This is a genomic window from Burkholderia sp. AU44665 (assembly GCF_030504405.1).
In the GTDB taxonomy this organism is placed as follows: domain Bacteria; phylum Pseudomonadota; class Gammaproteobacteria; order Burkholderiales; family Burkholderiaceae; genus Burkholderia; species Burkholderia semiarida.
On record NZ_JAUJRI010000014.1, the window covers coordinates 57,672 to 148,369 of the forward strand.

Consider the following 90,698-nt stretch of genomic DNA (forward strand, 5'->3'; position numbering starts at 1 on the left):
CCGGCACACAGCGCCGATTCCGGCATGGCAGTGCCGTCAGCAACTGCTCCGGGCAAGACGTCAATCGGCTCGATCGCGTCGACGCGCGATCTGCTCGATCAGGCACGTGCAATGTCGGCGTGGCTTCGGGATCAGGAAAACGGCTACTTGCCGTCGGTGCGCGTCGTGCGAAACATCCGATGGGACACGTTGCACGACGTGCCGCCGTCGGATGCCGCGTCGCATACGCGGCTGGCGCCACCCCGCGCCGAGTTGCGCCAGCAGATGAAACGCCTTGTGCTGCAAAAGCACTGGCACGAGTTGCTGGAGCGGGTCGAAGGCGCGTTCATGGAGGGCGTGAATCACCTGTGGTTCGATCTGCAGTACTTCCAGCATGTGGCGCTCGATCACGTCGGTACGCCGTACAGCGCGTGGCGAGCAGTGCTGCGCGCCGACTTCGCGCTGTTCCTCGAACGGTTGCCGGGCATCGAGCGGCTCGCGTTCAGCGACGGCACGCCGTTCGCCGACGACACGACACTCGAATGGATTGCCCGGCACGCGGTCGTGCGCGACCTGGAGGCGGGAGAGGCCGTTGCGCCGCTGCCGGTCTCCGCGGATAGCGAAAGCGACTCAACCGGCGACTGGCCGGAGATCGAAGCCCAGGCCCGCGAACTGGCGGGGCGTGAGGGTATCGAGGCGGCGTTCGCGTGGCTCGAAGCGCTGCCCGGCATGAAAACCGATCGACATCGCTACTTGCAGCGGCTCGTGATGGCCCGGTTGGCCGACCACGCCGGCCGTCACGATGCGGCGCTCGCGCTCCTGGTCGAACTCGACGCAACATCCCGCTCGCTGCCGCTGATGCGCTGGGAGCCCGCGCTGACGTTCGAGGTCAAGCAACAACTGGTCAAGGCACTGAAGGCGATGAGCAGCCGCAAGGATGCCGACAAGCCCGCGCTCGCGCGCCGGATCGGCGAACTGCATGCGGAACTCATGGTCCTCGATCCCGCGCGCGCATTGACTCTTTCGTAATGGATTTTTCATGGACAACGACGATCCCATCCTGCGCTACTACGAAGCGGAAATGCGGTACTTGCGCGAATCCGGCAAGGAATTCGCGAAGGCGCACCCCGATCGGGCGCGCCTGCTCAATCTCGACCGCGTCGGCGATCGTGATCCGTACGTCGAACGCCTTTTCGAAGGCTTCGCATTCCTGACGGGCCGGCTACGGCAGAAACTCGACGATGAATTGCCCGAGCTGACCGAAGGGCTCGTCAGCCTGTTGTGGCCGCACTATCTGCGGATGATTCCGTCGCTATCGATCGTCGAGCTGACCCCGTTCGCGGAGACGCTTCAGAAAACGATCGTCGTGCCGGCCGGCGTGCCGGTGCGTTCCGCGCCGATCAACGTGCCTTCTCCTGACGGCGCCGGCGGCGTGGCGCCGCGCACGGTGCAATGTCTGTACCGTACGACGCAGGCCGTCGCGTTGCAGCCGGTGTCGCTCACGCATGCCGGGCCGGCCGTGCGTCACGACGGCCGTTCGGTGATCCGCCTGGGCTTCGCGTTGCACGGCTCGGCGCTGCGCAAGGAGACGGATCTGTCTCGGCTGCGGCTGCACCTGAACGCCGATCTGCCGACCGCATTTGCGATGCATCTTGCGTTGACGCGCCAGGTCGATGCGATTCACTGGCGCGTTCCGGAAATACGCGACGGAGAAGCCGTGCCGCTGCCGGGCATCACGATCGAGCCGGCCGGCTTTTCGACGGAAGAACGGCTGTGGCCCAAAGCCGATGCGGCATTCTCCGGATATCAACTGCTGCTCGAATACTTCACGTTCCGCGAGAAGTTTCTGTTCGTCGATCTGTGCGGGCTGGACATCTCCACGCTTCCGGAAACATCGACCCGCTTCGAGCTGGAGATAGTCCTCAAGGACGCGTATCCGTCGGACCAGCGCTTCAACGCGGAAAACGTGCGGCTGTTCTGCTCGCCGGTGATCAACCTGTTCGGACTCGATGCCGAGCCGATCGAGATCGATCATCACGAAACCGAATATCGCGTGGTGCCGGCCGGCCATCAGGGCGAGCATGTCGAGACGTATTCGGTCGATGCGGTCGCGACGTTCGATCACGATACGGCCGAGCGATACGAATACGTGCCGTTCGCGACGTTCCGGCACCGCGGCGGCATGCTGCGGCACGAGGCGCCGGAGCGCTATTTCCACACGCGCGTGCGTTCGGGCGTATCGGGGTTGCACGAAATGTGGGTGATCCTCGGCGGGCACGCGTGGGAGTCGATGGACACGCTGCCCGAGGAAAGCCTGTCGCTGCGCGTGACGGGCACGAACGGGCTGCTGCCGCGCAAGGGGCTGCGCGAGGCGAGCCTCGACGAGCTGGCGGCCAGCACGCCGAACGTCGCGGGTGTGCGCAATCTCGTCGCGCCGACGTTGCCGCTGTATCCGCCGACCGAAGACCGCTTCCAGTGGCGCGTGCTGTCGCATCTCGCGCCGAATTTCCTGTCGATGATGAACGCGGAGGTATTGCGCGGCGCGTTGGCGCTGTACGACTGGACGAACGAGGAGCTGAACCGGCGGCGGCTCGCCGGCATCCTGCATGTATCGCAGGACATGCTGGAAGAAGTATCGGGCGGCGCGGTGGAGCGCGGTGTGCTGATCGAGATCACGCTCGATTCGCACGCGTTCTCCGGCGAAGGCGACGTGATGCTGTTCGGCGAGTTGCTGCATCGGTTCTTCGGCGCGTATGCGGAGATCAATCTGTTCACGAAGCTGGCGATCGTCAGCCTGCCGTCCCGGTCGCGGACGGAATGGCCGCGCAGCAAGGCCCGGCGGGCGCCGCTATGACGGCTTCGATCGATCGGATGGTGGCCGAAGCTGCCGCGTCGAAGGCGGCGCCGACGGTTGCCGGGACGCTGTTCCAGCGAGCGCCGAAGATGACGTTCATGCAGTTCTGTCGGCTGCTGGAGGCGTGTGCGCCCGAACGCGCCGGGTTCGGTACGCGCGATACGCCGGAGCATGAGCCGGTACGGTTCCGGCCGCGTCCGCGGTTGGGGTTTCCGGCGGGCGAGATGGCCGCGGTCGAATTCGACGACGAGCACCCCGAGGCGCCGCCGACCGTGCGCACGACGTTCATGGGGCTTTACGGCGTCGATGCGGCGATGCCGTCGCACATGATCGACGAGATCGTACTGCGGGAGGAAGGGCATGAGGCGGTCGAGGCGTTTCTCGATCCGTTCAACCACCGGATGGCGACGCTGCTGTATCGCGCATGGAAGAAATATCGTTATCCGGAGCGTTTCCAGGCCGGCGGAGTCGACGATTATTCGCGCAGCCTGTTGTGTCTCGCCGGATTCGGATGGGGCGACAAGCCCTTGCGTGCGGGTTTGCCGGATTCCCGGATGCTCGCCCTGCTGGGGCTGCTGATCCAGCGGACACGCACGTCGGAAGGGCTGGCCGGCGTGGTGGCGCTCGCCGCGCCGGGAGCCGATGTTCGGGTGGACGAATTCTGGGCGGTGACGACGAGTAGCGGTCGGCCAAAGCCGTTGACGTCGGCGAAGCCGGATGCGGACGTGCTGTCGAACGGGAAGCGAGGCGGGCTCGGCGGCGGTTACGTGCTCGGCAGGCGTCTCGCGTATCGCAGCCGCGCGGTGCGCGTGACATTGCGGCCGGTCGACGAACGGCAGGCTCAGGACCTGTTGCCCGGTGCGCGGCTGCATCGAGAGGTGATGGCATTCATCCAGCTGTATGTCGGCGTCAAGGCCGATGTGCATTTGCGGATGGAAGTGTCGTCAAGGTTCGTTCCGCATCCGACCGTCGGCGTCGAACATGCCGGCCCGGCGCCGCGTCTCGGCTGGACGACGGTGCTGCCGTCGGTCGATGAACGCATGATCGGCATCGCGCTTGGCGTGTACGAGGCGTTTCCCGTACCGCAACCCAACCCGCATCTCGTGCCGCGCACGATCTGATTCCGGAGTTCCCATGTTCTATCGAATGAGTGGTGCCATCGCTGTCGCCGTCTTGCTGCTGTCAGGTTGCGGTGCCTGGCAGTCCGTGTCGGACGCATCGTCGAATGCGTATCGCGCCGTGTTTTTCAAGCAGGTGAAGGTGCTTGACGTCGATCTGGTCGCCCGTGCCGAACTGAACCCCGACGACGCAGGGCGGCCGACGTCGGTTGCCGTTCGCGTCTACCAGTTGAAGGACCGCAAGATGTTCGACGGAGCATCGTACGACGATCTGTTGAAGAACGACCGGACGGTGCTTGCTCAGGATCTGCAGGCCGAAATGTCGGCCGTCGTGAACCCCGGGGCGTCGTCGAGCTTGTCTCAACCGATGCAACGCGAGACGGAGTATGTGGCGATCGTCGCGTTGTATCGCGTCCCGGGCGCAGCCGGCGGCTGGAAGCGCATCATCGAGAAAAGGAAGCTCGATCCGGACAAGCCGCTACGCGTCGGTTTGACGTCGACCGGATTGCAGATGGCGGGGGATAGATCGAAGTGATCGCACTGCTGTCGGGGGCGCGAAAGAGACCGCGCTGACGCAGGCGACTTGAACTGAAAATGCGGCCCATGCGCCGGTTGCCCGGCGATGATGGGCCGCAAGGGCATCACCGATCGTCGTCCCGTACCGAAGACGGATGCCGGCACAGCGCCCGCACGTCCATCTCCATGTACGGAAACAGCGGCAACTGGCTCAGCACGTCGTGCAGCTGCTGCACGCTCTCGACGTCGAAAATGCTGACGTTCGCATACTGCCCGGCGATGCGCCACAGATGGCGCCAGACGCCTTCGTTCATCAGCCGCTGGCACATCGCCTTTTCCTCGGCCTTCAGCGTGGCCGCCTTGACCGGGTCCATGTCCGCCGGCAGGCGAACGGTCATTTCCACATGAAACAGCATCCTGCACTCCTTGCGTTGTCGATTCGTCGAACGGGAAGGGCGCTCACGCCTGCGCGCGGGCCCGCTCGACTTCGCTGCCCGGCACGTCCTGCTTTTCCTTGACCAGCGAGAAGTCGAAGTCGATCAGCGCGAACTGCCCGTCGACGCCGTACGGCTTGCCTTCCGCGCCCTCGGCCTGCCTGACCGGCGGGATCAGCCCGTCGCGCGTCGCGAACGCGAAGTCGTCCCACAGATGCGGATCGCCATCGATGTTGATCTGCGTCGTCAGCTTACGATAACCGTCCGCGGAAACGAAGAAGTGAATGTGCGCCGGACGATGGCCGTGGCGGCCGAGCTGGTCGAGCAGTTGCTCGGTCTTGCTGCCCGGCGGCACGCTGTAGCCGACCGGCAGCACGCTGCGGAAGCTGTAGCGGCCTTCGGCATCGGTGCGGATCGAGCGGCGCAGGTTGAACGCGGGCTGCGACGGGTCGAAGTACGAGTAATTGCCCAGATGGTTCGCATGCCACACCTCGACCAGCGCGTTCGCGAGCGGTGCGCCATGCTCACCGAGCACCTGGCCGCGCATGATCAGCGTCTGGCCCGGATCGGTGCCGTCGTCGAGGCGCGCATGGCCGACCGATTCCGGCGCGCCGGCGACATACAGCGGGCCTTCGATCGTGCGCGGCGTGCCGCCCTGGATGCCGGCCTTTTCCTCGGCTTCGTCCATCCGCACGTCGAGGAAGCGCTCGAGGCCAAGGCCTGCGGCGATCAGCCCGAATTCGCGGCCGGCTTCGTTCAGGAAGTTGAGCGCCGTCCAGAATTCGCTCGGCTGCACGTCGAAGTCCTCGATCGTGTAGCAGATGTCCTTCACGATCCGGTTGACGATCGCGCGCACGCGCGGGTTGCCGGGCTTCTCGGCCGCGTCGTCGAAGGTCTTCAGCAGGGCGTCGATGGCTTGCTTGTTCATCTGTGTCTCCGGTTTCGGTTGTCGTGTGGGGTCAGCGGGCGCCGCGTCGCATCCGTTCGATGCGGGCCCAGTCGAAGGTGATGCCGAGGCCGGGCGCGGCCGGCAGATGCAGCTTGAAATCCTGGTAGCGCAGCGGCTCGACAAGAATCTCCTCGGTGAGCAGCAGCGGGCCGAACAGTTCGGTGCCCCATTTCAGCGAGTCGAACGTGCTGAACAACTGGGCGGACGCCATCGTGCCGGCCGCGCCTTCGAGCATCGTGCCGCCGTACAGCTCGATGCCGGCGGCCGCGGCGATCGACGCGACGCTCGCCGCGCCCTGCAGGCCGCCCGATTGCGCGATCTTCACCGCGAACACGTCGGCCGCGCGATCCTGCGCGAGCGCGAACGCATCGACGGGACCGTGCAGCGCCTCGTCGGCCATGATCGGCACCTGCGCGAGCTGCGTGAGGCGTTTCAGCCCCGCGCGATTGGTCGCGGCGATCGGCTGCTCGACGAGGCTCACGCCGGCGTCGGCGAGCCGCGCGCCGGCCCAGATCGCATCGGTTTCGCTCCAGGCCTGGTTCACGTCGACGCGCACGTCGCCGCGCTCGCCGAGCGCGCGCTTGATCGCGACGACGTGCGCCACGTCGTCGGCGACCGCGTTCGAGCCGATCTTCAGCTTGAACGCGCGATGGCGGCGTGCGTCGAGCATCGCTTCGGCTTCCGCGATGTCACGTTGGGTATCGCCGCTCGCGAGCGTCCACGCGACATCGACCGCATCGGTCCGGCGCCCGCCAAACAGCTCGGACAGCGGCACGCCCAGGCGCCGCGCCTGCGCGTCGAACAGCGCGGTCTCGAGCGCGCATTTCGCGAAGCGGTTGCCCTGGAACAGCTTGCGCGCACGCGCCATCGCGGCGCCCGGGCGCGTCGCGTCCATGCCCCGCAACAGCGGCGCGAAGTAGGTATCGATGTTGACCTTGATGCTTTCGGGGCTCTCATCGCCATAGGCGAGGCCGCCGATGGTCGTCGCCTCGCCGACGCCTTCGATACCGTCCGTGCATCGAACGCGGACGAGCACGAGGGTCTGGCAATTCATCGTCGCGACCGACAACTTGTGGGGCCGGATCGTCGGCACGTCGACCAGCAGCGTCTCGATGCGTTCGATAGTGGCGGCAGTTGCTATCATGCGATTCCTCCTGTTGGTGCACATGGTAGGAATTCCCGCCCCGCGTCGTCCAACACTCTTTCCGACTACTTCCATACCTTTGAGGCATGAAATGGAATTGCGTCAGCTCCGTTACTTCATCGCCGTCGCCGAGGAAATGAACATCACGCGGGCCGCGGAGCGGCTGCACATGACGCAGCCGCCGCTGAGCCGCCAGCTCCAGGCGATCGAGGAGGAGATCGGGCTGCCGCTGTTCGAGCGCGGCGCGCGGCCGTTGAAACTGACCGATGCCGGGCGCGTGTTCCATGCGCAGGCGAAACGTCTGGTCGACCAGGCCGACGAATTGGGGCCGCTGACGCGGCGGCTCGCGCAACTGTCGGAGCGGATCGTGATCGGTTTCGTGCCGTCGACGCTGTACGGCGCGCTGCCGGACGTGATCCGCGCGTTTCGCGAGGCGCAGCCGGACGTCGAGCTGTCGCTGATCGAAATGTTCACGCTCGAACAGCTCGGCGCGCTGAAGGGCGGGCGGATCGACGTGGGGTTCGGCCGCTTGCGCTTCGACGACGACCAACTGGTGCGCGAGGCGCTGATCGAGGAAAAGCTGATCGCGGCGCTGCCGCTCGGGCATCGGCTCGCCGATCCGGCCCGGCCGCTGACGCTCGCGGATCTCGCGGACGAGACGATGATCGTCTACCCGAGCACGCCGCGGCCGAGCTTCGCCGATCAGCAGTTGTCGGCGCTGCGCGACGGCGCGGTCGTGCCGGCGGCCGTGCACGAGGTGCGCGAGTTGCAGACGGCGCTTGGGCTCGTGGCGGCGCAGGTGGGCGTGTCGCTGGTGCCGGAAAGCGTGGAGGGCGTGCGCGTGAAGGGGGTGGTTTACCGGCGGCTGCCGGAGCCGGCCGCGACGTCGCCGATCATCATGAGCCGCCGGCTGCACGGTGAGAGCGCGGCCACGGCGGCGTTCTGTGCGATTGCACGGGAGATGTTCGTGCCGGCGGCGTGACGTGACTCGAGCGCGAATCGCAACTAACGGCCTATTTTGGCGCGCTCCTCCGAAAGGGAATCGGGCTTGTCGCCGCGGCTTCGTGCCGTCGACCGGGCGCCGGCCGCCCTATTAATGAGATAACTGGCCGGCGAAATAAGCGTCTCTCAGGTTGCACTCAATTTAATGTATTAAAAAATAAACGTAATAATGAGATAATGGGTGGCGACGCATATTGATTCTTGCTGTGTGCGGTTTTAATTGTTGCAATATCGAATCATAAATAATCTGATTTTCTCCCCGTAAACCAGGGTCATGAAGCGGCACTTTTCATTCATTGCCGACCTGGAAAACCGGAGGGGAACGAGGTGAGTCGATTTGCGAAAAGCATAAAGTTCAGGATTTTTGCCACCCTTGCGGTGTGCGTCGCGTTGATGGTCGCAATTGGCGCGTTCGGTGTATTCGGTCTGTCCAGACTGAATTCGAATCTCCATCGCGCCTATACGGGCAATACGGTGCCGATCGTCGAATTGACGGAAATCAGCGCGCTCGCGTTCAACATACGGTTGCAAATGCGCCGGCTGCAGGCCGAGCATGACCCCGTGCTCATGCGCAGCGCGGTCGACGACATTCGCACGCAACAAAGCCGTCTCGATACGATCTGGGGCCGTTATTACGGGGAATCGATCACGAGCGACAAGGAGCGCATCATCGCCGAGCGCATCCGCAGCGTGCTGCCGCAGTTCCGGGCCGGGGTGAATGACGTGGCCGCGGCGATGAACGGCGGCGATCACGACGCGGCCAGGGCGGTGATCGAGCGATTGTCGCCGACCGCGAACCTGCTCAGGCAGGCGCTCGAGGACGACATCGCGCTGAACGTCGAGCAGGCGAAATCGTTCGTCGACGACAGCGAATCGACCTTCCGCAACATTCTGTGGATCGCGATCGGCCTGATCGGTGTCGGTCTGCTGGTCGCGGTGTGGGCGTCGGCGCATCTGCTGCGGCATATCTCGACGCCGCTCGGCAAGGCCGTGCGCGTGGCCGACGAAATCGCGGGCGGCCGGCTGGACAACCGGATCGACATCGACTCGCACGACGAATTCGGCCAGTTGCTCGGCGCGCTGGAGACGATGGACCGGCAGCTCGGCACGACGGTGCGCGGCATCAAGCGCAGCGCGGAATCGGTGGCGATCGCGTCGCACCAGATCGCGAGCGGCAACGCGGATCTGTCGGCTCGCACGGAGGAGCAGGCCGCGTCGCTCGAGGAAACCGCATCGAGCATGACGCAACTGACGGAGACCGTGAAGCAGAACGCCGACAACGCGCAGCAGGCGAACACGCTCGCGACCCGCGCGACGGACATCGCGGACGCAGGCCACGACGCCGTGCAGCACATGGTCGCGACGATCGAGCAGATCAGCGATCGCTCCAGCCAGGTGTCCGACATCACGGGCGTCATCGAGGGAATCGCGTTCCAGACCAACATTCTCGCGCTCAATGCGGCGGTGGAAGCGGCGCGCGCGGGCGAACAGGGGCGTGGTTTCGCGGTGGTCGCGAGCGAAGTGCGCAACCTCGCGCAGCGCTCCGCGAGTGCCGCGAAGGAGATCAAGGAACTGATCGGCGCGTCGGTGTCGATGATCCATGACAGCGCGCAGCAGGCCGCGGACGTCGGCGCGACGATGGGGCAGGTGAAGCAGGCGATCAAGCAGGTGTCCGACATCGTCGCCGAAATCGCGGCTGCGTCGCGGGAGCAGAGCCAGGGAATCGAGCAGGTCAACGTGGCGATCGGGCAGATGGAGGGCGTGACGCAGCAGAATGCGGCGCTCGTCGAGCAGGCGGCCGCGGCGTCGCATTCGCTCGAGGAGCAGGCCGGCCATTTGCAGGCGGCGATGTCGGCGTTCCGGCTGGCGGAGGCCTCCCCGGACGAGCCCGCCGCGCCGGCGGTTGCGCCTGCGGCGCGGGTGCAGCCTCCGGCGGCGGCGCGGCCGCCGAGCGTGCCGGTAGCGGCAGCGGGTCGGGCCGCCGAGTGGCACGCGTTTTGAATGCCACGCGGGCCGCGCTTGTGGCGACGTGCATGCCGGTGCGCCAGACACGCCGGCGCGCGCGTTCGCCGTTCACTTTCACGATCCGTCCGCGGCGATGCGGGCGGTGGATCTGTTCATGACGCTCATGACGAACCCGACTCAGGCAGTACTGACGCTCGACGCGCTCGTCGACACGTGCGCGCGTTTCGATCCGTCCGACGCGGATCAGCGGCTGATCGTGCGCACGATGGTCGTGCCGATGCTGGCGCGGCGGCTGAAATGGCTGGAATTGCTGCTGCGCGCGTGCCCGCATAGCCCCGCCACGCGGGCGATGTTCGAACAGGTGGAACGTGCGCTGGCCTGCGCGTCGTCGCGACTGGATGGCCCGCGATTGCCGCCCGCGGGCGCTGCCGACACAGCGCAACCGGCATGACCGGCGCAAACGGCGCAGGCATGGGCACCAGCGGCACTAACCGCTGACGCCGCTGACGCCGCTCGCGCTGCGCGCGCCATCGCAGCAACCGGTGCCGGAGACGGCCGCGGCCACCGAAGCGGTCGGCGCCGCGCGGTACCGCAATGATCGTCGGCCCGCTTGTCGCCGTGCGCGCGTGCCATGCAACAGGCAACCGCCCGTGCTGCCGCGGGCGCGTCCGCCCGAAAGCGCGCGGACGTGCGCTCAGCGCAGCCCGTCGAGCGTCTCCGACGGCGATTCGCCGAACTTTTCCCGATACGCGATCGCGAACCGCCCGAGATGGGTAAACCCGCAGTCGAGCGCGATATCGGCGATCCGCCGGTTGGATGCCGCGCCGCACAGCAGTTCGCGCGCGTGCGCGAGCCGCGTCGCGCGCAGGTATTGCATCGGGCTCATGCCGCGGAATTGCAGGAACGCGTCGCGCAGCGTCCGTTCGGGCACGTTGGCGGCCTGGACGATATCGGCGAGCTGCAGCGGCTGCGCGTAATGCGCATCGACGAACTCCTGCGCGCGCCGCACGAAGCCCGGCGCCGGGTCGCGGTGCGATGCGTGCGGCACGGACGACGGCGGATGGCCTTCGATCAGCAGGTCGATCAGCAGATGCTCGAGCTGCGACGCGACCCGCGGGTTCGCGTTCGCGCGTTCGAGCAGCTCGGGCGAGCGCGCGACGAGCATCAACTGCTGGCGCCACGCGGCGAGCGCGGCGTCGCTGACGTGCAGCACGGGATCGAGCGTCGCGCGCGGGTCGCCGGTCAGCGAGCCGACGGTCGCCGCGTCGATGCGCAGCACGAATTGTTCGCAATCGGCCGACAGCACCGCGTCGAAGCGCTCGCCGGGCGCGCACAGCACGCCGGTCTGGCCGTCGACGCCGAGCCGACGCCCCATCGCATGGACTTCCGCGTGCCCGGACAGGCAGAACATCAGCAGGTAATAGCCGTCGACTGCGTCGACCTGCACGCGCATCGCGTCGCCGAACGCGATCGTGCCGATCCCGAGCCCGCCCAGCCTGACGAAATCCATGTGCGACGCCCCGTGCACGCGGCCGCTCGGCAGCAGCGCGTGCGGCTGCATCACGCGCGAGATCCGCTCGCGCGTCTCGTCGAGATCGCGGGATTCGAACAGCCGGTGCGCGCGCAGCGCGAGCGGCTCGAACGACGTTGGGGACATGGGCTTCAGCCTTGGTATGGACGGCACGCGCTTCGATCCGGCGAACGGGGGCGCGATCGTGCGCCAGCCGCGTGTGCCGTCATGCTAGCGCAGAAATCCGCCGAAAGTGGATATTGCGCCGCCGCAATCGCACTTTCCGGATAGACGCCGAATATTAGCTTTTCAAAAATCGGCTCCATGCATTCAACGCAACGGATCGACAAGGAGTCCGACATGGAGCAGACAGAATCGCCCGTCGTTTTCGCCGCACGCGGCGACGCATCCGACGTGACTTTCCCGCACGACGACGGCTCGCGCGTGCCGTACAAGGTGTTCAGCTCGCGGGCGGTCTACGATCGCGAGCAGGAACGCATCTTCCGCGGGCCGACGTGGAATTTCGTCGCGCTCGAAGCGGAAATCCCGAACGCCGGCGACTTCAAGAGCACGTTCGTCGGCGACACGCCGGTGGTCGTCACGCGCACCGAGGACGGCGCGCTGTCCGCATGGGTGAACCGCTGCGCGCACCGCGGCGCGCAGGTGTGCCGCAAGTCGCGCGGCAACGCGAGTTCGCACACGTGCGTCTATCACCAGTGGAGCTTCGACAACCAGGGCAACCTGCTCGGCGTGCCGTTCCGGCGCGGCCAGAAGGGAATGACCGGGATGCCGGCCGATTTCGATCCGAAGCAGCACGGGCTGCGCAAGCTGCGCGTCGACAGCTATCGCGGGCTCGTGTTCGCGACCTTCAGCGACGAGGTCGCGCCGCTGCCCGACTATCTCGGCGAGCAGATGCGCCCGTGGATCGACCGGATCTTCCACAAGCCGATCGAGTATCTCGGTTGCACGCGCCAGTATTCGAAGTCGAACTGGAAGCTGTACATGGAGAACGTGAAGGACCCGTATCACGCGAGCATGCTGCACCTGTTCCATACGACCTTCAACATCTTCCGCGTCGGGATGAAGGCGCGCTCGATTCCGGACGCGAATCACGGGCTGCACAGCATCATCACGGTGACGAAGACGGGCGACGACACGTCGGCCGCGTACAAGCAGCAGAACATCCGTTCGTTCGACGAGGGCTTCCATCTGGAAGACGAGTCGATCCTCGATCTCGTGTCGGAATACGACGAGGACTGCACGAACCATATCCAGCCGATCTTCCCGCAGCTCGTGATCCAGCAGATCCACAACACGCTGGTCGCGAGGCAGATCTTGCCGAAGGGGCCGGACAACTTCGAGCTGATCTTCCACTTCTTCGGCTATGCGGACGACACGCCCGAGCTGCGCGCGCTGCGCATCAAGCAGGCGAACCTGGTCGGGCCGGCCGGCTATATCTCGATGGAAGACACGGAGGCGACCGAGCTCGTGCAGCGCGGCACGGTGCGCGATGCCGACGCGACGTCGGTGATCGAGATGTCGCGCGGCAATCCGGACCAGCAGGACACGGTGATCACCGAGAGCCTGATCCGCAAGTTCTGGGTCGGCTATCAGAAGCTGATGGGCTATTGAGGCGGGAGCAAGAAATGACGGAAGACATGAAGACGTGGTTCGAGATTTACATGCTCCAGAACCGCTACATCGGGCACCTCGACAACGACCGGCTCGAACATTGGCCGGAAATGTTCACCGAGGACTGCACGTACGAAATCGTGCCGAAGGAGAACGCCGATCTCGGGCTGCCGGTCGGGATCGTCCACTGCACGAACCAGCGGATGCTGCGCGACCGCGTGGTGTCGCTGCGGCACGCGAACATCTACGAGGAGCATACGTACCGGCACATGACGTCGGGCCTGACGATCGTCGCCGAACGCGACGGCGAATTCGATACCGAGAGCAACTACGTGGTCGTGCAGACGCGCAGCAACGGCGAATCGAACGTGTACCAGGCCGGCAAGTACTACGACACGGTGGTCCGCACGCCCGACGGCTTGCGCTACAAGACCAAGCGCGTGATCTACGACACGTCGCGCGTGCAGACGCTGCTCGCGACGCCGATCTGACCGCTCCGACGAAGCAAGGAAACGACATGACCGAAGCAACGCTGGCCGAGTGGCATCCGCTCGGCGCTTTCGACGAATTCTCCGAAGACGAACCGGCGGCGCGCGTCGCCGGCCAGAAGCCGATCGCCGTGTTCCGGATCGGCGACGAACTGTTCGCGATGCACGACCTCTGTTCGCATGGTCACGCGCGCTTGTCCGAAGGCTATGTGGAGGACGGCTGCGTCGAATGCCCGCTGCACCAGGGGCTGATCGACATTCGCACGGGCGCGCCGAAATGCGCACCGATCACCGAGCCGGTGCGGACCTATCCGATCCGGATCGTCGACGGGCAGGTGGAAGTCAATGTCGGCTGATCCGGTCGTGATCGTCGGCGCCGGCCACGCGGCGCGGCGCACGGCCGAAGCCCTGCGCGCACGCGATGCGGCGGCGCGCATCGTGATGATCGGCGCGGAGCGCGAGCTGCCGTACGACCGGCCGGCGCTGTCGAAGGACGCGCTGCTGAGCGATGGCGGCGAACAGCGCGCGTTCATCCGGGATGCGGCGTGGTACGACGCGCAGCGCATCGCGCTGCGGCTCGGCACGCGCGTCGAGGCGATCGAGCGCGATGCACGGCGCGTGCGCCTCGACGACGGGACGACGCTGCCGTATGCGCGACTCGTGCTCGCGACGGGTTCGCGGGTGCGTGCGTTCGGTGGTCCGGTCGACGCGGGCGTCGTGCCGCATTACGTGCGTACCGTTGGCGATGCACGTTCGTTGCGTGCGCAACTTGCTGCGGGGCGTCGCGTGGCGGTGCTCGGCGGCGGCTTCATCGGCCTCGAGGTCGCGGCGGCGGCGCGCCAGCTCGGCTGCGACGTGACGGTGATCGATCCGGCGCCCCGGTTGCTGCAGCGCGCGTTGCCGGAAGTGGTCGGTGCGTTCGCGCATCGGCTGCACGATGCGCGCGGCGTGAGCTTCCGGTTGGCGACGCTGCCGCGCGCGATCCGTCGCGCGCCGGGCGGCGGCGCGATCGTCGAAACCGATCGCGGCGACGTGCCGGCCGATATCGTCGTGGTCGGCATCGGCGTGGTGCCCAACGTCGAGCTCGCACAGGCGGCCGGGCTCGACGTCGACAACGGGATACGCGTCGATGCGGGCTGCCGCACGGCCGATGCGGCGATCTTCGCGGCGGGCGAGGTGACGATGCACTTCAATCCGCTGCTCGGGCGGCATGTGCGGATCGAATCGTGGCAGGTGGCCGAGAACCAGCCGGCCGTCGCGGCCGCGAACCTGCTCGGCGCCGACGAGCGCTATGCCGAGCTGCCGTGGCTGTGGTCCGATCAGTACGACTGCAACCTGCAGATGCTCGGGCTGTTCGGCGGCGAACGCACGATCGTCGTGCGCGGCGATCCGGCGAGCGGGCCGTTCACGGTGTTCGGGCTCGGCGACGACGGCAGGATCGTCGCGGTGGCCGCGGCGAACCTCGGGCGCGACATCGGCGCGTCGCGCCGGCTGATCGCGGCAGGCGCGGCGCCCGATCCGGTGAAGCTGGCCGATCCGGCGGTCAGCCTGAAGGCGTTCATGTAGCGGGGCACTCGCGGCGCGCATGCGCCGTGTGTGCGACGCCGACCGCGGGTTTGTCGGCTGCGGCGAAATCGGGGATATTAACGACATCGCCGATCCGCCCGTCCTCCATGACGCCAGACAAAGCCCTCGAACTGAAACGAAGCAAGCGCCGTGCGCTGTGGCTGCTGCTGGCGGCCGTCGCGGTGTTCGTCACGACCATCCTGCTGCCGCGCGGCCCGTGGGTCGACGGTTTCAAGGCCGTCGCCGAAGCCGCGATGGTCGGCGCGCTCGCCGACTGGTTCGCGGTCGTCGCGCTGTTCCGCCGCGTGCCGATCCCGTTCGTGTCGCGCCACACCGAGATCATCCCGAAGAACAAGGACAAGATCGCCGACAACCTCGCGGTGTTCGTGCGCGAGAAATTCCTCGGCCCCGACGCGCTCGCCGCGCAGATCCGCCAGCACGACCCGGCGCGGATGCTCGGCGCGTGGCTCGGCGAGCCGGCGAACACCGACGCGCTCGGCGGCTACGTGACGAAGCTGATGAGCTTCGCGCTCGACATGACCGACGACGCGCGGATCCAGTCGTTCGTCCACGATGCATTCCGCGCGGTGATCGACCGGGTCGACCTGTCGCAATCGGCCGGTGCGATCCTCGACACGCTGACGAAGGACGGCCGCCACCAGGCGCTGCTCGACGACGCGATCGAACAGGTGGTGGACGTGCTCGGCAAGGAAGAGAACCGCGAGGTGATCGCGGGCTTCATCGTCGAATGGCTGAAGACGCAATACCCGAAGGTCGAGAAGATCATGCCGACGCAGTGGTTCGGCGAGAACGGCGCGCGGATGCTCGCGAGTGCGGTGAGCCGCGTGCTGGAAGGCGTGGCGGCCGACCCGGAGCATGAACTGCGGCAACGCTTCGACCGGACGGTCGTGCGGTTGACCGAGCGGCTGAAGCACGACCCCGCATTCATCGCGAAGGGCGACGAGATCAAACGCTACATCCGCGACGGCGACGCGTTCAACGACTATGTGCGCGACTTGTGGGGCCAGTTGCGGGCCTGGCTGAAGGCCGATCTCGCGCGCGCCGATTCTGCGCTGCACCGGCAGGCCGCGACGCTCGGCGGCTGGCTCGGCGCGCGGCTCGCCGAGAGCCCGGCGCTGCGCGCGTCGCTGAACGAGCATATCGAGAAGGCCGTGCACGAGATGGCGCCCGATTTTGCCGATTTCCTGATGCGTCACATTCGCGACACGGTGCGCAACTGGGATGCGCGCGAGATGTCGCGACAGATCGAACTGAACATCGGCAAGGATCTGCAGTACATCCGCATCAACGGCACGCTGGTCGGCGGGCTGATCGGACTCGGGTTGTATCTGGTGTCGCTGGCGCCGCGCTGGGCGGCCGGCTGGCTGCACTGACGCGGGCACGGGCGTTGCGCGCATGACGCGACGCCGCGCGCCGCCGGATCACGCGGACGCCTTGGCGCCGTGCAATTGCAGGCCGAGCGCCTTGATGACTTTCAGGATCGTGCCGAAGCTCGGATTGCCGTCGTGCGACAGCGCCTTGTACAGCCCTTCGCGCGACAGGCCCGCATCGCGCGCGACCTGCGACATGCCGCGCGCGCGGGCGATCACGCCGAGCGCGTGCGCGATGAAGGCCGGATCGTCGCCGGCCTCCTGCAGGCAGGCGTCGAAGTAGTCGGCCATGTCGTCTTCGGTTTTCAGGTGTTCGGCCGAATCCCACGGCCGCGTCTTGATCTTGTCCATCGATCACTCCATGTCGAGGTGCGCGAGCATTGCGTGCGCGGCGCGTATGTCGGCCTGTTGCGTCGATTTATCGCCGCCGCAGAGCAGGATCACCCAGATCGTCCCGCGCCTCGCGTAGTAGACGCGATAGCCGGGCCCATGATCGATGCGCATTTCGACGACGGGCGAGCCGGCGGATTTCCAGTCGCCCGGATTGCCCATCGACAGGCGGTCGATGCGCGCCTGGATGCGGCGCCTGGCGATGCGATCGGGCAGGCCGGCAAACCAGGCGTCGAAGACGTCGGTGGTCCGGATGCTGAATGCAGGAGGACTGTAGGGCATGAATTGCAGTGTGTCAACCATGGTTCACATGTCTGTTGAATGGAACATCGTTGCCATTACAGCCCGGCCGGCGCGTCGGCGGGTGTTGACTGGCCGTCAGGCCGATCTTTCCGCTGGCGGAGCCGGCCATCCGGTCGAAGCCGGAATTTCAGGAATCCGTCTACAATCGAAAACGTCTTTGCCGTTCGCGCGAGCTGCCGCGCGCGGGCGGATCCGTTCGTCCTCCATCATCCGGAGGCGCCGCCGCGCATCGCGCATCACGCTCCGGCATCGCGTGCCGCGCGGCGAGCAGTGCCGTGGTTTGTGTCCAGCAGGTAAGGCGTCCGCGTGCCGTAGGCCGGCGCGCGTCCTGAACGCCGCGTGTCCGTAGGCCGGGCAGGCGGCATAACCGAGAGTCCCATGAAAGCATCGGATCTGTTCGTGAAGGCGCTGGAAGCCGAAGGCGTCGAGTACGTGTTCGGCATTCCAGGCGAAGAAAACCTCGATCTGCTCGAATCGCTGCGGCGATCGAAGATCAAGCTCGTGCTGACCCGGCACGAGCAGGCGGCCGGGTTCATGGCCGCCACCTACGGCCGCCTCACGGGCCGCACCGGCGTGTGTCTCGCGACGCTCGGGCCGGGTGCGACGAACTTCGTGACGGCCGCCGCGTATGCGCAGCTCGGCGGGATGCCGATGCTGATGATCACCGGGCAGAAGCCGATCAAGTCCAGCAAGCAGGGCCACTTCCAGATCGTCGACGTGGTCGACATGATGCAGCCGCTCACGAAGTTCACGCGGCAGATCGTGTCGATCGGCAACATCCCGTCGGCCGTGCGCGAGGCGTTTCGCCGCGCGGAGGAAGAGCGTCCGGGCGCCGCGCACCTCGAACTGCCCGAGGACATCGCGCACGAGGAGGGCGACGGCAAGCCGATCCCGCGCAGCTACAGCCGGCGGCCGGTGGCCGAGGAGAAGGCGGTCGCGCATGCGGTCGACGCGATCCAGGCCGCGCGTCATCCGCTGTTGATGATCGGCGCGGGCGGCAACCGCAAGACCACCTGCAAGATGCTGCTCGAATTCGTCGACAAGACGGGCATTCCGTTCTTCACGACGCAGATGGGCAAGGGCGTGATCGACGAGACGCACCCGCTGTGGCTCGGCAACGCGACGCTGTCCGACGGCGACTTCGTGCATCGCGCGATCGAGCATGCGGACTGCATCATCAACGTCGGCCACGACGTGATCGAGAAGCCGCCGTTCTTCATGCGCACCGACGACAAGACCGTGATCCACGTGAACTTCCTCGGCGCGCAGGTCGACCCCGTCTATTTCCCGCAGATCGAGGTGGTCGGCGACATCGCGAATGCGGTGTGGCAGATGAAGGAGGCGCTGACGCCGCAATCGCACTGGGATTTCGAGCGCTTCAGGATGATCAAGTCGCATTTCGACGCGCATCTGGAAAAGGGCCAGCACGATCCGCGCTTCCCGATGTACCCGGTGCGGATCGTGAACGACCTGTACAACGCGTTGCCGGTGGACGGCATCGTCTGTCTCGACAACGGGATGTACAAGATCTGGTTCGCGCGCTACTGGCGTGCGCACGAGCCGAACTCGCTGCTGCTCGACAACGCGCTCGCGTCGATGGGCGCGGGCCTGCCGTCGGCGATCGCGACGAAGATCGTGCATCCGCAGCGCAAGGTGATCGCCGTGTGCGGCGACGGCGGCTTCATGATGAATTCGCAGGAACTCGAAACGGCCGTGCGGCTGAAGCTCGACATCGTCGTGATGATCCTGCGCGATGACGCGTTCGGGATGATCCGCTGGAAGCAGGAGAACATGAACTTTCCCGATTTCGCGATGACGCTGCAGAACCCCGATTTCGTGTCGTACGCGCAAAGCTACGGCGCGCACGGGCATCGCGTCGAGTCGGCCGACGATCTCGAGCCGCTGCTGCGCGAATGCTTCGCGTCGCCGGGCGTGCACGTGATCGACGTGCCGATCGACTACTCGGACAACGAGCGCGTGCTGAACCGCGAGATCAAGCGCCTGTCGGCGCAACTCTGAATTCCCCGTTCACAGGAAGGAGTCGTTCCATGTTGAAGGAAACCTATCCGTACTATCTCGCCAACGAAGCCGTCTACGCGAACACCGATCTGGAGGTGACCGACAAGTTCAGCGGCAAGGTCGCCACGCGCGTCGCGCTGGCCGACGCGAAGGCGATCGACGCGGCGATCGCCGCGGCAGTCGACGCCACGAAGCCGATGCGCGAGATGCCGGCCTACAAGCGGCAGGCCGTGCTCGATCATTGCGTCGCGCGGTTTCGCGAACGTTTCGACGAGCTGGCCGAGGCGCTGTGCATCGAGGCCGGCAAGCCGATCAACGATTCGAAGGGCGAAGTCACGCGGCTGATCGACACGTTCCGCGTCGCGTCCGAGGAATCGGTGCGCGTCGACGGCGAGATCGTCAATCTCGAGATTTCCGCGCGGGCGCAGGGCTATACGGGCTACACGAAGCGCGTGCCGGTCGGCCCGTGCTCGTTCATCTCGCCGTTCAACTTCCCGTTGAACCTCGCCGCGCACAAGGTCGCGCCCGCGCTCGCGGCCGGCTGCCCGTTCGTGCTGAAGCCGGCGAGCCGCACGCCGATCGGCGCGCTGATCATCGGCGAGGTGCTCGCGGAAACCGACCTGCCGAAGGGTGCATTCTCGGTGCTGCCCGCGCATCGCGATGGCGCCGACCTCTTCACGACCGACGAGCGCTTCAAGCTGCTGTCGTTCACCGGTTCGCCGGCGGTAGGCTGGGCGCTGAAGGAGAAGGCCGGCAAGAAGAAAGTCGTGCTGGAACTCGGCGGTAACGCGGCCGCGATCGTCGATGCCGATCAGCGCGAGCGGCTCGACTACGTGGTCGATCGCCTCGCGTTCGGCGCGTACTACCAGTCGGGCCAGAGCTGCATCGGCGTGCAGCGGATTCTCGCGCATGCCGACCTGTACGACGCGCTGCGCGAGAAGCTGATCGCGAAGACGCGTTCGCTGAAGATGGGCGATCCGAAGGATCCGTCGACGTTCGTCGGGCCGATGATCTCCGAATCCGAGTCGCGCCGGCTGTCGGGCTGGATGGACGCGGCCGTCGCGGCGGGCGCGAAGATCGTCGCGGGCGGCAAGGTCGACGGCGCGATGTTCGAGGCGACGCTGCTGGAGAACGTCGGGCGCGAGCAGGACCTGTACCGGAAGGAGGCGTTCGGCCCCGTCGCGATTCTGGAGAAGTTCGACCGCTTCGACGACGCGCTCGCGCGCGTGAACGACAGCGACTTCGGGCTGCAGGCCGGCGTGTTCACCGATTCGCTCACGCATGCGCAGCGCGCGTGGGACGAGCTGGAAGTCGGCGGCGTCGTGATCAACGACGTGCCGTCGTTCCGCGTCGACAACATGCCGTACGGCGGTGTGAAGGATTCGGGCCTCGGCCGCGAAGGCGTCCGCTACGCGATCGAGGACATGACCGAGCCGCGGTTGATGGTCGTGCGGCGCCGGTAACGCGCGGCAGGCGGCGCGGCGCCACGACGGCACGCGGGCGGGCGATCGGGCCGGCCCGCGTGCCGTTCTTTCATCGCGCGTCGCGAGCGCGGCGCGGCGCCGCGCGTGTCCCGCGCGCCGAACTGCCCGAAACGGGCTCGACGATGGGCGTCGCCTCGTGATGTAATCGCGCGAAACTGCCGACCGGGATACGACGCCGGAACGCGCGAATTCATTCTTCACGAGGTCGATTCATGTCCCCCGTCTCGGCATTCAAGCTGGTCCTGTTGTCATTCCTCGCGATCGTCGCGCTCGAATGCATCGCCAAGCGGCTGCGGCTGCCGCCCGCGGCCGCGCTGCTGATCGGCGGCATCGGCATCGCGTTCATCCCCGGCCTGCCGCCGATCGATCTCGATCCCGAGCTGGTGCTGCTGGTGTTCCTGCCGCCGCTGCTGATGGACGGCGCGTACTTCTCCGTGTGGGAAGAATTCAAGCGCAACGTCGGCGGCATCCTGATGCTGGCGATCGGCGCGGTCGTATTCACGACGTTCGCGGTCGGCTTCGCCGTGCACTGGGTGGTGCCGACGCTGCCGTGGGCCGCGTGCTTCGCGCTCGGCGCGATTGTGTCGCCGCCCGATGCGGTGGCCGCGAAGGCCGTGCTCGAACGCGTCGCGCTGCCGCGCCGGCTGATGGTGCTGCTCGAAGGCGAGAGCCTGCTGAACGACGCGGCCGGCCTCGTGCTGTTCCGCTTCGCGGTCGCGGCCGCGCTCACCGGCGCGTTCAGCCTCGAGCACGCGGTCGTGCGCTTCGCGGAGCTCGGGCTCGGCGGCGTGGTGGTCGGCTTCGTGGTCGGCAAGCTCGTCGTGTGGTTCCTGAAGCTGCTCGACGACGACTATCTCGTGATCACCGTCGCGGTGATCGCCGGCTGGATCGCGTACATCGCGGGTGAAATGGTCGAGGTGTCGGGCGTGATCTCGACCGTCACGGCCGGCATGATCGTCGGCTGGCATCAGCACGAAGTGTTTTCGGCGGCCGTGCGCACGCGCGGCACCGCGTTCTGGCAGGTCATCGTGTTCCTGCTCGAGGCGCTGGTGTTCGTGCTGATCGGGCTGTCGCTGCGCGGCGCGATCCATCGGCTTGGCGGCTTCGAGCAGGTGCTCGGCACGATGGTGCCGCCGGTGCTCGCGGTGCTGGCGGCGGTGATCGTGTCGCGCTTCGTGTGGATCTACGCGGTCGAGGCGCTGAAGTGGCCGGTGCGCGGCCTCGCGGGCCGCGGCGAGGCGCCCGACTGGAAGGCCGCGACGATCATGAGCTGGGCCGGGATGCGCGGCGTGGTGACGCTGGCGATCGCGCTGTCGCTGCCCGAGGCGCTGCCCGGCCGCGACGTGATCCTGGTCGCATCGTTCGCGGTGATCCTCGTCACCGTGCTGCTGCAGGGCACGACGATCGGGCCGCTGATCCGGCTGCTGCGCCTGCCGCCGCGCGACGAGCGCGCCGCGCACCACCTGACCGAGCCGCAGACGTGGGCGTACGTCGAGGCCGCGCAGCTCGCGGCGATCCAGCCGCTCGTGCGCGACGAGAACGGCGTCGTGATCCATCCGCGCCTGCTCGAGCAGTACACGTATCGCGCCGAGCTGACCGAGCGGTCGAAGAACGCGCCCGCGTATCCGGTGGAAGTGCGCACCGCGCACTACGACGTGGTGCTGGCCGCGATCCGGGCCGGGCGCGCCGAGCTGTTGCGCCTGCACCGGTCGGGGCGCATTCACGACGAGATGCTGCACACGCTCGAACGCGACCTCGACCTGCAGGAAGTGTCCGCGCAGCACGCGCGCGGCTGATCGGCCGCGGGCTCACGACTCACACCCACGGGGCCGGCGTCCTGCCGGCTCCCCGCCGGTTCTCATACGCATGCGGATCGAGCGTCGCCCGCCGCGCGATTTCCCCTCGCACGGCCGATTTGACTCGCCACGATCGGGCCCCAATACGACCGATCCCGCGGCCTTGCACGACATGCAAGCCTTATGGCGCGGGTCTCGCAAACGTTATCGTGCGTCGAATCCGGAAATGATCCGATTTATCCGTTGCCGTCTCTTTCTGCATATTTGGCAAAACTAAACCGGAAGGAGATAGATGCTGTGTTCTAATTTCATTTAGAATCAGCCGGTTATGTTTATTGAGAGAAAGAATGCGGAGGTAATGCGGTCGTCGACGGGGAAACAACGGCGCCCGAAGCCCCGCAAGGCAGTGCCGACAGGCCTAATCGGCGGAATCAGGCGGGTTTTTCAACTGCCAATATAAGATGGCGTCCCAGTCGGATAAACAACTCCTATGAAAGAATCGTTTGGAGATTCGGCGTTTGAAACTGGATTTATGAAAGAATCGAGTAGTGATAATGCCTCGGATTGCCTCGAATCGGGGTTATCGGTCCTCCTTGTGGACGACCAGCCATTCGTCGGCGAGGTGATCCGCCGCGCGTTGCGCAGCGAGCACGACATCGACCTGCACGTGTGCACCGACGCACATCGGGCAATGGCGGTCGCGCGCGACGTGAAGCCGACGGTCATCCTGCAGGATCTCGTGATGCCGGAGATCGACGGCCTCGATCTCGTGCGCGCGTGGCGCGCGGACGCCGGCACCGCGCGCGTGCCGATCATCGTGCTGTCGGCGAAGGAAGAGCCGATCGTCAAGCGCGAGGCGTTCATTGCCGGCGCGAACGACTATCTGGTGAAACTTCCCGACGCGATGGAGCTGACCGCGCGCATTCGCTACCACTCGAATTCGTACCTGATGTCGCGGCAGCGCGACGAGGCGCTCGATTTCCTGTCGCACGACATGCGTTCGCCGCAGACGTCGATCCTCGCGCTGCTCGACGTCTACCGGGCCGAACACGGCGACATGCCGGCGATCATGGAGCGCATCGCCGGCCATGCGCGGCGCGCGCTCGCGCTCGCCGACGGCTTCATCCACCTGACCCGCGCGCAGTCCGAGCGCCGCGCGCACGAAGTCGTGAGTCTCAACGAGATCGTGGTCGACGCCGTCGACCAGCTGTGGGAGAAGGCGGCCGGGCTTGGCTGCCGGGTGATCGCGCACGTGCCCGACGGCGAGTGCGTGACGATGGGCGACCGCATGATGCTGACGCGCGCGGTCGCGAACCTGGTCGACAACGGGCTGAAATACGGCCCGGCCGGGATGGACGTACATTGCACGCTGGGCGGCGAGGACGGCGCCTGGCTGATCGGCGTCGAGGATGCCGGCGCCGGCATCGCGCCGGAGCAGCGCACGGCTGCGACCGAGTCGTTCGTGCAGCTCGAATCCGCGCATGGCGCGGCGCGCGGCGGTTTCGGCCTCGGCCTCGCATTCGTCCGCGCAACGGCGGCGCGGCATCGCGGCCAGATCCTGATGCGCAATACGGCGCGCGGTTTCATGGTAGCGCTTCGGCTGCCGGCGCAGGCGGAGCGGTGACGTCGCGGCGCGGCCTGCCGCCGCCGCGCCGCCCGAGAGACCTCGATGCGCTCGTGGCGCGCCATTCGGCGCGCACGCGGGCGCGGTTTTTTCAACGCTGAATTTAGAAAGCCCATAACGAACATGGCCACCGTGACGCCCCGCGCGACCAATGAAAGCCTGCATCCGACGATCGGCGCCGCCCGGCTGACGCTCGGCAATCGCATCCTGCTCAGCTTCGGCGTGCTGTTCGTGCTGATGCTGGTGACGGCCGGCGTGTCGTACGAGCGACTGCGTGCGATCAACGCCGAAGCCGTCAGCATCGAGCGCGACTCGCTGCCCGGCGTCTACCTCGCGTCGACGCTGCGCGGCGCGGTCAACGAATCGTTCACGCTGCTGCAGCGCGCGATCTTCGTCGAAACCGATCCCGACGCCGCGCAGCGCGATCTCGCGAAGATCGCCGACGCGCTGAAGGAGGTCGAGTCGCTGACGGTGGACTACCAGAACACGACGTTTCGCGACGACGACCGGCAGCGCTTCACGGCGTTCCGCGGCGCCTACGATCACTACGTGCCGTTGCTGAACGAAGCGGTGCAGAAGGGCCGCGCGTCGCGCGAAGACGCGGTCGCCGCGTACGCGAAAACGCTGCCCGCGTGGACCGAGGTCGTGCGCAACGCGAACGTGCTGGTGCAGGAGAACCGCAAGTTCGCCGAGCAGTCCGCGAAGCTGATCCGCGAATCCGTGCAGGACACCGAGATCGTGCTGGCGACCGCGCTGGCGTTCATGCTGCTGTCCGCGCTCGGGCTCGGCTACATGCTGTACCGGTCGGTCACCGTGCCGATGGCGCGGCTCGTCGAGGTGCACGACGTGATGCGCACCGGCAACCTGACACATCGCCTCGACCTGCGTCGCCGCGACGAGTTCGGCACGCTCGAGACGGGTTTCAACCGGATGGCCGACGAGCTGACCGAGCTGGTGTCGCGCGCGCAGCAATCGTCGCTGCAGGTGACGACGTCGGTGGCCGAGATCGCGGCCACCTCGCGCGAGCAGCAGGCGACCGCGAACGAAACGGCCGCGACGACGACCGAGATCGGCGCGACCTCGCGCGAGATCTTCGCGACGTCGCGCGACCTGCTGCGCACGATGAACGAGGTGGCCGGCGTGGCCGAGCAGTCGGCGACGCTCGCGGGCGTGAGCCAGAGCGGGCTCACGCGGATGGGCGAGACGATGCGCAGCGTGATGGACGCGGCCGGCTCGGTGAACGCGAAGCTCGCGATCCTCAACGAGAAGGCGCTGAACATCAACCAGGTGGTCGCGACGATCACCAAGGTGGCCGACCAGACCAACCTGCTGTCGCTGAACGCGGCGATCGAGGCCGAGAAAGCCGGCGAGTACGGCCGCGGCTTCGCGGTCGTCGCGACCGAGATCCGCCGCCTCGCCGACCAGACGGCGGTGGCGACCTACGACATCGAGCAGACGGTGAAGGAAATCCAGTCGGCCGTGTCGGCGGGCGTGATGGGGATGGACAAGTTCTCCGAGGAAGTCCGCCGCGGGATGCTCGACGTGCAGCAGGTCGGCGGGCAGTTGTCGCAGATCATCGCCGAGGTGCAGACGCTCGCGCCGCGCTTCCAGATGGTCAACGAAGGCATGCAGACGCAGGCGAACGGCGCCGAGCAGATCACGCAGGCGCTGTCGCAACTGTCGGAGGCCGCGCAGCAGACGGCCGAATCGCTGCGCCAGTCGTCGCAGGCGATCGACGACCTGACGCTCGTCGCGAACCAGTTGCGCACCAGCGTGTCGCGCTTCAAGGTCGACGCGTGACGCGCGCCGATCCGCAGAACGGCGCGCGCGCGCTGTTCCTGATGTTCGAGCTCGACGGCGAGCGTTATGCGCTCGACGCGGCCGGCATCGACAAGGTGCTGCCGCTCGCCGTCATGAAGGCGATGCCCGGCGCGCCCGACTGGATCGCCGGGCTGCTGATGCGCGACGGCCAGCCGGTGCCGGTGATCGACGTGCCGATGCTGGCGCTCGGGCGGCGCGCGCAGGCGCTGCGCTCGACGCGGCTCGTGCTGGTCCGCTATCGCGCCGGTCACGCTGACGGCGAGCGCACGATCGGCCTGATCGTCGAGCGTGCGACGCAGACGATGCGGATCGACCGCGCGGCGTTTCGCGCGAGCGGCATCGCGACCGCGCGCACGCGCTGGCTCGGGCGGGTCGCGAACACGCCCGACGGCGTCGTGCAGCAGGTGTCGGTGCCCGACCTGATCGACGACGTTGCGCGCCTGTATCTGTTCGACGGCCTGTCGGGCCACGGGGAGGAGTCTGCATGAACGTGTCCGAATCGCGATTTCGCGGCTGGTTGCTGCGCGAGACCGGCATCGACCCCGATTCGCTCGGCAACGATTTCCTGATGCGGGCGTTGACCGATCGCGTGCATGCATTGCAGGCCGACGGCGAGCGCGTGCCGTCGGCTGCGCGGGCGCCCGTGACGCCGGAAGCGCTCGATGCGTACTGGCAGCAGCTCAACGCGTCGGCCGACGAACGGCGCGCGCTGATCGAGCTGTTCGTCGTTCCGGAGACGTGGTTCTTCCGCGACCGCGAGGCCTTCGCGACGCTCGCGCGGCTGGCCGCCGAACGGCTCGCCGCAATGTCCGGCCGCGTGATCCGCGTGCTGAGCGCGCCGTGTTCGACGGGCGAGGAGCCGTATTCGGCGGCGATGGCGTTGCTGGATGCGGGGCTCGAGCCGGCCAGCTTCGCGATCGACGCGATCGACCTCAGCGCGCGCGCGATCGAGCAGGCGCGGCTCGGCTGTTACGGGCGCAATGCATTCCGCGGGACGGCGACGGAGTTTCGTACGCGGTATTTCACGCCGACCCGCGACGGCTGGCTGCTCGACGAGCGCGTGCGCGCGTGCGTGCAGTTCAGCCACGCGAACCTCGTCGAACCGGTTGCCGACAACGGCATTCGCTACGACTTCGTGTTCTGCCGCAACGTGCTGATCTATTTCGACCGCGACGCGCAGGATCGCGTGATCCGCTCGCTCGACGCGCGCCTCGCCGACGACGGCATGCTGTTCGTCGGGCCGGCGGAGACGGGCGTCGCGATGCGGCACGGGATGCGCTCGGCGCGCGTGCCGCTGGCGTTCGCGTTTCATCGCGAGCCGGCCGGCGCGGCGGCCGATGCATGCGCGGCGCGGCCGGTTGCGCCGCTGTCCGCGGCGGTGCCGCACCAGCGCGCGGAGCGCTTCACGGTCGCCCCGCTCGCCGCGCCGCGCCCGGTGGTGGCCGTCGCGCCCCCGGCCTGGTTCGGCGACGTGCGTCAGCCGTTCGCGGCGGCGCCGGCCGTGGAGACGGCCGCAGTCGACGCACGGGCCGACCTGACGGTGGCGACCGCCGCGGCGGCCGTACCGGCCTACGACGGCATTGCGCCGGCAATCGACGATGTCCCGACGCTGGAGGATGCGCAGGCGCTGGCGAACGCGGGCGCGTTCGACGAGGCCGAGCGCGTGCTCGCGCAGTTCTCGGCGCGCGTCGGCCCGCATGCCGATGCGTTCTACCTGAACGGGTTGATCGCGGATGCGCGCGGGCGCGCCGCGGAAGCGAGCGACTTCTACCGGAAGGCGCTGTACCTGCGCCCCACGCATCACGAGGCGCTGACGCATCTCGCGACGCTGCTCGACGTCGGCGGCGATCGCGCGGGCGCGCAATGGCTGCTCGAACGCGCCCGGCGTTCGGCCGGCTGACACGACGACGGGAATGGGACCGACACCGCGATGACCGGAGGAATGCATGAACCGCGACGCCGCTGCCACTGACGATGCGACGCTCGACGTCGACGACTGCTGGAACCGGATCGGCACGCGCGGCGACCGCTCGTGCGAACGGCTGAACGACTGCCAGCGCTGTCTGAACTGCCCGGTCTATGCGTCGAACGCGGCGAGACTGCTCGAGCGTCCGCTCGACGTGGCCGAGATGGCGGACGTCACGCGCCGGATGAGCGCGTTCGGCACGGCGCGCGCGGGCGACGCCGCCGGCGACGCGCGCCATGCGGCGCTCGCGTTCCGGGTGGCCGACGAATGGCTCGCGCTGCCGATCGGCGTGCTGCGCGAGATCGCCGGCACGCGCCCGATCCATTCGCTGCCGCATCGACGCCATTCCGCCGTGCGCGGTGTGGTCAACATCCGCGGCACGCTGCGTATCGCGATCTCGATCGGCGCGCTGCTCGGCCTCGATGCCGGCAAGGCCGGCCGCGGCGGGAGCGGTGGTGGCGACGGCCGTTTCACGCGGTTGCTGGTGGCCGCGCACCAGGGCGAACCGGTCGTGTTTCCGGTGGACGAAGTCGAGGGCGTGCTGCGCTTCGGCGCGTCCGACTGGGTGCCGGTGCCCGCGACGGTCGGGCGTGCGAGCGCCGGCCTGTCGCGCGGCGTGCTGTCGTGGCGCGGCAAGTCGGTGGGGCTGCTCGACGACGACCGTCTGTTCGACGCCGTGACACGGAGCATGCGATGAGCGGCGACGACGACCTGAGCCACCTGTCGCTGCTCGAGCTGTATCGCGAGGAGACGCGCACGCAGACGCAGGCGCTGTCGGAGCGGCTGCTCGCGCTCGAATCGGGTGAGCCCGATTCCATCGCGCTCGAAGCGTGCATGCGCGCCGCGCATTCGTTGAAGGGCGCCGCTCGCATCGTCGGCGTGCCGATGGGCGTCGAGATCGCGGGGCGGATGGAAGAGTGCTTCGTCGCCGCGCAGGCCGGCACGATCGCACTGACGGCCACGCACGTCGACGTGCTGCTGGCCGGCGTCGATTTGCTGGTGCGCGTCGGCGATCCGCAGGGGCACCCCGTGTCGCAGACCGAGATCGACGTGTTCGCGGCGGCGCTGACGGGCGCCGACGGCGCGCAGACGATGCAGGCGCCAGCCGCCGCGCCGCCGCCGTCGTTCGTGCCGTATCGCGAGCACGACGGCGCCGCGAACGAGCCGGTCGGGGCCGGTGCCGCGGTGCCGCCGCTCGCCGTGTCGGGCCCGGCGCCCGATCCGGCCCAGGCCGGCCGCGTGGTGGGCGCCGGCGCGATGCGCCGCGTGCGCGCCGATACGCTGAACCGGCTGCTGAGCCTGTCCGGCGAATCGCTGGTCGAATCGCGCTGGCTCAAGCCGTTCGCCGAATCGATGCTGCGCGTGAAGCGCGCGCAGCGCGACGCGGCCCGTTCGCTCGACCTGATGGTCGAGCAGTTCGCCGACGATCTCGACGCCGGCATGCTCGCGTCGATGAACGAAGTTCGGCACATGCTCAACGACCTGCAGCGCTCGCTCGCCGAGCGCATGGACGAATTCGACCGCTTCGAGCGGCGCAGCACGCATATCGCCGAGCAGCTTTACGACGAGGCGCTGCAATGCCGGATGCGGCCGTTCGGCGACGCGACGCGTGCGTATCCGCGCATCGTGCGCGATCTCGCGCGCTCGCTCGGCAAGCAGGTGCGTTTCTCGATCGTCGGCGAAGGCACGCAGGTCGATCGCGACATCCTCGACCTGCTCGACGCGCCGCTCGGCCACCTGCTGCGCAACGCGATCGACCACGGCGTCGATTCGCCCGAAGCGCGGCACGCGCGCGGCAAGCCGGCCGAGGCGAGCGTCACGCTCGAGGCGCGCCACAGCGCCGGCTCGCTGCTCGTCAGCGTGATCGACGACGGGCCGGGCGTCGACATGGACGCGCTGCGCGCGGCCGTCGTGCGCCAGCGCCTGACCGACGACGAGACGGCCGCGCGGCTGTCCGATCCCGAATTGCTCGAATTCCTGCTGCTGCCGGGCTTCTCGATGCGCGACGCGGTGACCGACGTATCGGGGCGCGGCGTCGGCCTCGACGCGGTGCAGGAGATGGTGCGCGGCGTGCGCGGCGCGGTGCGGATCTTCAACGAGCCGGGTGCCGGCATGCGTTTCGTGCTGCAGTTGCCGCTCACGCTGTCGGTGATCCGCAGCCTGCTCGTCGAGGTCGGCGGCGAGCCGTACGCGTTCCCGCTCGCGCACGTGCGCCGCACGCTGGAACTCGCGCACGACGACATCGACGTGCTCGAAGGGCAGCCGCATTTTCCGTTCGACGGCCGGCGCGCGGGCCTCGTCGCCGCGCACCAGTTGCTCGACGCGGGCGAACCCGACGTGGCGCGCGCCAGTACGGCCGTCGTGGTCGTCGGCGGCGAACCCGAACTGTACGGCGTCGCGGTCGACCGCTTCCTCGGCGAACGGATGCTCGTCGTGCAGCCGCTCGACAGCCGCCTGAACAAGATCCAGAACATCGCGGCCGGCGCGCTGCTCGAGAACGGCGACCCGGTGCTGATCGTCGACGTGGAGGACCTGATCCGCTCGGTCGACAAGCTCGTGCGCGGCGGGCAGCTCGCGCGGGTCTCGCGCGATCCGCAGCTCGCGCTCGCCGACCGGCGCCGCCGCGTGCTCGTCGTCGACGATTCGCTGACGGTGCGCGAGCTCGAACGCAAGCTGCTGGAAAAGCGCGGCTACGACGTGACGGTCGCGGTCGACGGGATGGAAGGCTGGAACGCGGTGCGCAGCGATGCATTCGATCTCGTCGTGACCGACGTCGACATGCCGCGCATGGACGGCATCGAACTCGTCACGCTGATCAAGAACGACCCGATGCTCAAGCGCGTGCCGGTGATGATCGTGTCGTACAAGGATCGCGACGAGGATCGCCGCCGCGGGCTCGACGCCGGCGCCGATTACTACCTCGCGAAGAGCAGCTTCCACGACGAAGCGCTGCTCGACGCCGTGCACGACCTGATCGGGGACGCACGCGGATGAACATCGGTATCGTCAACGACCTGCCGCTGGCCGTGGAGGCACTGCGCCGCGTGATCGCGCTGCGCGCGGACCATCGCGTGCTGTGGGTCGCGACCGACGGCGACGAGGCGGTGGATTTCTGCGTCGCGCATCCGCCCGATGTCGTGCTGATGGATCTCGTGATGCCGAAGGTCGACGGCGTCGCCGCGACGCGGCGGATCATGGCGCGCGCGCCGTGCGCGATCCTGATCGTGACGGCGAGCGTCAGCGCCAATACGTCGTCGGTGTACGAGGCGATGGGCGCGGGCGCGCTCGACGCGGTCGACACGCCGACGCTCGCGCTCGGGCTGTCGACCGACGCGTCGCCGCAGGCGCTGCTCGCGAAGATCGACCAGATCGGCCGGCTGCTCGAAAGCCGTTCCGCGGCGCTCGTGCCGCCGGGGCCCGCGTCCGCGCGCGGCCAGCCGACGCTCGTCGCGATCGGCGCGTCGGCGGGCGGGCCGACCGCGCTCACCGCGCTGCTGCGCGCGCTGCCGGCCGATTTTCCGGCGGCACTCGTGATCGTCCAGCACGTCGACCAGGCATTCGCGTACGGCATGGCCGAATGGCTCGACGGCTACACGCGGCTGCCGGTGCGCGTCGCGCGGGAGGGCAGCGTGCCGGAAGCGGGCACGGTGCTGCTCGCGGCGACCAACGACCATCTGACGCTGTCGCCGCGCGGCGTGCTCGGCTATACGCGGCATCCGGCCGACACGCCGTACCGGCCGTCGATCGACGTGTTCTTCAACAGCGTCGCGGACGGCTGGCAGGGCGAGGCGCTCGGCGTGCTGCTGACCGGCATGGGACGCGACGGCGCGCTCGGCCTGAAGGCGATGCGTGCGAAGGGCTGGTACACGATCGCGCAGGACGAGGCGACCAGCGCCGTGTACGGGATGCCGAAGGCGGCCGCGGCGATCGGCGCGGCGTCGGCGATCCTGCCGCTCGAGCAGATCGCGCCCCGGCTGATCGCGCGGATCGCGCTCGCGCCGCGCGACTGACGGCGCAGCGGCCCGGCGGCGTCTGCATTGTGTGCGTGGCGCGCCGTCGCGTACAATTGCCGCCTGCGGAGATGGCATGCCTCCCTGCGGTCGTTCCCGGCGCGTGGCGCGCGCGGTGCGGCCCTCAACCGCCGGTTTGCCCGGCTGATGATGCCTGCGTGTTCCTGGGTCGTCAGGAGGTCGCAGGCCGTCCATCCGGTATTCTGCCGCCCAGGTTTTGATGTTCCGTCGAATCCGGGAAATCATGTTTTTCACGACTTCTGCCGATTTTTTCGCGACCGTGCGCTACGTGTGCCGCTGGCTCGCGCTTTCGGCCCTGCTCGGCGCGCTCGCCGGCACGGCTTCCGCGCTGTTCCTGATCGCGCTCGACTGGGCGACCGGTACGCGCGTCGCGCATCCGTGGCTGCTGTGGGGGCTGCCGGCCGCCGGCTTCGCCACCGGCTGGATCTACCATCGATTCGGCCAGTCGGTCGCGCGCGGCAACAACCTGCTGATCGACGAGATTCACGACCCGAAGGCGCTCGTGCCGAAGCGGATGGCGCCGCTCGTGCTCGTCGCGACCGTCGTCACGCACCTGTTCGGCGGCTCGGCCGGCCGCGAGGGCACGGCCGTGCAGATGGGCGGCGCGCTCGCCGATCGCGTCACGCACGTGTTTCGTCTCGATCGCGAGCATCGCCGCGTGCTGCTGATGGGCGGCATCGCGGCCGGCTTCGCGTCGGTGTTCGGCACGCCGCTCGCGGGCGCCGTGTTCGGGCTCGAGGTGCTCGCGATCGGGCGCCTGCGCTACGACGCGCTGCTGACCTGCGTCGCGTCGGCGATCGTCGCGGACGTCGTGTGCCGCGCGTGGGGCGTCCATCACACGGCCTATGCGATTCCATCCGTGCCGGCCGTCACCGTGACCGGGCTCGCCGTGACGGTCGTCGCGGGCATCGCGTTCGGCGTGGTCGGGCGGCTGTTCGCGTTTGCGACGCATGCGCTGACCGCGTGGTTTCGCCGCGTGATCCGCCATGCGCCGCTGCAGCCGGTGCTCGGCGGCCTGCTGGTCGCGGTGGCCGCGACCGTGCTGAACGTGCCGCAGTATCTCGGCCTCGGCATCCCGACGATCGAGGCCGCGTTTCACGGCCCGCTGCCGCCTTATGATTTCGCGGGCAAGTTCGCGTTCACCGTCGTCACGCTCGCGTCGGGGTTCAAGGGCGGCGAGGTGACGCCGCTGTTCTACATCGGCGCGACGCTCGGCAATGCGCTCGGCCAGGTGCTGGCGCTGCCGGTACCCGTGCTCGCGGGGCTTGGCTTCGTCGCGGTGTTCGCGGGCGCCGCGAACACACCGATCGCGTCGACGATCATGGCGATCGAATTGTTCGGCGCGGATATCGGCGTGTATGCGATCGTCGCCTGTGTCGTCGCGTATCTGTTTTCCGGGCACGCGGGGATTTATCGCGCGCAGCGCGTGGCGGTGGGGAAGGGGGCGCGGGTGGAGGGGGAGTGACGGGTGGCCGCGGCCGATGTCGTTCGATCGCCGCGGCGCGATGCGATATCCCGTACCCGGTGATCCGGCGGATCACCTGGCACGCGGGCATCGCGCTTACTGCTTCGGCAGCCGCGCGACGTTGCGCGCCAGCAGTTCCTCGATATCGATGCCTTTTTCCGCGAGCAGCGCGGTGACGACGCCGTTCAATTCGCCGAGCGTTTCCTTGACCGACTCGCGAATCGTATCCACGACGACCTGCGTGCTGCGCTCGATCTCGATGTTGACCTTGTCGCCCACGCCCTTCGCATCGAACGTGGTCGCGCGGCGCGTTTCCGGAATCAGCCAGACGTCGAACCAGCCTTCGTCGCGATTGACGTCCGACACGGTCAGGCTGCAGCCGTTGATCGCGATATAGCCCTTCGCGAACACGTAGCGCTTGAATTCGGCCGGCACGCCGATGCGGATCATCCGATTGTGCTCGGACGACGCGATGTGCGCGATGGTCCCCGTGAAATCGACATGACCGGACAGCGGATGCCCGCCGATCTCCGCGCCGTCCTTCGCGGCCCGCTCGACGTTGACCCGCGCGCCGGTCGTAAGGTCGGCCAGCGTGGTGATCCGCAGGCTCGGCAGCATCACGTCGAAGTCGATCAGCGCCGGCGAATGGATGGTCGTCACCGTCAGGCACACGCCATCGACCGACACGCTCGCGCCGATCTCGATGTCGTCGGTGAAGCGCTCGGGGAATTCGATGCTGAACGTCCTCAGCTCGCCGTGATCCTTGATGGCGTTGATGGTGCCAACACCCTGAACAATGCCTGTAAACATGGTCTGCCTTTCGTCGCGAATTGCCTGGCCGACATGATAAGTGATCCTGGCGACGGACGCGGCGCGCGGCCCGGTGCCGCCGCGCAAGATCCGCGAGCACGAAAAAGGCCGTGCGCGTGGCACGGCCTCGATCCGGAACCGATTGCCGACGACACGGCCTGGCGGCGATGACCGCGCCGCCGGGCCGCATCGCGACGCGCCGGCGTCAAGCCTCCACCGGTTCGCCCAGCGGCCCGGCGTCGCGATCCACCATGCGGCGCGGCGAATCGGCGAGCCCCTTCGCCAGCTCCAGCGCCTGCCGCTCGAACAGCCGGCGGTAGATGCCGCCGTCGATGCGGATCAGCGCATCGTGGTTGCCTTCCTCGATCACCTTGCCGCGATCGAGCACCAGCAACCGGTCGAGCGCGCGCACGGTCGACAGCCGGTGCGCGACGACGAGCGTCGTGCGGCCGACCATCAGCCGTTCCATCGCCTGCTGGATCAGCAGCTCGCTTTCGCTGTCGAGGCTCGACGTCGCTTCGTCGAGAATCAGGATCGGCGCATCGGCGAGGAACGCGCGCGCGATCGCGACGCGCTGGCGCTCGCCGCCCGACAGCTTGATCCCGCGTTCGCCGACGAGCGTGTCGTAGCCGTCCGGCAGCGCGGCGATGAAGTCGTGCGCGCTGGCCAGCCGCGCGGCGCGCTCGATGTCGGCACGGCTCGCGCCGGGGCGCGCATACGCGATGTTCTCCGCGAGCGTGCGGTGGAACAGCACGGGCTCCTGCTGGACGATCGCGATCTGGCTGCGCAGCGAATCCTGCCGCACCTGCGCGATGTCCTGCCCGTCGATCGTGATGCGGCCGCCCGACACGTCGTACAGGCGCTGGATCAGCTTGATGAACGTCGTCTTGCCCGACCCCGAATGGCCGACGAGGCCCACGCGTTCGCCGGGTGCGATCCGCATCGAGAAATCGTCGTACAGCGGCACCGGATGGTTGCCGTAGCGGAACGTCACGTGCTCGAAGCGGATCTCGCCCCGATCGATGCGGATGGCCGGCGCGCCGGGGCGATCGTCGATGCCGAGCGGCTGCCGTTCGAGCGCGACGAGTTCTTCCATGTCGTTCACCGAGCGCTGCAGGTTGCGGATGTGCATGCCGACGTCGCGCAGATAGCCCTGCAGCATGAAGAACATCGTCAGCGCGAACGCGATGTCGCCGACGCTCGCCTCGTCGTTCATCCACAGCCGCAGCGCGACGCCGATCATCGCGGCCTGCATCGCGACGAGCATCGCACCCTGCAGCCCGCCGTTGAACGTGCCGCGCACCCACGTGCGGCGCGTGCGCTGCCGCCACTTGCCGATCACGCGCGCGAGCCGCGCTTCCTCGCGCGTTTCCGCGCCGAACGCCTTGACGACCGCGTTGCAGCTCACGGCGTCGGCGAGCGCGCCGCCCATGCGCGTGTCCCACAGGTTGCCGAGCCGGGCGGCCGGCGCGACGATGCCGAGCGACACCGCGACCGTCACCGCGATGTACAGCAGCGACCCCGCGCCGACGACGAGCCCCATCACGGGCCAGTGCGTGCCGAGCAGCACGGTCGCGCCGACCAGCATCGTGACCGACGGCAGCAGCGCGATCAGCACGGTGTCGTTGAGCAGGTCGAGCGCCCAGATCCCGCGCGTGATCTTGCGTACGGTCGAGCCCGCGAAGCTGTTCGCGTGCCAGTCGGTGGAGAAGCGCTGCACGCGGTGGAACGACGCGGCGGCGATCTCGCTCATCATCTTCAGCGTGAGCGTGATGATGTTCAGGTAGACGCCCTGGCGCAGCACGGTCGCGCCGATGCCGAGCGCGGCCAGCGTGCCGAACGCGGCGAGCGCCGAATGCCACGCGGCGGCGCGGTCGGTCAGGCCGGCCGACAGCGCGTCGACGAGGCGGCCGGCGAACAGCGGCGTGAGGACGTCGGCGAGCGCGGCGAGCAGCGCGAGGCTCGCGACCGCGGCGATGCGCGCCGGCTGCTTGCGCCAGTAACGGACGGTGAAGCCGAAGACGGCCTGGAATGCGTGGCCGCCCAGATGGGAGGTTTTTCTGGTCATGTATCGTTGCCCGGCGCATCGCGCGACGGGACTTTCCGGTTCGGAGAACGTCGAAAACGCAACAGCCGGGCCGCGCGAAACACGCGGGCGGAACGAAACGGGCTGTCGGGAAAAGCGCGGCTGACGGGTTAGCGGAAAACTCGGGAGCCGGCGCGGACGGCGGGCTGGATCAGCTGCGCCGTGGGACCACGTTCGGGAAGGTTGCTGGCATTCGGAACATCTGCACCTCCCTGAAGTGAACGGTTGAAAGGACGCCGAAAAAAGACGTGTCGCGATTTTATCAGGAGTGTCGCGCGCGCCGCAACGTCTGACGAATGCGGCGTTGCGGCGTCGATACGGTTAGTATTCGGGGTTTTGGCCCCTTTTCGCGTACGTTGCGCGATGGCGGGCACGGGGCCGACAGGCGCATCGATTACACTTGCGCGTCCGCGGCGCGCGACGATGCGGCCCGCACAGATTCACTCCGAACCATTCCCGAGGAAACGATGAGCGACGTTCAGCAAGGCATCCTGGCTCCGATCGATACGGCAGCCCGATACCTCACTTTCACGATGTCGAATGACGGCAATATCGCGGCGGCGCTGGCCGCGCTGCGCGAGATCGCCGACGGACGCGACACGGTCGTCGGCTTCGGGCACGCGCTGGCTGCCTATCTCGGGCACCCGGTGCCGGGACTCACCGAGTACCCCGCGTTCTCCGTGAACGACCGCACGCTGCCGATCACGCCGGCCGACGTGTGGGTGTGGCTGCGCTCGGACGACCGCGGCGAGATCGTGCTGCGCGCGCGGGCGATCGAACGCGCGCTGGCGCCGGCGTTCGTGCTGCAGGACGCCGTCGACGGCTTCCGCTATTCGAACGATCGCGACCTGTCCGGCTACGAGGACGGCACCGAGAATCCGGAAGGCGATGACGCGGTGGCCGCGGCGATCGTGACGGGGCAGGGCGCGGGGCTCGACGGCTCGAGCTTCGTCGCGGTGCAGCAGTGGGTGCACGACTTCGACCAGATGGAGCGCATCCCGTCGGGCGAGATGGACGACATCATCGGGCGCCGCCGTTCGGACAACGAGGAACTCGACGACGCGCCCGAATTCGCGCACGTGAAGCGCACCGCGCAGGAAAGCTTCGCGCCCGACGCGTTCATGCTGCGCCGTTCGTCGCCGTGGTCGGACACGCGCCGGGCGGGCCTCTACTTCGTCGCGTTCGGCTGCTCGTTCCGCGCATTCGACGTGCAGATGCGCCGGATGAGCGGCGCGGAAGACGGCATCGTCGACGGCCTGTTCCGCTTCACGCGGCCGCTGACGGGCGCGTATTTCTGGTGCCCGCCGATGAAGGATGGCAAGCTGGATCTGTCCGCGCTCGGACTGTAAGCGTCGGGCGGGATCGACGAACGGGCGGGTCGCGCTGGATGCGCGGCCCGCCCGTTCCGTTTTTCAAGCGTTCGAGCGCCGTGCGTGAGTGCCTGCGGCGTGCGTCGGTGCGTCAGTGCGTCAGTTCAACGTCGTTTCGATCCGCGTGCCGCGCTTGATGAACTGCGTCACGGGGGTTTTCTCGCAGATCTCCGCGAGACGCTGGCGTTGCGCGTCGTCGAGCGGGCCGTCGAGCGTCACGACCCGGCGCACGTACTGCACGCCTTCGCGATCGGCATGCAGCTCGGTGCGCACCGCGATGCGCGCGGCCGGCCACGTCTTGCGCTGCATGTACATGCGCAGCGTCGCGGCCGTGCATTGCGCGAGCCCGGCCAGGACGAACTCGTACGGCGCTGGCCCGCGATCCTGGCCGCCTTCGCGCGGTGCCTCGTCGCCGGTCAGCGCATGCGTGCCGGCCTGCAACTGGACGACGTAGTCGGGTGCGTCGGCATCGAGGACGGCGGCGGCGTGGATGAGCGACATGGCAAGTCTCCGGTAAGCGGATCGAGGAAAGAAGGCGCCGTGTGGCGGCGTGCAGCCGCCAGCATACCTTCCCGGTCGCGCGCGCGTGCGCAGCGCGCGACGCGTCGGCGATGCCGGCGCTGCCGCGCACGCGCGCGACGATGCGTTCGCGCACCCGCTGATGCGCTCGGTCGGTGTCGCGTGACTCCTGCCAGTACGCGAGCAGCGGGAATGGATCGTCGACATGCGCGCGCAGCGGGTTGAGCGCATGCGTGACGGCCGGTTGCGCGACGTGCGGCGCGCGGGCGGCGTGGTGAAGGACCGATCGATTCCAAAGGATGCGCGGGCAACGGATGCGCCCGTCGGCGTGCGACGCGATCGCACGCGTTCGATGCACGTCGATGCCGTTCGCGCCGATACGCGAGCGTTCGCTTTGCCGATGCACGACGCCATCGGACACACTCGTCATTGAGCATGGCGGCTGCAATAATCGGCCGCATCGCATACGCGTTTCAGTGCCGGCATACCAGCGGCGCGCGGCAGCCTGTAGTAATCCGCCATCATGCTGTCCCCGTCGGCCATTTCGCGCCAAAGGCGCTACCCGTTCGGCTAAGATGCCGTCGCTTCATATTTCGGGATAGCCGTCCTGTCGCACGCATTCAAACCAAATATAAGCCTGACAGTTCGACGGTATTAGAAGAAGTCGAACAAGTCGGGGGCTTGGCCAGTGAATGCAGCAGATCAGCGGTGGGTCATCATCTATTTGAGCACGGGGTTTTCGTTGGCCCAGGCCGCGCGTCTTGGCGAGGCCTTCAACCTGGCGAATCGCCTGCATGGGTACGGCGTGGATTACCAGCTCAAGTACGTATCCGAAAGCGGGGGACTGTTGCAGTCGTCGTCCGGCGTGAGAATCGCGGCCGATCCGCTCGGCGACGAACACAGCCGCCGTGCGCTCGCGTTCTTTCATCTTCATGGCGAGCGCGCGGCCGTCAACTGGGACGACGCATTGCAGCGGCGCCTGGCCGACATTCGCCAGCAGGCGCGCTGGATCGTCGACGCGATGGATCTGCCCGCGCTCGCCGCCACGCGGCGGCCGCCGGCGTCGGTCGACGGGCGGCCGGGCAGGGTCGGGCACCGCGTCACCACGACGATCGAATCGCCGGCCGGCGAGACCGACGTGTTTGCCGCCGCGCTCGACATGTTTCGCGCCGACCTCGGCGACGGCGCCGCGCAGGAAATCGCCAGCAACATGGCGCGGCCGGTCGAGCAGCGCTACGTGCAGTCGATGTGGGCGTTCCGCGAACTGAGCGCAAGCCCGTCGATCCGGATGTCCGCGCAGCGGTTGCGCGCGCAGAGCGTGAACCGCATCTCGGTCGCGGACGCCGCGCAGGCGGCCGCGATGAGCGAGCGCAATTTCCTGCGGCGCTTCAAGAAGGAAATCGGCGTGACGCCGACCGAGTTCGTCCAGCACGTGCGTCTCGAACGGGCGTGCCACATGCTGATCCATACGACGCTGCCGGCCGACAAGGTCGCGCGGCGCACGGGGTTCGGCAGCGGCGAGCGGCTCGCGAAGCTGTTTCGCCAGCGCCTGCTGATGTCGCCGACCGAATATCGCGTCGCCGAGCGGGAAAAAATTCTCGCGCACCGCGCGGCGTCGCCCGTTTCGTATGACGGGCGCGCCGCCGCGTGTTGCGACGGCGACGGGGCGAATTGCGACGCGTGCGCGACCGCGCGCGGGAAAACGGGACGGATACCCGTAGAATCGTCGTGTCGCGACCTCGATTCCCGGTTTCCATGCCCTTCCTCCCCTCTACCGCCACCGCCCCTTTCTGCCCGTCGGAAGTAAAGGGCAGCATCACGATCGACGCCGCCGCGCCGCGCTGGCAGAAGCTCAGGCGTTTCTTCGGCCCCGGCTTGCTGGTCGCGATCGGCTACATGGACCCCGGCAACTGGGCGACCGATATCCAGGCCGGCTCGCAGTTCGGCTATTCGCTGCTGTGGGTCGTCGCGTTCTCGAGCATCGCGGCGATCTTCCTGCAGATGCTCGCGGCGCGGCTCGGCCTCGTCGCGGGCAAGGATCTCGCGCAGGCGAGCTACGACCGCTACGGCCGGTTCGGCCGCGTCGTGCAGTGGATGACCGCCGAAGTGTCGATCATCGCGTGCGACATCGCGGAAGTGCTCGGCTGCGCGCTCGCGTTCAAGCTGCTGCTCGGCGTGCCGCTCGCGTGGGGCGTCGTGCTGACCGCGCTCGACACCGTGATCGTGCTCGGCCTGCAGGGCAAGGGGTTCCGGCAGATCGAGGCGATCGTGCTCGGGCTGATCGCGACGATGGCGTTCTGCTTCGTCGCGCAGGTGGCGATCACGCCGCCCGACTGGCATGCGGTGGTCGGCGGGCTCGTGCCGGGCGATCCCGGCCACGACCGCAAGGATGCGATCGTGCTCGCGCTCGGCATCGTCGGCGCGACGATCATGCCGCACAACCTGTACCTGCATTCGTCGGTCGTGCAGACGCGGCACGTCGTCGGCGGCACGCGCGGCGTGATCCGCGACACGCTCGCGCTCGTGCGCATCGATACCTGCGTGTCGCTGTTCGTCGCGATGCTCGTCAACGCGGCGATCCTCGTCGTCGCGGGCGCGGCATTCCATGCGACGGGCCAGCACAACGTGACCGACATCGAGCAGGCATACCGGCTGATCACGCCGATCGCGGGCGGCGCGGCCGCGCTGCTGTTCGGCATCGCGCTGCTCGCGTCGGGGCAGAGCTCGACGCTGACCGGCACGATCGCCGGCCAGGTGATCATGGACGGTTTCCTCCATACGAAGATCCCGTGCTACCAGCGCCGGTTGATCACGCGCGGGCTCGCGCTCGTGCCGGCGCTGATCGGCGTGCTGTGGCTCGGCGACGGCTCGGTCGGGCAACTGCTCGTATGGAGCCAGGTGCTGCTGAGCCTGCAGTTGCCGTTCGCGATGTGGCCGCTGATCCGCTCGGTCAGCGATCGCCGCACGATGGGCGAACACGCAATCGGCCGCGGGATGCAGGTGCTCGCGTGGGCGCTGTTCGGCGTGATCACCGGCACGAACCTGCTGTTGATTACCGGTGTCGCGGGCTGATACAGCCTGTCACAGGCTGACACAGGTGCGCTGCGCGCATGCGGTAAACTGCGGCCTTTCGATCGTCTCCGAAGTCCGTCATGTGGAGTGAAATCAGCAACATCGGCGATGCCGCGCTGACCTTGCCGATCGCATTGACCTGCGCGGCGTGGCTCGCGCTGACCGACTGGCGCCTCGCCGCCCGCTGGGGCCTGCTGCTGGCCGCCGGCATGGGGCTCGTCGGCGCCACGAAGATCCTGTACGCCGGATGCGGCATCGAGCTCGCGCAGTTCGATTTCCGCGTGATCAGCGGCCACACGATGCTGTCGACGTCCGTGTGGACGGTCGCGCTGTCGATGCTGTGGCAAGCGTTCCGGCCGGGCAAGGCGCCGGGCATCGCGGCCGGGCTGGCCGTCGGCGCGCTCACGGCCGTCGCGCGCGTGTTCGATCACTCGCACACGGTGCCGGAAGTCGTCGTCGGCTGGATGCTCGGCGCGCTGGTCGCGCTGGTGTTCCTGCGCGGCTACGACGGCGCGCGGCAGCGTACGTTCTCGCCGCGCGTCGCGGCGGTCTGCCTGTTGCTCGTGTCGGGTATCGCGTACGGGCACCGTGCGCCGTTCCAGCAGATGATCGACACGCATTCGCCGCAGCTCTGCGCGTTCGTGCGCGCGCCGTCGGGCGACGGCTTCTGACTTTCGGGCCATGGCGGGCGCTTCGGCGCCGCTTTCTTGCCGCCGGCATTCGTCCGGCGCTTTCCGGCGGGGGCACGATGCCACGCCGCCGGTTCATCTTCCCGATTCGTTCTCCTTGATGCGCAACCCAACGCCAGTCATGCCGATGATCGACTGGCACCGCTCGTGCGCGCGTCCGGCCGCGCCCGCCGCTTCGCGCATCGGCGCGGCGACGCGCCAGCCATGAACGGCGCTTATGACCGGGCATCACGAATATTCATTTCATCGATCGGCCGCGTTCGCGTACGCTGGCTGTCGTGCCGGGCCGGTCCGGCGTGCGTCGCGCTTATCTCGATATACTCGCGCAAACGTGCGGTGCGCCGTCATGCCGGCGTACCGGTAACCGGCGCACGTCGGCCGGCGGCGGCCCGGCAGGCACGAAAACCCCGTCGCGGCAGCGTTCCGCGACGACGATTCACGACAGGAGCAGGCCCATGACAATCGTTTCCCCGCGCCTCGCCGGCAAGTGCGCATACATCACGGGCGCCGCGGGCGGCCTCGGCCGCGCGATCGCGCGCCGGATGGTCGAGCACGGCGCGCGCGTGTTCGTCACCGACATCGCGGAAGCGGCGGTGCTCGATGCGTTCGCGCAGGAACTCAACGCGGGCCATGCGACGCCGGTCGCGTTCGCCGCGACCCAGGACGTGCGCGACGAAGCGCGCTGGCAGGCGCTGCTCACGCAGGCGGTCGATGCGATGGGCGGGCTGTCGGTGCTGGTCAACAATGCGGGCGTCGGCTCGATCGGCTCGCCCGCGCAAATCGAGCTGGACGAATGGCGGCGCGTGATGGCGATCAACGTCGAGAGCATCGTGCTCGGCTGCAAGCATGCGCTGTCGTATCTGGCCGAGAGCCACCCCGCGTCGATCATCAACATCTCGTCGGTCGCCGCGTTCAAGGTCGAACCGGATTTCACCGCGTACAACGCGTCGAAGGCGGCGGTCGCGTCGCTGACGAAATCGGTCGCGATCGACTGCGCGCGCCGCGAGATCGACGTGCGCTGCAATTCGATTCACCCGGCGTTCATCCGCACGGGAATCGTCGAGCCGCTGTTCCAGTCGCTCGGCGAACGCGACGCGACGCGCAAGCTCGCGCGCGGCATTCCGCTGCGCCGGCTCGGCGAGCCGGACGACGTCGCGCACGCGGCCGTCTATCTCGCATCCGACGAGAGCCGCTTCGTGACGGCCGCCGAACTCGTGATCGACGGCGGCATGTGCGCGGTCTGACGCGCATCCCGAACCACAACGATTGGAGGAGAACAGCATGTCGACACCCGTGAACCGCCAGCTGCTGCTGAAGACGCGCCCGGAAGGGCGGGTCGGCCGCGAACATTTTTCGCTCGTCGAGACGCCGGTGCCGGCGCTTGCCGACGGCGAGGTGCTCGTGCGCGTGCTGTATCTGTCGATGGACCCGACCAACCGCGTGTGGATGAGCGACGTGCCGCAGTACCTGCCGCCCGTCGCGATCGGCGAGGTGATGCGTGCGCTCGGTATCGGCCGCGTGGTCGCGTCGCGCAACGCGGAGTTCGCGGAAGGCGATCTCGTGCAGGGGCTCGTCGGCTGGCAGGACTACGCGGTCGTGCCGGCCGGGCAGGCCGCGCAGCTCGTGAAGCTGCCCGCGCAGTCGGGCCTGCCGCTGCCGACGCTGCTCGGCGCGTGCGGGATGAGCGGGCTGACCGCGTACTACGGGCTGACCGACATCGCGCCGGTGCAGCCGGGCGAAACGCTCGTCGTGTCGGCGGCGGCCGGCTCGGTCGGCTCGATCGCCGGGCAGATCGGCAAGATCCACGGCGCGCGGGTGGTCGGCATCGCGGGCGGCGCGGACAAGTGCCGCTACCTGACCGAGACGCTCGGCTTCGACGCGGCCGTCGACTACAAGGCCGACGATTTCCGCCAGCAACTGAAGGCGGCGACGCCGGACGGCGTGCACGTGAACTTCGAGAACGTCGGCGGCGACGTGATGCGCGCGGTGCTGTCGCGGATGGTGATCGGCGGGCGCGTCGCGCTGTGCGGCGTGATCTCGAACTACAACAGCGGCCGCGCGGCCGACGACGTCGGCGTGCTGATCTCGAAGCGGCTGACGATGCGCGGCTTCCTGATCCTCGACTACCGCAAGAGCCGCGAAGCCGTGCAGACGCTCGCGGGCTGGCTGCGCGACGGCCGGCTCAAGGCCGAGGAAACCGTGGCCGATGGGCTCGAAAACGCGCCCGACGTGCTGAACCGGCTGTTCGACGGCGACCATCGCGGCAAGCTCGTGCTGCGGGTCGATCCGGACGCGTGACGGGCGTGCAACGCCGTTCGCATCGGGCCGCGGGGCGATGTCGATTGCACTGAGTTCGATCAACCCGGCTGCAGTTTAGGACTTGTCCCATATATTGTCCGGGCCGCTCTCCCTAAAGTGATTGCCAGCAGACAGGCGGCGTGACCGACGCGTCACGCCGCCTGTTTTTCTGGTGACGCGGCAGAGGAGAGGAAACATGCGGAACAACGCGAAGCGGTCGGGATCGGCAGCGGTATCGCGCGCCGGGGGCGTACGGAGGATGGTGATCGGGCTCGGTGTCGTACTCGCGATGTCGACTGCCATGTCGAACGCGATGGCAGCCGGGCAGCCCGCGCCGGATGGCGTCGTGCGGTTCACCGGCTCGCTCGTCGATCTCTACGACGTGACGCTCGATGCCCCGGCGGGCGTGCTCGTCGATGCACGGGAGACGGCCAACGACGCGGCAACGGCCACGCTCCGGTTCGATGCGCATGGCCGGCGCTTGCCCGGTGCGCAGGTGGCGCTGGTCGGGCCCGACGGCGCGCCGTTCGCGCCGGACGGCGGCGCGGCGGTGCGCACAACGTGGCGCGATGCGCACGCCGGGCAAAGCATGCCGCTGGCGCCGGGCCAGGTTCAGCGCGTCGGCCCGTATGGCGGCGTGATGACGATTGCGGCGGATGAAGCAACGGGCGCCGTGGCGCCCGTCGTGATCCATATCCGTCATCCCTGAGCGGCGATCTCCGCACGCGTGCGGAGCGCCGGCGGCCGGACGCGGGTCATTCGCCGTGTTCGGCGCGTGCGTAGATGTCCCAGCTCGCCATGAACAGCGCGGCGACGAGCGGCCCGATCACGAAGCCGTTGATGCCGAACAGCGCCATTCCGCCGAGCGTCGAGATCAGCACGACCCAGTCGGGCATCTTCGTGTCCTTGCCGACGAGGATCGGGCGCAGCAGGTTGTCGACGAGGCCGATCACGCCGACGCAGAACGCGACGAGGATCACGCACTTCCAGACCGCGCCGATCATCAGGAAGTAGAGCGCGGCCGGCACCCACACGAGGCTCGCGCCGATCGCGGGCAACAGCGACAGGAACGCCATCAGCGCGCCCCACAGCACGACGCCCTCGATCCCGAGGATCCAGAAGATCAGGCCGCCGAGCGCGCCCTGCACGAGCGCGACCGCGATGTTGCCCTTCACGGTCGCGCGCACGACGGTCGTGAATTTCGCGAGCAGCAGGTTCTTGTGCTCTTCGTCGAGCGGCAGCGCGCGCCGCACGCGGCGGCCGATCTCGCCGCCGTCGCGCAGCAGGAAGAACACCATGTACAGCATCACGCCGAAGCTCACGACGAACTGGAACGTGTTCTGGCCGATGCTGAGCGCCTGGGTGGCCGCGAACTGGCTGATCTGCGCGGCGCCGTCGGTCAGCTTCTTCTGGATGCCCGGGATGTTGGTCAGCCCGTATTTCTGCAGCAGGTTCTGGATCGACGTCGGCAGCGCGTGAATGATGTCGTGGAAGTACTGCGAATAGTTCGGCTGGGCGTCCTTGAGCTCCTGGTACACGTACGCGATTTCCTGCACGAGCGTGGCCGTGACGAACACGAGCGGCAGGATCACGATCAGGATGATCAGCGACATCGTGACGAGCGCGGCCAGATTGCGGCGCTTGCCGAAGCGCGCGGCCAGCCAGCGCTGCACGGGCTGGAACAGGATCGCGAGAATGGTGCCCCAGAAGACGGCGCCGGAGAACGGCGCGAGGATCCAGCAGAGTCCGACGGTAACCGCGAACAGCAGGAAATAGAAGAATTTTTGGTGATCGTGTCCGCTATCCATGGGTGCATTCGCGCAGATTGATGCGTGGTTTGATTGAATCTCGTTGCCCCGCGCGCGATCGGTTCGCGAACGTCACGGGTTCGCGGAGCAACGCGCCGCGGCCATCCGCGGGGCGGCCCATGCGGAGTATGCCCGCAAAGGTGCCGCCATCATAGCCGCTGCGTGACGCACATGCGAAAACGCCGCGGCCGGGGCCGCGGCGCTGCCGGGAAGCGAACGCGGCGCGAGGCCGCGTGCGGCGTCGTCAGATGTTGAGCTTGGTGACCTTCGTGCCGTTCACCGACAGGTCGCCCATCAGGCCTGCATTGGTCAGAATCAGCACTTCCACCGGGGCGGTGGCCGTGTTGGAGTCGACCGCACCGTTCGCGCCGACCTTCACGACCGCGACCGACGCGTCGGCGCCGGCCGACCAGCCGTCGGACTTGCGGAACGAGTCGAGCGCATCCTGCGTCATGAAGAGGAACACGACCGCCTTCGACTGCGCGCCGGCCTGCAGGCCGACCGACAGCGACGACGTGTTGTAGTAGCCGACGGTGCTGCCGCCGACGCGCAGCGCGCCGTTGCCGGACTGGGCGCCGACGATGAAGCCGGCCTGCAGCACGTTCGGGAACACGAGGACGCCGCGCGCCTTCGAGACGAGGTCGCGCGAACCCGGCACCGTCGAATACAGACGCGACAGCGTCGCGTTCACGCTGGCGTCGATCGATTGACGCTTGGACGCGCTGGCTGCGGCGGTATCGGGTTTGTCGGACGTGGTCGTGCAGCCGGCGAGGGCGAGGCTGCCGAGCATCACGGCGGCGGCGGCTTTCATGGCGAGGGACTTCTGCATGGCGATTCTCCTTCGTTGTCTGATTGATGACGGGCGGGGCGGGCGGCGGTGCACGCGGCCCCGTTCAACGGCGGGAAAGGAGCAGGCCCGCGACGAAGGCGAGGCCCGCGACGACGCCGGCGGTTTGCCACGGGTTCTCGTGCACGACCTGCGACACGCGCTCGGCCGAATCGCGCAGCCGGGCGGCCGCGCTGCCCGACGCGTAGTCGAGCGCGCCGCGCGCTTCATCGAGCCGGGCTTGCACGCGCTTGCGCAGCGCGGCGATATCGCCATCGCCATCGTTTTTCAGCAGATCTTCCAGTTCGTCGACCAGCCCGCGCAGATCGTCGGTCACGTCGGCATGCAGATCGCGGGCAGCCGCGCGCGTCGTGCGGCCCACGCGCCGGCCGGTGCGGCGGATATCGGACAGGCCGCGGTCCAGCTTGTGTTCGATCGAGTCGGTAAGCGCCATGGTGTTTATCCTCCTTTGATTCCAGGCCCATTTTGAAGATAAGACGAATCCCAGCAACCCATGTGATTCACTTCCTCCCATTGAGTTTCGAGACAAATTTTCAATTCGTCGGCAGGATCGCCGGGAAAGCCCGCCGCGCGGGGCCGCGCAGCGCTTGAAAAAATTTCGCGTCTCGGGATGAAGCAGCGTGTCGAGCAGCAGGTCGCAGTGAAGGTCCGGTAAATATGGCGTCGCCACGGGCCTCAGGTAAATAGTGCCATTGCAGGCTGGATGCTGATGCAAATGCACTACTCGACGCCCGAGCGGTGCGCACGATTCGTGCCTGCTGCCGGTGGCGCGGCGCCCCGATCCAGCGCGATGTCGATGACGAGGGGATCGTGATCCGACGAGCGGTATGCATCGGGTGCGTAATAAGCCGACCGCCGTGCGGCGGTTTTGTAATCGGGCACGGGTTGCAGCGCAACCGGTTCGTCCGCGTTGATGTGCCAGAACCGTACGGCCTTCACGCGCGCGTCGAGGGGCGGCGTGGCAAGCGCATGGTCGATATTGCCGGCCTCGCCGCGAAATACGTAGCTGTACGCAGCATCGCCGACGAAGCGGGCGACGAGGTTCGTGTAGCCGCGCGCTTCAAGCGTGCGAATCGGGTCTTCCTTTGCATAACTGTTCAGATCGCCGATCAGCAGCACGCCGCCGGCCGCGATGCCCGTCGGGGAGGTGGCGAGCCAGTCGGCGAGACGCGCGGCCGCCTGCGTGCGCGCCGCATTCCAGCAACCCTGCCCGTCGGACTGGTCGAGATCGACGCCGCTCGCATGCGGGCAGTTCTTCGACTTCAGGTGATTGACCGCGACCGTGAACGTGCGTGTGCCGTTGATGCGCCGGAACGTCTGCGCGAGCGGTGGGCGGTGGCGGCGGCCGAGCGAGACGGTGGCGGCGCGCCCGATCGGCTCGACCGCGCGGCTGTCGTACAGCAGCGCGACGGCGATTGCATCGCGGCCCAGCCGCGCGGTGCCGGGGGCGACCGCGCGCCAGCCGTCGCCGAGCTGCGCGGCGAGCCGACGGATGGCGCTCGCGTCGCCGTGGCCATTGTTCGCGATCTCCATCAGCGCGATCACGTCGGCGCGCAGCGCGCGCAACGCCGCGACGATTTTCGCTTCCTGCCGCGCGAACGCGGCGGGCGTTTTCGCGCCGCGGTTGGCCGGCGCGTCGAATCCGCCGCCGTGGCCGTCGCCGTTGAAATAGTTGAAGACGTTGAACGACACGATGCGCACGTCGGCACCGGGATGCCGGGCCGGTGCAGCGGTACGCGGGTTCGTGGCGGCTTCGAATACGGGCGCCGCGCCGGCCACCGGTTGCAGCCGCCATGCGCCGTAGCGCAGCTCGAGCACGCCTTCGACGTCGCGTACCGTGTAGCCCGCCCGCAGCATGTTGGCGGCGCTCAGTGCGGGCGGCGGATAGCGGACGACCGCCGGGTCGCGGCGGTTCGAACCGTCGTCGAGCACGATGCGGTTCAGCGCGTTGGCCGCGGCGTGCGCGGCGGCGTCGGCCGGCGGCGCGACCTGGGTCGGCGCGCGCAGCCGGCCGTTGCTCAGCACGATGCTGCCGTAGCGGCCGAGTTCGTAGGTATCGCTGACCGTCAGCGTTTGCGGCAGGCGTACGCGCATGGCTTCGTGCGCGGCGAGGACGGCGGGCGACGCGACCGGCAGCGTGAGCACTGCCGGGGTGACCGTCTGCCCGCGCGCGCAGACGGCCACGTCGCCCGACAGCGTGAGTTGCGTCCGGCCGTATTGCTCGTCGATCTTGCCGGTGATATGCACGAGATCGCCGGGCGCCACGCGCGCGTTCGGCGCGTAGACGAACAGGCCTTCCGGCACGCCCGGCCGGTGTTGGCGTTGTGCGTCGGCCTGCTGGACGAAGAAGCCGCCCAGGCCGTCGGCGCCGCCGAACGCCGCGGTGACGACCGCTTCGATCGACGCCGTTTGCCCGGCGAGCGGCGACGGGCCGCCCGCGCGCCGGATTTCGGCAATCGCCGTGGCGGCGCCGCCGCAGCCGCTGCTGACGGGCAGCGCGGCGGCGGCCGGCCGGGCGAAGAGTGCCTTGGGCGGCATGACGGACAACACCACGAACAGCACGACGGCAAACAGGGGAAGCGGGCGTGACATGAGACGGTCCACAGGATGAAAATCCGACAGTTCGGGACCGCATCTTGAAGGCAAAATGTCGGGCCGCGGCCGAAATGGCCGTCCGGCCAGTGCCGGTTGGCCAACGATGCGGCAAGCCGCTCCGCGGCTGTTACGCTTTCGCACCGCGCGTCGTGTGCCGCTCGCCCGGCGCAGGCCGCCGCGCCCCGTCCCCCACAGGAGAAATCCATGTCTTACATGCTGTTGATTGTCGAACCGACCGAACAGCGCGCCGAGCGCACGCTCGACGAAGGTCAGGCGCTCTATGCGCGGATGGTCGAGTTCGCCGAGTCGCTGAAGGCGCGCGGCGTGCTGCGCGGCGTCGAGTCGCTCGAGCGCTCCGAGCGCGGCACGCGCGTGCAGGTGCGCGACGGCGAGACGCGCCTGCTCGACGGCCCGTTCGCCGAGGCGAAGGAGATGGTCGGCGGCTTCTTCCTCGTCGACGTCGATACGCGCGAGGAAGCGATCGAGATCGCGCGCCAGTGCCCGGCCGCGCAATGGTGCACGGTCGAGGTGCGCGCGGTCGGCCCGTGCTTCCTGTGAGCGTCGCGACTCGGTATTTACCCTGATTTGTCGTGGCGCGTGTCGATCCGGCCGTCGTTCGGCCGTCGTCCGGGTAAGGCGCCGCGGAACGGGCGTCGCCTTCCACCGACGACAAGGAGCAAACGATGCGATTCATGATCATGATCCGGGCGAACGCCGTCAGCGAATCCGACGCGTTGCCGGACAACCGGCTGGTCGAGGCCATGACGGTCTATCACGAGGAACTCGCGAAAGCCGGCGTGCTGCTCGACGCCAACGGCCTGAGGCCGAGCGCCCATGGCTGGCGCGTGCGCTACGCGGGCGGCAAGGGCACGGTGATCGACGGCCCGTTCGCCGAGACGAAGGAGCTGATCGCCGGCTATACGCTGATCCAGGTGCGCTCGCGCGACGAGGCGCTCGAATGGACGCGCCGGTTTCCCGCGCCGTTCGGCGCGGAGCTCGATTGCGAGATCGAGGTGCGGCCGCTGTTCGAGCTCGACGACCTCACGCCGAGCGACGCGGTCGAGCGGTTCCGCGATCTTCACGTCGGCCGCAGCCACGCCTGAATCCAACCTCACCGGGAGCACCCGTCATGCACAAGATGGTTTTCATCAACCTGCCGGTAGCCGACCTGCCGCGCGCGAAGACGTTCTACCAGGCGCTCGGCTTCGAAGTCGTGCCGGCCTATACCAACGATCAGGCCGCCTGCATCAAGATCAGCGACGCGATCTTCGCGATGCTGCTCGTGCGGCCGTTTTTCCAGACCTTCACCGACAAGACCATCATCGATCCGGCCACGCACATCCAGGTGTTGTCGTGCCTGTCGTGCGACAGCCGCGCCGAAGTCGACGGGCTCGTCGCGAAGGCGCTGGCGGCCGGCGGGGCCGCGCCGCAGGCGCCGCGCGAGTACCCGAACATGTACGGCCACGGGTTCACCGATCCCGACGGCCACACGTGGGAGCTGATGGCCATGCCGCTGGAGGCGTCCGCCCAGGGGCAGGCGTCGTGACGCATGAGGCGACGCATCGTGCGATCGAGGCGGTCTGGCGAATCGAGGCGCCGAAGATCATCGCGCGCGCCGCGCGCGTGGTGCGCGACGTCGGCGTGGCCGAGGAGCTGGCGCAGGACACGCTCGTCGCCGCGCTCGAGCACTGGCCCGTCGACGGCGTGCCCGACAACCCGGCCGCGTGGCTGATGACAGCCGTGAAGCGTCGCGCGCTCGACCGGGTCCGGCAGGAGTCGCTTCATGCGGCGAAGCGCGACCAGCTCGGTCACGAGATGGACGCGCTCGACGCGCATGTCGTCCCCGACATCGCGGACGCGCTCGCCGACGCGCGCGACGACGACATCGGCGACGATCTGCTGCGGCTGATCTTCACGTCGTGCCACCCGGTGCTGTCGACCGACGCGCGCGTCGCGCTGACGCTGCGGCTGCTCGGCGGCCTGACGACGGGCGAGATCGCGCGTGCGTTCCTGACGCCCGAGCCGACGATCGCGCAGCGGATCGTGCGCGCGAAGCGCACGCTCGCGGCGGCGCACGTGCCGTTCGAGGTGCCGGCCGCCGATGCGCGGCCCGCGCGGCTCGCGTCGGTGCTCGAAGTGATCTACCTCGTGTTCAACGAAGGCCATGCGGCGACGGCGGGCGACGACTGGATGCGTCCGGCGCTATGCGACGAGGCGTTGCGGCTCGGCCGCGTGCTGGCCGGGCTCGCGCCGGACGAAAGCGAAGTGCTCGGGCTCGTCGCGCTGATGGAGCTGCAGGCGTCGCGCATGCATGCACGCATCGATGCGCAGGGCCGGCCCGTGCTGCTGCTCGACCAGGACCGCAGCCGCTGGGATCCGTTGCTGATCCGGCGCGGCCTCGCGGCACTGGAGCGGGCGACGAAGCTCGGCGGCGTGCGCGGGCCGTATGCGCTGCAAGCCGCGCTCGCCGCGTGTCACGCGCGTGCGCGGCAGGCGGCGGACACGGACTGGCCGCAGATCGTCGCGCTGTACGACGCGCTTGCCGAAGTCGCGCCGTCGCCGGTCGTCGAGCTGAATCGCGCGGTGGCGGTGGGGATGGCGTTCGGGCCGGCCGCGGCGCTCGAACTCGTCGACGTGCTGCGCGACGATCCGGCGCTCGCGCGCTATCACTGGCTGCCGAGCGTGCGCGGCGATCTGCTCGCGAAGCTCGGCCGCACCGACGAGGCCAAGCTGGAATTCCGCCGCGCGGCGGAACTGACGCGCAACGAGCGCGAGCGCGAATTGCTGCTCAAGCGCGCGATGGATGCGTGACGCCTGACGAGCGGGCGCGGTGCCACGCGCCGCGCAACACCGTTTTCCTGGGTACGCGCGCTCTGCCGCCATGCTATCGCCCGCATTGAAAAAGCCTATTGGGTGATGCGAACGCGAGCGCCTAGATTGAAGAGCACGATGCGCGCCCGGCGCGGCATCGTTCCCCACATATCTGATCGGCCCGGCGTCGCACGCGGCCGCGCCGACTCGAACGGAGGCGCAAATGGCTCAACTCAAGGGCAGCAAAACCGAAGCCAACCTGAAGGCCGCATTCGCGGGCGAATCGCAGGCGAACCGGCGCTATCTGTATTTCGCTTCGAAGGCCGACGTCGAGGGGCAGAACGACGTCGCCGCGCTGTTCCGCTCGACCGCCGAAGGCGAAACCGGCCATGCGCACGGCCACCTCGAATATCTCGAAGCAGTCGGCGATCCGGCGACGGGCTTGCCGTTCGGTTCGTCGCGGCTGAACCTCGAATCGGCGATCGCCGGCGAAACGCACGAATACACCGACATGTACCCGGGCATGGCGAAGGCGGCGCGCGAAGAAGGCTTCGACGAAATCGCGAACTGGTTCGAGACGCTCGCGAAGGCCGAACGTAGTCACGCGAACCGCTATACGAAGGCGCTGGACGCACTCGTCGACTGACGCGGCCCCCTGCAAGGCCGCACGGCCCGGTCGGACAATTTCGCCGACCGGCGGCCGTGCGCCGCTCGCCGCCCACACCGCGCGGGCGGCGCGTCCGCGCGCATGCGCGCCACGCTGGAGGGCCCCATGCCCCACAAGGAAGGCAGTCTCGAAGCGCCGACCCGGCATCCACTCGACTGGCAGTCCGAAGCATTCTACGACCAGGCCGCGATCGACGCCGAAATGACGCGCGTATTCGACATCTGCGCCGGCTGCCGGCGCTGCGTGTCGCTGTGCGGCGCGTTTCCGGCGCTGTTCGATCTGGTCGACGACACGCCGGCGGGTGACGTCGAGGAAGTGCCGAAGGCCGCGTTCGGCAAGGTCGTCGACCAGTGCTACCTGTGCGACCTCTGCTACATGACGAAATGCCCGTACGTGCCGCCGCACGCATGGAACGTCGATTTCCCGCACCTGATGCTGCGCGGCAAGGCCGCGCGTTACAAGCGCGGCGAAGCGACGCTGCGCGACAAGGTGCTGTCGAATACCGATGCGCTCGGCCATTTCGCCGGCATTCCGGTCGTCACGCAGGCGGTCAACGCGGTGAACCGCACGCCGCCCGCGCGCCATGCGCTCGAAGCGGCGCTCGGCGTCGATCGTCACGCGTGGCTGCCGGAATTCGCGCCGCGCAAGTTCCGGCGCGCCGCTCGGCGCTCGGACGGCCCGCCGGTGCGCGACGGCGAGCGCACGCCCGGCAAGGTCGCGATCTACGCGACGTGCTACGTGAATTTCAACGAGCCGGGGATCGGCCACGACCTGCTCGCGATCCTCGCGCACAACGAGATCCCGTACGAGCTCGTCACGCGCGAAGCCTGCTGCGGGATGCCGTTGCTCGAGCAGGGCAATCTCGACGGCGTCGCCGCGAAGAAGGCGGTGAACATTCCGGTGCTCGAGCGCTATGCGCGCGAAGGCTATGCGCTGATCGGCGCGATCCCGAGCTGCGTGCTGATGTACAAGAGCGAGCTGCCGCTGATGTTCCCCGGCGACGCAGCCGTGCGCGCGGTGGCCGACGCGTTCTGGGATCCGTTCGAATACGTGATCGCGCGGCATCGCGACGGGCTGCTGAAGACCGATTTCAAGACGGGCCTCGGCACCGTGTCGTATCACGTGCCGTGCCATGCGCGCGTGCAGAACATCGGCCGCAAGACGGCCGATGCACTGTCGCTCGTGCCCGACACGCGCGTGAACGTCGTCGAGCGCTGCTCGGGCCACGCGGGCACGTTCGGCGTGAAGAAGGCATTCCATGCGGACGCGATGCGGATCGGTGCGCCCGTGTTCAAGGCGATGGCCGAGCCTCGGCCGGATGTCGTGTCGTCCGACTGCGCGCTCGCCGGCCATCACATCGTGCAGGGCATCGACGAGAACGGACTGCCGCCGGCGCCGCTCGCGCATCCGCTGACGCTGCTGCGCCGCGCGTACGGCGTCTGAGCTGCCGGCCATCCACGAGGACATCCATGACGCTGACCCGCGACTCCCTGCTGACGCTCGAAGCGTACGCGAAGATCCGCAAGGCCGAACACGCGCGGCTCGTCGCGTACAAGCGCCGCCGCGCGGTGGCGCTCGGCCACCACCTGCGCTTCCTGTTCGAGGACGAGACGACGATCCGCTACCAGATCCAGGAGATGCTGCACATCGAGAAGATCTTCGACGAGGCCGGCATCGAAGCCGAGCTCGACGCGTATCTGCCGTTGGTGCCCGACGGCACCAACCTGAAGGCGACGATGCAGATCGAGTACGAGCACGAGATCGAACGGCGCGCGGCGCTCGCGCGGCTGATCGGGGTCGAGGATCGCGTCTACCTGCGGGTCGACGGGCACGCGAGCGTCTACGCGATCGCCGACGAGGATCTCGAGCGCGACAACGCCGAGAAGACGTCGGCCGTGCATTTCGTCCGCTTCGAGTTCGATGCGCCGATGCGCGCGGCGCTCAAGGGCGGGGCGGCGCTGTCGATCGGCTGCGATCACCCGGCCTATACGATGCCGGCGCAGCGTGTCGACGCGGACGTGGCCGCGTCGCTGGCCGACGATCTGCGCTAGCGCGTGACGGGCCCAGGGGCCACCCGCCACCGCCGCGCGCGGCCCACCACGCCGGCTTCCTCCTTTCCGTTCCGGCCTGCAACGGCCGCGCCACATGCCGCGCGGCGCGGCCGCTTGCCGGTCGCCGCGAAGATGTAACAAGCGTGACGGATTTGCATGCGGGGACACATCGGTCGCGCCACGTCAGCGTATTTTCATTACCCGCAGAGAAACAATAAAGAGATTGTGCGGAGAGATAATTTGATTCAACGCAAATTGAATGATTTACCGATCCGTGAATATCTTGTTACGAATTTTCCCCTGATTTACCGATTTCCCGAAGTAATCCCGGAGATTGTTGCCGATCGGGGTCGGATCAGGCGGTAACAGCCGGTTCGACGGCATTCTTCAGACGCTGAGACGCCCCGCCAGACGGGCCTTTGCAGCGATCGATATAAAGATCCCGCAAAAAAATTCAAGCGTAAATGGATTGCTCGCCCATGGCAGGTTGTTTCAGTGCGTAACATTAAGTCATTGTCATATTGAGATAAACCCTAGGGATGGTATGCTTCGTGCACAAAAATTCCCACATTGGAGTGAGACCGCGATTTGTGCGCCATTGCCGGGAATCGCGGCACCGTGAAAGTGCGGTGTCGCCCGGTATGCACAACGCCGGATAACCATAATGTGCAACCTGGCCGCCCCGCGACGCGATGTGTCGCGACGGCGCCGCCAATCGCAGCCCCGGCCTGGCTGCGTGGAGAGATCGACTATGTTCTTCGATGAGCTTAACGATGAAGAGTGGTTTCGCCTTTCAGCGCTGATCGCCGATGAACCCATCCGGCTGAATCGTCGTGGGCGTCCGCGCGCCGAACCGCGCGTGGTCGCCAACGCGGTGCTCTGGATCCTGACGACCGGGGAAGCCTGGTCAAAGCTGCCGGGCCGCTATCCGTCCGGGCCGACGTGCCGCCGCCGTTACGAGGAGTGGCTGGCGAACGGCACGCTGCTGAAGATGATCGACGTGCTGACGCAGTTCAGCGGGCGCACGTTCGCGTATATTCCGCCGCCGCCGGAGGCAGTCGTGCCGGCTCGCCGCGCGGAGCCCGTGCCCGACAACGACCGTCTGCGCGGCGTGTTCTGGCAGAACCCCGAGTCGTGGCAATTGCCGGTTGCGCAGGCAAACGTTTGGCAGGGCGAAGGGGCGTCGTCGTTGAGCGCGATGCGCGACGACCAGGTGGACGGCCGCGCTCGCGTGTCGTTCACGGTGCCCGGTGCGCCGGCCGCGGAGTTGCGCCATGCGCGGGCGTCGTCGGCGAGCTTCGCCGCGGCCGAGCCGCAAGTCGACGAATATCGCGGCTATACGATCAGCGGCATCGCGCAGCCCGTGCAGAACCTGATGTATCGCGCGTGGGCCGAGATCTCGCAGGACGACCGGCGCGTCGAGCGCTCGGGCCTGATCGGCCCGCGCTTCACCGATGCCGAGGCGGCCGAGCAGTACGCGCTCGACTGGGCGCGCCAGTGGATCGATCGACACGGCGCGAGCGACGCACCGGCGCGCGAGCCGCAAGGCGAAGTGCTGGCCGGTTTGTCGGCGCTGGCGCGCGCGGAATCGGACATCAAGCGCTTCATCGCCGAGCGTCGCGCGGGTGCGTTGTCGGAAAGCCGCAACGATCCCGTGCAGTCGGAGCGTCACGAATACGCGTACCGCGTGGGCTGATCGCCGCTGCCGTGCCGCGCGCGGGCCGTCGTGTGCCACGACGCCCGCGCGGGAGTCCGGTGTCTCCATGTCTGCGTTGCCCGGGCGCCGCTGTTACAGCGGCGCCCTGTGGTGCATGACGCGTTACCGTCTGCCGTAGGTATCGTCGAAGCGGACGATGTCGTCCTCGCCGAGATACGCACCCGACTGCACTTCGATCAGTTCGAGCGGCATCTTGCCCGGGTTCTCCAGGCGATGCGAGACGCCGAGCGGAATGTACGTCGATTCGTTCTCGGACAGCAGGAACGTTTCTTCGCCGCGCGTGATGCGCGCGGTGCCGCGCACGACGATCCAGTGTTCGGCGCGGTGGTGGTGCATCTGCAGCGACAGTTGCGCGCCCGGCTTCACGACGATGCGTTTCACCTGGAAGCGTTCGCCGGTGTCGACCGAGTCGTAGTGGCCCCACGGACGATGCACCTTGCGGTGATCGGTCGCTTCGGTGCCTTGTCGCGCCTTGATGTGCCCGACGATCTTCTTCACGTCCTGCACGCGCGACTTGTCCGCGACCAGCACGGCGTCGGGCGTTTCGACGACGACCAGGTTCTGCGTGCCGACGCAGGCGACGAGCCGGCTTTCCGAATGCGCGAACGTCGATTCGGCGCCTTCGAACAGCACGTGGCCGCGGCCGACGTTGCCGGTGTCGTCCTTCGGCGAGATCTGCCAGATCGCGTCCCACGAGCCGACGTCCGACCAGCCCGCGTCGAGCGGCACGACGACGCTTTCGCACAGTTGCGGCAGGCTCGCGAGCGGCTCCATCACCGCGTAGTCGATCGAGTTCGACGGCGACGCGGCGAATGCGTCGCGATCGACGCGGAAGAAATCGCCGTCTTCCTTGCCCTGGGCGACGGCCTGTTCGCAGGCCGCGTAGATCGCGGGCTCGAGCTGCCGGATCGCCTTCAGCCAGACCGACGCGCGCACGATGAAGATCCCGCTGTTCCACCAGTATTCGCCGGACGCGACGTACTGCTGCGCGAGTTCGAGGTGCGGCTTCTCGACGAAGCGGTCGAGGCGGCGCACGTCGAGGGCGCCCGTGCCGGCGTCGCCGAGCGGCGCGCCGACGCGGATGTAGCCGTAGCCGGTTTCCGCGTGCGTTGGCACGATGCCCATCGTCGCGATCTTGCCTTGCGCCGCGCAGTGCACGCCGGCCGCGACGGCCGCGTGAAAGCGCGGCACGTCCGCGACCGCATGGTCGGCCGGCATCACGGTCATCACCGCGTCGTTGCCGTTCGCGACGAGCCGTAGCGCGGCGAGCGTCAGCGCGGGCGCGGTGTCGCGGCCGAGCGGCTCGAGCATGATCGTCGCGCGCTTGGCCGTGAGGCGCAGCTGTTCGGCGGTCGTGAAGCGGTGATCCTCGCCGCACACGATCAGCACGTCGTCGTTCAGCGGATGATCGGCGCTCAGGCCGTCGAGGCGCAGTGCGGTGGACTGCAGCAGCGAATGATCGCCGAGCAGGCCGATCAGCTGTTTCGGAAAGCGCTCGCGCGACATCGGCCACAGGCGCGTGCCGGAGCCGCCGGCGAGAATCACGGGCTGCACGGCGAGGCGCGTGCCGACGGCGGGCGTACCGGCTGCGGGCGTACCGGCGGCGGGCGTACCGGCATCGGGTGCGGCGGAAGAAGAATGGCGCGTTTCGGCGGCCACTGCCGGAGCATTCATGATGACACTCTCCATGGTTGAAGTCGGTGCCTGTCGTTGTAGCATGAAGTAAATCGACAATAAAACCGGACCCAATGCCGGATATCCGCCGCGCATGCGGTCGGGAGAATTTTCCGCGGTAGCACCGGCAGGGAATAAAAAAATAAAAAATAATTCCGGGCGCCGGCCCGGCATGCCCGTCCGCAAAGGGCGAGCGGAAAGCGCGATGCGTCTGAAAAAATCCCCGTTTCAGACCGATTCGGGAAAACCTGCCGATTTAATTAAAAAAGATCGCGGCAAGAATTTCCGATTATTTTTCGAAATACTTGTGCGCTTGAGGCGGAATTTTCTTGTCGCTTCAATAGCGTCATGCAACGTTTGAATCGAAGGTGCGGCACGGGTCGCACGAGGAGCAGTTCGGCAAACGCCTGTTCAAAGAGGAAGCGGACATGTTGAGCGTGCTGGCGAGAGTCATCGATATCGCGATGGTCGTGACGGGGGCGCTGATCGCGGCGGCGCTGCACGACGGCAGCATCGGGCTCAGCGACCTGCAACGTACGACGGTGCTGTTCGATTGCCTGCTCGTCGTCGTGTTCTTTCCGGCCGTCGGCATCTACCAGTCGTGGCGCGGCAAGCGTCTCGTCGGGCTGGTGGTCCGCGTGGCGTTCGCGTGGCTCGCGGTCGAGCTCGCGGGCATCCTGTTAAGTTTCAGCTTTCACCAGTCGGGCGACCTGTCGCGGCTGTGGCTCGGTTACTGGGCGCTCGTGACGATGGCGCTGCTCGCCGGCTCGAAAGCCTGCGTGCACGTCGTGCTGCGGCAGTTGCGCCGCGGCGGCTACAACCTGAAGGCGGTCGCGATCGTCGGCGGCACGCCCGCGGCGCGACGGCTGATCGCGCAGATGCGGGCGCGGCCGGAAGCCGGCTTCAACCCGGTGTGCGTGTACGACGAAAGCGAGGCGCCGGGCGAAGTCGCGCTCGACGACGTGCGCATCGAGCGGCAGTTCGACTCGCTGGTGTGGCTCGTGCGCAGCCGCGCGATCAGCGAGCTGTGGCTCACGCTGCCGATCACGGAGGAGCGCCGGATTCACCATATCGTGACGGTGTTCCGCCACGACTTCGTGAACATCCGCTTCATTCCGGACGTGCGCACGCTGTCGTTCTTCAACCAGGAAGTGGTCGAGGTGCTCGGCGTGCCGGCGATCAACCTCGCGGCGTCGCCGATCACCGACGTGCGGATCCTGCCGAAGTTCGTGTTCGACCGGCTGTTCGCGCTGGCGGCGCTCACGGCGCTCGCGCCGGTGATGGTGCTGATCGCGGCGCTGATCAAGCTGACCTCGCGCGGGCCGGTGTTCTTTCGGCAGAAGCGCAAGGGCATCGACGGGCACGAGTTCGAGATCTACAAGTTTCGCTCGATGAAGGTGCACCAGGAAGTGGCCGGGCAGGTCACGCAGGCGACCAAGAACGACGCGCGCGTGACGCCGGTCGGCCGGTTCCTGCGGCGCACGAGCCTCGACGAGCTGCCGCAGTTCATCAACGTGCTGAAGGGCGAGATGTCGGTGGTGGGGCCGCGCCCGCATGCGCTCGCGCACGACGACATCTACAAGGATCTGGTCAAGGGCTACATGTTCCGCTACCGGATCAAGCCCGGCATCACCGGATGGGCGCAGATCAACGGCTATCGCGGCGAGACCGACCAGATCGAGAAGATGATGGGCCGCGTGAAGCTCGACCTGTACTACATGCAGAACTGGTCGTTCTGGCTCGACATCAAGATCGTCGTGCTGACGTTGTGGAAAGGCTTCACCGGCAGCAACGCGTACTGACGCCGACGCGCCGCGTCACGCAGGCATTCCGGTTTTCCGAATTTCGAATCATTGGTCAAGGGGTCCGACACATCATGAATCTGACTATCATCGGCAGCGGTTACGTAGGGCTTGTCACCGGCGCCTGTCTCGCCGACATCGGGCACGACGTGTTCTGTCTCGACGTCGACCAGGCAAAGATCGACATCCTGAACGACGGCGGCGTGCCGATTCACGAGCCGGGCCTGAAGGAAGTCATCGCGCGCAACCGCTCGGCCGGCCGCCTGCGCTTCTCGACCGACGTCGAGGCCGCGGTCGCGCACGGCGACGTGCAGTTCATCGCGGTCGGCACGCCGCCGGACGAGGACGGCTCGGCCGACCTGCAGTACGTGCTCGCGGCGGCGCGCAACATCGGCCGCTACATGACCGGCTTCAAGGTGATCGTCGACAAGTCGACGGTGCCGGTCGGCACGGCCGAGCGCGTGCGCGCCGCGGTCGCCGAGGAGCTCGCGAAGCGCGGCGGCGACCAGATGTTCTCGGTCGTGTCGAATCCGGAATTCCTGAAGGAAGGCGCGGCCGTCGACGATTTCACGCGGCCGGACCGCATCGTGATCGGCTGCGACGACGACGTGCCGGGCGAGCGCGCCCGCGAGCTGATGAAGAAGCTCTACGCGCCGTTCAACCGCAATCACGAGCGCACGCTGTACATGGACGTGCGCTCGGCCGAGTTCACGAAATACGCGGCGAACGCGATGCTCGCGACGCGTATCTCGTTCATGAACGAGCTCGCGAACCTCGCCGACCGCTTCGGCGCCGACATCGAGGCCGTGCGCCGCGGGATCGGCTCCGATCCGCGCATCGGCTACCACTTCCTGTACGCCGGCTGCGGCTACGGCGGCTCGTGCTTCCCGAAGGACGTCGAGGCGCTGATCCGCACGGCCGACGAGCACGGCCAGTCGCTGCAGATCCTGAAGGCCGTGTCGTCGGTCAACGCGACGCAAAAGCGCGTGCTCGCCGACAAGATCGTCGCGCGTTTCGGCGAGGACCTGAGCGGCCGCACGTTCGCGCTGTGGGGCCTCGCGTTCAAGCCGAACACCGACGACATGCGCGAGGCGCCGAGCCGCGAGCTGATCGCCGAGCTGCTGTCGCGCGGCGCGCGCGTCGCCGCCTACGACCCGGTCGCGCAGCAGGAAGCGCGCCGCGTGATCGCGCTCGATCTCGCCGATCACCCGAGCTGGCTCGAGCGTCTCTCCTTCGTCGACGACGAGGCGCAGGCTGCGCGCGATGCCGACGCGCTCGTGATCGTCACCGAATGGAAGGCGTTCAAGAGCCCCGACTTCGTCGCGCTCGGCCGCCTGTGGAAGGCGCCCGTGATCTTCGACGGCCGCAACCTGTACGAGCCGGAGACGATGAGCGAGCAGGGTATCGAGTACCACCCGATCGGCCGGCCGGGCTCGCGCCAGGCGGTCGCCGCGCGCGTGCCGGGCGCCGCGCGCGCCAGCGCGTAACCCGTTTTCCGTCACTCGTTACGAGACGCCATGTTCCGGAACATCCTGATCGTCTGCCACGCCAACGTCTGCCGCAGCCCGGCGGCGGAAATGCTGTTCAAGTCGCACGCCGCGTCGCGCGGCGGCCCGCGGCCGACGTTCCATTCGGCCGGCGTGCACGCGAACGACGGCGACGGCATCGATCCGGTGATGCGGCAACTGCTCGCCGAGCGGGGCGTCGATGCGACGACCCACCGCTCGCGGCGGCTGTCGCGCCGGATCGTGCGCGACGCCGACCTGATTCTCGTCAGCGAGCGCGGACAGATCGCGGCCGTCGAATCGGTCGATCCGTTCGCACGCGGCAAGGTTCACCTGCTCGGCAAGTGGGAAGGGGCCGAGATCGCGGACCCGCACGGCGGCCCCGAGGCCGACTACCGCGAGAGCTACTCACTGATCGAACGTCTGGTTCAAGGATGGCTACAGAAACTATGCTGAAACGCCCGATGCGCCCGGTGGCGCTTGCCGTCGCGCTGACGACTTTCCTGTCAGCCTGTGCAACCGCGCCCGGCAACTACCTCGACTCGTCGAACCTGAAGGACGACGGCCGGCAGGAAGCGGCCGAAACCTATCCGGTTCATTACATCGACGCCAAAGTGGTGATGGACCAGCTGCAGAAAGCGCAGGTCGATCATCCGCTGCCGCCCGGGCGCTATACCGATCCGTCGCAGTACACGTATCGCGTCGGCCCGCAGGACATCCTCGGCGTCACCGTGTGGGACCACCCGGAGCTGACGACGCCGCAGGGCCAGTCGTTCTCGAGCGGCGGCAACACGACGCAATCGGTCGCGGGCGCGTTGCAGCAGCCGTATACGACCGCGCTGCCGGGCCAGGCCGATCCGTACGGCCAGACGGTCGCCGCCGACGGCACGATCTTCTTCCCGTTCGTCGGCCGGATTCGCGTGGCCGGCAAGACGGTCGCGCAGATCCGCGACGAGATGGCGTCGAGCCTCGCGCGCTACGTGAAGAATCCGCAGCTCGACGTGCGCGTGCTGTCGTTCCGCAGCCAGAAGGTGCAGGTGACGGGCGAGGTGAAGCAGCCGGGCCCGCTCGCGGTGAGCGACGTGCCGCTCACGCTCGTCGACGCGATCTCGCGCTCGGGCGGCTCGACCGCCGAGGCCGACCTGCAGCGCGTGCGCCTGACGCGCGACGGCAAGCTGTACACGCTCGACGCGAACGGCGTGCTCGATCGCGGCGAGGTGAAGCAGAACGTGATGCTGCAGCCGGGCGACATCGTCAACGTGCCGGACCGCAGCGACAGCCGCGTGTTCATCATGGGCGAGGTCAAGACGCCGGTCACGGTGCCGATGCTCAAGGGCAAGCTGACGATCGCCGATGCGCTGACCGCGGGCGGCGGGATTCTCGACACCGACGCGAACCCGCGCAAGATCTACGTGATGCGCGGGATGCGCGACAACCCGACGAAGCCCGAAGTGTACCGCCTCGACATGACGCAGCCCGATGCGCTGATGCTGTCGAGCCGCTTCCCGCTTCAGCCGCTCGACGTCGTCTACGTCAGCACGGCCGGTTCGGTGCAGTTCAACCGCGTGCTGCAGCAGGTGCTGCCGACGATCCAGACGATCTTCTACATGCGGCAAATCACGCGCTGATAGCCCGCCGGGGCGGCGTCCGCCCCCCGGCACCACTCAAGCGGGAACGAATGGTGAACACGCAAGCGAAACACTCCTACGCGGACCTGACCGCGAAGACCGAGGAAGAGGACGTCGTCCTCGGCCAGTTGCTTCAGGTCATCCTGGACGACATCTGGCTGCTGCTCGGCATCGCGGTGATGGTCGTCGCGCTCGCCGGCCTCTACTGCTTCGTCGCGAAGCCGGTCTACCAGGCGGACGTGCACGTGCGGGTCGAGGGCAACGACAACACGTCGCAGGCGCTCACGCAGACGCAGACGGGCGCGTCGATCAACAGCGGGCCGCAGCAGGCGCCGACCGATGCGGAAATCGAGATCATCAAGAGCCGAGGCGTAGTCGCGCCGGTGGTCGAGCAGTTCAAGCTGAACTTCTCGATCGCGCCGAAGACGCTGCCGGTGATCGGCAGCCTCGCCGCGCGCGTCGCGACGCCCGGCGAGCCGTCGCGGCCGTGGCTCGGCCTGAAATCGTACGCGTGGGGCGGCGAAGTCGCCGACGTCGATTCGATCAGCGTCGTGCCGGCGCTCGAAGGCAAGAAGCTCACGCTGACGGCCGGCCCGAACGGCACCTATTCGCTCGTCGACGAGAACGGCACGCGGCTGCTGGCCGGCCGCGTCGGCGAATCGGCGCAGGGCGGCGGCGTGACGCTGCTCGTGAGCAAGCTCGTCGCGCGCCCCGGCACGCAGTTCACGGTGGTGCGCTACAACGATCTCGACGCGATCAGCGGGTTCCAGGCCGGCATCCAGGTGAGCGAGCAGGGCAAGCAGACGGGCGTCGTGCAGATCTCGCTCGAAGGCAAGGACCCGGACCAGACCGCCGCGATCGCGAACGCGCTCGCGCAGTCGTACCTGAACCAGCACGTGATCGCGAAGCAGGCGGAAGCGACCAAGATGCTCGACTTCCTGAAGGGCGAGGAACCGCGCCTGAAGGCCGACCTCGAGCGCGCCGAAGCCGCGCTCACGCAATACCAGCGCACGTCGGGCTCGATCAACGCGAGCGACGAGGCGAAGGTCTACCTCCAGGGCAGCGTGCAGTACGAACAGCAGATCGCCGCGCAGCGTCTGCAGCTCGCGTCGCTCGCGCAGCGCTTCACCGATTCGCACCCGATGGTGATCGCCGCGAAGCAGCAGCTCGCGGAGCTGCAGGGCGAGAAGGACAAGTTCAGCAACCGCTTCCGCAGCCTGCCGGCGACCGAAGTGAAGGCCGTCCAGCTCCAGCGCGACGCGAAGGTCGCCGAGGACATCTACGTGCTGCTGCTGAACCGCGTGCAGGAGCTGTCGGTGCAGAAGGCCGGCACGGGCGGCAACATCCATCTCATCGATTCGGCACTGCGTCCGGGCGCGCCGGTCAAGCCGAAGAAGGTGCTGATCCTGTCGGCCGCCGTGTTCCTCGGGCTGATCCTCGGCACGGGCGTCGTGTTCCTGCGCCGCAACCTGTTCCAGGGCATCGAGGATCCCGACCGCATCGAGCGCACCTTCAACCTGCCGCTGTACGGGCTGGTGCCGCAAAGCGCCGAGCAGGTGAAGCTCGACGCGGCGGCGGAGAAGGGCGGCAGCCGCGCGCGGCCGATCCTCGCGAGCCTGCGTCCGAAGGACCTGAGCGTCGAAAGCATGCGCAGCCTGCGCACCGCGATGCAGTTCGCGATGATGGACGCGAAGAATCGCGTGATCGTGCTGACCGGCCCGACGCCGGGCATCGGCAAGAGCTTCCTGACGGTCAACCTCGCGGTGCTGCTCGCGCATTCGGGCAAGCGCGTGCTGCTGATCGACGCCGACATGCGCCGCGGGATGCTCGACCGCTACTTCGGCCTCACCGTGCAGCCGGGCCTGTCCGAGCTGCTGAGCGATCAGTCGCCGCTCGAGGAAGCGATCCGCGAGACGCCGGTGCAGGGCCTGTCGTTCATCGCGGCCGGCACGCGCCCGCCGAACCCGTCGGAGCTGCTGATGTCGACGCGCCTGCCGCAATACCTCGAAGGGCTCGGCAAGCGCTACGACGTCGTGCTGATCGATTCGCCGCCGGTGCTGGCGGTGACCGACGCGACCATCATCGGCCGCATGGCCGGCTCGACGTTCCTCGTGCTGCGCTCGGGCATGCATACCGAAGGCGAGATCGCCGATGCGATCAAGCGCCTGCGCACCGCGGGCGTCGATCTGGAAGGCGGGATCTTCAATGGCGTGCCGCCGAAGGCGCGCGGCTACGGCCGCGGCTATGCGGCCGTGCACGAATACCTGAGCGCTTGACCGCATTGCACGACACCGGGCCGGCGCGCGCCGCATCGGCCCGGCCGAATGGAGAACCCTCGATGAAAATTTCCGTGCTCGTTCCGACCTACCGGCGTCCCGCCGACCTCGCGCGCTGCCTGCTGGCGCTGCAGCGGCAGCAGCGGCTGCCCGACGAGGTGATCGTCGTCGCGCGCCCGGAGGACGACGCCACGCACGAACGGCTTGCCGATCCGGCGGTCGGCGGCGCGCTGCCGCTGCGCATCGTGCCGGTCGACGTGGCCGGGCAGGTCGCCGCGCTGAACAAGGGGCTCGACTCGGCGGGCGGCGACATCGTCGCGATCACCGACGACGATGCGGCGCCGCACCCCGACTGGCTCGCGCGCATCGAAGCCGCGTTCCTGTCCAACCCGCGCGTGGGCGCGGTCGGCGGGCGCGACTGGGTGCACGAGAAGGGCCGCGTGCTCGACGAATCGCGCGAGCGGGTCGGCCAGCTCACGCTGTCGGGCAAGATCGTCGGCAATCATCACCTCGGCGTCGGCGGCGCGCGTGAAGTCGACATGCTGAAAGGCGCGAACATGAGCTACCGCCGCGCGGCGATCGAACGGCTGCGCTTCGATACGCGGCTGCGCGGCGCCGGCGCGCAGGTGCACAACGACATGGCGTTCAGCATGGCCGTGCAGCGCGCGGGCTGGACGCTGCTGTACGACCCGGCGATCGCCGTCGATCATTTCCCGGCCGAGCGCTTCGACGACGACCGGCGCGATGCGGCGTCGCTGAACGCGATCGGCAACGGCGCGTACAACCTGCAGCTGACGCTGCGCGAGCATCTGCCCCCGCTGCGGCGCGAGATCGCGTGGTGGTGGTGGACGCTGGTCGGCACGCGCGTCTATCCCGGCTTCGCGCACGTGCTGCTGTCGCTGCCGAGCCCGCGGCGCGCCCGCGTGCTCGCGCACTGGCGCGCGGTGCGCCGCGGCGCGCGCGATGCACGCCGCACGAACCTCGCCCCCCACCGTGCGGCGATGCCGCCGGTGACGTCTTGAACGGCCTGCGCGCCTCGCGCGCGGCCATGCCCGGAGGGCTCGCATGACCACCAAGGCTGCAACGAACGTTCACGTCCATTTGTTCTACGGCGCCGATCCGCGTACCTACCGGAAAGGCGACGGCATCGGCTGCCTGTACGGCTATCACCACGCCGAATCCGACGAATTCCGGCTGACCTATTCGCAGGACGTGCGCGAGAACCGCGTCGTGAGCCTCGCGCGCCGCGCGCTGAAGGCGGCGCTCGGCTTCGACGTCGTGCATGCGTGGCGCAACCGCGCGGCGCTGCGCACCGCCGACGTGATCTGGACGCACACCGAGCAGGAGCATCTGGCCGCCGCGCTGATCCTGAAGCTCGCCGGCGCGCAGGGCAAGCGCCCGCTGCTGCTCGCGCAGAGCGTGTGGCTGTTCGACAAGTGGGACGGCTTCGGCGGCCCGCGCCGCTGGCTGTACCGCAAGCTGCTCGCGCGCGCCGATGTGCTGACCACGCTCGCCCGCGACAACGCCGAGCTGTGCCGCCGCACCCTCGGGCGCGAAGCCGAGTTCGTCTATTACGGGCTGAACACGCAGGATTTCCCGCCGGTCGAGCCGCGGCAATGGCAGCCGAACCGGCCGCTGCGGATCGCCGCGATCGGCAACGACCGCGACCGCGACTGGCGCACGTTTCTCGCCGCGTTCGGCGGCGACGAACGCTACGACGTGCGGCTCGCGACGCGCCGCCGCGTGCCGCGCGAGTGGCATGCGCCGAACGTGAAGATCGGCTCGGCATCGGGGCTCGCGAAGCAGCACGAGCTGTACGCGTGGGCCGACGTGATCGTCGTGCCGCTGCGGCCGAATTTCCACGCGTCGGGTATCACCGTGATGCTCGAGGCGGCGGCCGTCGGCAAGCCGATGATCGTGTCCGACGTGGGCGGCCTGAGCGACTACTTCCCGCACGATACGGCCGCCTACGTGCCGGCGTTCGACGCGCAGGCGATGCGCCAGGCCGCCGACCGCTTCGTCGCCGATCCGGCGGCGGCGCTCGACTGCGCACGGGCGGCCGCCGCGTGCCTGCGCGAACGCAACCTGACCACGCAGGCGTTCGCCGAGCAGCACGTGCGGATCACGCGCGACATGCTGCGCCGGCGCCGCACGCCCGCGGCGGCGGACGCCGCGATGCCGCTCGCGGATTCGAGCGCGTCGTCGCGGTGAGCGCGGATCGATGAGTACGATTGCCGCCGAACGCGCGCCGTCGCGCGCCCGCAGCTGGTTCGCCGAGCCGAAGCACTGGGCCGGGCAGGCCGGACTGTGGGCGTTCACCGCCGCGCTGATCGCCGTCCACCAGGGCAAGGTGCTGACGCTCGCGTTCCCGGTGCTGGCCATCGCGGTCGGCATCTGGCTGTATTTCAAGAGCCCGGCGCGCTATGTCGGCTTCATGTGGTGGGTGTGGTTCCTGAGCCCGGAAGTGCGGCGCCTGGCCGACTGGTCGAAGGGCGCGTTCACGCCGACGAGCCTGATCCAGGTCGCGCCGCTCGCGGTGACGATGATCGCCGGCCTGGGGCTCGTCAGGCATTACCGCGTGCTCGCGCAGCGGCGCGGGATTCCCGTGCTGCTGATGCTGTTCGGGCTCGTGTACGCGTACCTGGTCGGGATCGTGTCGAGCGGCGTGATGGCCGCGACCTACGACCTCGCGAACTGGCTGTACCCGATCCTGATCGGCTTTCACATCATGGTGAACGCGCGCAACTATCCGGAGTATCGCGACGTGCTGCTGTCCACTTTCATGTGGGGCATGCTCGTGATGGGCGTGTACGGCGTCGTGCAGTACTTCGTGATGCCGCAGTGGGACGTGCTGTGGATGGTCGGCTCGCAGATGGGCTCGCAGGGCGAGCCGGTGCCGTACGGCGTGCGCGTGTTCAGCACGATGAATTCGTCGGGGCCGTTCGCGTTCGCGATGATGGGCGCGCTCGTGTTCGTGCTGGTCGCGCCGCAGAAGATCCGCTGGTTCGCGGGCGCGGCCGGCTTCGTGTCGTTCGCGCTGTGTCTCGTGCGTTCGACCTGGGGCGGCTGGGTGATCGCGCTCGCGATCCAGCTCGTGCAATCGAGCAACCGCGTGCGGATGCGGATCCTGATCAGCGGCGTCGTGCTGGTCGGGCTGTGCGTGCCGCTGCTGACCGTCGGGCCGGTGGCCGACCGGCTCGGCCAGCGCCTGCAGTCGATCACGAACCTGAAGGACGATCGCAGCTACGACGACCGCAACAAGTTCTACGCGACCTTCGCGCAGACGGCGTTCACCGACGTCGCCGGCGAGGGGATGGGCGCGACCGGCGCGTCGACGAAGCTGTCGAGCGACAGCGGCGAGCTCGGCAAGTACGGCAGCTTCGACAGCGGCGTGATGAACGTGCCGTTCGTGCTCGGCTGGCCCGGCACGCTGCTGTATCTCGCCGGCGTCGTGATGCTGTTCGGCCGCACGCTGCGCGCGGCGTTCAAGCTGCGCAAGGACAAGTTCGTCGGCGCGTGCCTGAGCCTGTGCCTGTCGACCTTCGCGATGCTCGTGTTCACGAACTCGCTGATCGGCACCGGCGGCCTGCTGATGTTCACAGCCATTTTTTCGATACTTGCCGCGGCGCACTGGCAGAAGGCGCAACGCCTGCTGGCCGCCGCGCGTTCACGGGGAGGCGACCATTGAGAATCGCGATCGTCACGCACGTCGTGCGACATAACGACGGGCAGGGCCGCGTCAATTACGAAATCGCGCGCGCGGCGCTGGCCGAAAACTACGAGGTCACGCTGGTCGCGTCGCATGTCGCGCCCGAGCTGCTGGCCGATCCGCGCGTGCGCTGGGTGCCGGTGAAGGTCGGCGGCTTCTGGCCGTCGAATCTCGTCAAGCAGCAGGTGTTCGCGCTGAAAAGCGCGGCCTGGCTGCGCGCGCACCGCGGCGAATACGACGTGCTGCACGTGAACGGCTTCATCTCGTGGATCGAGGCCGACGTGAATACCGCGCACTTCGTGCACGGCGGCTGGTTCAAGAGTCCGTACTATCCGTTCGGGCCCGCCAAGGGGCTGTGGTCGGCTTACCAGTACGTGTACACGCGCGTGAACACCGTGCTCGAGCGCTGGGCGTACAAGCGCTCGCGCGCGATCACCGCGGTATCGCAGAAGGTGGCCGACGAGATCGCCGGGCTCGGCATCGACAGTCGCAAGATCAGCGTGATCTACAACGGCGTCGACGGCAGCGCGTTCGCGGGCGCGCAGGCCGACCGTGCGGCGTTCAAGCTGCCGGACGACGCGTTCCTGCTGCTGTTCGTCGGCGATCTGCGCACGCCGCGCAAGAACCTCGGCACCGTGCTGAAGGCGCTGACGAAGCTGCCCGCGAACGTGCATCTGGCGGTGGCCGGCTATCTGCCCGGCAGCCCGTATCCGGAAGAAGCGCGCGCGCTCGGCCTCGATTCGCGCGTGCATTTCCTCGGGCTCGTGAAGAACATGCCGACGCTGATGCGCTCGGTCGACGCGTATGTCTTTCCGTCGCGCTACGAAGCGATGAGCCTGTCGCTGCTGGAGGCGATGGCGGCCGGGCTGCCGGTCGTCACCGCGCGCACGGCGGGCGGCGCGGAAATCATCACGCGCGAGTGCGGGATCGTGCTGGAAGACCCGGACGATCCGGCCGCGCTCGCGCAGGCGATCGGCTCGCTCGCGGCGTCGCGCGACACCTGTCGCGCGATGGGCGACGCGGCCCGCGAACTGATGACCCGTTTCGGCTGGGCGCACATGGGCGCCCAGTACGTCGCGCTTTACCGGCGCATCGGCCAACCCACGCAGCCGTCCGCGTTCGAGCGGGTCGAGCATGCAATCACGCAGGAGCAACCGTGATGTCCCAATCCTCCCGGCCGATCAAATCGTTGCAGATCGGCATGCACTGGTTCCCCGAACGCGCGGGCGGCCTCGACCGGATGTACTACTCGCTCGTCGGCGCGCTGCCCGGCGCGGGCGTCGAGGTGCGCGGGCTCGTCGCCGGCTCGCCGAAGGTCGCCGACGACACGGGCGGGGCGATCCAGGGCTTCGGGCCCGCGTCGCAGCCGCTCGCGCGCCGGATGCTCGCCGCGCGGCGCGCGCTGCGCGACGAGATCCGCACCGAGCGGCCCGACGTGATTTCGTCGCACTTCGCGCTGTACACGTTCCCTGGGCTCGACGTGACGCGCGGGATTCCGCAGGTGTCGCACTTCCAGGGGCCGTGGGCCGACGAAAGCCAGGTCGAGGGCGCCGCGTCGCTCGGGCAGCGCGCGAAACGCTATCTCGAACAGGCCGTCTATACGCGCTCGTCGCGGCTGATCGTGCTGTCGCAGGCGTTCGGCCAGATCCTGACGAACCGCTACGGAATCGATCCGTCGCGCGTGCGCGTGATTCCCGGCTGCGTCGATACCGCGCAGTTCGACACGCCGCTCACGCCCGCCGAGGCGCGGCACAAGCTGCAATTGCCGCAGGACCGGCCGATCGTGCTGGCCGTGCGCCGGCTCGTGCGGCGCATGGGGCTGGAGGACCTGATCGACGCGATCGGCCTCGTCAAGCGCCGTCACCCGGATGTGCTGCTGCTGATCGCCGGCAAGGGCAAGATCGGCGAGGAACTGCAGCAGCGTATCGACGAAGCCGGGCTGCAGGACAACGTGAAGCTGCTCGGCTTCGTGCCCGACTACCATCTCGCGGCGCTGTACCGCGCGGCGACGGTCAGCGTCGTGCCGACGGTCGCGCTGGAAGGCTTCGGGCTGATCACCGTCGAATCGCTCGCGTCCGGCACGCCGGTGCTGGTCACGCCGGTCGGCGGGCTGCCGGAGGCGGTCGCCGGGTTGTCGAACGATCTCGTGCTGCCGTCGACGGGCGCGGACGCGATCGCGGAAGGGCTCGGCGGCGCGCTGTCGGGCGCGATCGCGCTGCCCGACGAGGCCGCATGCAAGCGCTACGCGCGCGAGCATTTCGACAACGCGGTGATCGCGCGGCGCGTCGCCGGCGTGTACGAAGAGGCGATCCAGGCGGCAGGCTGAACGCCCGCGGCGCGCGCCGCGGGCGCCGCACCGAAGCGGGTCCGAAGCGGGACCGAAGCGGTCCGAAAACCCCACCGGCGCGCGTGCGTGGCCGGTTCGCGTGCCGGCCGTCCGGCATAGGCGGGCCGGCTTTTCCCGTCCGATCCGCATGGCCGGCGCGCATCACGCGCGCCGGAGCGTCGCGGCCCATACGCCGAGCGCGGCCACGCTCACCCCCGCCCCGAGCACGCACACGCCTGTCCATCCGGCGCGCGCATACATCATCGTCGCCGCGATCGCGCCGAGCCCGCTGCCGGCCGAATAGAACAGCATGTAGCAGCCGACGAGACGCGCATGCGCGTCGGGTCGCGCACCGAGAATCATGCTCTGGTTGACGACGTGCACGGCTTGCCCGCCGACGTCGAGCAGCACGATGCCGACGACCAGCAGCGCAATCGACGTATTGCCGAACGCGAGCGGCAGCCACGCGCACGCGAGCAGCGCGAGTGCGGCGCCTGTCGTCGCTTCGCCGCGCCCGCGATCCGCGAGCCGGCCCGCGCGGGCGGCGGCCGCCGCGCCGAGTGCGCCGACGAGGCCGAACGCGCCGATCTGCGTGTGCGACATCGCGTGCGGCGGCGCGCTCAGCGGCAGCACGAGCGCGCTCCAGAAGATGCTGAACGCCGCGAACATCAGCAGCGCGATCGCGCCGCGCACGCGCAGCACGCGTTCGTCGCGCAGCAGCGACCCCATCGAGCGCAGCAGCGCCGCGTAACCGATGCGTTCGCGCGGCGCGTGCATGTCGGGCAGCAGCCGCGACAGCACGACGAGCATCGCGATCGCGAGCGCGCCCGACACGAGATAGACGGCCCGCCATCCCGCGACGTCGGTGACGACGCCCGCCAGCGAGCGCGCGGCCAGCAGCCCGACAACGACGCCGCCTTGCGCGGCCCCGACGACGCGCCCGCGTTCGCCTGCGCCGGCGAGCGCGGCCGAGCACGCGATCAGCCCTTGCGTCATCGCGGTGCCGAGCAGCCCGACCGCGACCATTCCGGCCAGCAGCGCGACGCGCGTCGACGCGGCGGCCACGCCGATGCAGGCCGCGGTCAGCAGCAGAAGCTGCACGGCGATCAGGCGCTTGCGGTTCACCAGGTCGCCGAGCGGCACGACGAACAGCAGGGCGAGCGCGCAGCCGAGCTGCGTCGCGGTGATGACGCCGCCGACGGCGGCCTGCGATACACCGAAGTCCCGCGCGATCGAGTCGAGCAGCGGCTGCGCGTAGTAGACGTTCGCGACGCTCGCGGCGCAGCACGCGGCCAGCAGCGCGACGCGCGCCGACGACAGGCGGCCACCCTCGGCAGAATGGATCGCATCGGTTGGCGTGCGAGCGGCAACGGTGCCGGAATGACAGGACGATCCCATGGTTCCCTCGTGTAATGTAGTTGCAATTTAAAACTAGTTTGGAGTGTAGGGAAACAGGTTTTAAAATGCAACCTGTTGAGTGGCGGGCCAGAGGCCCGTGCACGGATGGCCGGCATGCCCGCGAAGGCGGCCGGCACGCTTGCGGAGAGGAACATGGCCAGACAGAAAAGTCTTGCGGATTCGCCGTGCCCGGTGGCGCGCGCGACCGATATCGTCGGCGATCGCTGGGCGTTGCTGATCGTGCGCGACGCGTTCGACGGCGTGCGCCGCTTCGGCGATTTCCGCGCGAGCCTCGGCGTCGCGAGCAACATCCTGTCCGACCGGCTGAAGATGCTGGTGGACGCCGGTGTGTTCGACGTCGTGCCGGCGTCCGACGGCACCGCGTATCAGGAGTACGTGCTGACCAAAAAGGGCGAGGGGTTGTTTCCGGTCATCGTGATGCTGCGGCAGTGGGGCGAGGCGAACCTGTTCGCGCGCGGCGAGCCGCATTCGGTGCTGGTCGATCGCAGTACCGGGCGCGCGATCCGCAAGCTCGCGCTTCGGCACGACGACGGCCGGCCTTTGAAGGCGGCCGATACGGCCGTCAGGAAGATCGGCGACGAAGCCGGCGCGGCACGGCGGTAAGCGTCATGGGCGATGGTTGCGCCGCCGGATGGTCGTCGATCGTAGGCAGCGACGGACATGCGATGTTTCGGCGGGACGTGAAGCGTCGGTACGGCTGCGGGTGTTGTTGCCTGCTATGTGCGTCGATATGGATTCGGCGAGGCCGATGCGTTCAATGCCGTTCACCGCGCCAGCGTCCCGGCGCGATGCCGAAGCGCTTCGTGAACGCATGCGTGAACGTGCTTTGATCCGCGAAGCCGACGCTGCCCGCGATGTCGACGAGCGAATGCCGGCCGTCGGCGAGCAGCACGACCGCTGCGTCGAGCCGCAGCCGCTGCAGATAGCGATGCGGCGTTTCGCCGAATGCGTCGACGAACAATTGATGAAACCGGCGCATCCCGTAGCCGCAGTGCGCGGCGAGATCGGCGATGCGCAGCGGTTCGGCGAGGTGGGCGCGCAGCCAGCGGTCGATGCGCGCGAAATCGAGGCCCGACGCAGGCGCGGCGATGCCGGCATTGTCGAGCAGCGCGTCGCACAGGCGCGCGGCGGCCTGCCACTGGAAACGGTGCGCGGCCGCCTGCCGTGCGTCGCCGTCCGGCGCATCGTACTGCGCGGCGGCCGCCGCGACCTGCGCGACGAGCGACGTGAGCGCCGGGTCGATCGACACGGCACGTGCATGGTCGAACAACCGCTGCGGCACCGCGAGCGACGCGAGGGGAAGATTGAGCACGAGCTGGCGATTCTCGCCCAGGCCCGCGTAATCGTGGCGCGCACCGGCCGGAACCAGCCACGCGCCGTGCCGGTCGAGACGCTGGCTGACGCCGTCCACCGCCATCACCATCGCACCGTCGATGCCGAGTACGATCTGGTGAAAGTCGTGCACATCCGACGCTTCGAGCGTGTCGTAGCGTTGCAGCGCGACGGTGGGGGACGGAAGGTGCGCCATGGGGCAGCGCGTCAGCCGGCGGCTCGCGTGCCGCGTCAGACGTCGAGCAGTTCGACTTCGAACACGAGCGTCGCGTTCGGCGGAATCACGCCGCCCGCGCCGCGCGGGCCGTAGCCGAGTTGCGGCGGGATCGTCAGGCGACGCACGCCGCCGACCTTCATGCCTTGCACGCCTTCGTCCCAGCCCTTGATGACCATGCCGCCGCCGAGCACGAACGCGAACGGGTCGTTGCGATCCTTGCTCGAATCGAATTTCTGACCGTCGGTCAGCCAGCCCGTGTAGTGGACGCTCACCGTCTTGCCGGCTTGCGCCTCCGCGCCGGTGCCTTCGGTCAGGTCCTCGTACTTGAGGCCCGATTCGGTCGTGATGACGGACATGATTTCTCCTGAAAGAGGTTGCGTGAAACCGCTATTGTAGGCGAGCGGGCAGCGGGCCGGCGCGCACGGATTTCGCGCCGCCGCACGCGTGCCGGCAAGCGTGGCGGGGCGCCGAGCGCACGACCGCCCGAAACGCAATTGGAACGCGCGTTTGAATTTTTCGCGAGCCGCTGGGCCAAGGTTGCACCATGACGGTGCGCGGCGCGTATGAATCGATGTGACCGGCACGCGTCGCCGCCCGCTGCGCGACGGGTGCCCGATGCGGTGCAAGGCCCGCCGCACGGGGCTCGCGGGCCGACGTGGGGGCGCGGCGCCGCGCCCGGGACCGCGTTCGTCAGTGCACCTCAGCGTTCGAATCGCAACCCGTCCGGGCGTCGTCCGAGCGCCATTTTTTCCGCCTTGCGGACCGCGCGCTGTTTGGAAGCGCGCATCTACCGTGCAGCTTGCGTGTGCCGGCGCGCGCGGCCTATCTTTACATCTGTCGATGTCATGATTTTGGCGGTGCGCGATGCGCCGCCCGGGCTTGCGCCGGCCGCGTCGTACGATGCGCCGGCCGCTCCGCAACAGGAGAACGATGAACATGAAGTCAGCCGCTTGCGCCACCGCAGCCGGGATCATGCCGGTGCGCCGCGACCTGCGCTTCGACCTGCCGGTCGAGCGCGCGAAGGACTGGCATGGCCTCGGATCGCACGTGACCCATTTCTTCAACGCGCTGTCGCTGCTGTTTCCGGCCGGCGAGCGCTTCTTCATGGATGCGGTGCGCAACTATCGCGACCGGATCGACGATCCCGTGCTGAAGCAGCAGGTGCTCGGCTTCATCGGCCAGGAGGCGATGCATACGCGCGAGCACGTCGAATACAACGAGCTGATGCAGGCGAACCGGCTGCCCGCGCGCAAGCTCGACCAGCGCGTGTGGAAGGTGCTCGGCTACATGAAGCGCAAGCTGCCGCATTCGGTGCAGCTCGCGCACACGGTCGCGGCCGAGCACTACACGGCGATGCTGGCCGACTGGCTGCTGCGCGACCCGACACGCCTCGACGGTTCGGTCGAAGGCTACCGGCAGATATGGATCTGGCATGCGCTGGAGGAAACCGAGCACAAGGCCGTGTCGTTCGACGTGTGGAATGCCGTGACGGAGCCGGGGCTGCGCCGCTACCTGATCCGCATCGGCGTGTATCTGCTGACGACGCTGACGTTCTGGCCGACCGTGTTTCTGATCCATGTAACGCTGTTGTGGCGCGATCGCGGCGCCGGGCATCACGCGCGCGGCATGCTGCGCACGATCGCGTTCCTGTACGGGCCGCGCCGCGGGCTGTTCCCGCGCATCGCGGGCGAATGGCTGAGCTTTTTCCGGCCGGGCTTCCACCCGTGGGATCACGACAATCGCCACCATCTCGCGCGGGTCGACGTACTGGCCGCCCGCTACGGCCAACACGGCGGCACGCCGGCCGGCCGCGGCCGCGCGAACGCGCCGGCGCCGCTCGCATCGGGCCGCTGACCCGGCCCCGCCGCGCGGCGGGGCGCCGCGCATGTTGCGTTCGTGCATCAACCGGCTTCTTTCGGCGATTGACGAAAATCAACCGGAATCGATCTCCCGGGCGCCCGCATGCCCGGCCGACCGGTTGCGCGCACCGGCGCCGGCGCGCCGACACTGCGTGCGCCGCGTCGCGCGGAATCGCCGCGCGCCAGCACCGGCGCGGCTTTGCGCGCGCGGCGCCGGCCCTTTCCGGTCGCGCGCGGTGCATGCCACAGGGATAACACCCATTTAGCCGCAGGCCGGCCGCATCGATATACCGTTCATGACAACGTCCACCTCACGCGCGATTCATGCGCAGGGGGATTTTATTCGGACGGAAATACGGCCAATATGTCGGTTCGATCGTGTCCGTCGGATGCGGCGGCGAGCCGGCGCGCGATACCAACGCCAAGCGGGGAATAACGATGGTTGCAAGGTCACCCGACGCAAACGGGCAGGCGGCGCCCGAGATGACGGACGTGTCCGTCACCGCTCCCGAGGCCGGACGCAAGCTTTTCGTGATCATGCGCACGCCCGACGAGCCGTTGCTCGCGCAACTGCGCGGGCTCGGCTGGGAGATCGCGGTCGCTAAGACGGCCGGCGCCGCGCAGAACATGACCTCCGGCGTGAGCGTGGCCGCCGGGCTGGTCGATTTCACCGGGTTCACGTCGCGCGACTATCCCGCGCTGAAGATGTGCCTGAGCCAGCCGGCGATCGGCTGGATTTCCATCGCGCAGGCCGGCATCATGATCGGCCCCGCCGTGCGCGAGCTGATCCGCAGCTATTGTTTCGACTACGTGACGCTACCGCTGCCGTACGAATGGATTTCGCACGTGCTCGGCCATGCACGCGGGATGGCCGCGCTCGATCGTGTCGACGGCGCGGCCTATGCGGCGTCGATCGGCGAACACGGGATGATCGGCAACTGCGAGGCGATGCAGCAGTTGTTCAGCACGATCCGCAAGGTCGCGAAGACGGACGCGAGCGTATTCATCTCGGGCGAGTCGGGCACCGGCAAGGAATTGACGGCGCTCGCGATTCACGAGCGCTCCAGCCGCGGCAAGGGGCCGTTCGTCGCGATCAATTGCGGCGCGATTCCGCATCACCTGCTGCAGTCGGAGCTGTTCGGCTACGAGCGCGGCGCGTTCACCGGCGCGAACCAGCGGCGCGCGGGCCGGATCGAATCGGCGAACGGCGGTACGCTGTTTCTCGACGAAATCGGCGACATGCCGGTCGAAAGCCAGGCGAGCCTGCTGCGCTTCCTGCAGGAGGGCAAGATCGAGCGGCTCGGCGGACAGGAATCGATCCCCGTCGACGTGCGGATCATCTCGGCCACGCACGTCGATCTCGACGGCGCGGTCGAGGCCGGGCGCTTCCGCGCGGATCTCTATCACCGGCTGTGCGTGCTGCGCATCCACGAGCCGCCGCTGCGCGCCCGCGGCAAGGACATCGACATCCTCGCGCACTACGTGCTGCAGAAATTCAAGGCCGACAGCGGCCGCAAGATCAGCGGTTTCACGTCGGCCGCGCTCGACGCGATGCGGCGCTACGAGTGGCCCGGCAACGTGCGCGAGCTGATCAATCGCGTGCGGCGCGCGATCGTGATGGCCGAGAGCCGGCTGCTGACGCCGCACGATCTCGGGCTCGACACGCCCGGCGAAACCGAACCGGTGACGCTCGAACAGGCGCGGGCGCTGGCCGAACGCACCGCGATCGAGAACGCGCTGCTGCGCAACGACCACCGGATCAACAAGGCCGCCGCCGAGCTCGGCATTTCACGCGTGACGCTCTACCGGATGATGATCGAACACGGGTTGAACGATCACGACGGCAACGGCGGCAATGGCGACAGCGGCGGGCACGACGGCGCGCCATCGGGCGACGCGGGGCATCAGCGGGTCGGCTGAGCGGCATGCGCGATGCCTGCGATGCGTGCGGACCGGCTTAGCGATAGGTCCACAGCCGGTGCAGCGCGAACGTGACGGGCGGCACGCACAGCACGACCGCGACGATGCTCCATGCGCGGGCGAGGCCGAGCGCGCCGGTGCCGTGCGCCAGCAGCATCGTCACGGCGAGGCCGGCCGTCGCGACCACGAGAAAGCGCGCGAAGTTGCCCCACGTCACCGGCGACGCAAAACTCCACAGCGTGTTGGCGAGATACGAGAACGCGGTCGAGCAGACGAACGCGGTCGCGTTCGCGATGACGGGCGTCGCGTCGAACAGCGCGAACATCGCGGCCGCGATCAGCGCATGCAGCGCGGTCGAGCCCAGGCCCGACACGCTGAAGCGGATCAGTCGGGTGCGCTCGGCAGCGTGAAAGGTTCGGATCATCGTGGGCGCTCGTTTGCGTGAAGTCGCTTGAGGTCGCGTGAGCTCGCGTGAAGCGGTGTCGCAGTATAGCCATGCGATCGGCCGCTGCGTCCAGCGGCGACGTCCGGTGCGTCTAATTGCCGGCGTGGGCATGTAAAGCGCATGAAACATTTCGCGTCGGCCGCCCGGCGAATTTCCGCGTCGAACCGGGCCGATCGGCCAGCCTGCCGCCGGTAAAAATTCCGCGTCCCATTGTTCAGCCTTATTCCGCAAGGCCTCGCCGTTGCCAGGCCGGCGCATGCCCGCGCCCCGATGTTTCAGTTTCGTAACTTCCGGCGGGCCACGCCCGATGCGGCCGGCGGCCGGCCCGATCATCGCCTTGTCCGGCCGGGCTCGCGTGGGGCTGGCCCGGTCCTTGCGACGAGAGACGTGCGAGAGTCGACGACACGAGGTCCGTCCGGTCAGGCAGCGAAAGCTTCCGTACCGGCCAGGACGCAGTCCGCGGGGATGCGGCGGCCGAGCGCGGTGCAGCGCAGCAGCCGCGCCGCGGCGAGCACGGAACGTCGTCGCCTGATCGCCGGGGCATCGGCATTGTCCGGTTGCCGGAACACACATCAGACAGCAAACGGGGTAGAAAAATGATCGATCATCACACGCCGCGGTCCGCAGGCCGCGATCGCAGTGATTCGGGACATCGCCGCTCGAACGTCGCACTTGCGGCCGACCGGCATGCCTCGACAGGCCATCTCTCCGCGCCCGGTGCGAGGCGGATCCGGCTGGTTGCCGGTCATCCGCGCCGGGTCGGCACTTTCCTGCACGCGAACCCGATCCGCATGGGCATGTGCGCACGGGCGCCGATGCCGCGACGCCCGGTCTTTGCCTATTGACCCGAGCGGCACGAGGTCCGTTCGCATGGCCATCTTTTCCGCGAACGATTGATCTGTCATCCGAACGATGGCCGACGCATCGTGCTGCGCGCGATGCAAGACGACAGGCATTCGATGCAACGGCGAACCACGCGCCGCCGTTGCCATCCGGTTGAAGGGGAGGGGCGGTCGGACGCGCGCGACGGAAAAGCGGTATCCGTACGCGCGCGACGCCGTTTTTTCAACCGCCGTAGCGCCGCGTCGAGGCGGCCGGCGATCAGGTCGGCATACACGCCGTCCTGGTTCTGATACGACACGACGTTCGCGCCGTGCTTGCCCTAGTACGCCTTCGCGTACGTCACCTGCGTCGTGCCCTGGTCGACGCCGGTCGACTTGCCCTTCAGCGATTCGGCGGTCGGCAGCAACGACGAGCCTTTCTTCACGACGAGCCGCGTCGGCGGGTTGTAGATCTTCGTCATGAAGCCGATCTGCTGCGCGCGCCGCGGCGTGATCGACACCGACGACCGCACCGCGTCGAACTTCTTCGCCTTCAGCGCCGGAATCATTCCGTCGAAATCGTTCTCGGGCACGAGCACGGTCGATGGTGCGACCCTTGCAAAAATACAGGAATGGACTAATCTTGTTAGTAAATTCGTTTCGAGACTAACGATCATGTCACAGCCTGCCTATGAATCGCATTCCGCCGTGCCGCGCGCTTCGGTCGCGCAGATGTCGGCGGCCGGCCTGCGTGCGTTTTTCAACATCGCGCGCGACTGGGAACTGACGATCGACGAGCAGATCGTGCTGCTCGGCTCGCCCGGCCGCTCGACATTCTTCAAGTGGAAGGCCGCGCCGGAATCGGCGCGCCTGCCGCGCGATACGCTCGAGCGGCTATCGCTCCTGCTCGGCATCTACAAGGGGTTGCAGATCCTGCTGCCGCAACCCGCCGCGGCCGATGCATGGATCAAGCGGCCCAACGATGCGGCGCCGTTCGGCGGCAAGCGCGCGCTCGACCGGATGCTGGCCGGCAACGTCGGCGATCTGGTGGCCGTCCGGCAATATCTCGACGCGATGCGGGGCGGCTGGGCGTGACGATACCGACCGAAGTGACCCGGTGGCCCACGACCACCGTCGACTGGGCGCCCGCCTATCGTGTGATTCCCACCCGTTTTCCCGCCATCAACCTGTTCGATCGCGTCGCGTCGGCGGACGATTTCGACGCGCTCTACGCGCTCGAATCGCTGACCAACGACCGCATCCGCAACGAAGTCGGCACGCTCGACCTCGTGCCGCCCGCCGAGCGTCGCTACGGGCAAGGCTGGGGGCCGATCATGGCCGCATTCACGCACCTGAATCCGCTGGGCAGCCGCTTTTCCGACGGCAGCTACGGCGTGTTCTACTGCACCCGCTCGCGCGACACGGCGATCGCCGAAACGCGCTATCACAGCGGGCTGTTCCTCGCCGCGACGAAGGAGCCGCCGATGCGCCAGCAGATGCGGCTCTATACCGTGTTCGCGCACGGCGACGTCGCCGACGTGCGCACGTGGCCGCAGCGCGATCCCGCGTTGCTGGATCCGGCCGACTACAGCGTCGGGCAGGCATTCGGCCGCGCGGTGCGCAATGCAGGCGGCGCGGGGATTCTCTATCCGTCGGTGCGCGACCCGCGCGGCGAGTGTCTCGCCGCGTTCCGCACGACGCTGCTGCGCGACTGCCAGCATGCGGCCTATCTCGAATACAACTGGAACGGCTCGGCCATCGATGCGGTGTTCGAACTGAATCAGGTCGGCTAGCGTTCGCCCGGCTTGGCCGAGCTTGGCGCGGTGTGCCGTTGCGCGGCCCGGCGCGTCAGGGCAGCGGCCAGTCGCCCGCGTGGCGTTCGCGCGCTTCGGCCTGCGTCATCGACCACGTGCGGCCGGTGCGCGGCTCGGCGAGCGTCAGCCGCCCGGCCGGCGCGAACGCACCCGTGTCGATGAACCATTGGGCGCCGATCCGCTGCGGCGCACGCACGGGCGTGTGCCCGGTGCACGTCAGCGACAGTCCGGCCTGCCACCCGGGATCCGCGAGCCCCTGCACGAGATCGCGCCCCCAGATCAGCCGCTCGCGCACGTCGTGCGCATAACTGCCCGTATCGAGATCCGCATCCGAGCCGAAGAATTCGGCATGCAGCACGTTGAAGCGCGCCGGGCCGTCGCCGATCACGCGCACGAGCGGCAGCGCGTCGACGCGCGCCGCATGCGCGCGCAGCCGCTCCGGCGGCAGCTCGGCCCCCCAGTCGCCGCCGATGCCGCGCCACGCGTCGAGTGGCAGCTTGCCGTGCGCGACGAGGCTCAGCACTGCCTCGTGATTGCCGCGCACGACGTGGCACCACGGCCGGTCGAGCAGGTCGAGCGCGGTTTCGGAGGCCGGGCCGCGGTCGACGAGATCGCCGACCGAGAACAGCCGGTCGCGGGCCGGATCGAAGCGGACGTCGTGCAGCAGCGCGCGCAGCACGTCGACGCAGCCGTGCAGGTCGCCGACGACGAAGTCGCGGCCGGCCGTGTTCGCGGGATGGCGGCAGAGCAGGGCGGTGGCGGTCATCCCCTTATCTTAGGCGCTCGCGCCCATCGCCACGCCACGATGGAATGAGGATAATCGGGGCGCGTTACGTGTCGGCGCCGGGGCTCTCCCGCGCACCGGCCGAATCCTTTCCATCCGCTTTCGGAATCACACGATGACGTTTTATCCGCAGGTATTACGCAACCGGCCGCGCATGGTCGCGGCATTCGTCGCCGGCGTGCTGTGCGCGGTGGTGCTGCCGTTTCCGCTGCGTCCGACCGCGCGCGCGCTGATCGGCTGGGATTGCGCGGTCTGGCTGTATCTGGTGCTGATGTGGGTGCGCATGGTCACCGCGCATCATCACAAGGTGCGCGAAGTCGCGATCCGCGAGGACGAAAACGCGACGACCGTGCTGACCGTCGTGTGCCTCGCCACCGTCGCGAGCGTGGCGGCGATCGCGATCGAACTCGCGACCGCCAGGAGCGTCGGCTTCAGCGCGGGGCTCAGCCACTACGCGATCACGGGCGCGACGCTGTTCGGCGCCTGGTTCCTGATCCCGACGATCTTCACGCTGCACTATGCGCGGCTCTATTACGGCTCGCCGAGCAGCGATCGCGCGCTCCGTTTCCCGGACCAGCACCCCGAGCCCGATTACTGGGATTTCCTGTATTTCGCGTTTACGCTCGCGGTCGCGTCGCAGACGGCCGACGTGTCCCTCGCGAACCGTTCCGCGCGCCGTTCGGTGCTCGCGCAGTCGATCCTGTCGTTCTACTTCAACATGGCCGTGCTCGGCTTGTCGATCAATGTCGCGGCGGGGCTGCTGAGCTGACGCCGGTTACCTGAGCAGGTCGTACCGGCCGCCGCGTTCCAGCGCACGCCGGTACGCAGGCCGCGCATGGATCGCGTCGAGAAAGCGCGCGATCGCGGGATACCGGCTGCCGCCGCCACGCGCGGTCGCGGCTTCGAGCGGAAAGCTCATCTGGATGTCGGCCGCGCTGAAGCCGTCGCCGACGAACCAGCCGGTGCGCGCCAGCGCGCCGTCGACGTGGCCGAGATGCAGGTCGATCTGCGGATCGACGAAACCCGACTGCAGCGTCGCGGCGATCTTGCGCGCGATCGGCCGCGCGAAGAACGGCATCGGCGCATGCGCGATCCGCAGCGCGACGAGCTTGAGCAGCAGCGGCGGCATCGCCGACCCTTCCGCGTAGTGCAGCCAGTATGTGTAGTCGTAGCGCTCGGGTGAGCCGGGCGGCGGCGCGAGCCGCCCGTCGCCGTAGCGTGCGACCAGGTATTCGATGATCGCGCCCGATTCGGCGAAGGTGCGCCCGTCGTCGGTCACGACGGGCGACTTGCCGAGCGGATGAATCGCGCGCAATTCGGCCGGCGCGAGCATCGTCTTCGGATCGCGTTCGTAGCGCACGATCTCGTACGGCACATCCAGTTCTTCGAGCAGCCAGAGCACGCGCTGCGAACGCGAGTTGTTCAGGTGATGGACGGTAAGCATGTCGAGGCCGGAAGGGGGCGGGAACGACATCATACCGAGCGCGGGCGGCGCGTTCGCGAATGGCGTGATGCGTGCCGTCGCACGTCGCGTCGAACCGTCACGCGCGCCGCACCGCGATCCACGCGCCCCAGAACAGGCTCGCGAAAAAACGCAGCGGCGCATCGAAGCCCGCCTCGCGCAGCAGCGCGAACACGGCTTCCTCGGACGCGGGCGGATCGGCGCCCTGCAGGATCTTCGCGAGTTGCGCGCGCACGGCGTCGGGCGTGGCGCCCTTCATGCGCCAGCGTTGCTGCCACGCATCGAGCAGGCGCGGGTGATCCGCGTAGCGGCGATGGTTGCCGGCGAGCACGAGTGGCGCGCCGGGCTTCAGGCGTCGCGCGATCGCGCGCAGCAGCGCGGCTTTCGCGTCGTCGCCCGGTACGTGATGCAGCACGCCGATCAGCGTCGCGCCGTCGAACGCGGGTGCGTCGGGCAACGCGTCGACGGCATCCTCGACGAACGTCGTCCGCGCGCCGAAACCCGCGGCTTCGACGTTCGAGCGCGCGAGCGCGAGCATCGGCGCGGACGGGTCGACGGCCGTGAATTGCCAGCCCGGTTCCAGCGCGGCCGCGACGCAGATTTCCTGGCCCGTGCCGCCCGCGCCCGCGACGAGCATCCGTGCATCGGCCGCACCGATCGCCGACGCGAGCATGCAGGCGGCGAGTTCGTGGCAGGCATCGTAGCCGGCGAGCGCGATGCGCGATTGCTCGGCATATTCGTGTGCGCGTGACGGATCGAATTTCGCGGCGCTGGCGGGAAGCGACATGGCGGAGTCCTCGAGTCAGGGGGCGGACGACGTGTCCGCGAACGTGACGCAAAGCGTAGGTGCGCGAGGCCGGCGCAACAAGGCGAGCGGTCATTCCGGTATGCCGACTACCCGACTCGCCGGCACGTGCCGGCCGGCGGTTACGACCGCTGGTTTGCCGGGGTCGATTCGCATTTAAAAATGTCTGACCACGCCGCATCGCGGCGGCAAATCCGGCGCATACTCGTTTCTCCCCCCGCCTGGCCTTCGCATGCCGGGCCCCGATGCGCTGCGCCATTGGCGCGGCCATGCCGCTCGGTACGCACGAGGAGCGCATGATGTCCGATTGTCCGCACGATCCGTACGCGCAGCACTACATCCACTGCTTGCCGTTTGGCGCGCAGCCCTGCGGCGCGCTCTGCACGACGCCGCGCACGCATTTCCGCGTGTGGGCGCCGGGCAGCACGCACGTCGAGCTCGAACTCGATACCGGCTACGGCCCGACGCTCATCCCGATGACGAGTGCCGGCCCGAACTGGTTCGAAGTCTTCGTCGATTGCGGCGCGGGCGCGCGATACCGCTATCGTCTCGACGATACCGTGTCGATTCCCGATCCCGCGTCGCGCTCGCAACCCGAAGGGCTCAACGGCCCGAGCGAGGTCGTCGATCCGCGCGCGTTCACGTGGCGCAATACGTTCTGGCACGGGCGCGCGTGGGAGGACATCGCGCTCTATGCGATCCGCCCGCACGCGGTGGGCGGCTTCGACGGCGTGCGCCGCCGCCTGCCGCGGCTCGCGCGCCTCGGCGTGACCGCGCTGGAGCTGCTCGCGTCGCCGCACGACAGCCTGCCGTTCGCGCCGCTCGCGGCCGAAGGCGGCCCGGCCGCGTTGAAGGCGCTGATCGACGATGCGCATGGCTACGGTCTCGCGGTGCTGCTCGAGCTCGACTATGCGCGCTTCGGCAGCGGCACCGATGCGCTTCGCCACTACGCGGGGCCGTTCTTCCATACGCGCGACGATCCGTTGCAGGCCGCGCCGCTCGCGCTCGATCATCCGGAAGTGTGCGATTTCTTCTGCGACAACGCGCTGTACTGGATCGACGAATACCGCTGCGACGGGCTGCGCCTGCGCGAAGCCGACCGGATCGGCGTGTCGTGGCTGCGCGAGATCGCGGATCGCGTGCGCGCCGCCGTGCCGGCCGACCGGCTGATCCACCTCGTGCTCGGCAGCGAGCGGCATCCGGCGCATCTCGCCGATACCCATTTCGATGCGCAGTGGAACGGGTGCGGCGAGCGGGCGCTGCACCGGCTCACGGGGCGCGACACGTCGGCGCATGAAGGCATTTCCACGCATCAGTCGATTCACACGCTCGCCCGCGCGCTGACCGCGGCCGGCGCGGCGTACCAGCCGGCCGCATCGGCGGACGGAATGGCCGCCGAAGGCGGCCTGTCGCTGACGTCGCTCGTGCTGTCCGATGGCGCCTGGCGCGACACCGGCCCGGGCGACAGCGGGCAGGCGGCCGGCCTGGCCGCGCTCGCGCTGTCGCTCCTCACGCCGCAGATCCCGCTGATCTTCGACGAAACCGCGCGCGACATCGATCGTGCGCATTTCGTGCAGTCGGCGCTCGCGGTGCGCGCGAAGCTGATCGCGCCCAGGCTGTCCGATTGCCGGCCGCAGGAAGCCCATGCGCTGAAGGCGAACGGCGACGGCGATGCCGACGCGCTGTGCGCATCGTGGCGGCTTGCCGACGACGAGACGTTGACGATCGCGTTGAACCTGTCGCCCGATGCGGTGCCGTTCGACGCGCCGGGCGGGCGGGTGGTGTTCGAGACGCCGGCGCGCGCGCGCGACCGGGTCGATGAAGGGGAGTTGCCGCCGTATTCGCTGGTCGCGTGGCTGACCGGCGACGTCAATCGCTATGCGCTGACGCACGACGTGCGTCGCATCGACGACGGTTCATGGCGCGCGATGCGTCCGCACCTGAACGCATGAGCCGATGAACGCGTGAAGTGCCGGAGCCGGGCGCAGTCGTGCCCGGCCGCAAGGCACCCGAATTACCAGAACCCGCGAATGCCCGCGATCCCGTACGCGCCGTGACGGCGCGCGTCGTCGAGGTGTGCATGGGTCAGGCCGCCGAGCGCGAACACGGGCATCGCGGCCTGTGCGGCCAGCATGCCGAATTGCGCCCAGCCGAGCGTCGGCGCGCCGGGATGACTCAACGTGGGCAGCACCGGCGACAGCGTGACGAAATCCGCGCCGGCGCGCGCGGCCAGCAGCAGATCTTCCGGTGAGTGGCACGCGGCGGACACCCATCGTCCGGCCGGCAGCGGCCGTTGCGCGACAGCGGGCAACGCGGCGCCGTCGAGATGCCAGCCGGCGCCGTCGAGCCGCATCACGCCGGCTGCCTCGATCGGGCCGTTCAGCATCAGGTGCGCGCCGGCCGCGTCGCAGCGCGCGAGCGCCGCGGCGGCCAGCGACGCGAACGCGGCCGCGTCGAGCGATTTGACGCGCAGTTGCACGAGCGTTTCGCCGCGCGCGAGCACGGCCGACAGCCGGTCGAGGAACGCGGCCCGATCGGCCGCCGACGCGGACGCCGGTTCCGGCGTGATCACGCAGCAGCGCGGCAGCGGCGCGTTCATCGCGCGATGCGACGCGCGGCCGTCATTCGTCGGCCTCCTTCGCGATCTTCGGATAGACGCGCACGAGCACGATGCGCGGCCCGTTCATCTTCTTCACGACGATGTCGAAGCGGTCGAACGATACGCGCTGCCCTTCGGTCGGCAGGTCGCTGAGCGCCTGGATCACGAGGCCGCCGACCGACTCCGCGCGGCCTTCGTCGATGTCGATGCCGAGCGCCTGCTCGAGCGACACGACGGGCAGGCTGCCCTTGCCCATCAGCGTGCCGTCGTCGAGGCGGCTCCAGTCGGCGTCGCCCTGGCGGAATTCGTCGTGGATCTGGCCGACCAGCGCGCCGAGCAGGTTGTCGAGCGTCAGGAAGCCGATCGGCTTCTCGCCCTTGCTGCCGACCAGCGCGAAGTGCGGAGCGCCCTTGCGGAAGCGGCGGAACAGCTCCAGCGCTGGCGTATCGGGCTTCACGTACTGGACCGGGCGCACGTAGTCGGAGAGATCCTCGAGCGCGGCGCCCGCGTGACGCGCGAGCAGCAGGTCCTTCAGATGGATCAGCCCGCTCACCTGTTCACGCGACGCATCCTCGAACAGCGGATAGCGGCTGAAGCGGTGCCGCGCGACGATCTCCATGTTGTCGGGCAGCGGCAGGTCGCGCCGCAGGCCGATCATTTCATGGGCCGGCCGCATCAGGTCCGACACGGTCATCGACGAAAAATCGAGCGAATGCGCGAGCGTGTTCCACTCGTCGTTGCTGTACGTGCCGCGCGCCGGCTGCGCCGCATTGCCGGCCGCGCTGCGGCGGCTGCGCAGGATCAGCTTCAGCTCGTCGGTCGAATAGTGCGCGTCGCCGCCGTGGTCGGCCGACAGCCCCGCGAGCCGCAGCACCGCGTTGGCGCTGGTGTTGAGCACCCAGATCGCCGGATACATCGCCCAGTAGAACGCGTAGAGCGGCAGCGCGACCCACAGGCCGACCTTCTCCGACTGGCGGATCGCCATCGATTTCGGCGCCAGTTCGCCGACGACGATGTGCAAAAACGAGATCAGCGAGAACGCGAACACGAGCGAGATCAGGTGCACGACGCGTTCGGACTCGACGCCGATCAGGTCGAGCAGCGGGCCGATCAGTTGCGCGAACGCAGGTTCGCCGACCCAGCCGAGGCCGAGCGACGCGAGCGTGATGCCGAGCTGGCACGCGGAAAGATATGCGTCGAGCCGGCCGTGCACGAGGCCGAGGATGCGCCCGCGCAGGCCGTGCTTGCGGGCGAGGGTCTTGACGCGCGTTGCGCGGAGTTTGACGAGGCCGAATTCGGCCGCAACGAAGAACCCGTTCAGGGCCACCAGGAACAACGCGCCGATGAGCGCGAAGATCTGTAACAAAGAATCGCTCCGGTTATGACAGGCCCGTCAGTATAGGGCCCGGAAAGGAAGTTGTAATGTTTCGGGCGGCCGACCGCTTACACCGGCGCCTCGCACGGAATCGAGAACGTGATGGTGGCGGGCGCGCCGTCGGCGAACGCGTCGTGCGCGAACGTGCCGCCGTGCGCGAGTGCGACGCGCTGGCACAGCGCCAGCGTCCACGCGCTGCGTTTCGCGTCGCGCTCGCGCAGCATTTCGCGCCGCGCGAACGATTCGAATACGTGCGGCCGCGCGGGATCGACGAGCACGTCGGCGTTCACGGTGCACGTGGCGCGCGCGGTGAACTGCGCGCCGTCGCGCGTGCAGGCGAACGCGACGCGGCTGCCCGCGGCGCTGGCCTCGACGGCTGTCGTCAGCAGGGTCCAGAGCGCCTGCGCGACGCGTTCGCGATCGACGGCGAGCGACGGCTCGCCGTCCGGCAGCGTCGCGTCGAGCGCGACCTCGCGTGCGTCGGCGAGCGCGAAGCGCACGAGCGCCAGCGTGTCGTCGAGCAGCGCGCGCAGCGCGAACCGCTGCGGCGCGAGCGCGAGCGTGCGCGTTTGCGCGCGCGGCGCGTCGAGCACGTCGTCGATCAGCGCGACCTGCTGGTCGATGCCGGTGCGGATGCCCGCGAGCGCGCGCTGCAGGTTCGGATCGGCATTGGCGAGCTGGCGTTCGAGCACGTAGGCCCAGCTGTGCATCGCATTCAGCGGGCTGCGCAGGTCGTGTGACGCGGTGGAGAGCGCCTGGTCGCGCAGGAACAGCGCCGCCTGGGCGGCGTAGTGCGCTGCGCGTTCGCGCAGCAGGTCGGCGGCGGGATCGGCGGAAGTGGACGTCACGGAGCTGGCCTGTCGGAAGCGGTTGGCGTGGAAATCACGCGAATCGCCATTATAGGGACGGTGGGCGTCACGCCGGCAGCGCGTCCTCGTCCTTTTTCCGCGCGTCGCCGTTCGGCAGCAACTGGCACGCGAGCAGGCCGGCCAGCATCAGCGCGCAGCCGACGAGCGCGCGCAGCGTCAGCGTTTCGCCGAGCGCGGCCCACCCGGCGATCGCCGCGAACACGCCTTCCATGCTGAAGATCACGGCCGCGTGCGCGGGCGCCGCGTCGCGTTGCGCGACGACCTGCAGCGTATAGCCGACGCCGACCGACAGCAGCCCGCCGTACAGCAGCGTGGGCAGCGCGCCGCGCAGCATCGCGACGCTGACCGGCTCGACCGCCAGGCCGACGGCGAGGCACGCCACGCCGCACACGGCGAACTGCAGGAACGCGAGCACGAGCGGATCGTGGCGTTTCGCGAGATGGCCGACCGCCATCACGTGCGCGGCGATGATGACGGCGCCCGCGAGCTGGAACCAGTCGCCGTAGAGCACCGAGAAGTGCTCGTCGATGCTCAGGAAATACAGGCCGATCGCGGCCAGCAACGCGCCGAACCACGTGCCCGCGCCGATCCGGTGCCGCGCGAACACGCCCATCAGCGGCACGATCACGACGTACAGCGAGCTGATGAAGCCGGCGTTGGCGATCCGCGTGTATTGCAGGCCGACCTGCTGCAGCGAGATCGACACGGCGAGCAGCCCGCCGAGCGCGAGGCCCGGCAGCAGCCGCGCCGGGCCGCGGCGGATCGCCGCGAACTGCGCGCGCGACGCCGGATTCAGCATCAGCAGCGGCGCCAGCACGAGCGCGCCGAGCAGGAAGCGCAGCCCGGTGAACAGGAACGGCCCGATCACGTCGAGGCTCAGGCGTTGCGCAACGAACGCGGAGCCCCAGATCGCGGCGGCGCCGAGCATCAGCAGGTTGGCGCGGAGGTGCTTGCGGGCGTCGGGCTTCATCGGCATTCGTCTGGAGATTACGGGCGGCGGGGCCGCTAGTTTACGCCGAGATTGCCAGGCTGTCGGCAAACCTGCGCAGCGCGGCGGCGGCGCGGGCGTCGCGGACGCGCGAATACAGCACGACCTGCGATTGCGGCAGCGCCGGCAGCCCGAATTTCGCGCCGACGTCGACCAGCGTGCGCGGGGCGACGCGCCGCGCGAGCGGGCAGACGGCCAGCCCCGCCGCGGCGGCGGCCGAGACCGCCGCGACTCCGCCGCCCGTGAAGCGCTCGCGCCACGGCAGCCCCGCGCGGTCGAGCG

General features: G+C 68.4%; 82 protein-coding genes, 3 pseudogenes and 1 riboswitch (1 of these 86 only partly in view). Of the genes and pseudogenes, 57 read left to right on the forward strand and 28 right to left on the reverse strand.

Annotated features, from left to right (window positions below; all coding sequences use genetic code 11):
* The 4 genes in view from tssA to tssJ are tightly spaced (at most 17 nt apart) and all read left to right on the forward strand, a layout consistent with a single transcriptional unit that may run on beyond the window.
* Positions 1-1,008, forward strand: the 3' portion of a protein-coding gene (gene tssA, locus QZM15_RS24290) for a type VI secretion system protein TssA (protein ID WP_302107438.1). The gene continues 576 nt to the left of window position 1, outside the view; 1,008 of the gene's 1,584 nt are visible here — the last part of the coding sequence; its start codon lies beyond the left edge, outside the window; it ends in the stop codon at positions 1,006-1,008.
* Between the two features lie 10 nt (positions 1,009-1,018).
* Positions 1,019-2,833, forward strand: coding sequence for a type VI secretion system baseplate subunit TssF (tssF, locus tag QZM15_RS24295; RefSeq protein WP_302107410.1), 1,815 nt, complete (start codon positions 1,019-1,021; stop codon positions 2,831-2,833).
* A 17-nt stretch (positions 2,834-2,850) separates the two neighbouring features.
* Positions 2,851-3,954 (forward strand): type VI secretion system baseplate subunit TssG, encoded by a 1,104-nt coding sequence (gene tssG / locus QZM15_RS24300; RefSeq protein WP_302107439.1) that lies wholly within the window; start codon positions 2,851-2,853, stop codon positions 3,952-3,954.
* A 13-nt stretch (positions 3,955-3,967) separates the two neighbouring features.
* The gene (gene tssJ / locus QZM15_RS24305; RefSeq protein WP_302107411.1) at positions 3,968-4,486 is read left to right on the forward strand and encodes a type VI secretion system lipoprotein TssJ; all 519 of its coding nucleotides are present in this window, start codon (positions 3,968-3,970) and stop codon (positions 4,484-4,486) included.
* Between the two features lie 106 nt (positions 4,487-4,592).
* Here tssJ and catC read toward each other — a convergent pair whose 3' ends face one another.
* From catC to QZM15_RS24320, 3 genes are read right to left on the reverse strand one after another with little or no spacing between them, the layout of a single operon-like run.
* Complete coding sequence (gene catC, locus QZM15_RS24310) at positions 4,593-4,883, reverse strand: muconolactone Delta-isomerase (protein WP_059573738.1); 291 nt, start codon at positions 4,881-4,883, stop codon at positions 4,593-4,595.
* 43 nt (positions 4,884-4,926) lie between these two features.
* Positions 4,927-5,829, reverse strand: a complete 903-nt coding sequence (gene catA / locus QZM15_RS24315) for a catechol 1,2-dioxygenase (protein WP_060311418.1) — start codon at positions 5,827-5,829, stop codon at positions 4,927-4,929.
* Positions 5,830-5,860: 31 nt separating this feature from the next.
* A complete protein-coding gene (locus QZM15_RS24320; protein ID WP_302107412.1) occupies positions 5,861-6,994 on the reverse strand; it encodes a muconate/chloromuconate family cycloisomerase in 1,134 nt (377 codons plus the stop codon).
* Positions 6,995-7,085: 91 nt separating this feature from the next.
* On the opposite strand from QZM15_RS24320, the gene QZM15_RS24325 reads away from it, so the two are divergent.
* From QZM15_RS24325 to QZM15_RS24335, 3 genes are all read left to right on the forward strand, one after another.
* A complete protein-coding gene (locus QZM15_RS24325; RefSeq protein WP_059639069.1) occupies positions 7,086-7,976 on the forward strand; it encodes a LysR family transcriptional regulator in 891 nt (296 codons plus the stop codon).
* Between the two features lie 347 nt (positions 7,977-8,323).
* Positions 8,324-9,997, forward strand: coding sequence for a methyl-accepting chemotaxis protein (locus QZM15_RS24330; RefSeq protein WP_302107413.1), 1,674 nt, complete (start codon positions 8,324-8,326; stop codon positions 9,995-9,997).
* A gap of 118 nt (positions 9,998-10,115) precedes the next feature.
* Positions 10,116-10,412, forward strand: coding sequence for a hypothetical protein (locus QZM15_RS24335; protein WP_226288546.1), 297 nt, complete (start codon positions 10,116-10,118; stop codon positions 10,410-10,412).
* Positions 10,413-10,655: 243 nt separating this feature from the next.
* Here QZM15_RS24335 and andR read toward each other — a convergent pair whose 3' ends face one another.
* Positions 10,656-11,618: an anthranilate 1,2-dioxygenase regulatory protein AndR gene (andR, locus tag QZM15_RS24340; RefSeq protein WP_302107414.1), complete on the reverse strand. Its 963-nt coding sequence runs from the start codon at positions 11,616-11,618 to the stop codon at positions 10,656-10,658.
* Between the two features lie 213 nt (positions 11,619-11,831).
* Here andR and andAc point away from each other — a divergent pair, with 213 nt between their 5' ends.
* The 5 genes from andAc (at position 11,832) to QZM15_RS24365 (ending at position 16,551) form a co-directional block, all read left to right on the forward strand.
* Positions 11,832-13,103: an anthranilate 1,2-dioxygenase large subunit AndAc gene (gene andAc / locus QZM15_RS24345; RefSeq protein WP_034174903.1), complete on the forward strand. Its 1,272-nt coding sequence runs from the start codon at positions 11,832-11,834 to the stop codon at positions 13,101-13,103.
* A gap of 14 nt (positions 13,104-13,117) precedes the next feature.
* Positions 13,118-13,594 (forward strand): anthranilate 1,2-dioxygenase small subunit AndAd, encoded by a 477-nt coding sequence (gene andAd / locus QZM15_RS24350; RefSeq protein ID WP_006479528.1) that lies wholly within the window; start codon positions 13,118-13,120, stop codon positions 13,592-13,594.
* Between the two features lie 26 nt (positions 13,595-13,620).
* Positions 13,621-13,947: an anthranilate 1,2-dioxygenase ferredoxin subunit AndAb gene (gene andAb / locus QZM15_RS24355; RefSeq protein ID WP_039344765.1), complete on the forward strand. Its 327-nt coding sequence runs from the start codon at positions 13,621-13,623 to the stop codon at positions 13,945-13,947.
* The gene (andAa, locus tag QZM15_RS24360; protein ID WP_226223853.1) at positions 13,937-15,157 is read left to right on the forward strand and encodes an anthranilate 1,2-dioxygenase system ferredoxin--NAD(+) reductase; all 1,221 of its coding nucleotides are present in this window, start codon (positions 13,937-13,939) and stop codon (positions 15,155-15,157) included. Before andAb ends, andAa begins: the two co-directional genes overlap by 11 nt.
* Positions 15,158-15,264: 107 nt before the next feature.
* Complete coding sequence (locus QZM15_RS24365; protein ID WP_089465445.1) at positions 15,265-16,551, forward strand: DUF445 domain-containing protein; 1,287 nt, start codon at positions 15,265-15,267, stop codon at positions 16,549-16,551.
* A 48-nt stretch (positions 16,552-16,599) separates the two neighbouring features.
* On the opposite strand, the gene QZM15_RS24370 is transcribed toward QZM15_RS24365, so the two are convergent.
* Positions 16,600-16,899 carry an addiction module antidote protein gene (locus QZM15_RS24370; RefSeq protein ID WP_059573746.1) on the reverse strand — a complete coding sequence of 100 codons (300 nt, stop codon included), beginning with the start codon at positions 16,897-16,899 and terminating at the stop codon, positions 16,600-16,602.
* 3 nt (positions 16,900-16,902) lie between these two features.
* Positions 16,903-17,220 carry a type II toxin-antitoxin system RelE/ParE family toxin gene (locus QZM15_RS24375; protein ID WP_060163117.1) on the reverse strand — a complete coding sequence of 106 codons (318 nt, stop codon included), beginning with the start codon at positions 17,218-17,220 and terminating at the stop codon, positions 16,903-16,905.
* A gap of 399 nt (positions 17,221-17,619) precedes the next feature.
* On the opposite strand from QZM15_RS24375, the gene QZM15_RS24380 reads away from it, so the two are divergent.
* From QZM15_RS24380 to QZM15_RS24430, 11 genes are all read left to right on the forward strand, one after another.
* Entirely contained in the window at positions 17,620-19,260 is a 1,641-nt protein-coding gene (locus QZM15_RS24380) for an acetolactate synthase large subunit (RefSeq protein ID WP_059639075.1), read from the forward strand.
* A 29-nt stretch (positions 19,261-19,289) separates the two neighbouring features.
* Positions 19,290-20,723, forward strand: coding sequence for an aldehyde dehydrogenase family protein (locus tag QZM15_RS24385; RefSeq protein WP_302107415.1), 1,434 nt, complete (start codon positions 19,290-19,292; stop codon positions 20,721-20,723).
* 233 nt (positions 20,724-20,956) lie between these two features.
* Complete coding sequence (locus QZM15_RS24390; RefSeq protein WP_099317195.1) at positions 20,957-22,540, forward strand: Na+/H+ antiporter; 1,584 nt, start codon at positions 20,957-20,959, stop codon at positions 22,538-22,540.
* Between the two features lie 490 nt (positions 22,541-23,030).
* Positions 23,031-24,164, forward strand: coding sequence for a hybrid sensor histidine kinase/response regulator (locus tag QZM15_RS24395; protein WP_059573751.1), 1,134 nt, complete (start codon positions 23,031-23,033; stop codon positions 24,162-24,164).
* A 123-nt stretch (positions 24,165-24,287) separates the two neighbouring features.
* Positions 24,288-25,964 (forward strand): methyl-accepting chemotaxis protein, encoded by a 1,677-nt coding sequence (locus QZM15_RS24400; protein WP_059573752.1) that lies wholly within the window; start codon positions 24,288-24,290, stop codon positions 25,962-25,964.
* Entirely contained in the window at positions 25,961-26,473 is a 513-nt protein-coding gene (locus tag QZM15_RS24405) for a chemotaxis protein CheW (RefSeq protein ID WP_059573753.1), read from the forward strand. Before QZM15_RS24400 ends, QZM15_RS24405 begins: the two co-directional genes overlap by 4 nt.
* Positions 26,470-27,885: a protein-glutamate O-methyltransferase CheR gene (locus QZM15_RS24410; RefSeq protein WP_302107416.1), complete on the forward strand. Its 1,416-nt coding sequence runs from the start codon at positions 26,470-26,472 to the stop codon at positions 27,883-27,885. The genes QZM15_RS24405 and QZM15_RS24410 overlap by 4 nt, the downstream gene beginning before the upstream one ends.
* Positions 27,886-27,931: 46 nt before the next feature.
* Positions 27,932-28,648 carry a chemotaxis protein CheW gene (locus tag QZM15_RS24415; RefSeq protein WP_059573755.1) on the forward strand — a complete coding sequence of 239 codons (717 nt, stop codon included), beginning with the start codon at positions 27,932-27,934 and terminating at the stop codon, positions 28,646-28,648.
* Positions 28,645-30,945, forward strand: a complete 2,301-nt coding sequence (locus tag QZM15_RS24420; RefSeq protein ID WP_124657244.1) for a hybrid sensor histidine kinase/response regulator — start codon at positions 28,645-28,647, stop codon at positions 30,943-30,945. The genes QZM15_RS24415 and QZM15_RS24420 overlap by 4 nt, the downstream gene beginning before the upstream one ends.
* A complete protein-coding gene (locus QZM15_RS24425; protein WP_124860748.1) occupies positions 30,942-31,961 on the forward strand; it encodes a chemotaxis response regulator protein-glutamate methylesterase in 1,020 nt (339 codons plus the stop codon). Before QZM15_RS24420 ends, QZM15_RS24425 begins: the two co-directional genes overlap by 4 nt.
* Positions 31,962-32,019: 58 nt before the next feature.
* A riboswitch (Fluoride riboswitch) is annotated at positions 32,020-32,125 on the forward strand.
* Between the two features lie 80 nt (positions 32,126-32,205).
* Positions 32,206-33,447: a voltage-gated chloride channel family protein gene (locus tag QZM15_RS24430; protein WP_302107417.1), complete on the forward strand. Its 1,242-nt coding sequence runs from the start codon at positions 32,206-32,208 to the stop codon at positions 33,445-33,447.
* Positions 33,448-33,543: 96 nt separating this feature from the next.
* On the opposite strand, the gene QZM15_RS24435 is transcribed toward QZM15_RS24430, so the two are convergent.
* Both QZM15_RS24435 and QZM15_RS24440 read right to left on the reverse strand, forming a co-directional pair.
* Positions 33,544-34,257 carry a riboflavin synthase gene (locus QZM15_RS24435; RefSeq protein WP_059573759.1) on the reverse strand — a complete coding sequence of 238 codons (714 nt, stop codon included), beginning with the start codon at positions 34,255-34,257 and terminating at the stop codon, positions 33,544-33,546.
* A 205-nt stretch (positions 34,258-34,462) separates the two neighbouring features.
* On the reverse strand, positions 34,463-36,325 hold the full coding sequence (locus QZM15_RS24440; protein ID WP_059573760.1) for an ABC transporter ATP-binding protein: 1,863 nt from the start codon (positions 36,323-36,325) through the stop codon (positions 34,463-34,465).
* A gap of 485 nt (positions 36,326-36,810) precedes the next feature.
* Between QZM15_RS24440 and QZM15_RS24445 the strand changes: the two genes are divergently transcribed.
* Positions 36,811-37,692 carry a Dyp-type peroxidase gene (locus tag QZM15_RS24445; protein WP_302107418.1) on the forward strand — a complete coding sequence of 294 codons (882 nt, stop codon included), beginning with the start codon at positions 36,811-36,813 and terminating at the stop codon, positions 37,690-37,692.
* A gap of 120 nt (positions 37,693-37,812) precedes the next feature.
* Here QZM15_RS24445 and QZM15_RS24450 read toward each other — a convergent pair whose 3' ends face one another.
* On the reverse strand, positions 37,813-38,214 hold the full coding sequence (locus QZM15_RS24450) for an OsmC family protein (RefSeq protein ID WP_006487795.1): 402 nt from the start codon (positions 38,212-38,214) through the stop codon (positions 37,813-37,815).
* Between the two features lie 106 nt (positions 38,215-38,320).
* Positions 38,321-38,428, reverse strand: a pseudogene (locus QZM15_RS24455) (LysR family transcriptional regulator); the annotation flags it as partial.
* Positions 38,429-38,437: 9 nt separating this feature from the next.
* On the opposite strand from QZM15_RS24455, the gene QZM15_RS24460 reads away from it, so the two are divergent.
* The 7 genes from QZM15_RS24460 to QZM15_RS24490 all read left to right on the forward strand — a co-directional run bounded on the left by QZM15_RS24460 (position 38,438) and on the right by QZM15_RS24490 (position 45,000).
* Positions 38,438-38,665 carry a hypothetical protein gene (locus QZM15_RS24460; RefSeq protein ID WP_302107419.1) on the forward strand — a complete coding sequence of 76 codons (228 nt, stop codon included), beginning with the start codon at positions 38,438-38,440 and terminating at the stop codon, positions 38,663-38,665.
* 309 nt (positions 38,666-38,974) lie between these two features.
* Entirely contained in the window at positions 38,975-40,039 is a 1,065-nt protein-coding gene (locus tag QZM15_RS24465) for a helix-turn-helix domain-containing protein (protein WP_302107420.1), read from the forward strand.
* Positions 39,988-41,304 carry an Nramp family divalent metal transporter gene (locus tag QZM15_RS24470; protein WP_059573764.1) on the forward strand — a complete coding sequence of 439 codons (1,317 nt, stop codon included), beginning with the start codon at positions 39,988-39,990 and terminating at the stop codon, positions 41,302-41,304. Before QZM15_RS24465 ends, QZM15_RS24470 begins: the two co-directional genes overlap by 52 nt.
* Before the next feature lie 80 nt (positions 41,305-41,384).
* Positions 41,385-41,975 (forward strand): phosphatase PAP2 family protein, encoded by a 591-nt coding sequence (locus tag QZM15_RS24475; protein ID WP_099317204.1) that lies wholly within the window; start codon positions 41,385-41,387, stop codon positions 41,973-41,975.
* A gap of 473 nt (positions 41,976-42,448) precedes the next feature.
* A complete protein-coding gene (locus QZM15_RS24480) occupies positions 42,449-43,237 on the forward strand; it encodes an SDR family oxidoreductase (protein WP_124657237.1) in 789 nt (262 codons plus the stop codon).
* A 37-nt stretch (positions 43,238-43,274) separates the two neighbouring features.
* Positions 43,275-44,291, forward strand: a complete 1,017-nt coding sequence (locus QZM15_RS24485) for an NADP-dependent oxidoreductase (RefSeq protein ID WP_302107421.1) — start codon at positions 43,275-43,277, stop codon at positions 44,289-44,291.
* A gap of 196 nt (positions 44,292-44,487) precedes the next feature.
* Complete coding sequence (locus QZM15_RS24490) at positions 44,488-45,000, forward strand: thioesterase (RefSeq protein WP_302107422.1); 513 nt, start codon at positions 44,488-44,490, stop codon at positions 44,998-45,000.
* Between the two features lie 46 nt (positions 45,001-45,046).
* On the opposite strand, the gene QZM15_RS24495 is transcribed toward QZM15_RS24490, so the two are convergent.
* The 4 genes from QZM15_RS24495 to QZM15_RS24510 form a co-directional block, all read right to left on the reverse strand.
* Entirely contained in the window at positions 45,047-46,099 is a 1,053-nt protein-coding gene (locus tag QZM15_RS24495) for an AI-2E family transporter (RefSeq protein ID WP_059573768.1), read from the reverse strand.
* 244 nt (positions 46,100-46,343) lie between these two features.
* Positions 46,344-46,928, reverse strand: a complete 585-nt coding sequence (locus tag QZM15_RS24500; protein WP_059573769.1) for a YSC84-related protein — start codon at positions 46,926-46,928, stop codon at positions 46,344-46,346.
* A 64-nt stretch (positions 46,929-46,992) separates the two neighbouring features.
* Positions 46,993-47,379, reverse strand: a complete 387-nt coding sequence (locus tag QZM15_RS24505) for a YqjD family protein (RefSeq protein ID WP_059573770.1) — start codon at positions 47,377-47,379, stop codon at positions 46,993-46,995.
* Between the two features lie 287 nt (positions 47,380-47,666).
* Positions 47,667-49,538: an ExeM/NucH family extracellular endonuclease gene (locus QZM15_RS24510; protein WP_302107423.1), complete on the reverse strand. Its 1,872-nt coding sequence runs from the start codon at positions 49,536-49,538 to the stop codon at positions 47,667-47,669.
* Between the two features lie 207 nt (positions 49,539-49,745).
* On the opposite strand from QZM15_RS24510, the gene QZM15_RS24515 reads away from it, so the two are divergent.
* The 8 genes from QZM15_RS24515 (at position 49,746) to QZM15_RS24550 (ending at position 56,766) form a co-directional block, all read left to right on the forward strand.
* Positions 49,746-50,099, forward strand: coding sequence for a YciI family protein (locus QZM15_RS24515; protein WP_059573772.1), 354 nt, complete (start codon positions 49,746-49,748; stop codon positions 50,097-50,099).
* Positions 50,100-50,224: 125 nt separating this feature from the next.
* Complete coding sequence (locus QZM15_RS24520) at positions 50,225-50,644, forward strand: YciI family protein (RefSeq protein ID WP_059573773.1); 420 nt, start codon at positions 50,225-50,227, stop codon at positions 50,642-50,644.
* A 26-nt stretch (positions 50,645-50,670) separates the two neighbouring features.
* Positions 50,671-51,087 (forward strand): VOC family protein, encoded by a 417-nt coding sequence (locus tag QZM15_RS24525; RefSeq protein ID WP_059573774.1) that lies wholly within the window; start codon positions 50,671-50,673, stop codon positions 51,085-51,087.
* Positions 51,084-52,352 carry an RNA polymerase sigma factor gene (locus QZM15_RS24530; RefSeq protein ID WP_226223837.1) on the forward strand — a complete coding sequence of 423 codons (1,269 nt, stop codon included), beginning with the start codon at positions 51,084-51,086 and terminating at the stop codon, positions 52,350-52,352. The genes QZM15_RS24525 and QZM15_RS24530 overlap by 4 nt, the downstream gene beginning before the upstream one ends.
* Positions 52,353-52,575: 223 nt before the next feature.
* Positions 52,576-52,998 (forward strand): rubrerythrin family protein, encoded by a 423-nt coding sequence (locus tag QZM15_RS24535; protein WP_059583052.1) that lies wholly within the window; start codon positions 52,576-52,578, stop codon positions 52,996-52,998.
* 126 nt (positions 52,999-53,124) lie between these two features.
* Entirely contained in the window at positions 53,125-54,462 is a 1,338-nt protein-coding gene (locus QZM15_RS24540; protein WP_124860728.1) for a heterodisulfide reductase-related iron-sulfur binding cluster, read from the forward strand.
* Positions 54,463-54,488: 26 nt separating this feature from the next.
* On the forward strand, positions 54,489-55,070 hold the full coding sequence (locus tag QZM15_RS24545) for a DUF3501 family protein (RefSeq protein WP_226094096.1): 582 nt from the start codon (positions 54,489-54,491) through the stop codon (positions 55,068-55,070).
* A gap of 751 nt (positions 55,071-55,821) precedes the next feature.
* Complete coding sequence (locus tag QZM15_RS24550) at positions 55,822-56,766, forward strand: transposase (protein WP_099317211.1); 945 nt, start codon at positions 55,822-55,824, stop codon at positions 56,764-56,766.
* Positions 56,767-56,889: 123 nt separating this feature from the next.
* Here QZM15_RS24550 and QZM15_RS24555 read toward each other — a convergent pair whose 3' ends face one another.
* Positions 56,890-58,461, reverse strand: a complete 1,572-nt coding sequence (locus tag QZM15_RS24555; protein WP_302107424.1) for a mannose-1-phosphate guanylyltransferase/mannose-6-phosphate isomerase — start codon at positions 58,459-58,461, stop codon at positions 56,890-56,892.
* Between the two features lie 428 nt (positions 58,462-58,889).
* Between QZM15_RS24555 and QZM15_RS24560 the strand changes: the two genes are divergently transcribed.
* The 10 genes from QZM15_RS24560 to QZM15_RS24605 all read left to right on the forward strand — a co-directional run bounded on the left by QZM15_RS24560 (position 58,890) and on the right by QZM15_RS24605 (position 71,707).
* Positions 58,890-60,263 (forward strand): undecaprenyl-phosphate glucose phosphotransferase, encoded by a 1,374-nt coding sequence (locus tag QZM15_RS24560; protein ID WP_060311804.1) that lies wholly within the window; start codon positions 58,890-58,892, stop codon positions 60,261-60,263.
* Between the two features lie 74 nt (positions 60,264-60,337).
* On the forward strand, positions 60,338-61,750 hold the full coding sequence (locus QZM15_RS24565) for a UDP-glucose/GDP-mannose dehydrogenase family protein (RefSeq protein WP_302107425.1): 1,413 nt from the start codon (positions 60,338-60,340) through the stop codon (positions 61,748-61,750).
* 30 nt (positions 61,751-61,780) lie between these two features.
* Positions 61,781-62,224 (forward strand): low molecular weight protein-tyrosine-phosphatase, encoded by a 444-nt coding sequence (locus QZM15_RS24570; protein WP_059583036.1) that lies wholly within the window; start codon positions 61,781-61,783, stop codon positions 62,222-62,224.
* A complete protein-coding gene (locus QZM15_RS24575) occupies positions 62,218-63,396 on the forward strand; it encodes a polysaccharide biosynthesis/export family protein (protein ID WP_059583033.1) in 1,179 nt (392 codons plus the stop codon). The genes QZM15_RS24570 and QZM15_RS24575 overlap by 7 nt, the downstream gene beginning before the upstream one ends.
* 50 nt (positions 63,397-63,446) lie before the next feature.
* Positions 63,447-65,672, forward strand: a complete 2,226-nt coding sequence (locus tag QZM15_RS24580) for a polysaccharide biosynthesis tyrosine autokinase (protein WP_059639105.1) — start codon at positions 63,447-63,449, stop codon at positions 65,670-65,672.
* A gap of 62 nt (positions 65,673-65,734) precedes the next feature.
* The gene (locus QZM15_RS24585) at positions 65,735-66,694 is read left to right on the forward strand and encodes a glycosyltransferase family 2 protein (RefSeq protein WP_059583028.1); all 960 of its coding nucleotides are present in this window, start codon (positions 65,735-65,737) and stop codon (positions 66,692-66,694) included.
* Between the two features lie 43 nt (positions 66,695-66,737).
* Entirely contained in the window at positions 66,738-67,883 is a 1,146-nt protein-coding gene (locus QZM15_RS24590; protein WP_302107426.1) for a glycosyltransferase family 4 protein, read from the forward strand.
* Between the two features lie 10 nt (positions 67,884-67,893).
* Positions 67,894-69,360 carry an O-antigen ligase gene (locus tag QZM15_RS24595; protein WP_059583023.1) on the forward strand — a complete coding sequence of 489 codons (1,467 nt, stop codon included), beginning with the start codon at positions 67,894-67,896 and terminating at the stop codon, positions 69,358-69,360.
* On the forward strand, positions 69,357-70,541 hold the full coding sequence (locus tag QZM15_RS24600) for a glycosyltransferase family 4 protein (protein ID WP_302107427.1): 1,185 nt from the start codon (positions 69,357-69,359) through the stop codon (positions 70,539-70,541). The genes QZM15_RS24595 and QZM15_RS24600 overlap by 4 nt, the downstream gene beginning before the upstream one ends.
* Positions 70,541-71,707 (forward strand): glycosyltransferase family 4 protein, encoded by a 1,167-nt coding sequence (locus QZM15_RS24605; RefSeq protein WP_302107428.1) that lies wholly within the window; start codon positions 70,541-70,543, stop codon positions 71,705-71,707. Before QZM15_RS24600 ends, QZM15_RS24605 begins: the two co-directional genes overlap by 1 nt.
* Before the next feature lie 162 nt (positions 71,708-71,869).
* Here the strand turns inward: QZM15_RS24605 and QZM15_RS24610 are convergent, their stop codons facing one another.
* Positions 71,870-73,105: an MFS transporter gene (locus QZM15_RS24610; protein WP_302107429.1), complete on the reverse strand. Its 1,236-nt coding sequence runs from the start codon at positions 73,103-73,105 to the stop codon at positions 71,870-71,872.
* A 153-nt stretch (positions 73,106-73,258) separates the two neighbouring features.
* Here QZM15_RS24610 and QZM15_RS24615 point away from each other — a divergent pair, with 153 nt between their 5' ends.
* Positions 73,259-73,729 carry a helix-turn-helix domain-containing protein gene (locus QZM15_RS24615; protein WP_181035465.1) on the forward strand — a complete coding sequence of 157 codons (471 nt, stop codon included), beginning with the start codon at positions 73,259-73,261 and terminating at the stop codon, positions 73,727-73,729.
* A 151-nt stretch (positions 73,730-73,880) separates the two neighbouring features.
* Here the strand turns inward: QZM15_RS24615 and QZM15_RS24620 are convergent, their stop codons facing one another.
* Entirely contained in the window at positions 73,881-74,654 is a 774-nt protein-coding gene (locus QZM15_RS24620) for an AraC family transcriptional regulator (RefSeq protein ID WP_302107430.1), read from the reverse strand.
* A gap of 35 nt (positions 74,655-74,689) precedes the next feature.
* On the reverse strand, positions 74,690-75,031 hold the full coding sequence (locus QZM15_RS24625; protein ID WP_006479474.1) for an FKBP-type peptidyl-prolyl cis-trans isomerase: 342 nt from the start codon (positions 75,029-75,031) through the stop codon (positions 74,690-74,692).
* Between the two features lie 580 nt (positions 75,032-75,611).
* Between QZM15_RS24625 and QZM15_RS24630 the strand changes: the two genes are divergently transcribed.
* Together QZM15_RS24630 and QZM15_RS24635 are read left to right on the forward strand one after the other, a co-directional pair.
* The gene (locus QZM15_RS24630; protein ID WP_302107431.1) at positions 75,612-76,529 is read left to right on the forward strand and encodes a metal-dependent hydrolase; all 918 of its coding nucleotides are present in this window, start codon (positions 75,612-75,614) and stop codon (positions 76,527-76,529) included.
* 443 nt (positions 76,530-76,972) lie between these two features.
* Positions 76,973-78,454 (forward strand): sigma-54 dependent transcriptional regulator, encoded by a 1,482-nt coding sequence (locus QZM15_RS24635; protein ID WP_302107432.1) that lies wholly within the window; start codon positions 76,973-76,975, stop codon positions 78,452-78,454.
* Positions 78,455-78,491: 37 nt separating this feature from the next.
* Here the strand turns inward: QZM15_RS24635 and QZM15_RS24640 are convergent, their stop codons facing one another.
* Complete coding sequence (locus tag QZM15_RS24640) at positions 78,492-78,878, reverse strand: GtrA family protein (protein WP_302107433.1); 387 nt, start codon at positions 78,876-78,878, stop codon at positions 78,492-78,494.
* 617 nt (positions 78,879-79,495) lie between these two features.
* Between QZM15_RS24640 and QZM15_RS24645 the strand changes: the two genes are divergently transcribed.
* Positions 79,496-79,744: a hypothetical protein gene (locus QZM15_RS24645; protein WP_081059116.1), complete on the forward strand. Its 249-nt coding sequence runs from the start codon at positions 79,496-79,498 to the stop codon at positions 79,742-79,744.
* A gap of 227 nt (positions 79,745-79,971) precedes the next feature.
* Here the strand turns inward: QZM15_RS24645 and QZM15_RS24650 are convergent.
* Positions 79,972-80,307 (reverse strand): annotated as a pseudogene (locus QZM15_RS24650) (transporter substrate-binding domain-containing protein); the annotation flags it as partial.
* Positions 80,308-80,395: 88 nt separating this feature from the next.
* Between QZM15_RS24650 and QZM15_RS24655 the strand changes: the two are divergent.
* Together QZM15_RS24655 and QZM15_RS24660 are read left to right on the forward strand one after the other, a co-directional pair.
* Positions 80,396-80,815 (forward strand): MbcA/ParS/Xre antitoxin family protein, encoded by a 420-nt coding sequence (locus tag QZM15_RS24655; RefSeq protein WP_060967784.1) that lies wholly within the window; start codon positions 80,396-80,398, stop codon positions 80,813-80,815.
* Positions 80,812-81,513, forward strand: coding sequence for an RES family NAD+ phosphorylase (locus QZM15_RS24660; protein ID WP_060311330.1), 702 nt, complete (start codon positions 80,812-80,814; stop codon positions 81,511-81,513). Before QZM15_RS24655 ends, QZM15_RS24660 begins: the two co-directional genes overlap by 4 nt.
* A gap of 55 nt (positions 81,514-81,568) precedes the next feature.
* On the opposite strand, the gene QZM15_RS24665 is transcribed toward QZM15_RS24660, so the two are convergent.
* Positions 81,569-82,300 carry a metallophosphoesterase gene (locus QZM15_RS24665; RefSeq protein WP_099317217.1) on the reverse strand — a complete coding sequence of 244 codons (732 nt, stop codon included), beginning with the start codon at positions 82,298-82,300 and terminating at the stop codon, positions 81,569-81,571.
* A 133-nt stretch (positions 82,301-82,433) separates the two neighbouring features.
* On the opposite strand from QZM15_RS24665, the gene QZM15_RS24670 reads away from it, so the two are divergent.
* Positions 82,434-83,087, forward strand: a complete 654-nt coding sequence (locus tag QZM15_RS24670; protein ID WP_059639115.1) for a DUF1345 domain-containing protein — start codon at positions 82,434-82,436, stop codon at positions 83,085-83,087.
* A gap of 6 nt (positions 83,088-83,093) precedes the next feature.
* On the opposite strand, the gene QZM15_RS24675 is transcribed toward QZM15_RS24670, so the two are convergent.
* Together QZM15_RS24675 and QZM15_RS24680 are read right to left on the reverse strand one after the other, a co-directional pair.
* Entirely contained in the window at positions 83,094-83,762 is a 669-nt protein-coding gene (locus QZM15_RS24675) for a glutathione S-transferase (RefSeq protein ID WP_302107440.1), read from the reverse strand.
* 97 nt (positions 83,763-83,859) lie between these two features.
* Positions 83,860-84,567: a class I SAM-dependent methyltransferase gene (locus QZM15_RS24680; RefSeq protein ID WP_060967781.1), complete on the reverse strand. Its 708-nt coding sequence runs from the start codon at positions 84,565-84,567 to the stop codon at positions 83,860-83,862.
* A gap of 317 nt (positions 84,568-84,884) precedes the next feature.
* Here QZM15_RS24680 and QZM15_RS24685 point away from each other — a divergent pair, with 317 nt between their 5' ends.
* Positions 84,885-86,537 carry a DUF3459 domain-containing protein gene (locus QZM15_RS24685; RefSeq protein WP_302107441.1) on the forward strand — a complete coding sequence of 551 codons (1,653 nt, stop codon included), beginning with the start codon at positions 84,885-84,887 and terminating at the stop codon, positions 86,535-86,537.
* A 62-nt stretch (positions 86,538-86,599) separates the two neighbouring features.
* Here the strand turns inward: QZM15_RS24685 and QZM15_RS24690 are convergent, their stop codons facing one another.
* From QZM15_RS24690 to QZM15_RS24710, 5 genes and pseudogenes are all read right to left on the reverse strand, one after another.
* Positions 86,600-87,184: a thiamine phosphate synthase gene (locus QZM15_RS24690; protein WP_059582989.1), complete on the reverse strand. Its 585-nt coding sequence runs from the start codon at positions 87,182-87,184 to the stop codon at positions 86,600-86,602.
* Between the two features lie 22 nt (positions 87,185-87,206).
* The gene (locus tag QZM15_RS24695) at positions 87,207-88,550 is read right to left on the reverse strand and encodes a hemolysin family protein (RefSeq protein ID WP_059582988.1); all 1,344 of its coding nucleotides are present in this window, start codon (positions 88,548-88,550) and stop codon (positions 87,207-87,209) included.
* A gap of 77 nt (positions 88,551-88,627) precedes the next feature.
* Positions 88,628-89,407, reverse strand: coding sequence for a sensor histidine kinase KdpD (locus QZM15_RS24700; protein ID WP_302107434.1), 780 nt, complete (start codon positions 89,405-89,407; stop codon positions 88,628-88,630).
* Between the two features lie 67 nt (positions 89,408-89,474).
* Positions 89,475-90,398: a DMT family transporter gene (locus tag QZM15_RS24705; protein ID WP_302107435.1), complete on the reverse strand. Its 924-nt coding sequence runs from the start codon at positions 90,396-90,398 to the stop codon at positions 89,475-89,477.
* A 40-nt stretch (positions 90,399-90,438) separates the two neighbouring features.
* A pseudogene (locus QZM15_RS24710) lies at positions 90,439-90,698 on the reverse strand (LysR family transcriptional regulator); the annotation flags it as partial.

Excerpts from the sequence above, each read along its gene's own strand:
- QZM15_RS24445 (WP_302107418.1), top strand. The coding sequence starts at position 36,811 with ATGAGCGACGTTCAGCAAGGCATCCTGGCTCCGATCGATACGGCAGCC.
- QZM15_RS24590 (WP_302107426.1), top strand. The coding sequence starts at position 66,738 with ATGACCACCAAGGCTGCAACGAACGTTCACGTCCATTTGTTCTACGGC.
- QZM15_RS24630 (WP_302107431.1), top strand. The coding sequence starts at position 75,612 with ATGAAGTCAGCCGCTTGCGCCACCGCAGCCGGGATCATGCCGGTGCGC.
- QZM15_RS24505 (WP_059573770.1), bottom strand. The coding sequence starts at position 47,379 with ATGGCGCTTACCGACTCGATCGAACACAAGCTGGACCGCGGCCTGTCC.
- QZM15_RS24690 (WP_059582989.1), bottom strand. The coding sequence starts at position 87,184 with ATGAACGCGCCGCTGCCGCGCTGCTGCGTGATCACGCCGGAACCGGCG.
- QZM15_RS24335 (WP_226288546.1), top strand. The coding sequence starts at position 10,116 with ATGACGCTCATGACGAACCCGACTCAGGCAGTACTGACGCTCGACGCG.
- QZM15_RS24365 (WP_089465445.1), top strand. The coding sequence starts at position 15,265 with ATGACGCCAGACAAAGCCCTCGAACTGAAACGAAGCAAGCGCCGTGCG.
- QZM15_RS24395 (WP_059573751.1), top strand. The coding sequence starts at position 23,031 with ATGAAAGAATCGTTTGGAGATTCGGCGTTTGAAACTGGATTTATGAAA.
- QZM15_RS24425 (WP_124860748.1), top strand. The coding sequence starts at position 30,942 with ATGAACATCGGTATCGTCAACGACCTGCCGCTGGCCGTGGAGGCACTG.
- QZM15_RS24540 (WP_124860728.1), top strand. The coding sequence starts at position 53,125 with ATGCCCCACAAGGAAGGCAGTCTCGAAGCGCCGACCCGGCATCCACTC.
- QZM15_RS24400 (WP_059573752.1), top strand. The coding sequence starts at position 24,288 with ATGGCCACCGTGACGCCCCGCGCGACCAATGAAAGCCTGCATCCGACG.
- QZM15_RS24510 (WP_302107423.1), bottom strand. The coding sequence starts at position 49,538 with ATGTCACGCCCGCTTCCCCTGTTTGCCGTCGTGCTGTTCGTGGTGTTG.
- QZM15_RS24375 (WP_060163117.1), bottom strand. The coding sequence starts at position 17,220 with ATGCCCTACAGTCCTCCTGCATTCAGCATCCGGACCACCGACGTCTTC.
- QZM15_RS24380 (WP_059639075.1), top strand. The coding sequence starts at position 17,620 with ATGAAAGCATCGGATCTGTTCGTGAAGGCGCTGGAAGCCGAAGGCGTC.
- QZM15_RS24440 (WP_059573760.1), bottom strand. The coding sequence starts at position 36,325 with ATGACCAGAAAAACCTCCCATCTGGGCGGCCACGCATTCCAGGCCGTC.
- QZM15_RS24475 (WP_099317204.1), top strand. The coding sequence starts at position 41,385 with ATGTGGAGTGAAATCAGCAACATCGGCGATGCCGCGCTGACCTTGCCG.
- QZM15_RS24550 (WP_099317211.1), top strand. The coding sequence starts at position 55,822 with ATGTTCTTCGATGAGCTTAACGATGAAGAGTGGTTTCGCCTTTCAGCG.
- andAb (WP_039344765.1), top strand. The coding sequence starts at position 13,621 with ATGACCGAAGCAACGCTGGCCGAGTGGCATCCGCTCGGCGCTTTCGAC.
- QZM15_RS24500 (WP_059573769.1), bottom strand. The coding sequence starts at position 46,928 with ATGCAGAAGTCCCTCGCCATGAAAGCCGCCGCCGCCGTGATGCTCGGC.
- QZM15_RS24575 (WP_059583033.1), top strand. The coding sequence starts at position 62,218 with ATGCTGAAACGCCCGATGCGCCCGGTGGCGCTTGCCGTCGCGCTGACG.
- andAa (WP_226223853.1), top strand. The coding sequence starts at position 13,937 with ATGTCGGCTGATCCGGTCGTGATCGTCGGCGCCGGCCACGCGGCGCGG.
- QZM15_RS24685 (WP_302107441.1), top strand. The coding sequence starts at position 84,885 with ATGTCCGATTGTCCGCACGATCCGTACGCGCAGCACTACATCCACTGC.
- QZM15_RS24615 (WP_181035465.1), top strand. The coding sequence starts at position 73,259 with ATGGCCAGACAGAAAAGTCTTGCGGATTCGCCGTGCCCGGTGGCGCGC.
- catA (WP_060311418.1), bottom strand. The coding sequence starts at position 5,829 with ATGAACAAGCAAGCCATCGACGCCCTGCTGAAGACCTTCGACGACGCG.
- QZM15_RS24620 (WP_302107430.1), bottom strand. The coding sequence starts at position 74,654 with ATGGCGCACCTTCCGTCCCCCACCGTCGCGCTGCAACGCTACGACACG.
- QZM15_RS24410 (WP_302107416.1), top strand. The coding sequence starts at position 26,470 with ATGAACGTGTCCGAATCGCGATTTCGCGGCTGGTTGCTGCGCGAGACC.
- QZM15_RS24640 (WP_302107433.1), bottom strand. The coding sequence starts at position 78,878 with ATGATCCGAACCTTTCACGCTGCCGAGCGCACCCGACTGATCCGCTTC.
- QZM15_RS24385 (WP_302107415.1), top strand. The coding sequence starts at position 19,290 with ATGTTGAAGGAAACCTATCCGTACTATCTCGCCAACGAAGCCGTCTAC.
- andAc (WP_034174903.1), top strand. The coding sequence starts at position 11,832 with ATGGAGCAGACAGAATCGCCCGTCGTTTTCGCCGCACGCGGCGACGCA.
- QZM15_RS24585 (WP_059583028.1), top strand. The coding sequence starts at position 65,735 with ATGAAAATTTCCGTGCTCGTTCCGACCTACCGGCGTCCCGCCGACCTC.
- QZM15_RS24610 (WP_302107429.1), bottom strand. The coding sequence starts at position 73,105 with ATGGGATCGTCCTGTCATTCCGGCACCGTTGCCGCTCGCACGCCAACC.
- QZM15_RS24515 (WP_059573772.1), top strand. The coding sequence starts at position 49,746 with ATGTCTTACATGCTGTTGATTGTCGAACCGACCGAACAGCGCGCCGAG.
- QZM15_RS24655 (WP_060967784.1), top strand. The coding sequence starts at position 80,396 with ATGTCACAGCCTGCCTATGAATCGCATTCCGCCGTGCCGCGCGCTTCG.
- QZM15_RS24420 (WP_124657244.1), top strand. The coding sequence starts at position 28,645 with ATGAGCGGCGACGACGACCTGAGCCACCTGTCGCTGCTCGAGCTGTAT.
- QZM15_RS24370 (WP_059573746.1), bottom strand. The coding sequence starts at position 16,899 with ATGGACAAGATCAAGACGCGGCCGTGGGATTCGGCCGAACACCTGAAA.
- QZM15_RS24635 (WP_302107432.1), top strand. The coding sequence starts at position 76,973 with ATGGTTGCAAGGTCACCCGACGCAAACGGGCAGGCGGCGCCCGAGATG.
- QZM15_RS24415 (WP_059573755.1), top strand. The coding sequence starts at position 27,932 with ATGAACCGCGACGCCGCTGCCACTGACGATGCGACGCTCGACGTCGAC.
- QZM15_RS24485 (WP_302107421.1), top strand. The coding sequence starts at position 43,275 with ATGTCGACACCCGTGAACCGCCAGCTGCTGCTGAAGACGCGCCCGGAA.
- catC (WP_059573738.1), bottom strand. The coding sequence starts at position 4,883 with ATGCTGTTTCATGTGGAAATGACCGTTCGCCTGCCGGCGGACATGGAC.
- QZM15_RS24670 (WP_059639115.1), top strand. The coding sequence starts at position 82,434 with ATGACGTTTTATCCGCAGGTATTACGCAACCGGCCGCGCATGGTCGCG.
- QZM15_RS24430 (WP_302107417.1), top strand. The coding sequence starts at position 32,206 with ATGTTTTTCACGACTTCTGCCGATTTTTTCGCGACCGTGCGCTACGTG.
- andR (WP_302107414.1), bottom strand. The coding sequence starts at position 11,618 with ATGTCCCCAACGTCGTTCGAGCCGCTCGCGCTGCGCGCGCACCGGCTG.
- QZM15_RS24435 (WP_059573759.1), bottom strand. The coding sequence starts at position 34,257 with ATGTTTACAGGCATTGTTCAGGGTGTTGGCACCATCAACGCCATCAAG.
- QZM15_RS24390 (WP_099317195.1), top strand. The coding sequence starts at position 20,957 with ATGTCCCCCGTCTCGGCATTCAAGCTGGTCCTGTTGTCATTCCTCGCG.
- QZM15_RS24665 (WP_099317217.1), bottom strand. The coding sequence starts at position 82,300 with ATGACCGCCACCGCCCTGCTCTGCCGCCATCCCGCGAACACGGCCGGC.
- QZM15_RS24460 (WP_302107419.1), top strand. The coding sequence starts at position 38,438 with ATGCGCGCGCAGCGGGTTGAGCGCATGCGTGACGGCCGGTTGCGCGAC.
- QZM15_RS24560 (WP_060311804.1), top strand. The coding sequence starts at position 58,890 with ATGTTGAGCGTGCTGGCGAGAGTCATCGATATCGCGATGGTCGTGACG.
- QZM15_RS24495 (WP_059573768.1), bottom strand. The coding sequence starts at position 46,099 with ATGGATAGCGGACACGATCACCAAAAATTCTTCTATTTCCTGCTGTTC.
- QZM15_RS24570 (WP_059583036.1), top strand. The coding sequence starts at position 61,781 with ATGTTCCGGAACATCCTGATCGTCTGCCACGCCAACGTCTGCCGCAGC.
- QZM15_RS24580 (WP_059639105.1), top strand. The coding sequence starts at position 63,447 with ATGGTGAACACGCAAGCGAAACACTCCTACGCGGACCTGACCGCGAAG.
- QZM15_RS24490 (WP_302107422.1), top strand. The coding sequence starts at position 44,488 with ATGCGGAACAACGCGAAGCGGTCGGGATCGGCAGCGGTATCGCGCGCC.
- QZM15_RS24545 (WP_226094096.1), top strand. The coding sequence starts at position 54,489 with ATGACGCTGACCCGCGACTCCCTGCTGACGCTCGAAGCGTACGCGAAG.
- QZM15_RS24595 (WP_059583023.1), top strand. The coding sequence starts at position 67,894 with ATGAGTACGATTGCCGCCGAACGCGCGCCGTCGCGCGCCCGCAGCTGG.
- QZM15_RS24450 (WP_006487795.1), bottom strand. The coding sequence starts at position 38,214 with ATGTCGCTCATCCACGCCGCCGCCGTCCTCGATGCCGACGCACCCGAC.
- QZM15_RS24525 (WP_059573774.1), top strand. The coding sequence starts at position 50,671 with ATGCACAAGATGGTTTTCATCAACCTGCCGGTAGCCGACCTGCCGCGC.
- QZM15_RS24565 (WP_302107425.1), top strand. The coding sequence starts at position 60,338 with ATGAATCTGACTATCATCGGCAGCGGTTACGTAGGGCTTGTCACCGGC.
- QZM15_RS24705 (WP_302107435.1), bottom strand. The coding sequence starts at position 90,398 with ATGAAGCCCGACGCCCGCAAGCACCTCCGCGCCAACCTGCTGATGCTC.
- tssJ (WP_302107411.1), top strand. The coding sequence starts at position 3,968 with ATGTTCTATCGAATGAGTGGTGCCATCGCTGTCGCCGTCTTGCTGCTG.
- QZM15_RS24605 (WP_302107428.1), top strand. The coding sequence starts at position 70,541 with ATGTCCCAATCCTCCCGGCCGATCAAATCGTTGCAGATCGGCATGCAC.
- QZM15_RS24645 (WP_081059116.1), top strand. The coding sequence starts at position 79,496 with ATGATCGATCATCACACGCCGCGGTCCGCAGGCCGCGATCGCAGTGAT.
- QZM15_RS24675 (WP_302107440.1), bottom strand. The coding sequence starts at position 83,762 with ATGCTTACCGTCCATCACCTGAACAACTCGCGTTCGCAGCGCGTGCTC.
- tssF (WP_302107410.1), top strand. The coding sequence starts at position 1,019 with ATGGACAACGACGATCCCATCCTGCGCTACTACGAAGCGGAAATGCGG.
- QZM15_RS24320 (WP_302107412.1), bottom strand. The coding sequence starts at position 6,994 with ATGATAGCAACTGCCGCCACTATCGAACGCATCGAGACGCTGCTGGTC.
- tssG (WP_302107439.1), top strand. The coding sequence starts at position 2,851 with ATGGTGGCCGAAGCTGCCGCGTCGAAGGCGGCGCCGACGGTTGCCGGG.
- QZM15_RS24535 (WP_059583052.1), top strand. The coding sequence starts at position 52,576 with ATGGCTCAACTCAAGGGCAGCAAAACCGAAGCCAACCTGAAGGCCGCA.
- QZM15_RS24625 (WP_006479474.1), bottom strand. The coding sequence starts at position 75,031 with ATGTCCGTCATCACGACCGAATCGGGCCTCAAGTACGAGGACCTGACC.
- QZM15_RS24325 (WP_059639069.1), top strand. The coding sequence starts at position 7,086 with ATGGAATTGCGTCAGCTCCGTTACTTCATCGCCGTCGCCGAGGAAATG.
- QZM15_RS24520 (WP_059573773.1), top strand. The coding sequence starts at position 50,225 with ATGCGATTCATGATCATGATCCGGGCGAACGCCGTCAGCGAATCCGAC.
- andAd (WP_006479528.1), top strand. The coding sequence starts at position 13,118 with ATGACGGAAGACATGAAGACGTGGTTCGAGATTTACATGCTCCAGAAC.
- QZM15_RS24680 (WP_060967781.1), bottom strand. The coding sequence starts at position 84,567 with ATGTCGCTTCCCGCCAGCGCCGCGAAATTCGATCCGTCACGCGCACAC.
- QZM15_RS24555 (WP_302107424.1), bottom strand. The coding sequence starts at position 58,461 with ATGAATGCTCCGGCAGTGGCCGCCGAAACGCGCCATTCTTCTTCCGCC.
- QZM15_RS24470 (WP_059573764.1), top strand. The coding sequence starts at position 39,988 with ATGCCCTTCCTCCCCTCTACCGCCACCGCCCCTTTCTGCCCGTCGGAA.
- QZM15_RS24480 (WP_124657237.1), top strand. The coding sequence starts at position 42,449 with ATGACAATCGTTTCCCCGCGCCTCGCCGGCAAGTGCGCATACATCACG.